We start from the raw sequence: 115,343 nt of genomic DNA on the forward strand, positions 1-115,343 counted from the left end.
TATACAAGATGACGCTTTCTTCAACAGAAGTCTCTTCTCCCTTAACATTTTCTGTTGAGGCTTCAGCTAAGAAAGAAGCTGGAAACAGGGTTGTAAACAACATAAATATAATAACAATGGTTGAAATTTTTTTCATTTTTTCCTCCTTATCTTATAAATAACTAATCGAATGAAAAAAAGAATTGGTATAGAAGAGTTTTATTTAAACTTTTTTTCGTTACACAATCTTGATTAAAATTTAACAGGCATTCATTTGTTTTTTCTAGATTTATTTAAGCGCATAACCTCCTATTAAAATAATATTTACCTTTTTCTTATTTTTATTTTCATTACGAATTTGTGTAGATATAAGATTTGTTTATGAAACTAAACACTTTTCTTTTTCAGGGTAATTATAACTAGGTTCAAAAGACTACAAAAATATCATAAGGAAATTACATTCTCTTATAAATGTAATTAATACAGCCTATGCACGTAATCTTTTTGTAATTCGAAGTTCATTTCGTAATGAAAAATTATTACTATTTTAATATACCATTTCTTTACAGAAAAATAAATTGACCATTTCAGTGAAAAATAACTCACTTATTCTGTTTTTCTAGTGACTAGCTTGTAACTTATTACCATTGCAAAATCTTTACATTTCTCATAAACTACTTGTATTAATACAACTTTGACTCTATCATAGTAAGATATGATAAAATAAATATAAAATTTATGTAAAATTCTTTGGAGGTTCTATAAATGAAGAAAGTAATTACGTATGGAACATTTGATTTACTTCATACGGGGCATATAAATATTTTACGTCGTGCTAAGCAGTTAGGGGATTACCTTGTTGTTGCTATTTCATCTGATGAATTTAATGCAGAAAAAGGTAAAAAAGCTTATTATTCCTTTGAACAGCGCAAAGCTATCTTAGAAGCAATTCGTTATGTAGATGAAGTGATTCCTGAACATAATTGGGAACAAAAAATAAAAGATGTAAAAGATCATGATATTGATGTTTTTGTTATGGGAGATGACTGGAAAGGCGAATTTGACTTTTTAAATGACCTTTGTGAAGTAGTTTATTTACCCCGTACCGTTGGGATTTCAACAACACAGATCAAAAAGGATCTAAATAATGCGAACAATCTTTAGAGAAATAGCTATCACTCTCTACTTAACTTTATTTAAAACATTTTTTTCAATCTGCCAACTATTCCCCCAAAAGAACAAGACAGTTTTTGTCTCCTCTTTTGGGGATAATATTTTCTATGTATTAGAAGAAGTTAAAAAAACAGATTCAGAGATTATACTTCTATCCACCAATTCTAGTAAAAACATTATAAATCATACCGATTATCCTGTATTGAATTTCAATGAAAAGCATGTACTAGACTGGATAAAATCTATTTACCATCTTGCTACTGCGAATGTTATTTTTATTGATAATTATTATGGTTTTCTAGCAGCAACAAATTTCAAAAAAAATGTTATATGTGTTCAACTATGGCATGCAGCTGGAGCGATTAAACAATTTGCTTTAAAGGATCCTTCAAACAGTCAAAGGTCACATCGAGCAAACGCTCGTTTCCGAAAAGTTTATAATCGTTTTGATAAAATTGTAGTTGGATCAGAAAAAATGGCAAATATTATGAAAAGTAGCTTTGGAGCTAATGATGACAAAATTCTTCGCACTGGAATCCCTCGCACTGATTTTTTTTATGATATAGAAAAAGTTGCTAAAGCAAAACAAAAATTATACGATTCTATACCTGCTGCAAAACAGAAAAAAGTAATTTTATATGCACCAACTTTTCGAGAAAATCAATCTCAGCTTACAAAATTTCATTTAGATTTAAATAGAATGTTTGAGGAATTAAAGGATGATTATATTTTGCTAGTTCGTGCTCATCCGTCTATCAAAGCAAGTTTTATAGATTCTTTTCCAGGCTTTCTTTATGATGTTTCTCAAGTTAGACATGTAAACGAAATTTTAACAATTACAGATATCCTTATCACAGACTATTCTTCTATTCCATTTGAATTTTCCTTGTTGAAAAAGCCTATGTACTTCTTTCCTTATGATTTATTTGAATATATGGAGGAAAGAGGTTTTTATGAGCCATATGAATCACTAGTACCTGGCCCAATTGCCTTTGAAACAAAAGAGTTGATTCAAATGATTAAAGAGAATGCTTATTCTCCTGAGAGATTGGAGCGATTCCAGCACCAATGGAATACTTATTCAACAGGTGATGCAAGCCTTCAACTAATTCAGGCCATTTATCCAGAAGAAACGAAAGAGCAGGATGTAGCTATACTAAAAGAATAAAGTACAGCCTGACGACCTTTTAACATTTTGCAACAAAATTGTAAAGTTTTTATCTCAATGAAAACTATGTTTTAAAAGTATTTTCGTGTAGAATATAAAATAATGTGCAATATTTGTTGAATTGGTAATTTATAAAAGTGATTATTGGATATCATGTTAATTTGGAAAGGGTATTATTATGACAAATACAAGAATTGTTAGAAGGCGAGTTCAACAAAACCAACCACCGCCTCCTAAGAAAAAAAGAAAAGTTTTAAAACGTATATTTCTTGTTCTACTCCTTGCCTTTTTAAGTGTCCTTGGATACGGAACATATTTATACGTCAAAGCTGGCAATACATTGTCTGATTCTTATGTGAATGATGGCAGGGAAAAATCAGAGTTACGGGATGAATTTGTTGATCCTACTAAGGATAATATTTCCATGTTAATTATGGGAGTAGATACGAGTGAAAAACGTGAAGGTGCTGGAACTCCTAGGACAGATGCACTAATGGTAGCAACATTCAATAAAAATGATAAAAGTGTAAATTTACTCAGTATTCCTAGAGACTCTTATGTGTATATCCCAGAGGTAGATCGTGAAACTAAGATCAACCACGCACATGCATATGGAGGCCCGAATGCGACAATTGATACTGTAGAAAATTTATTAGATATTCCAATTGATTATTGGATAACATTAAATTTTGAAGCATTTATCGATGTAGTAGATGCTATCGGCGGAATTACAGTTGATGTTCCATATGACTTTGAAGAGCAAGATTCCAAAGATAGAGCAGGAGCTATTTCCTTGAAAGAAGGAATTCAAGATTTAGATGGTGAAGAAGCACTTGCACTTGCAAGAACACGTAAAAAAGATTCTGATGTAATGCGTGGGCAAAGACAACAAGATATTATTAAGGCCATTGCCAAAAAGAGTGTATCTTTAGGGTCTGTCTTCAAATATGATGATATTATTGATGCTGTTGGAAAGAACATGTCTACCAATATGAAATTTGCAGAAATGAGAGCATTGGTTCATTATGCGACAACCAACCTTGATATTGAAACATTCACTTTAGAAGGTGAAGATTACTGGCCACCAGGTAGTGCTTATTACTGGATGATTGATGAAGAAGCACTAGGAGAAACAAAAGCTATGTTACAAAAACATTTAGATATAACTAGACCTACTGTGGTACAATAAATTGTTCTAAAATTAGTTAAAGATACTAACCAAATAAAAACTGATGACTGTCCTCTTGATTGTTGATTCTAACAATGAGGGGGCAGTTTTCTTATGACATAATTATTCATTTAAATATAATTTGCCACTTGTAATAAAATGTTCAATTTATTAATTCAATTGAAATGTTATTATTAGGAGCATAGAAATGTTATAGTATATTTAAGTTATTTCATGCGAACATTTATGTATTATTCCTTTTATACACAACATAGTGAAAGAAAATGATTACAAATTGGAATTTGTAATCATTTTCTCATACCAAAACATAGTCCTTTTGGTTTGGGCATAAAGATTTATTTATTTCCAACTCAAAAACCCTGTTAATTTCCCCTTAAAATCTACCAAATTTTCAAAATAAACATCTTTGACAGAAATTTAAAATTTCGATATGATGTAACCTAGATGTTTTTAATTAAGAAGAGGAATTGTAAGCGCTATCTAAAATTAATCAATCATATTTAAGGGGGATTTTTCTATGTATTTAAGTAAAACTCGCATCCTATTAGCATTCGGATTACTGCTTGCTGTATTAATTGGGTGCTCCTCTAACTCTGACGGGGGCTCAGACACAGATAATGAGCAACAAGAGGGAGAAGAACAGACACAAGAAGGCGGTACCTTAAACTTCGCTTTTCATTTACAACCACCATCCTTAGATCCACATACGAATACAGATATTGGAACTCGTGATATTTCCCAGCATATTTTCGAAGCTTTGGTAACAATGAATTCTAGTTTAGAGGTTGAACCAATGCTAGCAGAGGATTTTGAAATTAGCGATGATGGGAAAGAAGTAACCTTCAATTTAAGAGAAGGTATACTATTCCACAATGGTGAGGAAATGACTGCTGAAGATGTTATCGCATCATTAGAGAGATGGCAATCGCTTTCTTCTCAAGCACAGACATATCATGGTGAAACAACATTTGAAGCGGCTGATGAGTACACTGTCATTGCACATATTCCAAATCCAAGTACAATGGACATGTATATTTTCGCTGACATGACACAATTTGCTGCAATTATGCCAAAAGAAATAGTAGAAGAAGCAGGAGCCGAAATTGTTAGTGACTATATTGGTACAGGTCCATATCAATTCTCTGAATTTCGTCAAGACCAATATGTACATTTAGTTCGCAATGAAAACTATCAATCTCGTACTGAAGCATCAGATGCTTTAGCAGGCGAAAAGAAAGCTATTTTAGACGAAATCTATTTCCACTTTGTAACAGATGCTTCTACTCGTGTTGCAGGCTTACAATCTGGAGAATATGATATTGCAAATGCCATTCCACAGGATTCTGCAATGCAGTTAGAGTCAAGTGAAGATATCCAGCTTAATATTGCTGCTAACTCTTTTCCGACATTGATTTTTAATAAGAGCAATGGAGTATTTTCTGATTTAGAATTCAGAAAAATTGCTAATACAGCCATCAACGTGGAAGATATGCTGATTGCAGCATATGGTAATGAAAACTACTATGTAAAAGATCACGCACTTGTACAAGAAGAACAAGCAGGCTGGTATTCTGAAGCAGGAAAGGATATATTCGAAACCTATGATCCTGAACTTGCAAAAGAAATGCTAGAAGAGTCTGATTATGACGGAGAAGAAATTGTTATCTTAACTTCCCGTGAAAATCCCGATGAGTACAATATGTCTGTAGTAGCAGAAGAGTCTTTAAAAAGTATTGGTATGAATGTTACACTTGCTGAAAGTGACTGGGGCACTGTTTTAGAAAAACGCGAGGATGAGGAAGCATGGGATATATTCTTTACTTCCTTCGCGATGCGTCCTATGCCTACACAGTATTTATTTTTAAACCAAGGATGGTTTGGCTGGACAGATAGTGAAGAGCTTCGAAGCTTGGGTGAGCAAATCGTAAATGCTGGTTCAATTGAAGAAGCCCAACAGTTCAAAGATGATTATCATCAAGCATTTTGGGAGTATCTACCAGTAATTAAACCTGGTAATAAAACAGGTATCACAGCTCTTCGCAGTAATGTAGAAGGCTTTGATTATTTAACAGGTCCAATTGTATGGAATGTAACAATAGATAAGTGATATCAATAAGAGGACATGACAGCAAAAGCTTGTCATGTCCTCTTTATAATTAATTTCTATTTTAAATCTTCTAATGTCTGTAATGCCGCTCCACCTAATGTCTTCGCTGCAATAGCGAGTGCACGCTCATCAAAATTAAATTTTGGATGATGATGTGGATAAACAGCTTCTCCATCTGAAATTTGTGCTCCAGTGAAGAAGAATGTACCAGGTACATGTTCTAAATAATAAGACATATCTTCCCCACCCATACGGGGTGCTGCTTCGATAACATCTGTAACTCCTGGTACAGATTCAGCAAACGCTGATAAAAATTCTGTTTCCTTCTTATGATTTACTAGTGGCGGATATCCACGATGGAATTCGAATTTATAATCTACATCTGCAGACAAGCATGTACCTTTAACAATTCTCTCCATTTCTTTTTCTACTAAAGAGCGAATATCTTCTTTAAATGTACGTACTGTTCCAGCTAAAACTGTTTTATCAGCAATTACATTAAATGCATTGCTTGCTACAAAATTACCTACAGAAACAACGGCTGATTCAATTGGATCTACACGGCGACTAACAAGCTGCTGTAAATTTGTTACTAATTGGGAAGCAACAACAATAGAATCCTTAGTTAGATGCGGTTGCGCCCCATGTCCACCTCTACCTTGAATTTCAATATGAAATCGATCTGCTGCTGCCATTGTTGGACCAGTTCGATATTGGATATTTCCTACTGGCATTAAGGATTGTAAATGCGTTCCATAAATTACGTCTACACCTTCTAGACAACCATCTTTAATCATTGCAATTGCACCACCTGGCGCCATTTCTTCGGCATGTTGATGGATAAATACAATGGTACCAGCAATCTCATCCTTTATTTTACATAAAGCTTTTGCCAGACCTAATAAAGTCGCTGTATGTCCATCATGCCCACACGCATGCATTACACCATCATTTTTGGATTTGTATTCTACACCTGTTTCTTCATGAATAGGCAAAGCATCAAAATCAGCACGCAATGCCACTGTCTTCCCTGGCTTACCTCCACGTAAAGTAGCTACTACACCTCGCTCACCAACACCTTCACGAACTTCTAGTCCTAACTCACGGTGATATGCTGCAATATATTTTGGTGTTTCCACTTCATGAAATGAAAGCTCTGGATTTTGATGTAAATGACGACGGATTTGTACGATTTCGTCATAGTTTTCATCAATTAATTGATATAATTTTTCTAACATCTTATTTCCCTCCAAAATAACTTATACTAGATTAATTTCTATACCATTCTTTTATATTTTAACATTTATTATGTAGCTAAACATCATAATATTAAGAATTTTAACTTTCGTTTGTTCATTCGAATCTCCTAAGTCGTAATTTCCTTGAAATTACATTGACAATAAGCTTTTTCTTTAGTAACTTATTAACAATGTACAGAATCTGCTTTGTTTTTTATAAAGATTAAAGGAAGAAAAAACAATGAATTATAGAAAAATATTTTTGTATATCATTTATATTATCTTGTCCCTTACAGTCATCTACATCAATGCATACTTCGTAGTAGAATGGCTAAACCGTAGTCTTTTCACAGATTTCACCATAAACATCGATCGAATTGGAGAATCATTTTCAAATGGGATGTCCATCATCATTGTATTATCCCTACTCATTTTTTCATTAGTCGGCTCTGTTATTACAAGTGTGCTCATCGTAAATGTTATTTCTGCACTTCTCGTTGTAGCTAATCATTTAAAAGTACAGGAAAGAAATGATCTATTAACATTTTCTGAACTGAAAACTATCAGTTCCCCAAAAGATGTTATCGCCTTAGTAGAAGTTTCAATGGGAATCGTTTTAACCGCTTTCATTATACTTACAGTAGTACTCATTCTTTTACATATCATAATCAGTAAATTAGGAAAAAGATTAGGTGTACGTTTTAATTATAAATTCCGTCTAGTTATTTTAGTGTGTTCCTCTGCCTTCTTAATGGGTGTATATACTTTTCCAAATGAGTTTAATGAACGGGTTATGCTTTACCCTAAATCAGAAAGTCATAATTTTAACCCACTCAAAAGAGCACAAGAAGACGGATTTATACCGACCCTATTGAGTACAATTAAACCAGATTATATGGAAAAGCCAACAAAATATGAGAAGAAAAAAGTTGTAGAAATTAAAAGTAAATATGAAGAAAAGGCAGAAATGATCAATGAAAACCGCTTACAATATTTTAATGATGCTGTAACCATCTTATATTTAAGTGAATCTCTTATAAATCCAGATAAGTGGCCGTTATTTCTAGACAATGAGGAAACATTACCTTACATTAATTCCCTACTTGATCAACAATATAGTGGAACAATGTATAGTCAATTTGTAGGTGGTGGGACGGCTAATATTGAATGGTCAGTTTTAACATCTTTTAGTTTAGAAGCTTTTTATTCACCGATTTCTACTACTCCTTACTCAGACTTTTATGTTGATTCACCTAGTCATAGTACTATATTACAAAGTACTGATAAGGAAGCTATTGCTATACATCCATATACAGCGCACCTTTATAAGAGAAGAGCTATATATTCAAAAATTGGCATAGATGAATTTAAATTTCTTGATAATGGAATTAAATACACGGAGAAAATCGGAAATCACCATCGCGTTTCCGACGCATCATTAAATAAAGAAATTTTCGACGAACTCGAAAAAGATACAACTGGGATTATGCATGTGCTTTCTATGCAAAACCACTCACCCTATGATCGAGATATTCCAGATTCCGACTTCCATCCTAACATTGATAAAGAATTTTTCTCTGAAGGGAAGGAAACCGAATTAATTAATTATTTACAAGGCTTGAGAGAAACAGACAATGTAATGGTAGAGTTAATTGATTATATAAATAATAGTGATAAAGATATCAATCTATTATTTTATGGGGATCATTTCCCTAACGTTTTTAATGGTATCTCAGAAAAATTCGGTGAATTTGGTAGGCATGAAACACCATGGTTTATTTATTTAAATAATGATCGAAATCAAATACAGAAGAAAAAAGAATTATTATCTCCATTATTTTTAACAACTGCCATGTTGGAAGCAGGTAATTATAAGGTTTCTCCTTTTCAAGGCCTACTGACAACTTTATACGAACAACAAGTTAGCCGTATTGGTATGGATTATATTTATAAAAACGAAGAGAAAATAATGGATGAAGATTTACCAAAAGAAACGCTGGAGCTTATACAAGACTATCGTATCATCATGTTCGATGCATTATTCGGAAAAAACTATCTTGATGAAGACTTTTATACGATGCCTAAAAGTAACCAATAAAAGTTAGCGATTCAAAAATGTCCTTTCTACTAATGATAGAATATTAGTAGAAAGGACATTTTATTAACTAATACTTTACATCTTCATCAATTGGAAAAATAGGTCGAGGTATATGCTTATAATCATAATAAGCTGGATTACTCGTACTAATTCCTGGTGAATCTGCTGTAACAATTTTCTTCGCATATGGCTCAAATCCAGCACGGAAATGCTGACATGATTTTAATGCCACAATCTTATAATCCATAATATTAATTCCATGTAATGTGAATACTTCTTTATCTAATGTTTGAGATTTTCCAGAGCAGACAATTACATCAACATTGCCAATTTGTAGGCGTGTTGATTTACCATAATCTATTTGTGCCCCCTGTGACATTGGTGAGGACTGAATAAATCTTCCATCTGTAATGCTTTTCACATATGCAGTTACTGCTATAGGCTCACCATGGCGATCATCTGTTTTCCCGCCGAGCTTCACTTCGATCGTTGCTCCTACTCCTGCTTCATGAGCAATTTCTGCTACTTCTGGGTCACGAATAAAGCCAAATGCGGTCTCACTTTCATTTTTTTCAAGCAGAGCTTTTAGTAAGTTGGTTCCATCACCAGGGGCTCCACTTCCAGGGTTATCAGATGTTTCATTAATTACAATCGGCTTTCCTTCTGTAGCAAGCGCTTCTTCAATAGCTCCTGCTGGATCAGGATATTTATTAATAAATCCATCTCGAAGTTCCCAGACTTTACGCGCTACTTCTTTACTTAATTTATCTGCTTTTTCTTTATCATCATCCGTGATAACGATAGCACATGCTCCTGTGTTTTCTGTATCTGCACGAGCAAATCCGTGGAAGAATGTACAATCCACTACTCCCTCTTCTTCCTCTTTTGCAAAGCAAAATTCCTTCATATCTTTAGCAGGTGATTGAAAGGTTGTATTGGGAAACATCAATAATGGAATATGCTCAATTGCCATTACTGGATTGATTTCTCCTTTTACAATACGTACAGCAACATCCATTGCTTTAGCTCCCGCTTCATAAGAATCAATATGCGGGTATTCCTTTACTCCAATCAATGCATTCGCTTCATTTACCATAAGATCTGTTAAATTTCCATGTAAATCTAATGATACAACAATAGGAATCTCATACCCTACTTCTGCACGAACTGCTTTCAGTACCTCTCCCTCTAAATCTGTGTATTTCTCTGCTACACCTGCTCCGTGCAATGCTAAGCAAATTGCATCGAGTTCTCCTGCTGCTTTGATTCGTTTAATTAATTCATCAACTAATGTTTCAAATGTTTCCTTCGATACTAAACCTGATGGGTTACAATTAGCAGAGAATGTCGGTACTAATTCTACATCAAGCTCTGTTCCTTTTGTAATCATCCCACCTAGATAATTGCGTACCTGTTGATGTTTTTCAATTAATTGTTGATCATAGGTCCACTCCGCTTTCTGAAATGTCTCCACTACTGTTGGTACTAAAGAAAACGTGCTTGTCTCATGAGCTATTTGACCAATTGCTATTCTCACTTGAATCACTCCTGGTATTTTTTTGATTACATATTCCATCATATCATTTTTCAAACATTCTTACTTAATTGAATTTCTTAATGAATAAGATTGATGTAAAATTCAATTTTTATATGTTCTAAGATTACTAAGGTTTTTCAAAAAACAAAACCACGCGATGAACATTTTTTAGATGCATCGCGTGGTTAATCTTAATCTAATTTCACAATTGCACGACCATCTTCATCAATGACTAAATCTGTGCCGAATTCTTTGGAAAGGTCGTCTAACTTCTTCATAATTTCTCTTCCTTGCTCACCTGTTGCTAAGTATGGACGTCCACGATGATGCGGAGTATCCCCTCTAGTTAAACCAACTGGTAAAATTTCAATTTCGTTTAATTTTCCATCTTTAAAATGGCAGACTGGCATAAATGATTGCCAATATAATGCACTTCCTGGGAATCCTTTCTTCCCTCCATCACTACGTTTATGGAAAATTTCACTAGGTGTCATTGAAGCATCTACTTTAAAGCGATTATATGAATCTTGAGGTAGCTTATACACTAGCTCATTATGACCAATAAAGTTAGCTAAACTATAGAAAATTGGCTTACCTTTATACATTTCCATTCCACGAATAAGATGTGGTCCGTGCATAGCAACAACATCGGCTCCCTCGTCAATAATACGATGGGCGAATTCACGAATAAATTCTGCTGGATGCTCTCGAGTAATAGATTGTTCATGGGCATGTAAACTCATAATCACTACATCTGCACGTGATTTTGCTTCTCTTACCCATTTAATAATATCATTTAAATCTTTCTCATTTGGACGAGAAATAACCTTCGGCTCGTCTCCTACTCGGAAGCTTGCTGCTAATGTTCCTGCAACTCGGAAATTAGAATCTTCAAATTGATAAATATCTGGATCTGCTGGAGGAGCTCCAAACCCTAAACGAATAAACTCACGACGATGCTCGCCAAATCCAAGCTGCTCATCTACTTCTTTAATAACCTTCATTTGCTCTTCTGTTACTTGATATTCTACGTCAAATTTTAGTGGATTTGAGCCAGGACGTCCTTGTACTTCAGAACGAGCTTCTCCTGCTTGATCCTCGATGAAAAATGTAGATGTTGCTGAAAGCATTGCTACAGTTCCACCTGGTACATCATGATACACTGGCATTCTTGCTTCAGTTAAATTTTTTCCAACACCTGCATAAGAGAAACCACGTTTTTCAATTTCTTCAATTGTTGTTAATAATCCATCTACACCATAGTCTAAACAATGATTGTTCGCACAAGAAAGTAAGTTAAATCCTAATTCTTTCAAATCATCTAGTACATAAGAATGAGCAGCAAAGTGCGCTCCATCACTTCTTGCGGCAGGATGACCTTTGAAATCATTTGGTAGTACTTCTAAGTTAGTAAATCGAACATCTGCTTCACGTAATTTTTCATAAAGTGCTGTTGTTGGTTCATCATTATGTACGGATATGCGACGGGCAATAATACTATCTCCTGTTAATGCAATACGAATGTTTGGCTGTTCTTTCATTGATAATCCTCCTCAGAATTTCAAAATAAAGAGGGAGTGCTAGAAAACTCACGCCCCAACATCCCTCTTTCTTTATCATTTATTCGTTAATGCTTACATTCCAAAGTACTGGTCCTAATAAAGTTTCAAATCCTTCTATAGAAGCACGATGTCCCATTACATCTGCTTTATTACCAGGTTTTAAGATTGGTAGATAGTTCCAGAATTCTGTTTGTAGTTCTTCTACTAAAGCTTTCTGCTCATTTTCGTCTGTAGTTGCTTGGATGTCTTCAATTAAAGCATCAATTTCTGGGCTATCTGTCCAGCCAGGCCATTCTGCACCAGAATCTAAGAATGGATATTGAACTGGTGTCGGACGTACTCCCCAACCACTGATGAAAATATCATAAGCTGAAGGATCTTCACGTTTTTCTAATACAGTTGACCAGTCAACTACATCAAGAACGATATTCATTCCAGCTTCTTTTAATTGTTCTTGTACTACTACAGAGAATGTATAATAATCTTCATATTCACGTGAAGTTAGAATACGAACTTCTTCACCGTTATATCCTGCTTCATCAAGTAATTGTTTCGCCTTCTCAATATCACGCTGATCGTAATTCTCACTACCTGCATCTGTATACCATGCATGACCTTCTAACATTAAAGATGGATCTAGCTCATAAAATTCAGCATCTCCATATGCCGCATGCATTACTTCTTCTAAATTAACACCTGCTGCAAATGCTTGACGCATTTTGATATCAGTAAAAATACCTTCTTTTTTGTTAAATACGAAACCAGGAATAGAGTTGATCTCTGGTAAAGTTACAACATTATCATCTGCTTGTAATTGCGGCACACTATCTGGTGATAGGAAGTTCGCAAAATGATATTCTCCAGATTGTAAACCAGCGACACGAGTAGATGCATCTGTTACAATATGGAATACAATCTCATCTGCATATGCTTCTTTTTTACCAGCCAAACCATTTGCTGGTTCTTCCGATGCTACATAGTCTTCAAATTTCAATAATTTAATATATTGATCTTGTTTCCACTCTTCAAACTTATAAGGACCTGTACCAATATATTCAGTTAATGGCTCGTCCCCTGCCGCTTCCGCAACTTCTTTTGGCATAATTGCTGCAATTTGTGTTAAGTCAGCGAAAATAAACATATCAATACCGCCAATTTTATCCAATTGAGCAATTACTGTGTAATCGCCATCCGCTTTAAAAGTTACACCACTTAAAAATGAGATAGCTTGTGCAGACTGTGCTGCCCATCTTTCCATAGATGCAACAACATCTTCTGCTGTCATTTCTTCACCATTATGGAATTTTACACCTTGTCTTAATTCAAAAGTGACTGTTGCATCCTCTTCATTAACTTCGAATGATTCTGCTAACATTGGAACAACATTCATTTCACTATCGAAAGTTACTAATTGTTCGTATATATTACGTACCATATCACGTGTTGCTGTTGCTGTTGTTCCTGTTGGATCAAGCATTGGAGGCTGCGCATTAAATGCGAAATTAAGTGTTCCTCCTGCTGTTGCTTCTGTATCTGTGTCATTATTTTCTTCCGAGTTATCCTTATCATTATTGTTCTCGCTCTCATCTTTATCTCCTGAGCAAGCACCTAGCACTAAAACAGCTGCTACTAGAAACATAACAAGCATTAACCATTTTTTGTTTTGTTTCACAACAAAACCTCCCTTATTTATGTTTAATCTGTGTATAAGCCCCCTGTGTTATCGCTTTCATCAATAACACCTTTATAAAGGTACTACATTTCGTCATAAAAATCTATATCTTTTAAATAATTTTTAATTCCCGTTTAATAAGGAATACTATGAATGGAATCTTTCCGAACATTGTTATACCAACGATTTTTGTGTTTTTTCTCCAATGCAAACGCTTAAAGTCTTTTTAATCGGAAGTATTTTTATTTTCGAAATAAACCTATTTTTGCATATATTTCATAACCTCTTTACCAACCTCACCAATAAACCGTTGCGCTTCAGTCGCATGCTCCCAGCCTGTTGTTAGTACCACAACTTTCACTTGTACTTCTTCCTTTTGCATCACTCCTATATCATGTTCAATGCCATCGAGTTCTCCAGTTTTATGTGCTATAAAAATATCTGCACCTGCAGTAGATGCATAACGTGCTAGCTTATGTTGAAATTGTTGATGGCTTAGAATCTGCTGTAGTTGATGACGACTTTGTGCAGATAACCAACTATTCTCTTCTGTAAGTATAGCTAGACAAGTCATCATATCTTGGGCTGTTGTCATATTTTCTAAACCGTCCTTTAATGCTTCGAAATCCATGAAATAACGCTTAAGCACTGTATTCTTCATACCAATACTATCCATAAACAAATTGACTTGTTCTATCCCTGCTGCATCAATAAGAATATTAGAAGCAGTATTATCCGAAACAATCATCGCAAGTTCAATATAATTTATTAAGGTTAAACTTGGATTCCCTGATAAATAATTCAACACTCCAGAACCTGCTACTTTATTCTCTACTTGGATAGGCTGATTTAATACAAGTTTTTTCTGTTCTGCTTGATATAGACATGCAAGTGCTAAAGGTACTTTAATAATGCTAGCAGAGCGCATTTTCATATCCGCATTAATAGAGATTGTCCCCTCTTCTGTTTGAATACATATAGCTACCTTTTCCTTGTGTATACGAGCTAATTGTTCTATCGATTGTTTTAATTCATAGAAAATCATCTGTCTCCTCCCTTTCGTAGAAAAGTCGCACATAGATTTGTATGCGCGACATCCTGATTAGAGTTATTCACTTATGCTAATGTTCCACAAAATTGGTCCTACAGTTGTATCGTATCCAGATACTTCTGTACGTACAGCTGCAATGTCCATTTTATTACCAACTTTGATTATTGGTAAATAGTTCCAAAATTCTTCTTGTAGATCAATCATAATTGCTTTCGCTTCTTCTTGATTCTCGCTTGCTTGAATTGCATCAATATAGCCATCGATTTCCGCACTATTTGACCAACCTGCCCACTCTGCACGTGAATCTAAGAATGGATACTGAATTGGAGTTGGACGAATTCCCCAACCAGTAATTGTCATATCGTATGCTGATGGGTCACTTTGTTTATCAATAACTGTAGCCCATTCGTAAACTTCTAATTCTAAGTTTACTCCAATTTGTTTAAGCTGTTCTTGCATAACTATTGCAAACATATAATAGTCTTCATATTCACGGGAAGTCATCAAGCGAATCGTTTCCCCATTATACCCCGCTTCTTCTAGTAGTTTTTTTGCTTTTTCTAAATCCTTTTGATTATATTGATCTTTCCCCGCATCTGTATACCATGCTGTTTGTTCTTCTAGCATTAATTCATGATTCATCGTGAAAAACTCTTCACTCCCATAAGCGGCTAACATTATTTCTTCCAAGTCTAAAGCTGCTGCAATCGCTTGGCGCATCTTTTGATCTTGAAATACTCCAACTTTCTTATTAAAAATAATTCCTGGAATGGAGTTAATATCTGCTTTATTCTCCACGTTCGGATCAGCATCTAATTGGGCTGCACTATCTTGTGGAATAAAATTAGCCATATGATATTCTCCAGACTGTACTCCTGCAACACGTGTGGATGCATCTGTCACAATATGGAAGTAAATATCGTCTACATATGCTTCTTTTTTACCTGATAGACCATCTGCCGGCTTATCTACTGCTTGGTAGTCAGCAAATTTTGTTAAATGAATATACTGATCTTGCTTCCATTCCTCTAGCTTATATGGTCCTGTTCCAATATATTCTGTTACTCCGCCTTCTTCAGCCGCTTCGACAATTTCCTTAGGCATAATTGCTGCAATTTGTGTTAAGTCTGCAAATACAAACATATCAATTAAACCTGTTTTATCTAAGTGAGCAACAACTGTGTAATCATCCTCCGCTTGAAAAGTAACACCACTTAAGAAAGATTTTGCTTGTGCAGATTCATTCGCCCATTTTTCCATAGAAGCAACAACATCTTCTGCCTTCATTTCATCTCCATTATGGAATTTTACACCTTGTCTTAATTTAAAAGTAACTGTTTTTTCCTCTTGGTTTGCTTCAAAAGACTCCGCTAGCATTGGTTGTACTTGAAATTCACTATCAAATGTAACAAGCTGTTCATATATATTTCGCGCTATATCACGCGTCGCCGTCGCCGTTGTTACAACTGGATCAAGTCCTGGTGGTTGTGCATTGAATGCAAAATTTAAAGTTCCACCTGTTTGCGGTTCTTGTTCTGCTTCTTCTGTTTTCTCTTCCTTTTCATTATCTTTTTCAACTTCTTGCTTTTCTTTTGGCTCTTCTTTTTTGTCTTCTGAACACGCTGCAAGTACTAGTAAAGCGCTTGCAAAAATGAGCAAAAGAAATAATAATTTTTTCTTCACAAAATTCCCCCTCTTTCATTTTTTATAGTATCTAAGATTTTTTTTAAAGTCAATTTAATTTTAATATAATTAATTCTCTTTCTTTCCAATATACACACATCTTTTCTAGTGTTTATAAAATAGCCGTGCTAGAATAACGATATATACCATTAGATTAGCATTTAGGAGGATTTTCAATGAAAATTACTGAGATTGAAGTTTTTGCCATTCGCTTACCACTAATCGATCCATTTATCATTAGTTATGGCTCCTATGACGATATGCCATCCGTCATTGTAAAGATCACTACAGACAATGGATATGTCGGCTATGGAGAAGGTGTTGCTGATGAACATGTAACTGCCGAGAGCTGGGAAAGTGTATTTCAAGTAATCAAAAACACACTTGCTCCAAAACTAATCGGAGAAAATCCAATGAATATGGAGCGTATTCATGATGTAATGAACAAGCAGATTTTCATGGCACCGACAGCGAAAGCAGCAATTGATATTGCATGCTTTGATGTTGTTGGAAAAGCATTAGGAGTTCCAGCTTATGTCTTATTAGGTGGTCGTTATCATGAGAAATTTCCAATTACACATGTGCTAAGCATTGGGGATCCTGAGAAAATGGCTAACGAAGCAGAAGAACGTGTCAAACAAGGCTATAAATCTTTTAAAATGAAGGTTGGTACAAACGTATTTGAAGATGTAGCAAGAATTAAAGCAGTTAAAGAACGTGTTGGTGAAGATATCGCTATTCGTATTGATGTTAACCAGGGCTGGCAAAATAGCGCAAATACTCTACTAGCGCTCGAGCAATTATCTGGTCTCGCAATTGATTGGTTAGAACAGCCTGTTGTAGCAACAGATATTGATGCAATGGTAGAAATTAAATCAAAATCATCCATCCCTGTAATGATTGACGAAGGATTACGTGGATTCCCAGAAATGCGTGAAATTATTGCAAAACATGCTGCTCATAAAGTAAATATTAAATTAATGAAATGTGGCGGTATGTATCCAGCAGCAAAACTAGCTAATATGGCAGAAATGGCTGGCATCGACTGTCAGGTTGGTTCCATGGTTGAATCCTCTGTCGGTTCCGCAGCAGGCTTCCATGTCGCATTCTCGAAAAAATTTATTACTAGCGTAGAGCTAACAGGACCACTAAAATTCTCGAAGGATATTGGTGATCTAAAATACGAAATTCCATTTATCAAATTAAATGAAAAACCAGGCCTTGGGGTAGACGTTGATGAAGATGTTTTACAAGAACTAACCGTATACTCTGAAGTAGTTAAATAAAAATAACATCTTTAAGTGAACCCAGCCGTACTAAATTCAGTATGGTTGGATTCACTATCTTTTTGAGATTTGTTATGCTTTCTCAGCGCTATAATTAAATTTTACCTATTTGCGACTTTTGAATGAACATGCTATTTTTTGTACAGTCATCAAATATAAAAAGAAAGGACTTGATTGATTGCAAATACACAATCCACATGATAAATTCTTCAAAGCTACCTTTTCTAACGTAGAAGTAGTCAAAGATTTTATTACACACTTCCTTCCCTCTTCTATTCGCAATCTCATTGATTTGAACTACCTTCAGCCTCAAAAAGACAGCTTTATTCGCCCTGACCTCCAAGAATATTTTTCCGACTTCTTATATCAAACCCAAGTCCAGAATAAACCCATCTATATTTATCTTCTCTTTGAGCATAAAAGCTATGCGGATCATCATATTTCACTCCAATTATTACAATATATGTTAGAAATTTGGAGAAGCAAATGGAAAAAAGACCGTCTGTTACCATTTATTATGCCAATTGTCCTCTACCATGGCTCCAATCCATGGACAACTACCTCTTTCATCGATTTACTAGACGGATATAAAGATTTCCCATCAGAAATGCATAAATATATTCCTGATTATGAATACTTTCTATATGATGTTACCTACTTTCAAGATGAAGAAGTACAACTTAATGTATTCTTGCGGATTATGTTATTAATGTTTCGAGATATTCGTAAAAAAGATATACAAATTGTTTTAGAGACTATTTATAAATCTTTAGATTATCTACAACAATTAAACGATCAGCAAACAGCTACGCAATATTTAGAAATCTTGTTTCGCTATATCTTTCACGCCAATCAGGATCTAACGAAAGAGAATTATTATGATATAATTGAACATGTAAGTAGTACTTATCAAGAAGGAGGCGATCGAGCGATGAGTTTAGCAGAAATTTTTCGTAATGAAGGGAAACTCGAAGGTAGATTGGAAGGAATTGCTGAAGGGGAAACAAAGGCATTAGCTAACACAGCCATTCGATTAATTACCAAATTCGTAGCTCCACTTTCTGAAGAAATGAAACATAAGATGCATCAACAGGAAATTAGCACTTTAGAAGAAATTATTGATCATATAGATGAATTTCAATCCATTGAGGAAGTAAAACAACATTTAAAGTAGAAAAATTCAAACCAGCAAACAGATGCTTTAACACACCTGTTTGCTGGTTTCCTTTATTCTTCAATTCCAACATTCCAAAGCAGTGGCCCTATAAAATTACGAAAGCCTGTCACGTTTTCTTTCATTCCTGCTACATTGTGGAATAATCCTACGTTAATAATTGGCAGGTAATCCCAAAACTCCTCTTGTAGGTCTGAAGCAAGCGCGCTTGCTTCTTCCATTGTAGGAGCCTTGCTAATATCATCTAGGTACTGATCGATTTTCTCACTATTTGTCCAACCAGCCCATCCTGCTTTCGAATCTAGGAAGCTATATCCTTGGGGAATAAACTGTGTATTCCAACCCGTAAAGAAAATATCCCATAATTCTGGATCATCACGACGATCTAACATTGTTGCTAAATCGTAAAGTTCTAATGATACATTCAAACCGAGATTTTCCAACTGTTCAAGGGTTGCAACAGCTGCACTGTAAAAGTGTGGGTACTCACGAGTTGCTAAAATCACAATTTCTTCTCCATCATAGCCTGACTCTTCTATTAATTGTTGTGCTAAATCTTCATTTTGCATATTATATTTATCTTTAGCTGCATCTGTATACCATGCCTTAATTTCTGGCGTAAATACCCCATGCTCTAATTCAAAAAATTGCTCATCTCCAAAAGACGCATAAAGTATTGATTCTACATCAAGCGCTGCATTTATTGCTTGGCGCATCTTTTGATCTGCAAAAGTTCCTTCTTGTTTATTAAATACAAGCATTTCCATTCCATATGGCCATATTTCTGTTTTTAACCCGTCTGTATCTTGAATTTGCCCTACATTATCATAAGGTAATCCAAGAATAATATCATATTCTCCACTGATCAAACCACTTACTCGAGTTGATTCATCTGGGACGAAATGCCAGTATATTTCATCAGCTAACGCTTCTTTTCTACCACCTAAACCTGTTGGTTCTTCTGATCTTGGTTGATAGTCTTTGAACTTCACAAATTTAATATATTGATCCGTTCTCCATTCATCTAATTTAAGAGGCCCTGTCCCTATGTAATCTTCTATTGCTCCTGCTCCAGCTTCTTCTGCAATTTCTTTCGGAACAATAATAGGCAATTGATTTTGCTCAGCTATTGTATATAAGGAAATAGCTGATGGTGCCTGTAAATGTACTGCTACTGTATCTTCATCAACCTTTTCCCACTCTGCTCCAGGAATATCGGATTGTGCTTGTGCTGAAATACTCATCCATCTTTCCATTGAAGCGATAACATCATCTGCTGTCATCTCTTCTCCATTATGGAATTTAATTGCTTTACGAAGCGGAAAGGTAATCGTCTTTCCATCTTCACTCATTTCAAATGACTCTGCCAGCATTGGAATCACTTCATAATTATCATCCAAAGTAACCAATGTTTCATACATCGCTCGCGCTACATCATGTGTTGCTGTTGCTGTTGTAAGCGCCGGATCAAGTATACCAGGCTGCTGACCAACTGAAATATTTAAAACTTCTCCCCATTCTTGTCCCTGTGTACTATCATTTTCTGTACCACCAGCTTCATTACTACAACCGATTAATGTAATCGTTATCATTATAAATAATGATAGTAATAAAGCTTTTGTTTTATCTCTCACAAATTATCCTCCTATTTTCTCTTTTTCTATTGTCGTTCCCTATCCCCCTTCTATGTACTCATATTCCAATTAACGTATATTCCCTATTTACGAAACTTCCAAACCTTTTTTTGAGAAAAATAAATACAGCAGCTAGAAATAGCCTAGCCGCTGTATTTGCTTAGTTTATTCTTCTACGGATACATTCCATAATACTGGACCAATAAAGTTTTGGAATCCTTGTACTTTTTCTGAATATCCATCTGTATTTTTAAATAGACCTAAGATAATCAGTGGTAAATAATCCCAAAATTCTTCTTGCAGTTGCTCTGCAATTGCTGTTGCTTCTTCTTGGGAAGTCGCATTACTAATATCTTCTAAATACTGATCTAATTCAGGGCTATTTGTCCATCCTGGATATTCTGCTTTAGAATCAAGGAAGTTATAACCATGTGGAATCACTTGTGTATCCCAACCTGTGAAGAAAATATCCCATAGCTCAGGATCAGAGCGTCGATCAAGTAAGGTTGCCCAGTCAAAAACATCAAGTTTTGCATTTACTCCTACTTTTTCCAGTTGCTGTTGAACAGCAACCGCCGCATTATAGTAATGTGGATATTCACGAGAAGTTAGTATGACAATTTCTTCTCCATCATAACCAGCTTCTTCTAAAAGGCTTTGTGTGAGCTCTGGATCTTGTTGATTATACATTTCTTTCCCAGCATCTGAATACCAATTCACTATCTCTGGCGTAAATAATCCATGTTCTAATTCATAAAATTGCTCATCTCCAAAGGAAGCTCTTAATACCCCTTCAAAGTCAAGCGCTGCGTTAACGGCTTGACGCATATTCTTATCTGCAAATACACCTTGTTGCTTATTGAAAATAAGGAGCTCCTTACCATATGTCCAAATTTCTGGCTGAATTCCTTCGTTTTCTTCAATTTGTTTTACATTATCATGTGCTACACCAATGGAAATATCGTATTCTCCACTAATTAATCCACTGATACGTGTAGACTCATCTGGAACGAAATTCCAATAAATCTCATCTACTAATGCTTTCTTCTCACCTGCTAGACCACTTGCAGGTTCTGTTCTTGATTGATAATCATCAAATTTCTTATAGTGAATATATTGATCTGTTTTCCATTCTACAAATTCAAATGGACCTGTTCCAATATACTCTTCCGCTCCTGCTTCCGTAGCAGATTCAGCAATTTCCTTTGGCATTATAGCAGCTACTTGGTTTTGCTCAGCAACTGTATATAATGCGATAGAAGAAGGTTTCTCTAACTGTAACTCTACAGTTTCTTCATCAATTTTCTCCCATTTTGCACCAGGAATACTTGCACTTGCCTGCTGTGACATTTCTAACCAACGATTCATTGATGCGAGAACATCATCTGCTGTCATTTCATTTCCATTATGGAATTTCACACCTTTTCTTAGCTTAAAAATAATGCTTTTCCCATCTTCGCTTTCCTCAAAAGATTCTGCTAACATTGGCACCACTTCATAGTTTTCATTTACGGTTACCAATGTCTCAAAAATTGGTTTTGCTGCATATGCCGTTGCTGTTGCGGTTGTTACTAATGGGTCAATTGTATTTGGCTGTTGCCCAATCGATAAATTTAATGTTCCTCCACTTGTCTCCGCTTCAGTTTCTTCACCAGTTGACCCGTCATCCTGCTTTTCATTGCCATTCTCTGAGTCACTATCATTACTGCAACCAATCAAGCCTATTGTCACAATAAACAGTAACAGCAACAGTGAATACGCTTTCATTTTCATTCTCATACACCCCTTTTTTAAAATCAGCACAAATAGAGTCTACCATACCCTATCTCCTTATTCTATTTGAAATTGACTCAAGATTCAATGTATATTAATAATATTAATATTTTGACACCTTATATTTGGTTGTTTAGTGACATAGATAGCGCAAAAACAAAGACTACCGACAGTATTTGTCGATAGTCTTTGTAACTTTTTATCGTTGTATAAAGCTTAACTTTATTCTTCCACGCTTACATTCCAAATGGTAGGGCCAATAAAGTTTTCAAAGCCTGACACTTTATCTGAATACCCATCTGTATTTTTAAATAATCCTAAGTTAACTACTGGTAGATATTCCCAAAATTCCTCTTGTAATTTCCCTACAGCTACTTTTGCTTCTTCTTGTGTAGCTGCATCACCAATTTCTTCTAACAACTCGTCCATTTCTAGGCTATTTGTCCAGCCTGCCCACTCCGTTTTAGAATCGATAAATGCATAACCATGTGGAATCACTTGTGTATCCCAGCCTGTAAAGAAAATATCCCATAGTTCTGGATCAGAACGACGATCAAGTAATGTTGCCCAATCATAGATATCAAGCTTAACATTCAAACCTACTTGCTCTAATTGCTGCTGTACTGCAACGGCTGCATTATAGTAATGCGGATATTCACGGCTTGTTAAAATTGTAATTTCTTCTCCATCATACCCAGCTTCTTCTAGTAATTGTTGCGCTTGTTCTACATCTTTTTGATTATATTTATCTTTTCCAGTATCTACATACCAATCTTCCATATGCGGTTGGAAAATCCCGTGTTCTAACTCAAAGAAATGATCTGCTCCAAAAGAAGCTAATAAAACTGCTTCAAAATCAAGTGCTGCATTAATTGCTTGACGCATCTTTTGCTCTGTAAATACGCCCTCTTTCTTGTTGAAAACAAGTAATTCCATTCCATATGTCCAAATTTCTGGTTCAATACCATCTGTTGCTTCAATTTGTTGTACATTATCAGGAGATACTCCAATAGAAACATCGTATTCTCCACTGATTAATCCACTAATTCGCGTAGATTCATCTGGGACGAAATTCCAATATACATCGTCTACTAATGCTATTTTCTCACCTGCTAAACCACTTGCTGGCTCTGTTCTTGGTTGGTAATCTTCAAATTTTGTATAATGTATATATTGATCTGTTTTCCATTCCACAAACTGGAAAGGACCAGTTCCAATATACTCATCTACTCCATTTTCTCCAGCTGCTTCAACAATTTCTTTTGGCATTACTGCTGCTTGTTGATTTTGCTCTGCTACAGTAAACAATGCAATTAAAGAAGGCTCCTCTAATTGTAATTCAATTGTTTCTTCATCTACTTTCTCCCATTTTGCATCTGCTAAACTTGCTTTTGCCTGTGACGACATTTCCATCCAACGGTTCATAGAGGCTAATACATCGTCAGCTGTCATTTCTTCTCCATTATGGAATTTAATTCCACTTCTTAATTTGAATGTAATTGTTTTTCCATCTTCACTTACTTCATATGTTTCAGCTAACATTGGTGCTATTTCAAAGTTTTCATTTAATGTTAATAATGATTCAAATATTGGTTTTGCTGCATATGCAGTTGCTGTTGCTGTTGTTACTAATGGATCAATTGTATTCGGTTGCTGACCTAATGCCATTTGAAGTGTACTTTTCGCTTCTGTTTCTTCACCTTTTGTAGCTCCATCATTATTTTTAGATTCTCCACTATTGCCACAAGCTACTAAAGCCACTGCTAGAATTAATAATAGCAGTAAGGAATATATTTTCCCTTTCATTTCTGTTTCCCCCTAAGATGTTTTTATTTATCATTTAACGATTTATAAATATACATTTATTTTCATAATTATTTATATTACATGCATTTTTTACAAAGTCAATAGGATATATTTTAAAAAGAATACTCAGAAAAATAGAACTTGTACGAAAAGCTGTTTTTCCCCTTAAAACATCTAAGGAAAGACATAATGTAACTTCTTGATTTAATTCTGGACAAGAATTATAGTTGAGTTAATCTTAGAAATGAATAGGATGTGAAACAATGCTGTACCATACACGTTATTTAACCTTAACAGATATAGATATTATCTTAGAATTGCAATCTAAAGTGGTTCAAGCACTAGATTCAACGGCTACATTACAACCTTTATCCGCGGAAGAATTTACTACTATCCTCTCTGAAGATAAATTGATGATTGGAATGTTTGATGAAGAACGTCTTATCTCTTTTCGTGCATTGCTTATTCCTAAACTGGATGATCCATACGGTCATTTAGGATTAGATGTTGGCATTCCAGAAAATGAGTTATCCAAAGTGATTTACTCTGAAGTATCTGTAGTTGATCCTGATTACCGTGGCAAGCGATTACAAACGCAAATGGGATTATATTTATTTGAAAGAATAGATACAGAAAAGTTCTATCATGTTTGTGCAACCGTAGCACCACATAACATCCCTAGCTTACTAGATAAATTAATGTTAGGAATGGAAATTAGAGCCTTGAAGGAAAAATATAGTGGAAAATTACGTTATATTTTATACAAGGATTTACGTAAGAAAGATGAATCTATTTCAACTGAGGATGTTACCTTAGTAGATTTAGAGGATATTGATGCTCAGCAAAAGATGTTAAATGAAGGATTTGCTGGAGCTTTATTCATTAAAGACGCGGGTAAATTATCTATCGGATATCGAAAACTTTAATATACAGAAAGTTAGGTAATAAAGGAAAGAACTTAGGTATAAACTAATTTCTTTCCTTTTATTTAATATTTTCCTAACTCAACATCATAATCCCTTTGTTCCAAGAAAGCTTCAATATATGGGAAGACTTCAAAATATGCATGTTTTTTCGCATGACGGACATAATGCTTCAATACATTTTCTTCATATTCATATTGGTCCATTAAATACCCTTCATCATTTGGTTCCAATAAAGTCACAAGCAGCTTACTGATTTCTTCGAATTGTTCCTTTGATATTTCCCTCTCATACAAAATGACATCCATTTCACTTTTTTCAGCACATGCAATGGCAACAGCTTGACGTTTTATTTTTTCATTCCAGGACTGCTTCAAAAACCAGGATTTTCTTTCTTCTGTTAAAGGAATTAATTCATGCATTAGGGTTACTTTTCCCCAGCCTTTTAGTTTCTCTGCCAATTCCCATAATAACTCTTGTCTATGATACAATGGGAATATTGCATAACGAGTAAATTCCTCGTGTAAAGCGATTTTCTTTAAAAATTGTTCATCTTCTGTTTTATTGGTAGTGCCGATAAGTAATAATGCAAATTTTACTACCTCACGATGTGCTGCATGATTTAAGAACCAGTTTGCTTCCTCGTGTAAGGCATTCATATCTATTTCCGATTCCTTTAACTGATTAACAAGCTCTCCCCCAAACTCCATTACATGTTCATCTAGTACTTTTTCATAAGTAGATTTACGAGTTTCGTTCGTTGGATTTTCAACTTGTTTTTGAAGAAGTTTAACTAAATTACCGACATACATTGGAGTATGTGCTTCATAACCTAATAAATCACGATACCCTGGCTCTACATCTTCCACATCTTCTAATAGAAGATATTCTTTATCTGGTAGGTTTTCATCTACTATTCGTCCATGTTCTTCCACTTGGTGGATAATCCAAGGAACAATTGCTGTTTTTTGTTCCCATGGTGCAATGATTTCGATCTTCATTTTCTCTTTTAAAACAACTTCTCTTCCTACCTTAATTTGAATATGTAGCTGAGTTAATCCGCTAAATTTCACTTCTACTTTCTTTGTCTCCCCAGTTTGTAGTGTTAACATTGCTGTTAATTTACTCACTGGAATAATATGTGACCAAAGAGACTTTCTTGTATTTTTAGCAACTTCTACTTCATCAATAAATAGACTCTCTTCTTTAAGTGTATTTTTCACCTGAATCAGATGTCCCTGATAGCTAACTTCCCATGTTTTAGTAACACTTAGATCGATATCCTTTGTTGCATTTTCCATCTCTTTTTTAAATGTTTCTTTGAAACCCATCTCTTTCTCCCTCTGTTTCATTTTTACTGTGAAACGATTAATAAAGTAAGAGTTCAAAAAGGTCAGTAAAAAGGACCGTCATCGGTTAAGTTCGCAACGTCACGCGAGCAACATCTGCCCTACTACATCCTGTACGTCTTAGCTCGTCGTGTGCGTCGAAAGTTCAAGGCAACGTAGCTTAGAGTAGCAGACTTGTGCGTGTTGTGATGACTTCGACGTTCGACACAGGACACGAGCGGAACTTAGTCGAAGTTCCTCCTTTTCGATGTGTCATTTTTTTGGCCTTTTTGAACATCCTCTAGAAGAAAAGCGGACAAAATCATCACTCGATGACTTTGCCCACTATTATTCTACAAATTTAACGTCTGTGACCATTTCCCATTCATGGAGCGTATAATTTCTTGCTCCTAATGCAATGTAAGGATCTTCTTGCACCCATCCCTCTACTTGCTCTAAACTATCACCCACATAAATAATAAGACCACCGGCACCATCGAGAAAACGTCCATTCATTAATACTTTCTTTTGCTTTCGCATTTCTTCTAAAAACTCCAAATGTGCTGGGCGATGAATTTTATTTTTCTCTTCATCCTTCATTGTAAGAAAAGCCGCAAAATACTTCATCTCTTTTCCTCCTTGTAATAAAGTGATTGGATAGGCTGTTTGCTTCTTTTGGTTGAGCTCTACTAACATAAAACAGCCTATTACGCATAATAAATTATTTAATTAAATCATATCATGGAGAAATGATCTATCCTATTCCTTTTATACAAATAGGGAAATAAATTCTTGTTTATTTACATCTACTAATCCAAGGTCACTTACTCGCACTTCTGGGATAACTGTTAAGCTAATGGATGAGAAAGCCATTACAGGTGAACGTCGTCCCACTTTGACACCCATTTCTAGCGCTTTTTGAGCAAAGTTTTCTACCTTAGGTGCTAATTCTTCAATTGGTTCTGGAGCCATTAAACCTGCAAGTGGTAATTCTACTGTTGCTACGGTGTTACCATCTTTTACAAGGCATAATCCTCCACCACTTGCTTTTATTTGTTCAGCCGCAGCTAGCATATCACTAGGATTTTTTCCTGCTACTACTAGATTATGACTATCATGTGCCATTGTTGTTGCATATGCGCCTTCACGTAAACCTGCATTTTTCATCACTGCTACAAATGGTTTACGATTTTGACCATGTCTACCAGTCACAGAAATAAAAATACAATCTTCTGGTAGCTTAGAAACTTTCCCATCTACTACGTCTACTTCCACTGTATCTAGTGTTGTAATTCCAATTTTAGTTACTTCCACTGTATGAATAGTTGCCTTTCCGTTTTCTATTGGAGCCTTAATCATAAAGTCTTCTTCTACTAATTCTGGAATTCTAACGGTATTAGGTAGTTGTAGAGGAGTAGGGCTCACAATTTCTTTCGTTACTTGTCCATCAGCAACTACTTGTTCTCCTTTTACATATACATCTGTGACTTCCATTGTTTCTAAGGAATCAACAAGCACTAAATCTGCTAGATATCCTGCAGCAATAGCTCCTACATCACGTAAGCCAAAGCGCATCGCCCCATTTAACGTTGCGTAACGAATAGCAAGAGCTGCCGGAATTCCTTCCTCAATACATCTGCGAATTACACGATTCATCTGACCATTTTTAATGATGTCATGTGGCGCGATGTCATCTGTACACATTTGAACATTCGATGCATGTGGTAGTTGTTGTAGAGCCTGTGCAGCAATGTCAGCAAATTTACTTACACTAGACTCACGAATATAAATATTCATGCCTGCTCGTAGTTTTTCAACAATCTCAGCTGTTCCACGACTTTCATGCTCTGAATGCACACCAGCCGCTAGATACGCATGTAAATCACGTCCAGTCACACGCGGGGCATGTCCTTCATTAAGAACTTGATGCTCAAGACCTGTGTGGACGATATCTGCCATGCGTTGATCTTGTTTAATTACTCCCGTATAATCCATTAATTCCGCAATTCCAACTACATCAGGCAAATCAAGGAGCTCTGCAATATCATCAGCTAAAAACTCCGCTCCAGCTGTCTCTATTCCTTGTACAGCTGGCACACAGGAAGGAATAGTTGTTAATACACGCACAGGTAGATTTTGACTTGCCTTAACGATTTGTTTAACACCTTCTGCTCCCATTACATTCGCAATTTCATGTGGATCAATCACAGCAACAGTTGTTCCATGGCGGAGAACCGCACGAGCAAACATATCTGGAGCCATCATTGTACTTTCAATATGTACATGCGCATCAATAAATCCAGGCATTGCATAAGATCCTTTTGCCGAAACTGCTCGCTCTCCTTCTATGTAAAATTGTGGTTTCCCATCTTCATAACGTGCAATCGCTGCAAAACGATCTTCTTTTATCCCAATATCTGCAACATAAATTTCTGCTGTAAATACATTCACTAAATTGACTTCTCGGATTACTAAATCCATTGGAACATCGCCTCTAGCTGCTGCAACAATCTGTGTACGATCGATGTTTTTATTCATGGTCCTTTTCCTCCTTTTGAAATGAAAAAAGTTTATGATTATGTTTAATTAGCTTTACTTTTAATCCTAACACAAATTCGCTCTTAGCTGTATGCTAAGAGCGAATAGTAAAGCATCCATTTATTTGTTAACTTTTGTATTCCAGAAAATTGCTCCAGAGAATGTTGTAAATCCTTCTACTTTTGCAGAAGCCGCATGGAACATACTATATCCACCTAAAATAGATACTGGAACATGCTCTTCCCATGCATATTGTTGTATATCATCCCAGATTTGTTTTGCTTCTTCCTGACTTTCTGAAGTTTCTATTGCACTTAATTGTTCTAAAATCTTATCATCATTTACGCCACCACCCCAAGTAGGGCTTAATGCTAATAATTGTGGCGGTGTACTAACTACAGATGAACCAGTAATAAACATATTCCACGTGCTTAAATCCTCACGCATTTTAAACATTGTTGGCATATCATACACTTCTAATTCTACCTCAATACCAATTTCTTTTAGCTGCTGTTGAATAACAACAGATGAATTATAAATTACGTCATCATCACGTGTTGAAATAATTGTAAGTGTTTCTCCATTATATCCAGCTTCGTCTAATAACTGTTTAGCTTTATCAGGATCTGCTTGGTTGTAATACTCTATACCCGCTTCACTATTCCAAGCCTCAATATCTTTATGCATGTAGCCTGGGCTTAACCAATATAAATCCTCTGTTACTACTGCACCTAACATAATTTCATCCATGTCTAATGCTGCATTGATCGCTTGACGCATTTTTGGATCGGTTACTAGACCTTCTCCTTTATTATACACAAGCATCAGCTCACCATGTGTTGCTGGATAAGGCTCTACATTCTCATCATTTGCTATTTGCTCATAATCATCGTTTGGAATTTGGTACGCGATATCATATTCACCTGTTTTTAAACCTGCTAATCGAGTGGAAGCATCTGTAACAATATGTACATAAATATCTTGTACTAATGCTTCACGTTTACCTGCTAAACCATCTGGCTCATCTTCTAGCGCGCTATATTCATCATACTTTTCGAAATGAATATATTGATCTTGCTTCCATTCTACAAATTTAAATGGTCCTGTTCCAATGTATTCTTCAACACCTTCTGCTGGGGCAGCTTCAACAATTTCCTTAGGCATAATCGCCGCTGCTTGTTTAGAAGATGCTAATGTATCTAATGTTAAAGAGGAAGGCTTCGCTAATTGTAGTACTACTGTATATTCATCTTCTTCCGTCCATACTGCATCATTAAAAATATTTCCTGTTATTGTAGATTTTTCCATCCAACGGTCCATAGAAGCAACAACATCTTCTGCTTTCATTTCTTTACCATTATGGAATTCTACACCTTGTCTTAATTTAAATGTATAGGATAATCCATCTTCACTAACATCAATAGAATCTGCTAACATAGGTACAGGCTTATATGCCGAATCATTTGTTACTAAAGTTTCAAACATTAACCTACCAATATCACGTGACTGGATTCCTGTATCCATCGGTTGATCAAGTGTTGCAGGTGCTGAATAAAGCGCAACATGAAGTTCATCTTCTGTAGCATCAGCTGAATTTTCCGTACCTTCTTCATCTGCGCCTTTATCATCTGACGAACAGCCAATTAATGCAACGGTAAAAATAAAGACCACTAAAACTTGAAATAATCTGCGAAACAACATTTCACTTCCTCCTAATATAATTGGTTTTAAAGTTGTTTATAAACCATTCATTTTCATATAAAACGACTCCAATATAATACCATATTACAAGAAAATGTCGAACTATTTCTAAAGAAATCGAAAAATCTTTAGGCTAAATGTCATTACTATGGAAATATTTGTAATTGCAGTAGATTACTTTTTTTCTTTCCATAATCTTATCATTTCTACTTACATACCCGAACCTTAACATTACTACTAAATCAAAACTTCTACTTACAAAGATTTACTTATGAACCTATTTGCACTAAAATTAGAAATAGATTTAAAATTAAAATGATTTGGAGGTATTTCTAATGGAATACAGTTACATATCTCATCTCTATTGTCCAAAATGTCATGAAACATATGACCATCAAGCGATTAATAACCTTTGTAAATGTGGAGCGCCTTTACTTGTCCAATATGACTTAGAGGCATTAAAAAAAGACGGATACCGTCCAGAGCAGCTAAAAGGACGTGAACCATCTCTTTGGCGTTATCATGAATTACTTCCTGTTACAGATCCAGCAAATGTTGTTACCGTTGGTGAAGGAATGACTCCTTTAATCCCAATGCCAACTTTAGGAAAACAAATGGGTATTGATAATTTATATATGAAGGATGAAGGAATCATCCCTACAGGTTCATTTAAAGCACGTGGCGCAGCTGTAGGCGTTTCTAAAGCAAAAGAAGTAGGTGTCGAGGAGCTCGCTATGCCAACAAATGGTAATGCAGGAGCTGCTTGGGCATTATATGCAGCACGTGCTGGCATGAAGACTAGTATTATCATTCCAAAAGATGCACCAACCATCCAACGTAATGAGATGGCAGCAGCTGGTTCCAATCTATTTTTGGTTAAAGGACTTATTAGTGATGCAGGAAAAATTGTTGGAAAAGCTATTCAGGAAAAAGGGCTTTTTGATGCTTCTACATTAAAAGAACCTTATCGTATTGAAGGTAAGAAAACGATGGGACTTGAAATAGCAGAACAATTCAATTGGAAAATGCCTGATGTCATTTTATATCCTACAGGTGGCGGAGTCGGTGTCATTGGTATTTATAAAGCATTGAATGAATTAAAAGAGCTTGGTTGGGTTGAAGGTGATCTACCACGTTTAGTGGCCGTACAAGCAGAAAATTGTGCACCAATCGTAAAAGCTTGGGAAAAGAAAAAGGACGAGTCTGAATTCTGGGAGAACTCAGATACGATCGCTTTTGGAATTAATGTACCGAAAGCACTTGGAGACTTCCTTGTACTTGATGCTATCTATAAAACAAATGGTTGTGCAATTGCTATTGAAGATGAAGCTACATTAGAAGAAGGATTAAGTATTGCCGCTACAGAAGGAAGCTTTATCTGTCCTGAAGGTGCTGCTGCATTTGTTGCAGCAAGACGTTTACGTGAAAGCGGATGGATTAAAGAAGATGAAACAGTCGTTGTCCTTAATACAGGAGCAGGCATTAAATATCCTGATACTGTTCAAGTTGATGTTCCAGTGCTTGAAAAAGATGGAAGTATTTAACGAAAAGCGCAGAGCGCCCGTTTAAAAACGTAGAGATTGGAGTGTCACAACCGAGATAAAGGAAACACGGTGAGGTCACGAACCGATGTTGACTTATTGTAGGATGTGACGCGAAATCTCTTAGTTTTTGGCGCTCGGAGCTAGACATGGCTACCTCTGAATAAGAATAAATTTGCGCAAAACTCTTATACTTTCATATCTCATAAGAAAAACGGTATCCTCATTAACTAGTGAGAATACCGTTTCTTTCATTCTATTTTATTATTGATTAAGGCTTGTGTTCCAGAATACTGGTCCATCTAAGTATAAGAAGCCTTCAATGTTTTTGTTAACTCCCATAACTGTAGTATAGTCAGAGATTTTTAGAATCGGAAGAATCTCCCAAGAATGACCTTGTAGCTCATCCCAGAATACTTTAGCTTCTTCAATTGTATCTGCTGTTGCGATATCTTTTAATAATTGTTCTGTTTTCTCATCTTCTGGTCCATCAATCCAAGTATCATTATAGAATAATTGTTCTACTGGTGTCATAGTCATTGGGAAACCTGTAATTAGTAGGTCCCACTTTGATGGATCATCACGTAGGGTTAAAACAGTTGCCCAATCATATACTTCTAAGTCAACTTTAATTCCAACTTGTTCTAGCTGTTCTTTAATAATAACAGCAGAATCATACATATAGGAATATTCACGTGATGTAATGAATGTTAATGGCTCGCCATCATAATTTATTTCATCTAATAATGCTTGTACTTTATCAGGGTCAGGATTATTATATAGCTCTTCCCCTTCAGTTGATGCCCATGCTTCTTGTTCTACTTGCATATAGCTCGAAGACATTCTGTACTTACCACCTAATGCAGCGTTTGCAATATCTTCTAAATTCAGTGCCGCATTAACGGCTTGGCGCATTTTCACTTCTGCAAATTGACCTTCAAACTTATTGAATACAATTCCATATTGCCCAATAATTGGCGCAACTGCTTCTACATCTTCTGCACTTTCTAATTGATCAAACATATCATAGCTCATCCCGTGACCAATATGGTACTGACCTGTAGTAACTCCACCTAATTGTGTATTTGGATCTGGAACAAAGTTAATATATACATTATCAAAATAAGCAATTCTTTCTCCAGCTAGACCATCCGCCGTTTCTTCGCGTGGAGTATAATCTTCAAACTTCTCTAAATGTACATATTGGTCTTGTTTCCATTCGACAAACTTGAATGGCGCTGTTCCAATATGTTCTTCTACTCCTGTTTCTGTTGCTGCTTCAACAATTTCCTTTGGCATAATTCCTGGGAATTGTAATGTTCCTCCTAAGGCTAAAAGAACAAAAATAGATGGTTCCTGTAATTTTAATTCTACTGTGTACTTGTCAACTTCTTCAAATGTACCTTCTCCAATTAAAGATTGTGCAGTTGAAGATCTTTCTAGCCATCTGTTCATGGAAGCTACAACATCGTCTGCTGTCATTTCTTCTCCATTATGGAATTTAATACCTTCACGTAGATTAAATGTATAAGTTAATCCATCCTCACTTATTTCCCAAGACTCTGCTAGCATGGGTTGCGGTTCATAAGCAGAATCAATGGTAACAAGCGTTTCATAAATATGTCTCGAAATATCACGTGTTGCCGTAGCTGTAGACATAATTGGATCGATTGTTGGTGGTTGTGTATTTAAGACAAACTGCAAATCTCCGCCTGCAGTTTGCTCTCCACTGCTTTCATTATTATCGTTGCTGCCTTCTGAGTTATTATCAGAAGAATTATCGTCATTATTACTACATGCAGCTAGTACCAATAGTACCGCTAAGAACATTAGCAATAACGTCTTATTAATTACTTTCATTTAAAATACCCCCAAAAAATAATTTTTTCTTTATTTATGACAACATTTCGTTGCTCTGTCTTTCTGTAATTTTTTAACATCAAAAGTTGACTGTAAACCCCACTTATTTCATCATTATATGTAGATTCTAAGGAGGTTTGTTTGGGATCAACAGCCTATGAAAGCTAGTTGATTCATTTCAAAATCTGCAAATATTTACCAGAGGACCAGTCGTTTGAATATTCGCTTTATTTTCCAAAAATGGCTTCCTTCCAAAACATGAAGCGCTTTCATTTTTCGACAAAAAAAATACAGTGACAATTTACATCATACAATCTATCTAGCAATATTTCAACTATTAACCTAAAAAACAGGGGCTGTCCAAAAAGTCAGTGAAAACTGCTTTTCTATGACGGCCCTTTTTTTCTTTATTCTTCCTAAAAAACATATAAAAAAATCGCCTTTTCTTGTAAAATGGAGTTACCACACAACATTTCAGAAAGGGCGATTTTTTATGAAATCTCATACAAATTGTACCACACAAACGACACTTCCTCTAGAGGTAATCGAGGAAAAAGTTACAGCTTCTAACCCAGCAACTCCCTTATTTAAACCTTACGATAACCGACAAAGCACGGTGATTTTTGATATCCAAGATTATATCCCTACACATCATGTAGCACGAGTGGTAGATGAAATGGTGGAGCGTATCCCAAAGGAACAGCTCTATCGTTATTATAGCGGTGGAGGTAGACCAGCCTTTCATCCCAAAATGATGCTGAAAGTTATTTTATATGCTTACAGCCAAAAAATATATTCCTGTAGAGACATCGAAAAAATGACCAAAGAAAATCTACCAACTATGTGGCTTGCAGGTATGCAAACCCCTGATTTTCGCACCATCAATGCGTTTCGTGGGAAGCGAATGAAAGCCATGATGGATCAGCTATTTGAAACGATGATTCTGCAACTGATAGAAGATCAATGGATTACGATGGAAAACTACTTCTTGGATGGCACAAAGATAGAAGCCAATGCCAATAAGTATTCTTTCGTATGGAAAAAATCAACCGTGCGATGGGAGGCGCAGTTAAAGCAACGCATCCAGGAAACGTTGGCACATATCGATACGATTGCCGCACAGGAAGAGCTAGAGATAAGCCATTCTAAAGAAGAAGCGACTGCGGAAGACTTAGAAGCGATTGCCAATCAACTAGCAGAAAAAGTAGATGCCCTTTCTGAAGCTATCGAAAATACGGAAGAAAGTCAGCTTCGAAAACAGCTCCGCTCTCGTCGTAGCACCTTAAAAAAACCAATGAAACAAATACGTGAGAACTTTCTTCCACGTATGGAAAAGTATCAGACCTATCAAACCATCTTAGGAGATCGAAACAGCTTTTCCAAGACAGATCCGGATGCCACGTTTATGCGGATGAAAGAAGATCATATGAGAAATGGACAGTTGAAGCCAGGCTATAATGTACAAATGGCCACAGAAAATCAATTGATTGTCGATTACTCCGTGCATCAACGACCAAATGATACTCGGTGTTTTATTCCACACTTGGAGAAGTTGGCAGCTTCTAACCTTCCGATGCCTCAACGGATCATTGCCGATGCAGGTTATGGAAGTGAAGCAAATTATTTATATGCGATTGGTGAAGAGAAATCCCCTCGTTTTGAATTTTTAATACCCTATGGCACCTATCTCAAAGAACAAAAAAGAGCGTACAAAAAAGACATTAAAAACTTTAAAAATTGGACCTATCGTGCCCATGAGGATGATTATATCTGCCCAAATAACCGAAGAGTCGTGTTCAAAAAATATCTCAATCGGAAGAATAGGTCTGGTTATGTGCAGAGTTATAAAATTTATGAATGTGAAAGTTGTTTGGATTGTCCATTGAAGCCCCAGTGTACGAAGGCAAAGGGGAACAGACAAATTTTTTGGAATACAATCTTTGAAGAAATGAAAGCTAAGGCAAAAGCAGCCCTTGAAAGTGAAGAGGAAGCAGCAATCTACGCCCAACGAAAAGTGGAAGTAGAAAGTGTTTTCGGTCACATCAAGGGCAATCGGTCGTTCCGTAGATTTTCTTTACGGGGTATCGATAAAGTCCACACAGAATTCGGGATCGTGGCAATAGCCCACAATATCCTGAAAATAGCTGAGCTTCGCAGGCTACTTTTCAGGAATTTTTTACAAATGAAAAACAAGAAGAGAAAAATGATTTATTTTTCTTCCTCTTGTTTTATTTTGGGGGCTTATTGGACAGCCCCTGAGAGATTCATTATGTTATTTTATTCCTTAAATCCAATATTCCATAGTATAGGTCCATCTAAGAATTGGAAGCCTTCTACACGTTCACTTACTCCCATAATCATTGTATAATCTGAGATTTTAGTGATTGGAACAATTTCCCAAGAATGACCTTGTAATTCATCCCAGTGCTCTTTTGCTTCTTCAATGGTTTCTGCTACACTAATTTGTTTTAATAACTCCTCTGTTTTTTCATCTTCTGGGCCATCTACCCAAGTACTATTAAAGAATAATTGTTCTACAGGAGTCATAGTCATCGGGAATCCTGTAATAAATATATCCCACTCTTCAGGATTAGCACGCATATTAACAACAGTTGGCCAATCATACACTTCTAAGTCAATATTAACTCCGACCTTTTCTAGTTGCTCTTTAATAATTACGGCAGAATCATACATGTATGAATATTCACGTGTAGTAATGAATCGAATTGGTTCACCATCATAGCCAGCTTCTTCTAATAACTGTTCAGCTTTTTCTAAATCTGGATTATTGTAGAATTCTTCTCCTTCATTAGATGCCCATGCTTCTTGCTCTAGTTGCATATAACTGGAGGCCATACGGTATTTTCCATTTAAAGCAGTAGATGCAATATCTTCTAAGTTCAATGCTGCATTAACTGCTTGACGCATTTTCACATCTGTAAAAATACCTAGGTTCTTATTATAAACCATTGCATATTGACCAACAATTGGCGCCATTGCTTCTACGCCTTCTGTATTTTCTAACTGGTCATACATATCATAGCTTAATCCATAACCTACATCATATTGGCCAGTTTGAATTCCACCAAGCTGTGTATTTGGATCGGGAACAAAATTAATATAGATATTATCAAATAAAGCTTCACGTTTACCTGATAAACCATCTGGCTCTTCTTCACGTGGTGTATAATCTGCAAATTTTTCCATGTGAATGTACTGATCCTGTTTCCATTCCACAAATTTAAATGGACCTGTTCCAATATAATCTTCTACCCCAGTTTCTGTTGCTGCTTCAACAACTTCTTTCGGCATAATTCCTGGGAATTGTAATGTTCCACCTAATGCAGAAAGAACGAAAATAGATGGTTCAGTAATCAATAAATTAACTGTATATTCATCAACCTCTTCAAAGCTACCTTCTCCAATTAAAGACTGAGCTGTTGCTGACTTCTCTAGCCATCTGTTCATGGAAGCAACTACATCCTCTGCAGTCATTTCTTCCCCATTATGGAATTTAATTCCTTCACGTAAATTAAATGTATACGTTAACCCATCATCACTTATTTCCCAAGATTCTGCTAGCATTGGTTGAGGCTCATAAGCCGAATCAATAGTCACAAGTGTTTCAAAAACAGGTCTTGCTACGTCACGAGTTGCTGTAGCAGTAGACATTACTGGATCCATTGTTGGTGGTTGTACATTCAATACATATTGTAAATCTCCACCTTGTCCTGTAGAAGTATCCCCATCATCTTCTTGATCATCTGTTTGCTCTTCTGTATCTGTACTCTCATCGTTGGAAGTTGAAGCGCCTTCATCATCTTTACTACATGCCACAAGTGCAAGTAGAAGCGCTAAAAATAAAACAAATAAACTCTTCTTCATAAGGTTCATTCTCATACACCTCCAAAAGTATTTAAAAACTATATCATAGTAACAAATTGTCACTTGATTTTTCTCTCTCTTTATTACAGATAGTTAGCAGCTTGTACAGATGAACTCACGTCTTCTGACTTATTTGCTATATTGCTCAAATGCACTCATGATACTTTGCGCTAATAATTGTGTCCGTGGAATAAAAGAATCCATTTCCATATATTCATTTTCATTATGCCAATATCCACCAACTGGACCCATACCGCAAATTGTTGGAACCCCTAATGAAGCTGGGAACCCTGCATCTGCTGCACCTCGAGCATAATGCTCTGTAATCGCAATATTTAATTCATCTGCATGACGCTTCACAATGTTATACATCTGCTTGACACCTTCACTCTTTACCATCGGCAAGAAGCTCACATGTCCCCTTAGTTCTCCTGAGGTACCTTCCACCTTACTATTTGCAAAAATAGTCTTTGCTTTTTCCATCACTTCTTCAAACTGTTCAATGGTCTGAAAACCGATATGTACCCGACCAGAGGCTCCTGGTGCAACGACATTTGTGTTTTCTCCACCTTGAACCATCCCAACGTTAACCGTTACCCCTTGTTCAATATTTGTTAATTGTTGAAGTGCAATAATCTTATGGCCTAATTCCTCAATGGCGCTTATTCCTTTTTCAATTTCTGTACCAGAATGTGCAGCTACTCCTGAAATTTCAAACTCTAGGTGTGCTGATCCTCTTCGTGTTGTAACTATAGATCCATCAGGACGACCTGGTTCCAAATTAAATACGGCAACTGCTTCCTTTGCATGAGCTTCGATAACCTTTCGCGACGATGGAGAACCTATTTCTTCATCTGGTGTAATCAATATTTCAATTTCACCTTGATTTATTTCAAGTTTCTTTAATGCAATAGCAGCTAAAATACTTGTTACTATTCCTGGTTTCATATCTGATACTCCAGGCCCATAAGCTCGATCACCTTTAATGGTAAAGGGGTTCTTAGCAACAGTACCTACAGGATAAACAGTATCTCGATGTCCTAAAAGTAGGATTTTATCTTTTTTCACACCTGGAATTGTGGCAATGATAAAGTCACCTAAATTAGGATCCTCATTCTTTTGAATTCGATAAGTAATTTGATGCTTTTTGAAGAATTTACAAATAACGTCTCCTGCTCTATTCACTTCCTCTCTATCTCTTGATGGGCTATCTGTATTTACTAAATCCTCTAGAAACTGTAATCCTTCCTCTTTCATTTTTTCAATTACTACATTTAATTTTTCTCTACTCATTGTTACTTACTGTCCCCTCCCACTCCGATGTAAAAACTAATTGATGTCATTTTAGACAATCCACTTAAGATTTGCTAACAAAGTAAAGAAAACGCTTACATTTATTAACAAATAAAAATTTCTAATAATTATGATTATTCTACATGAACATGGAGCAAATATCAAATGATTTATGAAAGGTATTTTGAATACGTTTTTTCTCGTTCATTATTTTATCCAGCTTTTTATTCACGGATGATAAAAGAAGTTAAAACCTAATTTATCCACACTAAGTACTAGGTCTTATGGTATAATTTCTGAAGATATGTAAAAGGAGGAAAATATGCTAACGACACTTATCATTCTAATTATTGCAACAGCTCTTTTTATTCACGGACGAATTAAATCTGACCTCGTTGCTGTAGGTTCATTAATCGCACTTATTCTTACAGGCATTATTACTCCTTCAGAAGCCTGGGAAGGTTTTTCTAATTCTGTTGTCGTGATGATTGCTGGTTTATTTATTGTAGGAGCAGGAATTTTTAATTCTGGTCTAGCGAATATTCTAAGCAATCGTATTTTAAAGTTTGGAAAAAACAGCGAAACAAAAATGCTAATCATTATTATGCTTACTGTTGGTATAATTAGCGCTTTCATGAGCAACACAGGTACTGTTGCTATTATGCTTCCTGTTATTGTTAGCATTGCTCTAGGTATGAAATCTAGTCCAGCAAAATTTTTAATGCCTCTTGCTTTTGCTAGTAGTTTAGGTGGAATCATCACTTTAATTGGAACACCACCTAATTTAGTTGCAAGTAATGCATTAGTAGAAGCAGGGTTTAAAGGGTTTAGCTTCTTTGAATTTGCTCCTATTGGTATCATTGTCCTTATTACTGGAACACTATTTATGGCTACTATAGGAAAAAAATTATTGCCTAATCGATTTCCTGAAGTAGCTATAGCAGGATCAACCTCTTCAGCAAAGAAGTTAGCTGGTGTATATAAAATTTATCCTGCCTTGCATTTTCTTAGCATTCCAAATACTTCTAATCTAGTTGGAGAGAAACTGGAAAACATTCAGCTTCCAACGAAGTATGGTATGACAATTATAGCAATAAAGCGGAGCAGTAATGGTATCCTTCCCTTAGGACAACAATATAATCAAATCATTCCTAAATCACATACTATATTAGAAGCTGGTGATACTTTATTAGTCATGTGTCCACAGGAAAATATTGAAAGATGTAAACAAGATTACGACATAGAACAATTAGCAAACCATTCAGAAGCAGAAGCACGAAATAGTTTCTTAAACCAAAAGTTTGGGATAGCAGAAATTATTATTACTCCCCAATCCTTATATCGTAATAAATCCATTCGCGACCTTCATTTTCGTAAAAAACTTGGCTTAACAGCACTAGCTATTAACCGTAATGGAAAATTAATTTACCTTGATGTTGCTAAAGAGAAATTACGTACAGGAGATGCTATTTTAATCCATGGGGAATGGTCAAAAATTGAATTGCTGAATGAGGATTCACATGATGTCGTTGTTGTAGGGAATATTAAAGATATTGCTACCTCTTATGCTTCTGCCGGCAAAGCATGGATAGCTGGTATTATTATGCTAGCAATGCTTATTATCATGACCATGGAAGTGATGGATCCTGTTGTTACTGTGTTTATATCCGCAGTTTTAATGCTTATTACTGGCTGTGTACGCTCTACCAAAGATGCCTATCATTCTATTGATTGGGAATCACTAATTTTAATTGCTGCAATGCTGCCTATGGCAACCGCATTAGAAAAAACAGGTGGAGTTCAGTTAATCAGCGATTTTGTGATTGATACGGTAGGAAATTATGGCCCTTTCGCTGTTCTGATAGGATTTTATATTTTAACCACAGCACTTAGCCAATTTATTAGTAATACTGCTGCCGCTGTTATTTTTGCACCAATCGCTCTACATGCAGCCATTCATTTAGATGTTAGCCCATATCCATTTATTATGGCTATTGCTATAGCAGCAAGTATGGCTTTTTCAACCCCTGTCGCATCCCCAACAAATGCACTGGTTATGAATGCAGGTGGTTATAAGTTTAGTGATTTCGTAAAGGTTGGAGTACCTCTTCAAGTAGCGGTTGCTATTGTTGCTCTAATCTTTTTACCATTGTTTTTTCCTTTTTAAAAGATAGGTCTTTCAAAATTAAAAGCAGAGGAATGTGATGATATATCACAACCTCTGCTTAAATATTTGATAGATTCTTTTATTCCTCGATAGATACATTCCAGAAAATTGGGCCTGTAAGTGCATCAATTCCTTCTACTTTCTTATTATAAGCCCAAAAACTATTGTAACCACCAATATTAATGATTGGAAGTAATTCCTCCCAAGCATAAAGCTGTAATTCATCCCAGCGTTGTTGTGCTTCCTCTAATGTCGGTGCAGTTTCAATTTCCTTAATTGCTTCTCCAACAGAGTCGTCATTTACTCCTCCACCAAAAGACGGGCTAAGCGCAATTAATTGCGGAGGCGTACTCACTGTGGATGAGGATGTAATAAACGCATCCCATGCTTCAAAATCATTCCCCATCTTGTCATTCATTGTTGGCCAGTCATAGATTTCTAATGTAGCATTGATCCCTAAGTTCTTTAACTGTTCGTGGATTACTACTCCTACATTATAATGGTGATCATAATCACGAGTCGTCATAATTTTGAATTCCTCTCCATTATAACCGGCTTCTTCTAATAATTCCTTCGCCTTTTCAGGATCATTTTGGTTGTAATACTCACTACCTGCTGTACTTGCCCAGTTCAGAATATTTACGTCCATATATCCAGAATCTAACCAATAGAAATCTTTATTTGGAAATGCAGCCATCATCGTTTCATCATAATTTAATCCTACATTAATTGCTTCACGAATCTTATAATCTGTTGAAATACCTTGTACTTTATTAAATACTAGCATCTCATTTGCATTTGGAGTAAGCATTGTTTCAATATCAGGGTTGCTTTCCATTTGATCATATTGATCGTAAGGAATACTATAAGCAAAATCATACTCCCCTGTTTGTAGGCCAGCAATACGTGTAGAAGTATCAGGTACAAGGTAGAAGTAAATTTCATCTACTAACGCTTCTTTTTTACCTGCTAAACCATCTGGCTCTTCTTCACGAGGTAGATAATCTTCATAGCGCTTATAGTGGAGGTATTGATCTTGTCTCCACTCTACCAATTCAAATGGACCTGTACCAATATATTCTTGGATTCCATCTGCAGACGCACTTTCTATTACTTCTTTTGGCATAATACCTGCCGCTTGCTTAGCCGAAGCCATTGTATCTAAGGTTAATGTAGAAGGCTCTACTAGCTCTAAAATAACCGTATATTCATCCTCTTCTGTCCAAGTCGCATCAACAAATATATTACCTGTAATGGATGACTGTTCTAACCATCTTTCCATAGATGCAATAACATCTTCTGCTTTCATTTCTTTACCATTATGGAATTTAACGCCTTCTCTTAGCTTAATCGTATATGTTTTATTATCCTCTGTATCTATAGATTCCGCTAACATAGGCACTGGTTCAAATTTAGAATTTGTTGTTACTAGACTTTCGAAAATTAATCTTGTTGCATCACGTGCAGCCGTAGCTGTACTTGTCGGCTGATCTAATGTTGGTGGTGCTGCATCAATAGCAATTTTCAATGTACCACCTTTTGTTTGCTCACCATTATCATTTTCTGTTGTATCATCATTTCCAGTTGCATCATCGCTTCCTTCATTATCATTTGAATCATTACTACATCCAATGATTAAAACCATAGAAGCAACAATCATCAGCAATAATACTAAAAACTTGTTCTTTTTCACTTGAGACACTCCCCCATCTAGTTGTTGAATACTATAATGATTTATCTACTTTCTTTTAACACTTTATCTCGCTAAAGTGATAACACATTGTAATATTAATAGATATATATCCTTTTGTCAAACCTTTTTTATCAATTGGCATGCCATCTTTCTATCCTATTATTATATTCTTTTTTGAAAACGTTTTCAAATGGATTTTTGAAAGTTTTATAGTCTATCCCCTTGAAAATCTATGAGATTCATTCTTTACATATTGTTTACCTTCCATTTACATGGAGAAAATATTTGCTCGCTATAATAGCCAGTGAAAGAGATTTCCCAGAAAACTTTAGGAGATTTCTATTATTAAAAGGGGTGTTCATACATACATGACAAGTTACATCTGGTTTGACCTTGGGTACACATTAGTCTACGTAGATAGAGAGGAGAAATACCAGCAGAGATTAAAACAACATGGAATAGACGTATCCATTGAAAAATTAAAATTAGCCTTTCATATGTCAGATAAATATTTTATGAGAGAGTTTCCTGGGTTACTTGGTAAGAAACATCATTTATACGCAGAAGATTATCATCGAATTTTACATCAATATCTAGGATTAAACGAGGGCTTGGATTTCAAAAGATTATCAATGCCTGAAGAAGCGAGCAAACCAAAGGGAAATTGGGTTGCATTCAAAGATACAATTCCTACTTTAAAAAAACTAAAGGAAAAAGGTATCGGTGTAGGTTTAATTTCAAACTGGAATCTGACAGCAAGAGAAGTATTAAAGGAAACTAATATTTATGATTACCTTGATAATATTATTATTTCCTCTGAAGTAAATATCGAAAAACCTAATGAGGAAATATTTAAAATAGCAATGAAAGAGGCAAATGTTTCTGCCGAAGAATGTATATACATTGGCGACAACTATTATGATGACGTAATTGGCAGTAGAAAAGTTGGCATGAGCAGTATTCTAATCAATCCATATGATAGACAAGGTATTGAAGAAATAGAGAATGTACAAATCATAGCTAATATTAAAGATTTGCTTCCTCTGCTTGAACCTATGCCATTATCAAAATAAAAATAACGATATCTAAGGAGAAAATTAAAAATGAAAAAATATAGTGCCCTATTAATTTTAGGAATTCTATTCCTTATCCTAGCAGCTTGCGGAAGCAATGATAACTCAGAATCCTCAGGAGGTTCTGGTGATTCAGCTCCAGCAAGTAATGGTAATGCATCTTCCGAAAAAGAAAATCAAGAAGAACCAGCAATAACTAATGCTATTATTCGTGTTGCAATGAAATCAGAGGTAGATAGCTTAGATCCATACCAAGCTTCTGCAACAGATACTGGCATCATGATGGATAATGTATTTGACGGTTTATTTGATACAGATGAGAATGGAGAGCTTATTCCCAATTTAGCATCTGACTATCAGATTTCAGAGGATAACTTAACTTACACTTTCACATTAATTGAAAATGCTACTTTTCATAATGGAGAAGACTTTACTGCGGAAGATGTTGTCTATTCTTATTCTAGATTAGCAGGATTAGAAACAGGAGAGCCTTTATCTGATAAATGGGCTGTTGTAGAGAATGTAGAAGCAACAGGAGATTATGAAGTAAAAGTTACTTTAAAAAGCGTTGATTCCGGATTTCTAGCTCGTACCATCATTGCTATTTTACCAGAGGGATATGAAGAGCAAGAAACTCATCCAATTGGAGCAGGTCCTTTTAAATTTGTAGATTACAGACCTGGACAATCCTTACTTCTTGAGCGTAACGATGATTATTATATGGAAGATAAAGTTCCACAAGCAGCTGAAATAGAATTTGTATTAATGCCAGATACACAGACAGCAGTACTTGCTTTACAGGCTGGCGATATTGATATTATTCCTGGAGTAAATGCACAACAATTAATGCAGCTTGATGATAGTGTTACAACACTTTCAGGTCCATCCAATATGCCTGTTATCTTTGGATTAAATCATGCAGTTGAACCACTAAATGATATAAACGTTAGAAAAGCAATTAACTTAGCTATTGATAAAGATGAAATTATCAACACAGTAATGCAAGGATCTGCTACAAAAATCGATTCAAACTTTAGCCCAGCAATGGCATTTTTCTATGAAGATAGTGTAGAAGGCTACTATGAAACAGATGTTGAAGCAGCAAAAGAATTACTTGCTGAAGCGGGTTACCCAGATGGATTTGACTTAAAGATGACTGTACCATCCCATGCAACAATGTATACTGATTCAGCACAAATTATCGCGGATCAACTAGGAAAAGCTAATATTAATGTTACACTCGATCCTGTTGAATGGAGCACATGGTTGGAGCAAGTTTATACAGACTTTAATCATGAATCAACGATTATCGGTCTTACTGGAAAAATCGATCCTTATGATGTACTTATCCGCTTTGTAGATGGATATTCTCGTAACTTCATTAATTATAACAATGCAGAATACAATGAAATGATTGAAAAAGCTATTTTAGAAACAGACGATAACGAGCGTGCTACGCATTACAAACGCGCCCAAGAAATATTAGCAGAAGATGCTGCTAGTGTATTCATCATGGACCCAGACTCAAACACAGTAATGAGAGATGGTGTTACAGGATTAAAGCATTACCCAATTGGTAAGTTAAACCTAGAAGATCTATCTATTACGAAATAGAAGGAAGGTATTGTTTTTTATGAAGTTTTTCTTAAAGAAAATAGTATCTTTCATGGCGACAATTTTTATTGTATCACTACTTATTTTCTTTATTTTTAACGTACTTCCTGGTAATCCTGCACAGGCAATTCTCGGAGTTGATGCAGATGACCAGCAAATAAAATTATTAGAAGAAGAGTTGGGGCTAAATCAGCCCCTTCACCTTCGTTATATCGACTGGATTGTCGGTATTTCCAAAGGTGATTTAGGCGATTCCTATAAATATCGTCAGCCTGTTTCAGATATTATTCAAGACAGAATTCCCATTTCCTTCTCTTTAGCTGGTCTTTCTTTGATCCTAACGATTGCGATTGGAATACCGCTAGGAATCTTGATTGCAAGAACAGATGGTAAATGGTCATCTGCCTTATTATCTATTATTACGCAATTAGGGATTTCCACTCCCGCCTTTTGGTTAGGTTTTATTTTAATCCTTCTTTTCGCAGTTAAATTAGGATGGTTTCCAACTTATGGATTCGTACCGTGGTCTGAAGATTTTTGGGGAGCATTTCGTTCTATGTTTCTTCCATCTTTAGCTATTGCAATTGGGAATATTGCGATTGTCATTCGTTATCTAAAAAACTCAATTTTAGACCAATCTAAACAGGATTATGTACGAACAGCTAGAGTAAAAGGCTTAGGATCAAATGAAATTATGTATACCCATGTATTGCGCAATGCACTGCTTCCAGTTCTTACTATTTTAGGATTGATTACAGCAGATACTTTAGGTGGCAGTATTATTATAGAAAATGTATTTGCACTACCTGGATTAGGAAGCCTTCTTGTTACTTCTATTGAAAGTCGTGATTTCCCATTAATCCAATCCCTTATCTTAATTCTTTCTTTAATTATTATTGTTGCTAACTTCATTGTGGATTTACTATATAGAGTCATTGATCCAAGAATTAGAGTATAGGAGTGTCAACAGCGTGCAAAGAAAAAGTATCTCTCTTTATATAGGAGCTTTCTTGGTTAGTATCTTATTTTTAATGATGATTATCAGCATTTTTTGGACGCCATATGATCCAAATGAAATGCAGACAGAAATTGCTTTACAAGGCCCTTCCTGGGCACATCCTTTTGGCACAGATAATTTCGGGAGAGATATTCTTTCCCGTATTTTAGAAGGTTCTAAAACAGCATTCTTCGTTGGAGCTACCTCTATTGTAATTGCTTTGACATTCGGTTTTATCATTGGAGCAGTTGCAGGATACTTTGGAGGAATTATTGATGAGGTACTCATGCGAATTATTGATGCAATTTTAGCTATTCCTGGTATTTTATTTGCCATTATGCTTGTTGCTGTATTTAGTACAGGCATGCAGAACACGATTCTTGCACTCGGAATCATGGGAATCCCTACATTTGCCCGCGTGATTCGAAGTGGCTTTATTCAAGTAAAAGAATTCGATTTTGTGAAATCAAGTAAAGCAAAAGGAGCTGGATCTTTTCGAATTATTTTCAAGCATATTTTGCCAAATATTTTCTCAAGTATCATCGTTGCATCTACCTTATTCTTTTCTGGAGCAATTCTAGCAGAATCTGGATTGAGTTATTTAGGATTAGGTGTTCAGCCACCTGATTCCAGCTGGGGGAGAATGTTAAGCGAAGCACAGGTCTACATGACAAATGCTCCTTGGTATATCGGAATTACAGGAATCTTTATTGTATTATTGGTGCTTGGTTTTAATATGCTCGGTGATGGTTTACGGGACGTAAGCGAAAAGAAAAATTAGGTGGTGAAAGCATTGATTAAGAATAAACCTTTATTAGAAATCGATCAATTAAATGTTTCCATTAAAATCGGCAAAGAAACATATCCTGCATTAGAAGATATTTCATTTCATGTGTATGAAAATCAAGTAATCGGAATCGTCGGTGAATCCGGTAGCGGAAAAAGCTTAACCGCACAATCCATCCTAGGGATTTTACCAACTAATACGGTTGTATCAGGAAGTATTAAATTAGAAGGTGACGAACTGCTTCATAAAGATCAGAAATCCTGGCAAAGGCTTCGTAGTAATGAGATTTCATTGATCTTTCAGGAGCCGATGACAGCTTTGAACCCATTGATGAAGGTTGGTAAACAAATCAGTGAGGTGCTGAAAAAACATACAAAAGGATCTAAAAAAGAATATTACCAAAAAACAATAGCTATTATGAATGAGGTTGGGCTCAAACGCCCCGAACAAGTCTATCATTCCTACCCACATGAATTATCTGGGGGAATGCGTCAGCGTATCGTCATTGCCATTGCACTCGTTAATCAACCAAAAATCATTATTGCTGATGAACCAACAACCGCTTTAGACGTTACGATTCAAGCACAAATTATTAAATTATTAAAGGATATTATGAAAAAGCGGAATGGTGCTATGTTATTTATTTCTCATGACTGGGGTGTTATTTCACAGGTATGTGATTATGTTTTAGTCATGTATGCTGGAAAAATTGTTGAGCAAGGACCTATTGGCGATTTACTAGCTGCTCCTAAACACGCCTACACCAAAGGACTTCTCAAAGCCATTCCAGATTTTAATAAAAGAGGAGAAAAATTATACAGTATCCCTTTACGCGTACCTGCCTTAACAGAAAGACAAAAGGGAAATTGGCCATATGTAAAAGTAACAAAGGAAAATGCGCATGATGCTGCAGCATTTTTTCCAGAAGTTTATAAGGAGCATGCTTAAATGAAGGTCTTCTTTATCGTAGGGATTGACGGGAAATCTTTTAGTTTTTGGTGCTCAGGGCTAGACAATACTAGCTCTTGATAAGCATTAATTTGCGGATCTTTTTATACTTTCTTACTCTATCAAAAAGAATCAAAGGAGCTTATATCATGATAAAGCCGATTATTGAAGTGAAAAATATTAAGAAGTCTTATAAAGTGTCACAAAAGAAATTCAATCAAAAAACTTCTTATATTCATGCTGTAGATGATGTTAGTTTTCATGTTTTACCTGGAGAATCCTTCGGTATTGTAGGAGAAAGCGGCTCTGGAAAATCTACTATTGCCCATTTAATTATGGGCATGAATAAATTAACAGATGGGCAAATTTATTTTAAAGGAAAAGACATTACACAACTTTCTCATGCTGAACAAAAAACACTCTATCGTCATCTACAAATTGTCTTTCAAGACCCGTATAGTTCGTTAAATCCAAGAAAAACAATTGAATGGACCTTAATGGAACCATTGATTATTCACAGTTTAGGTACAAAAGCTTCTAGAAAACAAAAAGTAATTGAGGTTTTAGAAGAAGTTGGCTTAGATGCATCTTATTTGCAAAAAATGCCTCATGAGCTAAGTGGTGGGCAGAGACAAAGAATTGCCATTGCCAGTGCTTTAATCTTAAATCCTGAAGTTATTATTATTGATGAAGGTGTATCCGCATTAGATGTATCTATTCAAGCATCCATTTTAAATTTATTAAATGAGCTAAAAGAAAAGCATAACTTGACCTATCTATTTATCTCCCATGATTTAAACGTCATTCAGTATTTTTGTGATCGAATTGCTGTTGTTTATTTAGGAGAATTAGTCGAACAATTTCGTACCGAAGAATACCATAAAATCGAACATGCAGATTATACACAGAAATTATTTAATGCTATTCCTAGCGTAGCATTCGCCACAGAACAAACTAATTCACTAAGAAAGGAGATGACGATTTAATGAAAATAGGTGTCATTTCCGATTTACATATCGATGCCAATTCGGACGAGCAAATAAGCATTGAAAACTTTGAAGAGATTCTAGCAAATGAGATCAATGAGCAAGAAATCGAGTTATTATTAATAGCTGGCGATGTATCCAATCAAGCTACCCTATCACATCAATTTATCGAAAATATAAAGCAAAAAACGAATAAACCTGTTTTATTTGTTCCAGGTAATCATGACTATTGGAGCAAAGGACAGGAAGAGAAAAATACAAATGAAACATTAGCATACTTTAAAGCACAGGAAGAATCTATTATCGAAAAACCTTTTGTTATTAATGACGAATGGGCTATTGTTGGTCATAGCGCTTGGTATGATTATACTTTTGCTGATAGGCGTTTCAGTGTAGAGGAATTATCTACAGGAAGTTATAATGGACGAGTATGGCAGGATAAGTTAAATACAGACTGGAAAATAGATGATCGTTCCTTATCAAAACAATTTGCTGAAACAGTTCATAAGGATTTAGAGCAAATGAAAGATAAAAATATTATCTTCATGACACATATGGTAACCTATAGAAATTTTGGGGTTAAGCTACCTAATCCTGTATTTGATTTCTTCAATGCTTTTATCGGTACATCTGACTTTAATCAAATGCTACAGACATATAATATCAAATATAATATTATGGGACATGTTCATTATCGAAAACGAGAAGTGGAAAATGGAATTACTCATATTTGTGCTTGCTTGGGTAACCAAAAAGAATGGCATACCCCTGATCTAGCCACAGAAATTAAGCATACACTTCAAATCATTCAAATTAAATAAACAAGCGAGCTCCGCTGCTATTAGGGAGCTCACTTGTCTTATTCAAAGAAATTTATCTATCTATACTAATATTCCATGTGATGAATCCGTCTAGGAATTGGAAGTTTTTCACATTACTTCCTGTTGCCACTAGACGATTATAATCACCTAATTTAATAAATGGAATATTATCAGCATTCCATTGCTGGATTGCTGCATAAGCATCTTTTGTATCTGCTAATGAAGGTTGATGACGGAAATCATCCACTAGCTGATCAAACTCTTCACTATCTAACCAACCTGATTGAGGTCCTTTTGTTAGGAATAAATAAGATGTTGGCTCTGGTTGAGGCCCAAGACCCATGATATTAATGTCATAGTTATTTTCATCTTCTCTTTTCTCAAGAAGTGTTGGCCAATCATATACTTCAAGATTTACTTTAAGTCCAATTTGTTCTAAACGCTCTTGGACTACAACAGAAGCATTGTACTGCTCTTCATAATCACGTGTTGTAATGATTGTGATCTCTTCTCCCTCATACCCAGCATCTGCTAAAATTTGCTTCGCCTTTTCCGGATCATTTAGGTTATAACGATCTTTACGTACATCACTATAGAACAAACCTTCTAAATGCGGCATTACTAAGTTGTGGTTTAGTGTATAATATTCTTCATTTGAAAATCCAGATTGAAGAACTTCTTCCATACTTAATGCTGTTTCTACTGCTTCACGAGCCTTCACATCTGTAAAAAGACCCGCTTTCTTGTTCATTAATAATACTAATGTTCCACCCGGAACAACATGTGTTTCCACATTATCAGCCTGATCTAATTGTGGTGCACTATCATAAGGAACACTATGAATCATGTCATACTCCCCAGACATAATTCCTGCAATACGTGTAGAAGAATCTGATACGAAATGGAAGTATACATCATCTACCAATGCTTCCTTCTTCCCTGCTAATCCATCTGCTTCTTCTGTACGTGATTGATAATCATCAAATTTTGTTAAATGAAGATAAGAATCTGCCTTCCACTCATTAAATTGGAAAGGTCCTGTACCAATATATTCTGTAACACCAGTTTCTGTAGCACTATCGATAACTTCCTTAGGCATAATTGCTGGATAAGAACCTACTGTACCAGTTAATGCACTTAACGTTGTTGATAGTGGTTGTGGTAAAGTGATAATTACTGTATAATCTCCATCTGCTTCAAATACCGCATCTCCAAATTGCTCTATACCACGAGATGATTTTTCTGCCCATCTTTCCATTGAGGCAATAACATCTTCTGCTAACATTTCTTCTCCGTTATGAAATTTAACTCCTTCACGAAGTTTAAATGTAATTACTTTCCCATCATCACTTAGATCATATGAATCCGCTAGCATTGGTTGGAACTCATAGTTGGAATCTACTGCAATAAGCGTCTCATAAACACCTTTCATCATATCCGATGTAGCAACTGCTGTTGTCATATGCGGATCTAATGTTGGTGGTTGAGCAGCATAAGCAATATTCATTTCTCCACCTGCTTGTACTTCCGTTGCTTGGTCATCGTTGGTATTACCATCCTTATCGGAGTTTTTATCACTACATCCTACTAAAACAATTAAAAACATCAATAGTAATAATGCATTTTTTGCCATACGTTTACTCATGTTGAATTCCTCCTGTAAATTGTTTAGTTTAAACTCCTTCTACATGAAATACTTTTCAAAGCAAGTGTGGGCATCACCCCTTAACAAAAATAAGAAGCTTGGATCCATATTGCTAAACAAATTGAACGAAAAGCGCAAAGCGCCCTTACAGGCTAAGAACGCGACGTCCTGTCGCAACGCCTGCACTAGCATATCCTGTGCGTCGTAAAAACGTAGAGATTGAAGTGGCACAACCGAGATAAAGGAAACATGCCCATTTAGGGGTATCCGACGTTAGGCTTTAGCCTGGTTTTAGTCGGGCTTCCTTATAAAACAGAACCGATGTTGACTTATTGTAGGGCGTGACGCGAAATCTCTTAGTTTTTGGCGCTCGGAGCTAGACATGACTAGTTTTGGACAAGAATTAATTTGTGCAACTTTTATATACTTTCTTACTCCCTGAGAAAAGTTTGGGACAAAATATCATATAAATTTGTCCCAGACTCCATTACATATAAGCTTTTAACATTTATTTTGTCGGTAAATAAGCTTGAAGCCAATCAACCATTGCTGATAAACGTGCTAATTTCTTATCTGGTATACCATTCTGTAAGACCACATGACTGCTTTCAGGAATACGAACAAAGCGTGCGTCTTTATTTTGACGTTTAATAAATGAATAGAATTGTTCCCCTTGCTCCATTGGAACTCGTAAATCATCTTCTGAATGAACGATTAAAATAGGTGTATTTACTTTATCTACATATTTCAATGGAGAAGCATCCCATAATTCATCCATGCTTGTCTTACCTGCAAATTCAACTTCAACAAATCCTGGTGCAATATCGCTTGTCCCATTCATCGATACCCAGTTACAAATTCCACCTTCTGAAATAGCTACTTGGAAACGGTCTGTATGAGTAACAATCCAGTTCGTCATATAACCACCATAGCTTAATCCAGTCACCGCTACACGTGTTTCATCTAAGAAATCATACTTCGCTATCGCTGCATCTACTCCATTAATGATATCTTCCATATCTGTTGTTCCATAATTTCCAATAACTGCTTTTGTAAACTCTGCACCATAGCCTGAGCTTCCACGAGGATTCACATAAATTACAGCATATCCAGCCGCACTATATAGCTGCATTTGATGGAAGTAAGTAAAGCCATGTGTAGAATGTGGTCCACCATGAATATCAAGAACTACTGGATATTTCTTACCTTCTTCAAAGTTTGCCGGTTTAATCATAAATCCATGAATCTTCCAGCCTGTTGCAGACTCATACGTATATGTTTCAGGCTCTACTACTTCTATTTCTGACATAAACTCCGCATTACGATCATCAACATATGTTTCTCCTGTTGGGAAGTAATCTAGATTTTCTACTAAATCTTCTGTAAAGGCACGTTGCTTACGTACAATCCCTTGCGCTTTATCAATCTGTACATAGCTAATTCTACCGATTGTGCTTGGTGCAAGATAACTAAATACAATCTTGTCTTTTCCATCATAATCAAAGCTACCAACCACTCGTCCGCCACCAATCACTGTGATTGCTTCCTCTGTTTTATCAACAGTATAACGAACAATTTCATTTGTGCCTTGATGACCAGATAAAACGTAAATATGCTTACTTTCAGCACACCACGCTGGCTTCCATCCTGCTTTATGGTGGCGAGAATCTGTATAAAGCATGTCAGCCAATGTTCCTGGATGTCCATCAGCTAAATTAACTGCTTCCCCACCCTCAGCTGGAATTACGTATAATTCTTGATGTTCTTTTCCTACAATAAAAGCAATTGTTTTTCCATCTGGGGAATAAGATGGGCTAGCTGTTTTCGCTGCATCAAAAATTCTCTCCGCTTTACCACCAGTAGTAGCTACTTTATACAGGCTACCATTAAATAATGGATTATCATCTTCAAAATCAATTGTTGTAAACACAATAGATTTTTCATCAGGTGAAACGGTGTATTCTTCAATATTTACTGAGCCATCTGTTACTACTTTATAATCTGCTGACTCTACGTCAACTGTAATAATTTGCTTTTTCGTACCATTATTAAAACCAACACCATCAAATTTGTAATAAAGCGTATCGTATGTACGATGGCTTGGATTTTTCGTTAATTCGTCTGCAGATGTTGCGTCATTCCATAATCTTACTTCCTCTTGAATCGGTAGTAATGCATATAAAGTTTTTCCACCTGCACCATATGTTAATGAGCTTGGGTTAAAATGAAAATGGGTTAATTGACGGGATGTACCATCTTCACAAGAATATACCCACACTTGAGTACCTTCCTTTTGATTAGATATAAAAGCTATTTCTTTTCCATCAGGAGACCAAACTGGATTTACATTCCATGTGCCTTCAGCTGCAATAACTTGTTTGTTGTCTCCATTAACATCTGCTAACCATAATTCTGCTTTATTATCGTTTTCTTTTTCGCGCGGATAAGTAACTTCATATACTACTTTCTCACCATTCGGGGAAAGCTTCGGATTGTCGGGCCATTGAAAACGAAATAGGTCTTTCTGTGTTACAGTTCTCATTATAAAATCTCCTTTTATTTATATTTATTTTTATAGAAAGGGAATTCTATTTTTTAAAAACCCTTTCTTATTAAACTAGCAAAATGAAAGCGCTAAACTTTTTTGGTAAATCTAAAGAGAAGATTATTAAATGCTTCTCCTTAGATTGATTATAATAATAATTTTTCCTACAAAAAGAAAGGTAAAAATGCCTCACCGATTTACTGCCCATACCAAGCGAATCACGACGAAATTTTTACCTTTCTTGCTTTATTATTGATTATTATTGTTCTTTAGATATGTTCCATGTAATGAAACCATCTAAGAAGTGAACGTTCTTAACTAATTTCTGCGATACATTCACTCGGTTGTAATCGGCTACTTTGATAAATGCAATATCTTCTTCTAGCCATTTCATCATTTCGTCATAGATGTCTTTTGTATCTTCTAATGTTGGTTGATTTCTAAATTCTGCTACTAAGTCATGGAATTCATCGTCATCCATCCAACCAGAATGTGGACCTTTTCCTACAAATAAGTAAGACGTTGGTTCAGGCTGTGGACCGAATCCTACGATATTAATATCGAATCCATTTTCATCCTCTTTTTTCTCTAAGAATGTAGGCCAGTCTACTACGTCTAAACGAACAGATAAGCCAATTTGTTCTAGACGCTCTTGAACTACAATAGAAGCATTGTATACTTCTTCGTAATCACGTGTAGATAAGATAACTACTTCTTCTCCCTCTAGACCTGCTTCTTCAATGATTTGTTTCCCTTTTTCTACATCATTTTGGTTATGTGTTTCTTTACCAAATTCACTATAGAACTGCCCTTCTAAATGCGGCATCACAAGGTTATGATTAATCGTATAATATTTTTCATCTCCAAATGCCGCTTGCATCATTTCATCTAAACTTAGTGCAGCCCGTACAGCTTCTCTTGCTCTAATATCAGAAAAAACGCCTTTTTTCTGATTAAATGTTAATACTTGTGTACTACCTGGAACAATATGAATATCAATATTATCAGCCGCTTCTAGTTGCGGTACGTTATCATAAGCAATGGCATGTGCCATATCGTACTCACCTGAAAGCATCCCTGCTAAACGGGTAGACGCATCTGTGACAAAGTAGAAATATACATCATCAACTAAAGCTTCTTTTTTACCAGCTAGTCCACTTGCCTCTTCATCACGTGCTTGATAATCATCATTTCTTGTTAATTGAATATGTGCATCTTGTCTCCATTCAACAAATTTGAATGGTCCTGTACCAATATGCTCATCTATTCCTGCATCTGGTGCATTTTCAATAATTTCTTTTGGCAAAATTACTGGTGCAGACCCTAAGTAGGAAGTCAATACACTCAATGCAGTGGATAATGGATTTGGTAATACCATTTCAACTGTATATTCATCGACTTCTTCAAATGTTGCTTCTGCAAACTGAGCTCGTCCATTTGTTGACAGCTCTTGCCAACGTTTCATTGATGCAACAACATCTTCTGCCTTCATTTCTTTCCCATTATGGAATGTAACACCTTGTCTTAAATTAAAAGTATATATCAGACCGTCTTCACTAATATCATAAGATTCTGCTAACATAGGCTGAAAATTTTGATCTTCATCAACTGTTACTAATGTTTCATATACACCACGCATAATGTCACTCGTTGCAACTGCTGTAGTCATATGTGGATCAATCGTTGCAGGCTGAGCGGAATATGCAATCTTTAATTCGCCACCTACTTGAACCTCTGAATCTGTATTCGAACCTTCTGCATCATTCTCTGTATCTTCATCTGTATCATTTGAACTACAGCCAACTACTACTATAAGTAATACAAATAATAACAACAGCTTTTTTCCCCACTGCATGTCCTATCCCCCTAAGTTGTTTAAGTTTTCAGATATTGAAACGTTAAATATTTTCCTAAATTATCATAGCAGATTTTCTCTAAAAGTGATAGTAATAATTAAGAATTTATTCATTTATAATATAGTATAAAAAATTGGGAGTTAGGGAAATTTTCAAAAATCTTATGTATAGATTTTCACAATAAAATCAGCGAGTTATGATGACCCGCTGATCGAATTATAATTCTATTTACTTATGTTTTACTTCCTGCGAAATATTTTCCATGCAAGTAATGATGCTGCCGCAGTCCCAATTACAATTGGTGTTTTCTTTACCTTGCCATCTGAATCTAACAAGGCATCTTTCACAATAAAATTTAAATTCTGCGGACGTTCTGCTAGTCTTCTCATGAAATAACCGTACCAATCTTTTCCAAATGGGACATATGTACAGAATTGATAGCCCTCTTTCACCAGCTTTTCTTGCAAATCCGTCCGGAAGCCATATAACATTTGAAATTCAAAACTATCTTTTGAGATATTATGTTCCTCAACAAATTGCTTCACTTCATTAATAATATGATGGTCATGTGTAGCAATTGATGTAAAAGCATCTCCTAATAAGCGTTTCTTAATTAGCTTAATATAATTTTTATCGATTTCTTCCTTCGTTTGAAATGCTACGGAAGGTGCTTCCTTATATGCACCCTTTACTAAGCGAAGCCTTAAATCCTTTAATCTTACTAAATCATCTTCTGTACGGAATAAATAGGCTTGCATAACAGTTCCAATATTACTATATTCTTCATGTAATTTAATTAAAATATCTATTGTTTGGTCATAGTGCGCATAATCTTCCATATCAATATTTACAAAAATATTGTACCCTTTTGCAGTATCCATAATTTCACGCATATTGGATAAGCAAAACTCATCATCCACATCTAAACCTACTTGTGTCAACTTAATGGAAACATGACAATCTAAATTTTCTTCATTAATTTTATGAAGTACATTTATACAGTGGTTCTTTGCCTCTAATGCTTCCTGTCGATCAAAGACAAACTCTCCTAAATGATCAACTGTACAGCTCATTCCCTGTGCATTTAATCTTTTTACACTTTCAGCCATCGTTGGAATATCAATGCCTGCTACCACACGTGCAGCGCCTAATTTCAATCCCCATTTTTTTGCTGCACTATTCATCAGCTTGTTTTTAGATAAATAAATGAAAAAATCCTTTGAAATATTTGCCATGGTGGATACTCCTTCATTATAGTACATGTTCAATAGTCCAATAAAACATTCTCAAAACTGAATTACTTTGTATGAAGCTTCTCGAACATCATCTGGTATAGACTCTATTTTTATTTACTATACCATTATATCTTAGTAAGTGGTAATTTTCAGTCAACTTTATCCGTTAATCACCTGTAAATGTTTCGGGTACTTTGTTAATACCTCTGGACCAGATTTTGTTACAAGAACATCATCTTCAATCCTTACTCCACCAAAGCCTGGTATATAAATCCCTGGTTCAATCGTAAATGTCATACCAGCTTGAGCAAGTTCATTATTTTTGCCATGCATGGATGGATATTCATGCACCTCCAGCCCTAGCCCATGTCCAACTCGATGGATATAGTATTCACCATAACCTTTTCCAGCAATCACATTTCTAGAAGCCTCGTCTATATCCCCTAATCTGGTTCCTACTGTAGTAGCGTTAATTGCCGCTTCATTTGAATCTAATACTGTATGATAGACTTCCTTCTGCTTTTCATCTACTGATCCAAAAACAAATGTGCGTGTAATATCTGAATAATATCCATCCACTTCTACACCTAAATCAAATAAAACAAAATCCCCATCTTTCAGAGATACATCCCCCGCAGATCCATGAGGTAGGCTACTCTTTTCGCCAAATAATACTAGTGGAAAATTAGAAATCCCACGTATTCCCTCTTTACGTAATTGGTATGTAATATGAGCTGCTACTTCGACTTCGGTAACTCCTGCTTTTAATGCCTTTACACCAACCTCTATCGCATAATCTGCTAATCTAGCCGCTTCACGCATTTTTTCAATCTCTGCTTCATCCTTTATCAGACGCATTGCCGATAACCTTTCTCCCATGGATATAACAGGTGCTTCTGGATATAAATTCTTCAATTGATTCACTCTAGCATAAGAAATTTCTTCTTCCTCAACCGCAAATTTCTTTATTGAATCAATTCCTTTCGCAGCAATAGATGCACTAATAAGTTCCCATGGATTCTGGTCATCTGCCACTCCAATTATTTCATGTTCCCAGCCCGTTCTTGTTACTTGCTCTGCTTCTAGTTGCGGACAAACCATGATTGGATCATCATTTGGAAACACAAGTAAGCCCAGTAATCTCTCCATCGGATTACAAGCAAACCCAGATAAATAATACACATTAGGAACAGCATGTACAAAAGCAAAATCAATCTCCTGATCTTTTAACCAATTTGCTAGTTTATTTATTCTATCGCTCATTTTTAATCCTCCTGTTTTTGTAAACTTTATCATCAATCAAGAAAGGAAGAATTGTATCTAATATAATAAATTCAGATACAAAGTCTTCCTCTAATCTTTCATTAAAACGCTATACTAAAGTTCTTGAAAAATAAGTTAATATTATTTACAAATTAAAGATTCTAAATCACGTGGATAATAAGTCAGTAATTCATTTCCCTCTTCAGTAATTAATACGGTATCAGAATGTCGAAATCCTCCAATTCCTTGAACATAAATACCAGGCTCCACAGTAACTACCATTCCTGGTTCCATGATTGTATCATCTCCTAAATCAAAGAATGGTGCTTCATGACCTAATAATCCAATATTATGACCAGTATGATGTAGTGTTAAATCCGTAATTCCTTGTTCTTTAAAATATTGCTGTACTGCTTCTTCTACCGACGAATGTGGAGCACCCGGCTTAATAGCATTAAAAGCTACTTCCTGAGCTTCGTACATATAATTGAAATATTTTTCTTGTTCTTTAGAAACTTCTTCAACAAACATTACTCTTTCTAGCTCACTATGATAACCGAACACATCTGCCCCTGCACCAGTTACAAGTGTATATCCTTTTTGCATAACAATATTTTGGGTTACTGCGTGAGGAAATGCAGATTCTGGACCAACTTGCCCACGAAAGCCAGCACTTGCCGTACGACCATGCGGTTTATAATCTGGTCCAAGTGTCTCAATCATAGCCATTGTTGCTTCCATAGATGCACGACTAGTAATCTCAATTTCACTTAAACCAACTTTAGTATATTTCTGTAATAAGCGATGTGCTAGGTTTCCCCAACGACACGATTCTTTAATTAATTCAATTTCATTGGCTGATTTTATAAATCGCATCTCTTCTATCATCCCGAAAACAGATACAAATTCTTTAGCTTCAATTAACTTGTCTACTGAAGGTCCGCGATATCCCTGTGATGATCCATACCCAATCGAATCATAACCAATTGTTTTTCCTTCCACTCCATACTCTTTTAATAGATCTTTAAAATATTCCATTGGATGCTTGATTCCTGGATATTCTGGATAAGAATGTACATAGTCTATAACACTATACTCTTCCGCATGATCATGTTCTAATGCCGGAACAAAAAGATGGAATTTTTTCTCGGGATCAATAATTACTCCAATTGGTCTCTCTGTTGGGTGAAAATGGAATCCTGTTAAATAGAAAATATCCGTGATTCCAAAAAGTACAGCTGCATCACATTTTTTCTCTTCCAGCTTTTTTAAAAACTTCTGTTGACGTTCCTTCATTTCAGATTTAGGTATTGATAGTAACATTTTCTACTTCCTCCTTATTATTTGTATATAAATGACATTTTGCTGAATGACCGTTTTCAAACTCTATTGTTTGTGGCGCAACTTGCTTGCATATATCCATTGCAAAAGGACATCTTGTATGAAAAGTACAGCCTGATGGTGGATTTGCAGGGCTTGGTACATCTCCAGTCAATATCACCCTTTCTCTTTTTTCTTTAGGATGAGATATTGGGACTGCTGATAAAAGCGCCTGAGTATATGGATGTTTAGGGTTATCAAATAAATCTTCTGTTTCTGCAACTTCTACAATTTTCCCTAAGTACATTACTGCAACTCGATCTGTCATATGTTCAATAACACTTAGATCATGAGATATAAATAAATAAGTTAAACCAAACTCTTTCTGTAGATCGAGCATTAAATTAATTACTTGCGATTGAACAGACACATCCAATGCTGAAACTGGTTCATCAGCCACAATAAAATCTGGTTGTAATATCACTGCTCGTGCAATTCCTATACGTTGTCTCTGTCCACCAGAAAACTCATGAGGATAACGATCTAAATGATCTTTTGATAATCCCACAATTTCCATTATTTTAATCACTTCTGTTAAACGATCTTTTTCTTGAAATCTTTTGTGTACTCGAATAGGCTCCATCAAAATTTGTTTAATCGTTTTTTTAGGATTCAATGATGCATATGGATCCTGGAAAACCATTTGCATACTTTTACGAAGTGAGCGTGTTTCTTTATAGGATAAAGATAAGACGTCTTGTCCTTTAAATATTACTTCTCCTGAAGTTGCATCTGTTAGCCTTAAAATTGTTCTTCCAGTCGTTGATTTCCCACAGCCCGATTCTCCTACTAAAGCAAATGTTTCTCCTCGTTTAATAGAAAAGCTTACATCGTCAACTGCTTTAACAACAATTTTGGGCTTAAACATACCTTGAGATATTTCAAAATACTTTTTGAGATTCCGAACTTCCAATAGTGGTTTCGCTTCCATCTTCTCCCCTCCTATAGTTTTCGTCTTGAAGCCAACATTTACTTAAATGATTATCTTTTTCAAAAACCGGCGGAGTTTCTTCGATACATTTTGAAAACGCAAATGGACAGCGGTTTGCAAAAACACATCCTTTCGGTATTTCATTAGGTCTAGGTACTTGTCCTTTAATAGAATAAAGTCTATCCTTCCTCTGATTTTTAGAAGGTAAAGATCTAATTAAACCTTGTGTATATGGATGCTGTGGATCATCAAATAATTCAACTACATTAGCCATTTCCACTACTTCTCCTGCATACATAACTACTACACGATCACACATTTCTGCAATTACTCCTAAATCATGTGTTATTAACAACAATCCCATATCATTTTCTGTTTTAATCTTTTTCATTAACTCTAAAATTTGTGCTTGAATGGTTACATCCAGTGCAGTTGTAGGCTCGTCCGCAATCATTAACTTAGGTTGGCAAAGTAATGCCATTGAAATCATTACCCTTTGTCTCATTCCTCCTGAAAGCTGATGTGGATATTCATCAATAATTTGCTCTGCTCTTGGGATTCCTACTTGTTTTAAAACATCAATAACGGCTTTTCGCATTTGTTGTTTCGACATTTTTTTATGCTGTAGTAATGGCTCACTTAATTGCTCACCAATTGTAAATACGGGATTTAATGAAGTCATCGGTTCCTGAAAGATCATTGAAATTTCATTTCCACGAATCTTTTGAAACTGTCTATCATTTAATTTTGTTAAATCTTTTCCATCAAACATTATCTTGCCTTCAACAATTTCGCTTGTACCTGAAGGAAGTAATCCCATGATCGATAATGAGGTTACACTTTTCCCACTTCCTGACTCTCCTACAACCCCCAATGTCTCACCTTTTTTTATTTTAAAATTCACACCTCGAATTGGTTGAACAATACTTTTTCCGCTTCTGAATTGTATTTTAAGATTTTCAATTTCTAAAAGAGCTTCCGACAATTCCCTCACCTCCAAGTGTGTTTACTCACCCAATTCTGGATCCAATGAATCTCTTAACCAGTCACCAAATAAATTTACGCCTAAGGCAGCAATTAATATTGCAATTCCTGGAAAAGTAATTAACCACCAAGAACCAAAAATATAATCTTTACCTTCACTTAACATATTTCCCCAAGCAGGTGTCGGAGGCTGTACTCCAAAACCTAAGAAACTAACAGATGCTTCTGCGATAATATAAGTAGCTACTTGTAAAGAAGCTAAAATAATCATCGGTGTAAATAAATTTGGTACGATATGTTTTACTAAAATTTGTAATCTAGATACTCCTGTAGCAATACATGCTGTAATAAATTCCTGCTCACGAAGTGCTAGAACTTCACTTCGGATAACACGTGCAAAAATCACCCAACCTCCAATTGCTAAAGAAATAATAATATTACGTAATCCTGTTCCAATAATCGCATTTACTACTAATACCAATAAGATAAAAGGAAAACTAAGTTGCACATCTACAATTCTCATTAGGATGACATCAATAATTCCTCTAAAGTATCCTGCAATGATCCCAACTATAGTGCCAAATACACCCGCAATTAAAACTGTTGAAAGTCCAATAACTACAGAAATTCTAGCACCTACTATTAATCTAGAAAAAATATCTCTTCCTAAATGATCTGTTCCTAATAAATGTCCATCTGTTAAAGGAGGTAATAGTTTTTTGCTAAACTCTGCATGAAGTGGATCATATGGAGCAAGATATTGTCCAAAAATACTAATGATAAGTAGCAACACAATAATGATAAAACCTAACATGCCTGTCCAGCTGCGAGAAAGATTACTGAAAAATGTAAGAACTCTTGATTTCTTCTCGTCGAATGCAGCTGGTTTAGCCATTGTTTCTTCTGTCTTTGCAGTCATTTTATATTCACCTACTTCACTCTAATTTGTGGATTTACATATGCGTATAACACATCAGCTATAAAGTTAATGAGAGAATAGAATATAGCAATCACAAATACTCCAGCTAAAACAATTGGAAAGTCCCTATTTAGAAGTGACTGCATAAGCAATCTACCAAGACCAGGCCATGCAAAAACCACTTCTGTGATTACTGCCCCACCAAGTAAGGTTCCGAGATCAAGTGCCACTAATGTGATGATGGGAATCAATGAGTTTTTCAGTGCATACCTCATGATTAGTCTTCCTGTTGGAGCTCCTGATGCTTTAGCAGTACGAATATAATCTTTTCTCAATATATCTAGCATTGTTGACCTTGTGAATCTGGTAAACCTTGCCACACTATACGCAGCTAATGTGATAGTAGGTAATATCATATGTATCGGAGTTCCTCCCCCACCTGAAGGAAGAAGTTGTAATTGTGCTGCAAAAAAATAGATTAGCAATAAGCCTAGCCAAAAGCTTGGTACAGCTTGTCCTACTACCGTTAATGCAACTCCAACTCTGTCAAAAAAGGTATTTCTTTTATATGCCGAAAGCACACCTAGAGGAATAGATATTAATAACGAAAGAAATAACGCCGAAAATGCTAATTGGGCAGTTGCTGGAATGCGCTCTAACACTAGTTTTAAAGCGTCTTCATTACTTCGAATAGAGTCTCCAAAGTTACCTTTCACTGCTTTTACCATGTAATCTGCGTACTGAACAAATATTGGTCGATTATAGCCATTTTTTTCTCTATATTCTTCAATCTGCTCTTGTGATGCATCCATAGGTAGAAACAGCGAGACTGGATCCCCTGATAAGCGCATTAAAAAGAAAACCGCTGTCAGAACTAATAAAACAACTAGTATTACTTGTAAAAATCTTTTAATAATGAAATCTAACATAAAGGGATTCTCCTTTTCACCTAAGACATAGATTAGGTAAGCAAGGAGAGAATTACCTCTCCTTACTTGTTTCAGTTGTTATTTCCAAGACATATCAAAAACTTGAAAATACTCATCTACCCGTGGTTCAAAATTTAAATCCGAACGAACAGCGTATAAATCTGCTTGTTGCCATAATGGTACCCATGCCCCTTGCTCAACTAATTTATGTTGTAACTCAGCAAAGGCATCCAATCTTGGCTCTGGATCAAAGATTTGATTAGCTGCCTTAATCTCCTCTTCTATTTGAGGGTCATAAAAGCTACTGTAAGGTGCATCTTTTGTAAATAAATTCTCAATGGTTGATTGTGCTTCATAAGCAGGGCCCCAACCTAAAATAAACATATCTCCCATTTGTCTGTTTTGAATTTTTTCTAAATGAGATCCCCATTCATTTATTTGTACACTTACTTCAATACCAATACGTTGCAATTGTGCTGCTATCCCTTGAGCAATATGTGAGTCCATTGGGTATCGACCGCTTGGTGTATCCAATGTAAGTTCTAATTCTTCTGGGTTATAACCAGCTTCTTCAAGCAGTTCAACCGCTTTGTCTGGGTCATAACCATAATCCTCAGTCTCTGTATAATCTTGGTTAATAATCGATAATGGTCCTGTCATCTTTGTACCATATCCATTTAAGATAGAATTTAATAATTCATCTACATCAACTGCATAATTTATTGCCTGACGTACTTTTTGATCTTGTATTGGGCTATCTTCTGCTAGAGCATTTAATGCTAGGTAGTTAATTCTTGAAGATGCTACCTCACCAATTTCAGAGTTATCAGATTGCTCTAACTCCTGAAGTGCATCTACTGGAATATTCTTAAATAAATCAATTTCTCCACTTAAGAATGCAGACAACCTTGCACTAAATTCTGGTATATAACGGAATTCCAAGTTTTTAATCTCTGGCTCTCCTTGCCAATATTCATCATAAGCTTCTAACTTCAAATAATTATCTCGAGACCATTCAACAAATTTATATGGTCCCGTTCCTACCGGATTCTTCGCTGCTTCATCAAGTCCTACTTCTTCTACATGTTCTGGTTCCATAATCACAAGGTCTCCTGCAACATAATTTAATAATGTTGGAAAAGGAACAGATGTTTTAATTTCAACTTCCGTTGGTGAAATTACAGTAACCTCTTCCACATTCACCCAACGAGAACGGTAAAAAGAACCATTATCTTCATCTAAAATAAAATCAATATTCCACTTCACATCTTCAGCTGTAAAATCCTTACCATTATGGTATTTAACTCCTTCACGTAATTTAATTCTCCATGTTAATTCATCGATATGTTCCCAGCTTTCGGCAAGTGCAGGAATCAATTCACCAGTGGAAGGATCTCTATCAATTACAGAATCAAAGATATTACGAATTTGCGCCTGGTTAATATAATTTACATCCCAGCTACCTAACATCGTTGTTGCATCAGCTTCAAATCCAATCACAATAGAATCTTTTCCACTATCTCCATTTGAATTATCATTATTTGAATCTGATGAGCTATTATCATTTGATCCTCCTTCTCCTCCACTCGTTCCCTCTGTACAAGCAGTAATAAGGACTAGCGATACAATTACAAATAAAAACATTACTAATTTCTTCATCATTCTCCCCCATTTCTAATAATTCGTGTTAATACCTCTTCAATTTTCTCCATTGCCGCTACTACAGACTCAAGTTCTTCCTGTTTAAGCCCATTAATTAAAATTGAAATATTAGAGCTTGATGATTTTGTCAATTTCGCTAATTCTTCCTCTCCTTTCTCTGTTAATTCGATAGACTTTATACGCCGGTCATGCTCAAATGAAACCCGTTTAAGAATATTCTTTCTTTCAAAATTATTGATGACACGGCTAATATAACCTTTATCTAATAGAAAAAAATTAACTAGCTCTGTCGCTGTACATCTAGGTTGATTATGTATTTCAAATAAAATTAATACCTCCGTAACACTGTATGCGCTTTCATTAACATAAAACGAAGTTAACCCCATAACTCTTAAATAAAACCTATTAAATCTTCTTATTTTGCTAATTTCATCTTGTTGTATTTTCAATTCAAAGTATTTTCCTTTCCTTACAACTTTATCAACTATCCTTTTTAAATTTGTTGCTTTTGGCAACTATTGAGCCAGTAGTTTTTTTATTCTGTCTTTTTAGAATAGTGATTAATTTTGTTAAATTAAATATTAGCATTTATTAGTAAATTCGTATAATATATTATTAAGAGGTAATTGATACTTTTTAGATATCAATCTATTCGTAGGAGGACTTTGAAATGGAATTACGACACTTGAGATACTTTATTGCTGTAGCTGAAGAACTGCATTTTGGCAAAGCAGCTGAAAGATTAAACATTTCCCAACCGCCTTTAAGCCAACAAATTAAGCAATTAGAGAAACAAATAAACACAACACTGTTTTATAGAACAAATAGAAATGTTGAATTAACTGAGGCTGGTAAAGCATTTTACAAACACGCTGTCAAAATCCTTAATCAAATTAATATTGCACAAGAGGATGCTCGAAGTGTAGCTGAAGGAGAAAATGGAATTTTGAAAGTAGGTTTTTCTGGGACAATAACATTAAATGTCTTACCTGAAATCATAAAAACAAGTCAAAAATACCATCCTGGAATTGCGCTACAATTGCTTTCATTAACAACGTCTCAACAAATTGCTGCATTAGAACAACGCCAGATTGACATCGGCTTCCTTGTTCCTCCTGTTGAAAGTAGTTTAATCAGCACAAAGAAGCTTCAAGATGAAGAATACATTATTTGCTTACCTGAAAATCATCGATTGGCTAATGAAGATAAAATTAATGTCGCTGATTTAAAAAACGATTCTTTTATTTCTACTTCTCGAGATGCTGGTATTGGCTATTTCGACACAATAGATAATATATTTAAAGATGCTGGTTTTACACCACGCATCTCTCAAATAGCCAATGATCAATTAACGATGGTTTCTTTTGTTGCATCAGGATTAGGTGTTGTAATTATCCCAAAAGCTGCTGAGTCTTTAACAATAGATGGTGTTATCTACAAGGAATTACACAAGCCATACACGAAAGTAAATTCCATTGCTTGGAACAAAGAAAATACGAGGCCTGTAGTTCAAAAATTTCTCAATCTAGTTAGTGATCGGGTAATACCATCACTTTAGTTTTCTATTTTTAAAGTTTTATTCTATAAGCATAATAACATCGAAAATTTAACAACATGGCCCAGTAGCTAATAATAATCGGGTTCTCTTGCTTTTGATAAAGAAAATTAGCATTTTATTAAATCTAATTCTATTTTCTCTTATTTAATGTGTTAAAAAGGTCTCCCTTTTTACATATATTTCACTAATTTTAAGGAGGAAGTTAAATGTCAAATGTTAAACAAGTTCCACACGCCCCTGATCGTAATATTGGAGAAGGTCCTTTCGAAAGGCTGATTATTCGGGGAGTAACGATGATTGATGGGTCGGGTACTCCACCTGATGGTTCTGTCGATATTGTTGTAGAGGGGAATAAAATCAAAGAGATTGTTCAAGCTGGATTGCCTGAGTCAGCATTAGCTAATGCAAAGGTAATTGATGCAGCAGGTATGTATGTGATGCCAGGTTTTGTGGATACACATGCTCATATTGGCGGGGTAAATCAAGGTGTTCCTGCAGAGTATGTTCACAAGCTATGGTTAGCTCATGGAGTGACAACTGTTCGTGATCCTGGCTCCTTTAATGGGGCAGATTGGACAATTCATGAAAAAGAACGCAGTGAAAAAAATGAGATTGTAGCACCACGAATTTATGCATATACATGTCCAAGAAATTGGGATAAGCCTCTAACTCCTGACAATGTTCCAGAATTTGTACAATGGGCCATAGAAAAAGGGTTTGATGGTTTTAAGATTATTAATCGTTGGAATCCTGATACGATAGTTGCTTTACTTGAAGAAGCTAAGAAATACAATCTTGGAACAATGGCACATATCTCTCAAACGACAGCTGCTCGAATGGATGCACTGCAAGCAGCAAGAGCAGGTCTAGGTTCTCTAGAGCATTGGTATGGACTACCTGAGGCTATGTTTGCAGATAGAACTGTTCAGCATTTTCCAGCTCATTATAATTATTCCAATGAGTATCATCGCTTTAGTCAGTCGGGTAGACTCTGGAAGCAAGCTGCTCCCCCACACAGCGATAAATGGAATGCAGTGATGGATGAACTGATTGAACTTGATTTCACGATGAATCCTACTTTTGCAATTTACGAAGCATCTCGTGATGCAGCAAGAGCACAAACTGCTGATTATCATGAAGAATATACCTATCCTTCTTTATGGAATTACTATCAACCTGATCCAACGAAACATGGATCGTTTTTTACTGATTGGACCACACAAGATGAAATCGAATGGAAAGAAAATTATCGACTATGGATGGCATTTATCAATGAATATAAAAATCGTGGTGGACGTATTTGTACTGGTTCTGATTCAGGCTTTATTTATAAAACATATGGTTTTGACTTTATTCGTGAATTCGAGCTATTACAAGAAGCAGGTTTTCATCCATTGGAAGTAATCCGTGCAGCAACGTTAAAAGGAGCAGAACTTTTATCAAAAGAAAATAATGTGCCAATGGAATTTGGTGTCATTCAACCTGGTTATTTAGCAGACCTTGTACTAGTAAAAGAGAATCCATTGCATAATTTTAAAACATTATATGGAAATGGCGCTTTAAGATTAAATAGAGATACAGGTGTAACAGAACGAGTTGGTGGTGTATCTTTCACTATTAAAGATGGTATTATTTACGATGCCAAAGCATTATTAGAGGATGTAAAAGAAATGGTACATCACGCAAAATAACCAGACGAAAGCACACGGTTCAATTTGTGAGACCGTGTGCTTCTCTTTTTTAGCTTAACTGTATTTAACTGGGTTCTGTAGACCCCCGCTGCATTTGATACATTTGATAATAGACACCTTGTTCATCAATTAATTCTTGGTGATTTCCTGATTCCAAAATCTGGCCTTTTTCTAATACAAAAATTTTGTCTGCATTTTGAATGGTTGATAAACGATGTGCAATAACTAATGTTGTTCTTCCCCGCTTAAGCACTTCTAATGCACGCTGGATCAGATACTCTGTTTCTGTATCAATATTCGCAGTTGCTTCATCTAAAATTAAGATAGCTGGGTTAAAGGCGAGTGCTCGTGCAAAGGAAATTAATTGCCTTTCTCCTAAGGAGAGTGTGCTACCTCCTTCTGTTACAGGCTCATCATAGCCCTTTGGTAATTTATGAATAAATCGATCTGCACCAACAGCCTTTAATGCTTCTATTGCCGCTTCTTTAGAAATATTAGGATCATTCATGGTCACATTGGATAGGATAGTTCCGGAGAACATAAATGGATCCTGAAGCACAATTCCCATATGGCTACGGACTTGTTGTCTTGACCATTTGTCCGTATCATTGCCATCAATGTAAATTTTACCTTTTTGTGGATCATAAAAACGGAAGAGAACATTCATGATTGAGCTTTTCCCAGATCCTGTATGCCCTACAAAAGCAGCTGTTTCCCCAGCTTTCACATGAAAAGATAGATCATTAAGCACATACTCATTTTCAAGATATGCGAAGCCTACCTTTTCAAATTTCACATCTCCGTTATATCTTGGGATTTTCTCATCTTTCAAATCTTCTCCAGGGTGATCCATTAACGCAAACATACGACTTCCAGATGCACGTGCCTGTTCAATCAATGGAAACTGATTCACTAGCATCGTAATTGGTTCAAAGAGACGTGTTAAATAATCGACCAATGCATAAAGCATCCCAATGGAAATAATACTTGTTGGTTCAAGTGATAGATTCCCGAAATACCATATAAAGGTAACAAAGGCGATATTCCTTAGCGCATGTACAAGATTAAATGAAGTTAGCGCATTTAAATGAATTAGCTTCTTATGATTTGCATAAATCTCTGTATTTAACTGCTCAAAATCTCCTTTGGTTTTCTCTTCTACTTGGAAGGCTTGAATAATCGGCATTCCGTGAATAACCTCACTAATATTTCCATTGATTTCACTATTTGCGGTACGAATATTTAAATTATACCTAGAAGCAAATTTCTTATATAATTTTGCCCAAATTACAATAAGTGGAATAAGGAATAAACAAATAAATGCTAGCTTTGGATGTAAGAGATAAATCGCAATTAAAATACCTACCATATAAATAATACGAGTAATCACAATAGATAAGACACGCTCATACAACTCTCGTATTGCCTCTGTATCATTCGTTATTCGCGCTACAATTTTTCCAGCTGGCTGGTCAACAAAATAAGCCATTGGGATTTTCTGTGTATGCTGGAAGATATCATTACGCATCTTTCTAATAATCCGATTAGAAGCTTGTTGTAATAAGAAACGTTGAAAATATTTAAAGACTGCTGCAATCAATAATAAGCCCATGTATAAAGCTAGCAATAAAAGAACTGGATTTTGCTCTGGTTTAAAGAAAGCAAACATCTCTGCATCACTTATTTTCTCTGCCGATGCTTGAATCGTTTCTTCTGCTGTAATCGTAACTATCCCTTCAGAAAATTCCCTTCTTCCTTCCAAAGGCACGCGTTCGTTTACAAAATAATAATCCTTTTCAATCGCAATGATGGTCATCACTTTGGTTTGTTGTTCTGGATTGGGTAATCGATCTGCTCGAACATAATTTTCTGAGCGGAAGCTTACCGCTTGATCAGCATCATCTATTGTTGCCCAAACACCTTCTATTCCCAGCACATGATCATCGATAATTTTCTTAGCAATAAAAGGACCTGCAAGCTCTAATGTAGTCGCAATCATTAAACAAATAATCCCTAAAATAATTCCTTTTTTAAATCGGTAAGCGTAAGCTAATAAACGACGTTCTGTTCCATTTTTCATGAGCGCTCACCTTCTTCCTGCATAAGCTGTTGCTGCTCATATTGCTCCTTATACCAACCGCCTGCTTGGATGAGCTCATGATGTGTACCAGATTCGCTAATTCTTCCATCTTCAAGGACGATAATCAAATCTGCATGCACAACAGCAGATAAGCGATGTGCTGCGATCAATGTTGTTTTTCCTTGTCGTGTTTCTCTTAAATGCTTAATAATATTTGCTTCTGTTTTACCGTCTACAGCAGACAAGGAATCATCTAGAATAAGAATTTCTGGTTCTTTAATAAATGCTCTAGCTAAAGCAATTCGCTGCTTTTGACCTCCTGATAAGGAAACACCACTTTCTCCAACTTGTGTGTCTAACCCTTGTGGTAGCTGCTTCATATCCTCTAGAAAATGGGCAAGCTCCATCACATGATAAATCTCTTCATCCGTAGCATCTTCCTTACCAAATTGAATATTTTCACGAATGGTTTTAGAAAATAACACTTGATCTTGCGGGACATATCCAATCCAATGTCTAATCTGTTGTAAATCTAGTTGTTCAATTCTCGTTCCTGCGAAGGAGATTTCTCCTCTCATATTCGGATATTCACGTAATAATAATTTAAATAATGTCGTTTTACCTGAACCAGTTTTCCCAACAATACCAATGGTTTGACCCTGCTTGATACTTAATTCACGAATATCTAATTGATCCATTGCTGTTTCTGGATATGAAAATTTCACATTTCGAAAGTGAATATAATCAAGCTTCTTCACGTGTATCGTGGTATCAGGATTACTAATATCAGGCTTATAATCCAAGATCCCATTTACCCGATCCAAGGACGCATTTCCCCGTTGCATCACATTAATTAATTCCCCGACAGCGAACATCGGCCAAATCATCATCCCTAAATACACATTAAATGTGACTAAATCACCTAAGGTTATTGCATTTTGAAAAACCAGAAAAGCTCCATAACCAAGGCCAATCGTATAAGATATACCAACTAAGATATTAATCGTTGGTTCAAATAATGCATCAATACGAGCAACAGCCATATTTTTCTCATATACATTATCAGTCATAGATGAAAAACGCTTTGCATCTTGCTTTTCCTGAACAAAGGCGCGAAGTACACGAACACCACGAATAGATTCTAACACTTCGTTGTTCATATCCCCAAAAGCATTTTGCGCTTTCGTAAATCGACGATGGATTGCTGCTCCATATTTATTAATAATAAATCCCATAATCGGTAAAGGTATTAATGCGGCGAGGGTCAACTTCCAACTAATTGTAAATCCCATCATGGCAATAATCATGAACATAAAGGTCGTTGCATCAACTAGGGTTAATATTCCAAATCCTGCAGTCATGGAGAGTGCCTTTAAATCATTTGTACTTCGCGCCATCAAATCGCCTGTTCGAAACTTCCCAAAGAATTTCGGCGACATTTTCAAATAATGACCCATCAAGCGACTTCGCATACCCTTTTCTAAAATAATACTTCCACCAAATAAAGCATAGCTCCAGACATAAGAAATAACATAATCAATGATAATAATGGATAGATAGATGAGGAGAACAGTCACTAAAATCTTCATCGTTAAGGAGTTAAAACGAATATGATCAATGACGAAGCCTAATAATTTAGGTGGAAGCAATCCAAGTGCGCTTGCAGAAATCAGAGCTATTATAGCAATGGTATACCTTTTCCAATGCGCTTTAAAAAACCAACTTAATTTTCCAAGAACTGAAAACATGGCATCTTCCCCCTTCATGTGCCCATGCTTTTGTCAGTAAACATTAGAGGTGCATTTCACTTGTAAAAAGTTAGGGCAGAATACATCCACCCTAACCTTCTATTATTTTCTCTACAAAATGTAGAATTAATTACCAAATTCCATTCCAGGCCAAATGAGCGTATCCTGAATTGGGTGTTTTTTGAAGTTTTCAAGCCCTCGACTAGCTGTCACACTTTCTCTTACAAATAATGGAACCCATGGCGATTCCTCTACTAAAAATCCCTGTGCTTCTTCATAGAGTGCTAAGCGTTTGTCAATATCCACTTCTGCTCTTGCTTCTAATAATAAATCATTTAATTCTGCTGGCTCATAATGCATACGTGTAGACATTCCTTCTCCAAATAGCGAATATAAAATGTCCGCATCTGGCCAACCATATCTCCATAAAATCATTTCATGCGCCCCTTCAGGAGTTTGCGCACGAATAGCCGCATCTTCTTGCACGACAAGCTTTATATCAATACCAATTTCCTTTAATTGATTCTGAATAATTTGCCCAATACGTTGCATAACTGGCTCATCCGTCATCCAAAGCTCAATCGTAAAGGCTTGCCCATCTTTCATCACAATACCATCTGAATTTATTTCATCCCAACCAGCCTCTGCTAGTAATTGCTTCGCTCCCTCTACATCACGAGCATATTTCTCTGCTGCCATATCCTCTACTGCTTGACTATAACCAAACACTGTTTTAGGTAAGGCACTATACGCTGGTTGTGCCATTCCATCTAATGCATGATCAATAATTGGATCACGATCAATTCCTTTAGCAATAGCCTGGCGGACTCTCTTATCTTCAAAAATCGGACGCTTCATATTAAATCCTAAATAAGTGTTACCATTCTCCAAAACCTTTTCTAAAGTAACTTCTGAATCTTCTTCCAGTTCCTTCAAATATTGTGGAGGTACATTAGCTAAAATATGTACTGTTCCATTTTTAAATTCCAATAATCTTGTATCATCATCCGAAATAAAACGGAAAGTTACTTTATCAAAATCCGGTGCACCTTCTGCACCCCAATTATAGTCCTCGAAAGGTTCATATGTGATGGATTCTCCACGCTTTGTTTCCACATGCTTTAATGGACCAGAGGCTACAGGATTTTTCTCAAATCCCTCTCCGGCATCATCTAATACTGATGTATCAATTACCCCCATATATGCAGTGGTAGCTCCTGGAAAGAATGGAGCATATGGCTCTGTCCAGGTAATTTGCACGGTATGCTCATCCACAGCTGTCATATCCTCAACTGGGCCTAAAATATCAAACACTGGTGATATTTCTAAAAATCTCTCCAAAGATTGAATTGTAGCCTCAGCTGTAACGGGTTCACCAGAATGAAATTTTGCATCTTCCTTTAAATGAAATGTTCCAACCTTAGAGTCCTCAGATATTTCATACTCCTCTACTAATCCTGGAATTAGATTGCCTTCAAAATCAAAGTTAAATAATTTATCAAATAGATGACCGTTTGTATCATCTACCCATGTTGTACTTTGAACATCTAACGTATCTGGCTCTCTAACGGATGCGATAATTAATTCCTTTTCTCCGTCTTGATTGGTACGCTTACTGTTTGTGCCACTCTCTTGATTACCACAACCAACAAGTACCAACACTAATATTGCTGCTATCCCGAGTAGTATTTTTTTCATAAGATGTAATTCCCCCATTTTTGATTTAAAATCCTTGTTGTTTTCGCAATAAATCTATCATAAGCTAAAAAAATTTTTATAACAATATTTTAGTTCCAACTATTTTAAATTGTAAAATAACTCATTTATAAAAGAGTTGAAGTTTGTTATAGTGAATTTAGGAAAAGGACAGATGATAGGAGGAATTACTTTGAAGCAAAAAATTGTTGTTTATAATCGTTTAGAAGCACCTGTCTTACATAAATTACAAGAAAAATATGAAGTTCACTTTTTTAAAGATATTAATACGAAAACAGATCCTGATTTTATAGCTCATTTAGCGGGTGCAGATGCATTAATTGGTCTAGAACTTCCCGTTGACCGAGAATTATTAGATCATGCTCCAAATGTAAAAATCGTAAGTAATGTCTCGGTTGGATATAACAATCTAGATATAGATGAGCTAACAAAACGAGGTATTATGGCAACAAACACACCAGGAATTTTAACAGATACCGTTGCAGACACGATGATGACCATTTTATTATCAACCGCACGTAGAGTTCCTGAGCTTGATCATTGGGTGAAGCAAGGAGATTGGGAGAAAATGATTGAAGTGGAGCATTACGGAATAGATGTTCACCATAAAACACTTGGAATTATTGGGATGGGAAGAATAGGTGAAGCAATAGCTCAGCGAGCACACTTTGGATTTGATATGGATATTTTATATCATAATCGTTCCAGAAAACCAGAAGTGGAAGAGAAGTTCAATGCAACTTACTGCGATTTAGATGATTTATTAATGCAAGCTGATTTTATTTGTTTAATGACACCCTTAACCCCAGAAACAACGGGCTTATTAGGAGAAAGAGAATTTAAACTTATGAAGCAATCGGCTATCTTTATTAATGGTTCTCGTGGGAAAACGATTGTAGAGGCTGATTTAATTGAAGCTTTACAGAACGGAGAAATCGCTGCAGCTGGGCTCGATGTGTTTGAAGAAGAGCCAGTTCATCCAGATAATCCTTTATTAAAAATGAAAAATGTCATCACTGTCCCACATATTGGATCATCCACTTGGGAAACAGAATTAAAAATGTCCGAGCTAGCCGCTCATAACTTAGAGCTTGGCTTAGAAGGGAAATGCCCACCAAATTTGATTAATAAGCGTGTTTGGGAAATGCAGAAGTAAAAAGATAGGAATGTTGTTATTTTAAAACATCCACAAAATAATCTAGAGGGAATAGTTAAAATTTCTTAGGAAATACTAGGTGGAATAAAAGAGTCGCTAATATCTGATGACAAAGAGAAGTGACTCTTTTTCCATATAAAGAAGACCGCCATTAGGCGGTCCTTTTAGTTTGTAAATATATTTTCATATCGATGAAAGCATTTTTAAGGGGTAATTATGCTTTATACTCAATTGCATTAAAATTCATATAAAACCTCAATATCTTCTACTTTCTGAATCTGCGCAGGATCTGATTCTAAAATGAGTGATTTCACAATAAAAGTAATATAATCACCATTATTTAAATCTACTCCTCCTCTTGGAAAAGAATATAATTCTAAACCACCTATCGATTCAAAATATGCCAGATAATCTTCTGTTTCCTCATCGTTATTGCCTTTTGATACAAGTCTTCCTGGTCCTAGATAATCCTTAAAATAACGATTCATATAATAAAAATACTCTCTATCAAACTCTATATCGCCTTTTTCTCTCCGATCAAGGTAGCCATGGTAGTAATAGCCAGAAAAGCGGGTTCCTTCTATTTCCTCCACGTCCTCTATATCCTCTGCCGCTTTCGGCTCTACTTCTCTTTTTTCAGATATACTTTGCTCATGGAAAAATAACGTGATGACAAATACTACTCCTAACAAAGACCAGAAAATCATCTTTTTCATCTCAATGAAACACCTTCCTTGTGAGAGCCGAGACCTTTCAGCCTTTCATTTTATTCCCTTGGCGCCATTCACGTGGTGTCATATTGGTTGTTTCTTTAAAAACTCTACTAAAATAATTTGCTTGTTTAAAACCAACTTCCTCTGCCACTTGCTGGATTGGATAATCTGTCGTATTTAGAATTTCTTTTGCTTTATCCATACGGATTTGGAGCAATAGCTGCCTAAATGATTGTTGTAGGCGCTTTGAAAGTAAATGGCTAAAATAAGATGGACTTCTACCTACATATTCTGCTACTTCAATTAAGGAAAGCTCAGGTTCTGCGTAATTTTCCTCCATATATCGAATCGCTGTTTCAATCACATCAAATTTCACTGTATTCTTTTCAATCACTTGAAATAAATCATTGATAAATAGAATAAAGTCTTGAACAATTCGATAAAGTACTGGCTCATATAAAACACGATGAAATATGCTCTGGTAAGCGTCCTCACATTGGGTAATTCCTTTTTGTTTCATAAATCTGCGAACCTGTGCAAGAATACTTGTTAATCGAGTACGTAGCAAGCCTGGCTCTGGGTAGGGCATAGTAATCGTAAAGAAATCCTGATACATCCATGTTTTAATTCCTTCACGATCTGCAGCCTCTAACATATGGATCCAATTACGTTGTTCTTCCATCGTTAAAAATGGGTCCATATCCACCCAATTTCTCATAGTATTTGTTGATAAGACTTGTCTATATCCTCGAAAAAAGGTTAGCTCCATTGTTTGAAGTGCCTGCAAATAAATTTGGTGTAAGGACTTATCATTACTTGCTTCATGTACCACAATAGATAGAGGCTTCCCATTCGTTTGTTCCCATTCACTTAATAGCCGCTGCGCTTGTTCATAGGCTTTTGGAAAATCTTTTCTAAAGACCAGCACTATCCCATCGCTACGGGAAAATAGGAGTGGTTGATCATAAAAATCAAACTGTTCAATAAAGACTTGAAGCAGATCCAAATCTGCTTTATATTCTGGTTTTAATAAATATACCGGATACAAGAAAGAGGTGTAATCATCTCGAAATAAGGAATGATAATTAATTTCCTGTATGTTTTTTTCAAAAGGTTCGTTGCGATTAATTTCTCCTAGTTGATGAATTGCTTGCTGCAGTCCTTGTTTAATGCGGGTCGGAGAAATTGGTTTTACCCATAAGTCAATAGCCTTCATGGACATCGCTTGTGTAGCACGCTCAAATGTAGCTTCTGCTGTCATTGCAATAACTTTCCCTCGATAAACACTAAGATAAGTATAGATTAACTCCCACTTATCTTCAGGTATCATGTCTAATTCCAAACAAAGGATATGTGGTGCATTATTTTCTAGTATCTCTAGAACAGCCGCTAATTGCGTATCTGTTTGAATTTCCGAGATAGGAAAAGCATATTTTGAAATCAACCATTTAATCCCAAGCATTTCCTGTTGATCACGATCAAATATGGATAAAACATACATTATACTCATCCCTTTAGTTTAGAGAATTTCCCATAATAAAAAACCTTCTAAGATTATTGTACCATTAGTCGAAATCGGTACGTTACTTAGAAGGTTTTGCTTAGCTATTATTATTCTATATTCGGAACTGGTAACTGTGTGAAAAGTGCATGCGGTTTGTTAAAATAAGCTGCCCATTCACGGTCACCATATGAGAAATGCCACCATTCACTATCCAATGGAGCAAACCCAACTTTCAGCATGCAAGCACGTAATAATTGGCGATTATGCCAAGCTTCCTTACTGATAAAAGGAGATAATGTATACGTGTCTTTGGCATAAGAATGAATAGGCGTACCAAAATCAATAGGACCTTCAGGAGTTACAATCTGCACATCAACTGCTCCACCTGTTGGATGTCCAGCCACATCTGGTGCTGCAGAGAAACGATGAGCTCTCTCTTTCAGCTTGTCCCCTTCTAATGTTGGATCCGCTTCAAGCTCGAGCTTTGTAATACGCTCGAAATTACTTTTCTGAATATCTAATGAACGATAGCCACAGTAAATTTCCAAATCATAATCTGGATGAATCGCCTTTACTTCCGCTTGAGCTTTTACTAGCATTGGAATAAGAGCTTCACGTACAAATACATGGTCTCCAGTATACAAGCGATAATCTTCTAAAATATGAATTTTCCCTGTGAATTCCTCACCAATTGGAACAAGCTTACTTCCATCATCTTTTACTGGTCTCCCTGACATATCTTTGTAAGTAATAAATTTATCCGCTAACGCTTCATATACTTCATTTAATTCAACCTTTGACATTCTATTTCACTCCTTCTTCGAAAAAACGATTTTGATTTTATAGTGCGTGTTCAAAAAGGCCAGTAAAAAGGACCGTCATCGGTTAAGTTCGCAACGTCACGCGAGCAACACCGATACTAGCACGTCGTGTGCGTCGAAAGTTCAAGGCATCGCAGCTTAGAGTAGCGGACTTCTACAGGATGTAGTGACTTCTGTGTTGTCCACAGGACGTGGATGGTTTTAATAGAAGTTCCGCTATGGCTTTAATACATGAGCAACGGAAAAGCAAGCTAACGCAGAAATTCGATGTGTCATTTTTGTTGGACTTTTTTGAACATCCTCTTATACAGCAAAAAGGGCAGGTTCATGGAAAGTCCTGCCCCTCATTCTAATTATTTTACTTTAATCTATTAGCATTAGCTACTGCAGCAACAAAGACTTTTGCTCCTACTAGAAGTGCATCTTCTTTAATATCAAAACGTGGATGGTGATGTGGGAATACTTTGCTATCATCATCTAGTCTTGCTCCAACATTGAAGAAAGTTCCAGGTACTTTCTGAACATAATATGTGAAGTCTTCTGCACCCATTCCAGGTTTCTTCTCACTTACATTCTCTTCTCCTAATGTTTCGATAGCTACATCACGTAAATACTGTGTTTCTTTAGGATGATTCCATAACGCATCATAACCACGAGAATATTTAATTTCACAACTTGCACCTGTTAATGCACATGTTGCTTCTGTAATTTCTTTCATACGATTTTCTAGTAAATCACGAATATCCGGATCATAAGAACGAATCGTACCGTTGAGTGTCACACTGTCTGGAATTACATTTCCAGCATTACCAGTATGAATAGATCCGATAGATAATACAGCTGACTCAATTGGATCTACATTTCTACTAACAATTTGCTGTAAGTTTACTACAAGATGACCTACTGTTAAAACAGGGTCAACCGTTGTATGTGGATGTGCTCCATGACCGCCTTTTCCGTTAATTGTAATTTCAAATGCATCTGCTGCAGCTGAAGTATAGCCTTCACAGTAATTGATTGTACCGCATGGTGTTGTACTAGATAAATGCGCTCCAAATACATAATCTACACCATCTAAACAACCATCTTCTACCATTGGTTTAGCTCCACCTGGCGCAATCTCTTCTGCATGTTGATGAAGGAAAACAACTGTTCCTTCTAACTCTTCACGATGTTTAGCTAATACCGTTGCAACCCCTAATAAAGTTGCCGTATGTCCATCATGACCACAAGCATGCATCTTATTAGGTACTTTTGATTTATACTCAACATCTTTTTCATCCTGAATTGGAAGTGCATCAAAATCAGCACGTAGGGCAATTGTTTTTCCAGGCTTACCACCTTTTAATGTACCAACTACTCCTCTTCCTCCAACCTCTGTACGTACGTCAATATCAAGGCTTCTTAAATAATCTGCAATAACTTGAGGTGTTCTGACTTCTTCAAATCCTAACTCTGGGTTCTCATGTAAATCACGACGAATTTCAACCATCTTTGGAAAAATCTCTTCTAATTCTTTATGTAGTGCCTGAATATCCATTATACCTCTCCTTGCTATTATTTAATAAATCGCTTACAAAATCTATTATAAGCGAATTGTGAATTATTTACCAATACGAAATAATTATTTTCATAGTTATTTCTATGAAAATAAGAGTCTATTCTCTGTAGGTATGCCTTAAGAATAGACTCTTAAAATTTTTGTTTATTGATGAGGATTTGATGCAATTTCCTCTTGTTTATCATCTTTCACCAAATGAATTAATGGATGATGACAAGCTACATAATGATTAGGTAGTAATTCTCTATATTCTGGTTTCTCTTGCTTACAAACTTCATCAGCAAATGGACATCTTGGGTGAAAGTGGCATCCTGATGGCGGATTACTAGGATTTGGTATTTCACCCTTAATCAATTGCTTTTCTTTACGAAATTTCGGATCTGGAATAGGAACAGATTCTAACAGTGCTTGTGTATAAGGATGAAGAGGTCTCTCGAAGATTTCATCCCTTTCTGCAAGCTCGACCAGCCTACCAAGATACATAACTCCGATACGATTACTGATATGACGAACAACAGGTAGTCCATGGGCGATAAATATATATGTCAAATCCAGTTCTCTCTGTAGTTTCTTTAATAAGTTTAATATTTGTGCCTGTATAGAAACATCTAATGCCGAAACCGCTTCATCACATATAATCACTTTTGGTTTTAAAGCGAGAGCTCTAGCAATTCCAATCCGCTGACGTTGACCTCCACTAAATTCATGAGGATATCTTTTCAATTGATGCTCCTGAAGCCCTACTAAACTCATTAATTCTAAAACTTGCTTTCTTAACTCTTTTCCAGACGCTAGTTTATGTACAACTAAGGGCTCTCCGATAATCTGCTCCACAGTCATACGAGGATTAAGTGAAGAATAGGGATCTTGAAATATCACCTGCAAATCTCTTCTTGCTTTTCGTAATTCTTCTTGGCTTAATCCAGCAAGATCCTTATCATCAAAATAAATATGCCCTTCTGTCGCATCTAGCAACCCCAAAATAAGCTGGCCTGTTGTTGATTTACCACACCCTGATTCACCAACAATACCTAAAGTTTCTCCTTCAAACACATCAAAATTAATTCCATCAACCGCTCTTATTTTAGATACTTCTTTCTTAATCAACCCTTTTGATAATTCAAAGTGTTTTTTTAAGTCTCTTACTTTTATGAGTAATTCTCTCTCTGACTCCTTTTTATCACTTGTCCTTACCATGTATTCCCCTCCTATACCTTGATACAACGTTTCGCATGAGTTTCACTTACATATTCTAATTCTGGATGAACTAATGTACATTCCTTATCCGCTAAAGGGCATCGTGGATGAAATTTACAGCCAGTCGGCATTTCAGAAGGATTCGGAACCGTTCCTTCAATAGAATATAAATCATCAACAACATCGTGAACTTTTGGTATAGAATCCATTAGTCCTTTTGTATAAGGATGTATCGGATTTTCAAACAATTCATACACGGGCGCTTCTTCAACTACTTCACCAGCATACATAACGACCACACGATCAGCAGTTTCAGCAACTACCCCCAAGTCATGGGTTATCATTAGAATTCCTGTATTAGCTTCTTCTTTTAAATTACGCATCAGTGCTAAAATTTGCGCCTGAATCGTTACATCTAAAGCTGTTGTCGGTTCGTCCGCAATTAACAAGCTTGGATTACACGATAAAGCCATTGCAATCATAACCCTTTGACGCATACCACCTGATAGTTGATGAGGAAAACGTCTCATCGCTTTTTCAGCATCCGGGATGCCAACCAACTCTAACATTTCAATCCCTTTTTGATCAGCCTTTTCTTTTGATAAATTAAAATGGAGCATTAATGATTCCCTGATTTGAAATCCATTTGTAAAAACTGGATTCAAAGCTGTCATTGGCTCTTGAAAAATCATAGAAATTTCTTTCCCTCTTAATCCCCTATACTCTTTTTTACTAATCTTACGTAAATCTCTTCCTTTAAAAAAAATCTCACCATCATAAACCTCACCATTCGGTGGAAGTATCCCCATTAAAGCAAGGGATGTAACACTTTTCCCGCTTCCAGATTCTCCTACGATGGCTAAGGTTTCTCCTTCTTCCATACTGAATGTAACGCCATTAACAGTGGATACATAACCGTCATCTGTTTTGAAACGGACTTTTAAATTTTTAATATCTAAAAGTTTATTACTCAAGTCTTCACCTCATCCCTAACTTTTTATTCTAGGATCAAGTACATCCCTCAACCAATCACCGAGGAAAATTACTCCTAAGACGGTAATAGTAATTGCTAAACCAGGGAATGTTGCGACCCACCAACTAGTTGCAAGATATTCTCTACCATCACTTAACATAAGTCCCCAAGAAACTTCAGGAGATTGGATACCAAGACCAAGGAAACTTAGACTTGCTTCTGCGATAATAGTTGAAGCTACATTTAATGTAGCAATAACAATAAATGATGAAAGAACATTAGGTAAAATATATTTTGTAATAATCCGAAAATTCTTGGATCCAATCGCTCGAGCAGAGCTAACATAATCTCTTTCTTTTACACTTAATGTTTCACTCCGAACCATTCGAGCGTATACCACCCATGATGTTCCTCCTAATACGAGGATAAGAGTTGTCAAGCTCGGTCCGACTATAGCTAAAATAATTAACATAAATAAAATATTAGGAATAGCTAGAAAGGAATCCACTGTTCTCATAATAATGAAATCCCATATTTTCCCATAAAACCCTGCTAATAATCCTAAAAACATTCCAATAATACCGGCTAATATTACAGCACTTATTCCAACTAACAGCGATACCCTAGATCCATAAATAATTCTACTTAATATGTCCCGTCCTAAATTATCTGTCCCGAGAAGAAAATTAGTGTTTCCTCCCTCTAACCAAAATGGAGGAACTAATCTATTAGATACATCAGTTGCTGCAGGATCATACATGGCAAGAGCAGGTGCAAATATTGCCACTAATGTAACGAACAATACGATAACCAAACCAACCATACCTGTTTTACTTTTTAATAATCTGCTTGCCAATTTTTTCACACGACTCATCGCTTTACGATTAGGATTAGCCTGCATTTCTTCAGATACATTTTCCATATAAAAGTCCCTCCTTAATCGTATTTAATCCTTGGATCAAGTAATCGATAAACTAAATCTGCTAGGAGATTACTTACAATAACGAATACTGCAATTAAAAATGTCGCAGCTTGAACAACAGCCATATCGCGTAAATTAACTGCTTGAATAAGTAATTGTCCCATTCCTGGCCATGCAAAAACAGTTTCTGTAATGAGCGTTCCACCTATTAATGTAGATGTTTGAAGAGCCATAATCGTAACTACAGGGATTAGCGCATTTCGAAATGCATGTGTATTGATTACGATTGCCTCTTTTAAACCTTTGCTTCGAGCTGTACGAACAAAATCTTGTCCTAAAATTTCAAGCATGCTAGAACGAATCAGCCTAGTCATTTCAGCAGCAATTCCAGTTCCTAATGCGATAGCTGGTAAAACGAGATGCAGCAATCCACCTCTACCAGAGACCGGGAATATCCCCATTTGCACAGAAAAAAATAAAATCAGCATAATACCTAGCCAAAAGTTCGGCATGGCTTTTCCTAAAACAGATCCTCCAGTAATGAATAAATCTATAAAACTATTCCTTCTAATCGCCGACCATATTCCTAGTGGTACGGATATTAAAATAGCTATTACCATTGAAGCTATAGCCAATTCTATTGTTGCTGGCAACCGTTCAAGAACTAAGCTGAAGGCGTCCGTATTGTACCTTAGTGATTCACCGAAATTCCCCTGAACCAAGTCTCCCAAGTATGTAAAATATTGCTTATAAAGGGGTTCATTGAATCCTAATGCTTCTCTTAAAGATTCTTTTTCTTCAAAAGTTGCATTTTCAGGTAACATTAGTGAAACAGGATCACCAGTAACCCGAACCAACAGGAAAACGATTAGTGTAACAAGGAATAATACGGGGATTGTTTTCAATAAATTTGTCAGCAAATATTTCACGTATTTACCTCCTTCTATAAAGTAAAACTTCATCCAGAGGGCAATGTGATGTACTAGTACGACTAGCACGCCCTGCTGAATGTTAATTAAACCGATCGGGTATACTAGAAAAATAAAAGGGGGAAATTCCCCCTGGAAAATTTAGTATTTTAATTTAATGTAATATCATCTACATAGAACATTTCATCTAAACGAGGTTCAAAGTTCAGACGTTCATTCACACCATAAATTCCTTCTACTTGGTATAAATAAATATGTGGACGATCTTCAGCTATCAATTCTTGCGCTTCTTGGAATTGTTTTGTTCTTTCTTCAAGATCCATATTTTGTATAGCATCTGTTATAAGCTTATCTGTTTGTGGGTTATCATAATCTGTCTCCCCAACAGATTCTTCTTTTGTCAATGATATTAATGCATTTGATGCATCAAACATGGAGTTACCGAATGCGATAAAGTGAACATCATCAAAGGATTTATCAGATCTCTTAGTAGAGAAAGCACTCCACTCTAGGAATTCTAATTCAGCAGTTATTCCAACTTCCGCTAGCATTGTAGCTATCAATTCAACTGTCTCTTTATCTTTTATATAACGACCATTTGGAGCACTAATTTTTATCGTGACACCATCTTCATATCCCGCCTCTGCTAATAACTCTTTTGCTCTTTCAGGATCATAGAGTGTTTGGCCATATAGATCTTCATTTGCCCCACCATTCCCTGGAGTTACACGAGTTCGTGTTACCGTAGCAGTTCCTTCAAGTAATGAGTCAACAATTGCTTGTTTATCGATTGCAAGATCAATTGCTTCACGAACTAATGGATCAGCTGTAGCGTAATCCCCTTGTGTACGAAGGATTAGTAACATAACTCGCTGACTATCAGATGTCTCAATCGAAACATCATCTGTTGATTCAATCCGCTCAAAATCGGTTGGTGGAATATTTACCGCAATATCGACACCACCAGTTAATAATTCTGATACACGTGTTGAGTCCTCAGGTATACTTCTAAACACAACTTCCTCCCATTTCGCAGCATCACCAAAATAGTCTTCAAAAGGCTCTAACACCAAACGATCATCTTTTTTCCATTCTTTTAATTTATATGGACCTGTTCCCACTGGATTATCTAGAAATACATCCCAACCTTCTGCCTCTATGTAATCCTTCGGCAAGATTCCAGATCCTATTCGAGATAATCGATTTAACAAAATTGGTTCAGGATTTTCCGTGATAATGTCAAACTCATAATCACTTTTCACTTGAACTTCTTCTATCTGTTTGTAATTTCCATACTCACGTAGCGTATCATCATTAGCTACACGCTCTAACGTAAATTTAACGTCTTCAGCAGTTAATTCATCACCATTATGGAATTTAACGCCTTCTTTTAATTTAAATGACCAGGTAGTATCATCTATGTTTTCCCAGCTTTCTGCTAGATCAGAAGTGAAGCCACCTTCTCCATCATTCTTAACAAGATAGTTAAACATGTTTACATGAACAGCTTCCGTACTCGTATTATTGTGATCATGTATATCAAATGAAATGATATCCTGACCATTGGCAATAATCAGCTCCTTTGAATCACCGCTCTCTACAGAGCCTCCAGTTTCTTCCGTATCATCCCCACTAGAGCAACCAGCAATAGCTAATACTAATGCAAGAAATAAAAATAAATAGATTTTCCTCATGAAATCTCCTCCGTATTTCTATAAAGTCTGTTATAACAAATGATTGTTCGATTTATTCATCCTTTGTAGACTTCCAAATTTCAAATGAATCTTTTACACTTTGTAGAGCGTCTGGATTAACACATAAATCATAAGCAGTCATCGCCATTGCTTTTGTTGCCTGATTTTGACCAATCATTCCACTTTCAGATTTGGAATCTTTTTCAAATTCAGGTGTATGACCACCGCCATCACCAATCCTAATATAAGGATGAATAGTTGGTATAACTTGCCCAACATTTCCAATATCTGAAGACCCTAAACCACCATCTTTAGGAGGGGCTAATACCTCTACTCCAATGGATTCTAAATTGGCTTTATATAAATGTGCTAAAGGTACATTATTATTTCTTTCAGCAAATGTAACACCTTCAATAATTTCACATGTTGCCCCTACAGCTGCAGTAGAATGGCGGACAGCATTGTAAACTCTTTCTTTAATACCTTCTAATTTTTTTCTAGTTTTTGCACGGACTACAAAGCTTGCCTCACAGTATCCAGGTACAATATTTGCTGCATCTCCACCATGAGTAACAATTCCATGAACGCGAACATCATCAGGAAAGTGTTCACGCAGACTATTAATAGCTGCGAAACTATTCATTAATGCATCCAACGCATTAATTCCTAATTCAGGCGATCCCGCAGCATGAGCTTCTTTCCCATAAAATTTAAATGTAGCTCCTACACAAGCAATTCCGCCTCGTAATACCATTGTCTTATTTCCCGGATGGGTCATCATTGCTGCGTCAAGATCATCAAAAACTCCTTCCTCTGTCATAATGACTTTACCTCCACCGCCTTCTTCAGCAGGAGTTCCTATTACCTTGATTTTCCCTGGTAGATCTGGAAAAGCATCTTTTAGTGCAATACCAGCTCCCACAGCAGAAGTACCAATGATATTATGTCCACATGCATGCCCTAGACCACGTAATGCATCATATTCAGCCAATATTCCAATTGTCGGACCTTCAGAGGAACCTTCCCAAGTAGCAATAAAAGCTGTCTCTAGACCAGCAACACCTCGTTCAACTGTAAACCCTTCTTGCTCTAAATAATCCGCAAGCCATTTCGACGCTTTATACTCTTCAAACCCAAGCTCTGGATGTGCATGAATCTTCAAGGAAATTTCGCGGAATTCGCTATCACGCTTATCAACCGCATCTACTATTTTTTGTTTCTCAGCTAAGACATCCGTTCTATTCATTAAAAAACCATCCCCCATTTTTTTTTAAGCACTTTTTAATAACTGCATTAGTAAACTATTTCTATTAAGAAGCAGTAATAAATATGACTATAATTCCTATAAAAATTGATATGTATTATTCCAAATAAATGGAATAAACAGTTAATTTTACTTAAAATTTTTCCATGAAATTGTAGTAATCTAACAGATTTATAGCTACTTATCCCTTTTTACACGTTTCAATAAATGAAGGTCTCTCAACTAATTAAAAATCAATGTTTCTTACAAAATGTCTTATTTTTCTTGATAACGTTTTCATTTTTAAAAATATGATGCTACATTTTGAGTTTTATTACTAAAATAATACCTTTAAAAGTTATTATGGCCCATAAAAGTAGGATCATCATACTCACCGTCATCTACAATAGGCACTCTTATAGCATTTTCAGGGAGTCCATATACTCTAGCGATCGTTTTAAAAACATGTCTAGGTATTGCCTCAATCCCAAGTTCATAATTACGCAACGCCTTTACCGAAATACCGATTTTATTTGCCGCCTCTTCTTGCTTCAGTTCGGCATTAACTCTTGCTGCAACTAGAGAAATTTGGATCTTTCCTCCCATTTTATCCCCTCCCTCCATCAGCATTTCTAACTATTATAATACCTTTAAAAAGTATCGTCAATTGAAAACAGAATATTTATACAAATAATCATTCTTTTCATTTTTTATAGTACAATAGTAGTATAATAGTGAATAATGTAAACTATTTAGCAAAATCCAATACTATTAACATCCCTTGACACTTGATGTATATAAATAAATAAGTTATAAATTGAAGTAACCACCATACCTAAGAAAACTTGATTATATACATTTTTATAAATAATCAAGTTATGCTTTTTTGTAGACAAACGTTGATAATGTATGAGGATGGGAGGAGGAAACGTAAGATGGTAAATAAAAGCAAAGCAGATATACTTAAACAAATAATGGCAACTAATCTAAAACATTATATTGATAGAAGCGGAAAAAATCAAACAGATATTGCTAGAGAGTTAGATATTCCAGAAATGACCATGTCGAACTGGGTAAAAGCCAAAACATACCCTAGAATGGATAAAATTCAGCTTTTAGCGGATTATTTTCATATTAGAAGATCAGATCTAACAGAAGAAAAATCCCCTAATCTATTTAAAGCACCGTCACAAACGATACAAATACCAATATTAGATTCCATTTCTTGTACCGATCCAATATATATTGAGGAAAATTTTAATGGTTATAAATATGAATCACCTGAAGATCTTCCTAGCGGAAACTTATTATACTTACAAAATAATAACGATTCTATGGAACCAACTATTCCAAATGGTAGTCTTGTCCTTATACGTCAACAATCAGAAGTAGAGTATGGTCAAATTGCGGCAGTTCTATTAACAGATAGTAATGAAACTACTTTAAGAAGAGTTCGAAAGCAAGGTAATACATTACTACTTATGCCTGACAATCCAAAGCACGAACCAATAATCATTGCTAAAGAAAGTCGAGCTCGCATTATTGGATTAGCAATTAGATATACCAAAGACTTGATAACTGATAATCGAAAAGGTTAATAATAAACAGCTATTATTTGAAGGAAAGTAAAAGCCTGATAATCACTTTATAACAAAGGATTATCAGGCTTCTTTATTCTATTTATCTGTATTTTATTTTTACTCTGTGATACTTACATTCCAGAAAATTGGACCTGTCGTTGCTGTGAGCCCTTCTACTTTATTGCTATGACCATATAAAGCATTAAATCCACCTATGTTAACAATAGGAAGTAGCTCCTCCCATACGTAAAGTTGCAAATCATCCCATAGTTTCTGTGCTTCTTCAAGACTTGGTGCATTTTCGATCTCTTTCATATCCTCAGCAACTTTTGAATCATTAACTCCCCCACCAAAAGAAGGACTTAAAGCAATCAACTGTGGAGGTGTACTTACCGTTGAGGAAGATGTAATGAAAGCATCCCAGTCTTCAAAGTCACTACCCATTTTCTCATTAAGAGTTGGCCAATCATAAATATCTAATGTTACATTCATACCAATTTCCCTTAATTGTTCAGTAATAACTACCGCACTATTATAATGATGATCATAATCACGTGTTGCCATAATTCTGAATTCCTCTCCATTATATCCCATATCTTCTAGCATTTGCTTAGCCTTCTCAGGATCATTTTGGTTATAGTATTCTTCCCCAGCTTTACTAGCCCAATTCACTATATTGACATCCATATAACCTGAGTCCAACCAATAAAAGTCTGTATTTGGAAAAGCTGCCAACATAATCTCATCATCATCTAATGCCGTATTAATCGCTTCTCGTAATTTAAAATCAGTAGATTTTCCTTCGACTTTATTAAATACTAATATATGATTTGATGACGGAGTAAGAATCGTTTCTAAATTAGGATCATCTTCTAACTGATCGTAATTATCGTAAGGCACACCATAAGCAAAATCATACTCTCCTGTTTGTAGCCCAGCTAGACGTGTGGAGGTATCTGGAACGATATAAAAATAAATTTCATCGACAAGCGCTTCTTTTCTACCGATTAGACCATCAGGTTCCATATCCACTGGTTGATAATCTTCATATTTTTTGTAATGAATATATTGATCCTGTCTCCATTCTACAAACTCAAAAGGACCTGTTCCAATATATTCCTGAATTCCATCTGCTGATGCGGATTCAACAACTTCTTTAGGCATAATCCCAGCTGCCTGCTTGGCTGACGCCATTGTATCTAACGTAAGAGGGGATGGTTCAACCAATTCTAATACAACCGTATAATCATCCTCAGCTGTCCAGGTCGCACCATTGAATATATTACCTGTAACACTCGATTTCTCTAACCACCTCTCCATAGATGCAACGACATCCTCAGACGTCATTTCTTTGCCATTGTGAAAATGAACACCTTGTCGCAAATGAAACGTATACTTTTTATTGTCATCCGTTTCGATTGATTCTGCTAACACTGGAACAGGCTGGAAATTAGAATCTGTAGCTACTAGACTTTCATATATAAGTCTCGTTGCATCTCGAGAAGCCGTTGCGGTACTTGTCGGTTGATCTAGTGTTGGAGGCGCTGCATCTAAAGCAATTTTTAATATACCACCAGAAGATTTTGGTTCTTCCTTATCCTCATCTTCGCCCTCATCTTGCTGATTAGTATCTTGATCCGCGTCTTCAGATTCACCTTTTGTTGATGAATCACTACATCCAGTAATAATCATGAGAAGTGAAATGAAGAGTATAACAATGAATAATAAACTTTTTTTCTGGTTCATTTTTTAAATACCTCCCTATTTTTACTTACACATGGAAACACACCTGCCAAAACTATGAACAACCACCACCTTTCAAGAGTTGTTTCCTAATTAGATTATATACATTATAAATGTAATATTTATTATTTTCTAATAATTTTCAAGAATAATTTATCAAACAGTTAGCAGATGTATGGTTTCATACTAAATGTTTGATAAATTAGTTGAGCATTTGAAATTTTATTTGGTAATTTTATTAATTGGATGAAGATGGTTACTCAATGCCTCTGTATCTTTTGAAAACACACGGTCTTTCGTAATGCTTGGAACAATTTTACGTAAAGCTTGCCATTTTTCTTGCAGCTTTGGTGAAGCTTTATCTTGCCCTTTATACTCTATTGCTTGCAATGCACAAATACATTCAATCGATAAAACATTTCGTGTATTTTGGATAATCATATTTGCATGTCTTGCAGCAATAGTTCCCATACTTACATGATCCTCCTGATTCGCAGAAGATGGAATAGAATCCACGCTTGCAGGATGTGCCAAAGTTTTGTTTTCAGAAACAAGTGCTGCTGCAGCGTATTGCATAATCATTGCTCCTGATTGTAATCCTGGCTCTGGGCTTAAAAATGGTGGTAGATCATTTAATTGTGGATTTACTAAACGCTCCACTCTTCGTTCTGAAATGTTCGCAAGCTCTGCTACTGCAATCTTTAAAAAGTCCATTGCAAGTGCGATCGGTTGCCCGTGGAAATTTCCACCTGAAACAACGATATCCCCACCTTCAAAGATTAATGGATTGTCTGTTGCTGCATTTGCTTCAATTTCTAACTTCTCTTTTACATAATCTAATGCTTGCCATGTCGCTCCATGTACTTGAGGAATACAACGAATCGAATATGCATCTTGAACACGCTTTTCCCCTTGGCGTGTAATTAACGAACTTCCTTCTAACCATTCTGTCATTCGTTTAGCTACTGCTACTTGTTGCGGGTAACCTCTAGCTTCGTGAATAGCTGGATGAAATGCATCAATGATTCCTTCTAAGCCTTCCATTGTCATCGCAGAGATCCATTCACTATCATAAGCAAGTTTCTCTGCTTCAATATAATTAATAACCCCTACTGCAACCATTGCCTGTGTTCCATTAATTAATGCAAGACCTTCTTTTGCTTGTAAGGTAATCGCTTCAATATCCTTTTCCTTTAAAACAGGAGCAGCTGGCAATATTTCTCCATTTGTTCCATGTACTTCTCCTTCACCGATTAAAACAAGTGCTAAATGTGATAATGGAGCAAGATCACCAGATGCGCCAAGTGAACCTTGCTCAGGAATCACTGGATGTACTTTTTTATTTAAAAGCTCTGCTAAAAGCTCTACTACTACTGGTCGCACTCCAGAAAAACCTTTTAATAATGCATTTAGACGAAGTGCAATTATTGCTCTAGAAACAACTTCGGGAAAGGCTTTTCCTACTCCACATGCATGAGAACGAATTAAATTTAATTGTAAGCTTTCCACATTATTTTCATTAATAATGACATCACTAAACTTCCCAAATCCTGTATTAATACCGTAAACTGTCTTTTGACTTTTTACAATATGTTCTACTGCTGCTCTACTTTCGTTTACAGCCTGCATGCTTTCTGAAGAAATCTTTACTTCCTCCATATCCATGCAAATACGCTTCAATTGTTCAATAGTTAAAGTATGTCCTGTTAATTCAATCATAGTTGTCCTTCCTTTCCATTAAAAAAGGAGATAATAATGGCATCACAAAAGCCATCATCACCTCCTAATCACTTATCACTATAGGTCACGATTATTTTCAGCCAGCTTTACTTATAATCAAGAAATTTCGCTGGTTAAATTTTAAATATGGTTAATCCCTAGACCAACCGCTTCATGCTCTAATCCTCTAACAGGTGCACCAATGGTTCCATAAAAAGCAACGGCTAACCATTCACCTTCTTTTTTGTCCGTATATGCTACCCCACGAACTACTGCAAACCTCAACCCCACTGTGCGCATCATCTCACCAATTGCTAATTGCCCTCGTGTTACACCTTCTAAGGCTTCTAATATTGCATGATATAATGCATGGGTTTCTCGATAAACATCTTCTCTAATGAGCCCACTTCTCTTTACCGCAGTTTCAACAGCTGAAATCACCTTCTGCATGTTCATCGAACCTACTTTACCTTCACAAACCTGCAAATCTTTCTCTGCAATTTGTAAAGCATCACGTTCTTCATCATCATACATTGCCAGTGTAATTGCTATTTTACCAATTCGATGTTTAAGTCCCATAAATTAACCTCTATTAGCGTGTGTTCAAAAAGTGCGATAAAAAGGACCATCATCGGTTAAATTCGCAACGTCCTGTTGCAACACCGATACTAGCACATCCTGTGCGTCGAAAGTTCAAGGCGACATCATTTTTACGAACGGAGCGTATGCTTTTAAATACGTGAGTATCGGAAAAATGATGTCAACGCAGAAATTCGCAGTGTCATTTTTGTTGGACTTTTTGAACATCCTCAATTATTCTAATGACTATTAACTATATAAAGTATATTCCTTTGCTCCATACAAGTCAATGAAGCTTCATTGACTTCCCATCAAAATGTAATCCTTCGAATACTTCACAAGCTGATTTCTCTAATTATTTTACTTCTCGAAATAAAGAAATCAATTTTTCCAAGTCTTTAACTGAATTCATTTCCTCAACTAAGTTAGGAATATTTTTCAATTTTTCATTACCACTGATTACACTATTAAATTTCCCTTTAATATCTCGCGTACCTTTCGGATAAAATCCTTTTTCTGCAAAGGTTGTTTGGTTGTTTAGTATAATTTCAACATGTGTGAATCTTGCATCTTTATTTATTGATACTGATTCAGCGTTTTCATCATATAAACGCTCTACTTTATTCATTAATGCTTTTATATCTTCACGAATTTCTTGTTCTTTAAAAAATTCTACTCCTAAGTTTCCTTCTATAATGGCGACTGCTGCTACATACTCCATACTAAACCTGCCATCGTATCCATTCTTAGGATTTCTAACAATCAATGCAGCATCTCCATCAGGTGGAAATGTGATATTTATCTTTGAAATGTCTTTATTAGAAAATAAATTTTGCTTCTTCCATTTTAATATAATATCAGCTGCTACATGGGTTGCAAAACAACAAGGATACGGCTTGTATTGTAATCCTGGTTCTAGAATTTGCCATGGCTCTCCCCAATTCTGTACTGCTGTTTCAGGTATTGAATCTCCTGAGCCATAAGCGGCAAAGAAACTTATAGGGCCATCAAAAACTTCCTCTGATCCTTTTAATCCTTTTTCAGCTAATAATACAGCCATCAGTCCAGCCTGAGCAGCTAATCCAGCATGAAGTGGTTTAGTTGGCGAGCCAAAATGAATTTTTAAACCACTCGCTTGGGTTGCAGCTAAACCTATAGCATTCGTAATTTCTTCTATATTTAAATTTAATAAATATGCCCCCGCTGCCGCTGCACCAATCCCACCTATTACTGAAGTACTATGAAAGCCTTTATGTTCATATATGTTTCCTAAGGCCTTCCCTACTTTGCCAGCTACTTCTATTCCGACAATATATGCTTTCAACAAATCCCTAGCACTACACTTTCGGACTTCAGCTAATGAGAATAACACAGGTAAAATTACTGTACTTGGATGTCCGCCCATTCCACTATGAACATCATCGAAATCTAAGGCATGTCCAGCATAGCCATTATAGAGTACAGCATTTAATTGTCCCACCTTCTGTTTTTTTCCATAAACTGTTGTTTGTTCCACAGCATCGCTGTTCACAATAGTATCCCATATTATGTTAAGGTTAGGATCTGTAGTTCCTGGAAAGGCAGATGCTAAAAAATCAAGGATTCCCAGTCGTGCTTCTTCCATGGCTTTATCGCTCTGCGAAGGATCAGACATATAAATTAATTCAGCTAATTTTTTTGTCAACGTCACATTATCCATACTAAAATCTACACCCTTTTATCTATTCATAGATTTTTTTAATCTTCTATAGATGTATTCCAAAAAATAGGGACATTCATGAACATCTCATAGCCCTCTACTTTATTAGATAAAGCATCAAGCTGACTATAATGTCCAACTACAATAACGGGTTTCTCTTTCCAAAAAGTTGTTTGTAATTTCTCATATTCTTCTTTAGCACTCTCTTGCGTTTGTGAAGCTCTAATATTCTTTAAATGTTCATCTATCTCTGCACTATTTGTCCAACCAGGATAATCAGCTTTAGAATCTAGAAATAAATATTGTAATGGTGTTGGTTGCGGGGACCAACTATGAATGACCAATTCCCATTTATCAGGATCTTTTCTATTATCAAGCCATGTTGGATAATCCATAATATCTAATTTCACATTCATACCAATATTTTGTAATTGTTCTTGAAGAGGGATTGCTCCTTGATATTGGAACATAGATTCCTTCGTTACAATAATCCTTATCTCTTCTCCATCATATCCAACCTCTTCTAAAAGCTTTTTAGCTTCATCAGGATCATATTTTTCGTATTCATCCATACCTGCATCTGAATACCATGTTGTGTTGACTTTTGTAACCAAGCTCGGATCCAATTCGAAGTAATCGGAATTTGTTAAAATAGATGTCATGATAGCTTCTTTATCAATAGCTAAATTAACAGCGTCTCTCGCTCTGACATCTGTGAACAATCCTTTCTGCTTATTGAAATTAATCGTTTCAATTCCAATTGTCGCATGCATTAAATTTACTTCATTGCTGCTCTCTAATTGTGGTACAGCATCTAACTCTACTTCTGGTATTACATCATATTCACCACTAATTAATCCGCTTACTCTTGTAGCAGTGTCTGGAACATGATAGAAATATAATTCATCGACTAGGGCCTCTTTTTTCCCTGCTAATCCTCCAGAAGTATTAGATAGTGGAGTATAGTTATCAAATTTCACTAATTTAATATATTGATCTTGTTTTAATTCTTCAAATTTAAAAGGACCTGTACCAACATATTCTTTAACCCCAGTTTCGTCTGCTGCTTCAATTATTTCTTTAGGCATTATAGCTGGAAACTGTGTTAAAACTGCTAATGACTCTACTAAAACATAAGATGGATTTTCAACATTTAAGATAACTGTATATTCATCTGCTGCTTCCCACGTAGATTCTCCTAATTCAGATTTAGCTGCTGAAGAAAATTCTTGCCATCTTTGCATTGATGCTACGACATCTTCTGCTTTCATTTCTTCTCCATTATGAAATTGAACACCCTCCCTTAGCAGAAAAGTGATAATCTTACCGTCATCACTTATTTCATATGATTCTGCTAACATAGGCTCTATCTCATTATTCGCATTTACAGTTACTAGTGTTTCAAAAATATTAGGGCCTATATTTCTCGGACCTGAATCTGTAGTAATGTGAGGGTCTAGCGCTGAAGGCAAGGAATTCCATCCTATTTTTAAAACACCTCCAGCATCATTTTCATCTTCAGATTCATCGTCTTCATTTTGGACTCCATCATTTGTTTCTTTTTGATCATTATTATTTTCTGATGTCGTTTCAGCATTACATCCAACAATTAACGAAATGATAAATAGTAATATTAAAATGAGCAGACTCTTTTTCATAGGTTTCTCCCCTTTGATTAATTTCTTTTAAAAATTAATTCATTACAGATAGTTTTCAAACTCCGTTCTCAGTTTATGCTCTGCTTCTTTTAATTTACTGCGTTTATTTTCTAGCCAACCTAAATCAGTCAGTATTTTCTCTTCCTCAATTCCAAGCATTCTTTCAACTTCAGATGGTTGCGGTCCACCTAATACCGCAGCATTTCTTACCATGGTTTCTGGTTTTAAAATACTGTAGAAATCCTGTTCTGATAATGGAAGATCTTCTATTTGAAATTTAAAGGTTTTAGCCGTATCACTATATAATTTTTGTGCAATAGAATAAGGTATTTCTAATGGGACAAGTTGATGTTCTTTGCCATAGGTTACAATTTCAGACGCGAAATGGTGACTTATTCTAAATGGGACATCATATTCCTTTTGTAACTCCACAGCCAATTCTGTAATCATTGTATAATCACTCGTCACTTCTTTTAACGCTCTTTCTTCATCAAAGACAAAAATCCCGATAGCTTTTTTGAGTAGTTCAAGCATTTCTGTAGACAATTTAACGGCATTTAAAGGCATATAAGGATACGAATCAATTATTTCAAGTTTATAATCAACTAAGCCATGGATAATATTATGAGATTGCATTAAAAAAGTTACTGAAGATCCCTTTACAGTACTTGCAAGCATTCTAACTCTTGTTAAAGCTTTAGGGTTTCTTTTTTGAGGCATCATGCTACTAGTACCGGTTAACTCCCCTTCTTTCAGTACAGAATCTGCTCCTTGCTTATATACTCCTTCATCCATGATTATCCATGGTTTTGAATATGTATATTGAAGTAATATGTCTGTCATAAACATACTGACAGTCGAAGCTACTGTACTAACAACATTACTAACCTCTATACCTATATCTAAAGGTGCTGCATGTGCTGCATCAAATGAATTACAAATCACTCCATCAAACCCTAGTAGTTCACTAAGCCTCTCTCTATCTAAATGAAAGCTCGAAGTTCCACCCGCAGCCACTCCAAAAGGTGATTTATTTAACCTCTCCCAAAGTTCTAAATATCTATCAGCAATTCTACTGAATGCTTCTAAATAACCTCCTAAGTAGTGACCTAAGGTAGTTGGTTGTGCAGGTACTCCCTGAGTATAAAAAGGAACAATCGCATTTGGATTTGATTTAACAAATTCTAGTAACGCTTTTCTCATTAATATAAATTGTTCAAAGCTATCTAGAATAGCATCTCGTTGCTCTAATCTCGGTATTGTTACATCAACCATATCTACTCTGGATCTACCAACATGTACTTTGGTAATTTCTGGACCACCATAAGCGATTAATTCTTGCTCTAACTCAAAATAATCAAATGTGCGTTTTGCACCTGGCTTTTCTCCATCAATAATTACTTGTTCTACAGCTTTCGCAATTTCCGCGCATAATTCCTCTGAAATAATATCTTGCTCTCTTAGCATTACTGTAGAAGCTTTATTTATTTCTCCAAACCAGAAAAATCTGTCCCTCGGGTAAATACTTATTTCTTCACCTTTTGAACCATTATTTTTGGTATCCATCAAATCTCTCCTCCTGAATAAATTTATCTTTATACTTAACAACTTATTAACAAGACAAATAATACATAGGCTTTGACATCGCTTTCATTTCTAAAAATAGGGATGATAGTGAATTTTCCCTCAGGAATATTTATTCTGAAAATTTAAGGCGCATTTTTCTAATAATAAAGCTCCTTACCTTAATAATAACAATTTGAATACATCCCTCCCTTCTCTTTTTAAATTTTCCCCTACCTCTGACAAACACCCACCAAAAACGATAGCATCGTATGTACTGCATTTTTTACCGTAATTTGCCCTATATCCTTACGTGGATCCAGACAGACGATATCCATTGCTTTTACTTTTGGGTGTGTTCCTGCGATTTGAACTGCTTCAAATAACTCTTCTGAATACATTCCACCTGGTGCAGCTGCAGGGGTAGCTGGTCCATGAATAATATCTAATACATCCATATCTACCGTTAAGTAGATAGTGTCTACCTGTGCTTCTAATTTATTTAAAGCATCATGAATAACATTGGTGATTCCTTTTTTCCGTGCTTGTTTCATCGTCATATAATTCACTTTTTCTTGATCTGCATATACTTTTAAAGCTTTTGCATTGAAGAAACCGTGAAGTCCAATATTATGAACATGCTCACCCTTGACTATTCCTGCTTCAATTAATTGGCGTATTGGCGTGCCGTTTGCAGGGCCCATTTCACTTGTATCACGTAAATCAAAGTGTGAATCAAGCTGTAATATTCCTATTGTCTCTTCCGAATGTACTTCCTTCCAGCCTTTTACAAGCATTGCTGTAATGGAATGATCTCCACCTAAAACAAGTGGAATCGAATGGGAATGTGTTTTTCGCATTGCAATCATTGCTTGTTTAATATTTTCATGTGTTTCTAAAATATTTGTGATATGCTGTCTCACATTTCCAACATCAATTACTTTCAATTGTGTTAAATCCAAATCCTCATCTAAATTATAAGTTCCAAAATATTTCCAAGCTTGACGCATCATTTCGGGATTTTCGCTTGCTGTGGATGCGCTAATCGACGATTTAGATAAAGGAATTCCTAAAATGGTAACATCATATACTGACCAATCCGGCTCTTCTTCTCCAACCGTGTCAATCCAGTCACTTACTTTAATATCCTCTGTTTGATTTGTTTTCTTCGACCAAATCATATCTGCTCGCTCAAGTAATGGGTAGGGGTAGTTACTCATTGTAATACTCCCCCTACAATAATTTTCCTACCTGCTTTTACAACTGTATCTACATGGTTCATTCCATATTGATAAGAAAGTGTTAAGTAATTTGGTACATTCCAAATCGTAACATCAGCTTTTTTACCAGCTTCTAAGCTACCAATTTCTTTTGCTTTTCCAATCGCATGCGCTGCATTAATTGTTGTTGCAGTAATAACTTCTTCTGGTGTCATTCCCATGTTTAGACAACCTAAGTTCATAATAAATGGTGATGAAATAGTAGGTGATGAACCTGGGTTTGCATCTGTTGACAAAGCAACAGCCACTCCTGCGTCAATCATTTTTCGTGCACGTGCATATTCGGCCATTAAGAAAAATGCTGTACCAGGAAGTAGAACTCCAATGACTCCTGCCTCTGCCATTTTCTCGATCCCTTTGTCTGATGCTTTTAGTAAATGATCTGCTGAAATTGCCCCAACCTCTGCAGCTAGCTCTGCACCTTCATAAGGCTCAATTTCATCTGCATGGATCTTTGGAATTAACCCATATTTCTTACCAGCCTCTAGAATTTTTCGAGATTGTTCCGGGGTAAATACTCCTCTTTCACAGAAAACATCATTAAAGATAGCTAGTTTTCTTTCCGCAACAACTGGTAACATTTCATTAATCACTCGATCAACAAATTGATCTGGATCTTCCTTCAAATCAAGCGGAACTGCATGTGCCCCCATAAAAGTAGAAACGATATCAAGCACATGATCCTCGTCCAGTTTTTTTGCAACCTCTAATTGCTTTATTTCATCCTCTAGTGTTAACCCATAACCGCTTTTTGCTTCCACTGTTGTTACACCATGACGAGCAAATTGATCAAGTCGTTTTTTCGCTTGTTCATACAGTTCTTCATGTGTTGCTGCTTGTGTCGCACGTGTTGTTGCGTGGATACCTCCACCAGCATTCATAATTTCCATATATGTTTTTCCTTGGAGTCTCATTGCATATTCATTTTCTCTTGTTCCTGCATGAACTAGATGTGTATGTGGATCAACTAATCCTGGAGTTACGATTTTCCCAGTTGCATCAATAATCTCAGCCTCTGCTAATTTATCATGAAATTGCTTACGAATCTCCTCATCTTTGCCAACCGCAATGATTTTTCCGTCTTCTAGCCAAGCACTTCCATTTTTTATGACACCAATTTCTGACATTTTCTCTTGCTTTGCAGGAACATCACTATGTCCTGCCATCGTAATGAGCTCGTTTGCGTTTGAAATTAACATGTATGAAGCCATTGCTCTATCTCCTTTATGAAACTAATTTGCGGTAAAGATAGAAAAGTAAGTTCCCCTACCTTTCTATCTTTACTATATATCAATTATTCATCTAACATTGGAATTTTAACGCCTTTTTCACGTGCTGTTTCTTTTGCTTTCTCATATCCAGCATCTACATGACGGACAATACCCATTCCTGGATCTGTTGTTAATACACGCTCAAGCCTTGCTTCCGCATCCTTCGTACCATCTGCAACAATTACCATTCCTGCATGAATAGAATAACCCATACCTACACCGCCACCATGGTGTACACTGACCCAGCTTGCTCCACCAACACTATTAATTAGCGCATTTAAAATTGGCCAATCTGCTACCGCATCACTACCATCTTTCATTGCTTCTGTTTCACGGTTTGGTGATGCTACAGAACCAGAATCTAAATGGTCACGGCCAATTACGATTGGTGCAGATATTTCACCACTAGCTACCATATCATTAATGATTTTTCCAAAGCGTGCTCTCTCTCCATAACCAAACCAACAAATTCTTGATGGTAAGCCTTGGAATTCAATTTTTTCTTTTGCCATACGAATCCAATTACATAAATGCTTGTTATAACTAAATTCTTTTAAAATCACTTCATCTAATTTATAAATATCTTCTGGATCGCCAGATAGAGCCACCCATCTGAATGGTCCTTTTCCTTCACAAAATTGTGGACGAATATAAGCTGGAACAAATCCCGGAAAATCAAACGCATTTTCTACGCCTTCATCTTTTGCTACTTGGCGAATGTTATTTCCATAGTCGAAGGTTACTGCACCAAGTTTTTGTAATTCAAGCATTGCACGAACATGCTGTGCCATCGATGCTTTTGAAAGCTTGACATAGGCTTCTGGGTCATTTTCGCGCAATGCTGCTGCTTCTTCTAATGACATTTTTGAAGGTATGTATCCATTTAATGGATCATGTGCTGAAGTTTGGTCTGTTAGTACTTCAGGAATAAAACCAATCGAAATCATCTCTGGTAAAATATCTGCAGCATTTCCTAATAAACCAATGGAAAGTGCTTTTCCTTCCTTCTTCGCTTCTTCTGCTATACGAATTGCTTCCTCTAATGAATCTGTTTTCACATCACAATAACGTGTTTCAATACGGCGATCAATACGCTTTTCATCTACTTCAATCGCAATACATACTCCACCAGCCATGGTAACTGCAAGTGGTTGTGCTCCACCCATACCGCCTAGGCCTGCTGTAACTGTAATTGTTCCTTGCAATGATCCATTATAGTGCTGGTTAGCTAATTCAGCGAAGCTTTCGTATGTTCCTTGTACAATTCCTTGTGAGCCAATGTAAATCCAGCTTCCTGCGGTCATTTGCCCATACATCATTAAGCCTTTTTTATCTAGCTCATGGAAATGATCCCAATTTGCCCAGCTTGGTACAAGGTTTGAATTTGCAATCAATACTTTTGGTGCATCTTTATGCGAACGGAAAATAGCAACAGGCTTACCTGATTGCACGAGTAATGTTTCATCATCTTCTAATTCTTTTAATGATTTTACAATCGTATCATAGCATTCCCAGTTTCTTGCCGCTTTACCAATACCACCATATACTACTAGTTCATCTGGATTCTCTGCTACATCTGGATGTAAATTATTATTTAACATGCGAAGTGCCGCTTCCTGAATCCACCCTTTTGTGTTTAGTTTGGAACCACGGTATTGTTCCACTTTATTTGATTGAGACATATCTTCCACTCCTCCTAAATAATCTAACTATTCTAATTATAAAACTGATTTTTCTAATAAAATAGATGTTAAACTTTCGATTTTAGGCAAAAATATTCTATTCATTTCTTTTCTTTCGAGTTTATCTTTATTAAATTATAAAAATATTCGTTTATGTTAAAAATATACTTTTAATTCATAAAAAAACGCTGCTCTATAACAAAGAGCAGCGATTATGTTTATTTAGTTTAATTTTTCAACATCTGTAACGGTGAACTTATTTTCTTCAAGATCAGCAATAATTTTATCTTTTGTTTTTTCATCCACGCCTTCAGGTAAAACAATACAGATTCTTCTAACAAATTGTGTATCATTATTCAATGTAATAACACTTTGAACACTACAATATTCATTAATAATTTGTAGCATATGTTGTAAGACACCTTGATATTCTACTGTACCTACCGTTAATGAATAGCTACCATTATGAACACCCCAAGCATTTTCTAATACTTGAATTACATTTCCATTTGTTAGAATTCCTTGAAAATGCCCTTTATCATCTACTACTGCGAGATAAGGTAGTTGGCGTATTGTAGAAAACACTTTGAAAAACGGGTCATCTTCCTTTACGGCGTTATCAATTTCTCGGTCAGAAATAAGTACTTTATTTAGAGGTGCATCTAATGAATTATCGCTTTCATATCTTAGTAAATTAACTTTGTATAGGTTACCGATATATTTTTCCCCTGCTTCATCTAAAACAGGTATACAACGATACCCTGAAACTGAAAATGTTTTCTTCACATCCTGTAAATTATCATTTTCTTTTACATAAACAACCTTGCTTTTACTTACATAATCATTTTTTACGAGCATCTCAGCCACCTCCATAATATATTCGTACATTTCATCTTTTTATCTAACTATTATTCTCCTATACTTCTACCTTAAATTCAATCAAACATTTAGCTTTCACAGGAATCAAATGAATATGTTTTGATTTTGCCATAATGTCTACAAAGTTTAGTCACACTTATCCTTATTCATCGCTTCCACGATAACGTTTATATGGCAATGTATTCCACACACGATATTTCAAATCATCTGAGCGTAATGGAGACGGAATGTCCTCTAAAATACGTTTCGCAACTTCAAGCTCGCGTTCAGACTCTTCTTTATCTTGATACATAAATTCATCAGAAGCAGATTCAGGAGCTTGACTAACCTTCTCTTCAAGATCTGAAATAACCATTTCTTGTTGCTTACGAATTAATTCGCGCGCTTCCGCTTTCCATTCAGGCTGAATATCACGGTTGATATCTGTTACATTGCTGAATTCTTCATAAACCTCACGATATATGCGATCAGCATTTTCACGTGCGTCAAGCACAGCGCGATGTAAATCCTGAATAGTCAATTCTTCGTGTTTTAATGCTTCTGTACGCTTTGCTCCACCAAGTCTTGTTGCTGACAGATAATAAGGGAAAATACTCTTAATTGTTTTTCCAACTGGTGAAATCGCTTCATTATCTACATCAACACCCTTAGGTTGAACTCCTTGCATCGCAATTCTTGCAGATTCTGGACGAACGATTTCTTTTGGTGGTAGAATTCCGTGACGTAATAGCTCACGAATACCAGTTCCAGATATATTAATACGATAACGTTCATCATGTGGGCAAGTTTGCTCTGTAGCAAGACTATTACATCTTGTACAATAGAACACTTCATGGAATAGACGAATCTCTATTCCTAGCTCCTCTGCAGAGTATTCATCAAAAATAGAATGACTTGCATATTTATCATAATAATCACCAATACCTGCATGGTCTCGTCCAATTAATGCATGTGTACAACCATAGTTTTTCATGATTAAAGCATGCAATACTGCTTCACGTGGACCAGCAAAAATATAGGTTACTCGTAGTGGCGAAAGAATCGCTCTTTCTTTCGGATAATATGTATCTAGTACACTACGATAAGAAAGCATACGGAATTCATGTCTTGTATATTCTCTTTTTGCCATTTCTACTAATGGTTGAATAAGAAGACCATCTAATTCCTCAAGCGCATTACGATGGATATATTCATGTCCACGATGAAGTGGATTTGCTCCTGTAATAAAACCACCAACAGATTTAAATTTCTTCTCTTCATAAAACTGATTCCACGTATCCTTTGGCTCTAAACGTAATTTTTCAAATGGTCCCCAGTCTGCGCGGTTTAACAGCTTTAATGGGCCTGCGATAGCAACATCACCCATTCGACGGAAAATCGAATCTACACCTGGGTGATTTCGATCTGTTGTACCAAATAAATGTTCTGCACGAAACTCTTTATCATATTCAAACTTATCACTGATTTCTAAAATTGCGATAGGTTCTTTCTTCTCATTTGCTAAAACAACCTCATCTCCAACGGAAATAGAGGCAATTACATCTTTATTACGCTCTCCAATTGGTGCGAAGCTTAGCGGAACTGGCCACACTACACCATTTTTCAAACGACCTTTTGTAAGTACTGATTTATAATCTTCTTCATCCATAAATCCTTCATTTGGAGATAGAACTCCTGTTGTAATCATTTCAATAGTAATAACTGCTTCGAGGTCAATCATGATCATCGGCAAGTCTTTTGCCTTTTCAAGAGCCGCTTCTCTCTCTGCTCCTGTTAATACACCATTCACCAACTTACCACCGTGAGGTCGTTGCGGATACTTTTCAAAAGTTTGTGGTTCAATTGTCTGACTCATACCTTCTCTTTCCTCCTAAATGGTTAACATATTTCTCGGAATAACCGTTTTTGATTCGACTGTAATCGGTTTCATAAATTTAATTGTTTTTATTAAGTGTACATGAAACTGTTAACTTATAGTATTATTTGAATTTCCAAAAGCATTGCTTTAATTCTGAAATTATATAATTATCACTCTTAAAAGTCAAGGTAGCCTTAGTTTTTCTAAGCTTTCAGCGCTTCTAACTTACATCATTTTAAAATCACCCTTTACAAAGATTTTACAATTGAAATATATTTCTGCATCTAACATATTTTATTTGCTGAATTAAAATCAAAAAAAATATTTTCCTTATCACATCAACATTTACCCATCATAACCCTTGATATAAAGCGCTTCCAATTACGAACGAAATGTGACTTTTTTGTGAACATCTTCTATAATATAAATTATAAACATTTCGTTCGGTGAAATATTTTACACGGATAAAACAAAATATTCCGATTTTTATTGTGAAGGAGTTGTTTTGAGGACTGTTCGATTTAAATAAAGTCTATGAAACATGTTTTCTGTAAAATGAGTTTCCTATTAATCTACACACAAAATATGCATATTGTACGACTTTTATATTTAAAGTAAGTTACTTCTACATCTAAAAATGCTTGTTCAAAAAGATCGACAAAAAAGGACCATCATCGGTTAAGTTCGCAAACGTCACGAGTGCAACACTAGGGGAATACGGATTAAGTACGCCACATCACGCGAGCAACATCCACACTAGTACATCGTGTGCGTCGAAATTTCAAGATGACATCATTTTTACGAACGGACTTCCTCAGATGTCCTTCTATACTCCTAAATACGTTAGTATCGGAAAATGACGTCAACGACTTGTGCGTGTTGTGATGACTTCAACTTGTCATTTTTGTTCGACTTTTTGAACATTCTCTAAAAACAAAAAGAGAATCGAGGTTGTTCATCGTGCGATTGCCAGAGCTTACGTATAAAAAACTTAGTGCTTTTTTTATTCCGCTGGGGGTTTCAGCTAGTTTAACATCTATTACTCACGTGATTATTAATGGAACATTGAGTCGTGGGGAGAATGCGGCCTTTATTATTGCATGTTATGCCGTAGCAATGGGTGTCTTTGGGATTGTTGAACGTCCCATGCTTGTATTCAGACAGGTTACATCTGCTTTAGTAAAAAACCATAGAGACTTTAAATTAGTCAGCATCTTCTTTATTTATGTGATAGTCGTTGCATTGGCCGGTTGTACCATATTAGGATACACCCCTGTTGGATCATGGATTTACATTAATATATTTAATGCAACACCTGATATGGTTAATGAAATCAATATCGCCTTTCGTGTCATTACTTGGGTCGTATTTTTCTCTGGATTACGTGGTATTTATCAAGGTATTCTTATTAATCAACTAGCTACAAATTGGGTATCCTACGGGGTAATTGCTCGACTTATAGGGATGTTTTTAGCTGCGTATATTTTTGTTCAAATAGGCTGGATTACAGGCGCTACAGGCTCACTTATTTTCCTAATTGGAATGTTCATTGAAGCAGTATTTAGTGTATACAAAGCAGAAGCTATCCTACGAAAAAAACTCGCCGTGCCAAATCCAGAGGACCGTCCTCTACAAAAGGCGGAGATATCACGTTTTTATTTCCCATTATTATCTTATTTCGTAATGCAGTCATTACTGGTTCCATTAATTTATGTGTTTCTGGCAAAATCAGAACATATTGAGATGAGCATTGCTTCATTTGCCCTTGCATTTAGTATTGTTAACTTAATTTTGAGCTTCTTTATGTATACACATCAGCTTGTACTACAGTTTTATAATGATCATAGAAGAAAAATAATTATTTTCGTTATTTTTATTAGTATTATTCCAACATTATTATTAGTTATTTTATGCTATACGCCTGTTGGAATGGGATTTATGACCAATGTCATGGGTGCTGACGAGGTGTTATCGCGCGAAACATTATTGGTATTGCAATTTTTCATTATTAAGACATTAGTATTTCCTTGGGTAGACTTTTTAAATGGTTTTCTAATGCTGAAACGTCAAACAGGCAAGATGCTGTTTGCTCAAATTGGTAATCTAATTGTCGTGATGATCTGCTTATTCATCTTTATCCGTCTCTTCCCACAATGGAATGGGGTAAATGGCGCAATTTCCGCATCTATTGGAGAAATGGCTGGATTTATAATCGTAAGTTATATCATCTACCGCATGACAGATCGTTATTTTGAACGTAAACGCCAAAGATTAAATGCAAAAGCGAAAAGACGATAAAAGTGAAAATTCAATCTGCGTGAGAATGATAATTATAATGAATTATTTTACTTCTCCTTCTCACGCAGATTTTATTTGATGTTACCAAATAGGAACCGTAAACACTTTTGTCTTCCTTCTTTTGCTAAGCACCTAATTACAGAAACAACTCAATTTTCAACCAGTCATTTCTATTTTTCTCATTAAATTATATGAGTCAACAGATTGATTTCGAGACTGGTTTGCATATGATACAATACAATCATGATTTGGAAGAAGGAATGAGCTGTGCTAAATCAACTGAACCGAAAACTACAAATGCTTATGCCTATTTTAACTCCTCTTAGCCTTGTTATTGGGGTGTTATTACAAGATATAGGCAATCAACTTTTGTTTCTAATTCCATGGATTTTTGCATTCATGACCTTTTCTAGTAGCTTAGGTATGAGTGCTAAAGATGCAAAAAGCTTTTCAACGTATCCGAAAACAATCTTATTTTTCATTGCATTTTTACATATTTTGATGCCATTATGGGCTTATTTTTTAGCAAGTAATATCTTTAATGACCATTTATTAACAATTGGCTTCATTATTTCTGTAGCGATACCTACTGGAATTACAAGTGTTATTTGGGTGAGTATTTGTCGAGGTAATCTACCCCTATGTTTGTCCATCGTATTAATTGATACTTTAATTGCACCTTTTATTTTACCTGTACTGTTAAAGGTCGCTGCTGGTACAAATATTGCGTTAGATACAACCTCCCTTTTCTTAAACCTATTATGGATGATTGTACTTCCCTCCATTTTAGGGGTACTTTTAAATGAATATTCAAAAGGAAAAATCCAAGCAACACTTGCCCCAAAGCTAGCTCCTTTCTCAAAGCTTGGTATTTTTGCTGTCGTGATGATCAATAGTAGCGCTGTTGCACCATACATAGAAAAAATCACTTGGGAACTAGTAGGAGTAATCGCTTTAGTATTATTTATCTCCATCTCAGGTTATTTTATTGCATTACTACTTGGACATCTTTTATGGCGTGACCCAACAATCGTTATAACCTTTGTTTTTGTTGGTGGAATGCGAAATATTGCAGTGGGAGTTGTTATTGCTACTTCCTTTTTCCCACCTAAAGTTGCAATGCCTGTTGTGTTCGGCATGCTCTTCCAGCAAGTATTAGCTTCGATATTATCCCGCGTCGTGGATAAATATCAACGAAGAGTTAACCTTAGATTAAAAGCAACATCCATTTAACTCTGATTTCATGTAAATAGAAAGAAGGCAATTTATGAAACAAGTAAGTTTTTATGATTATTTTCCTAAACAAAATGATCCGCTTTACATTGCTCTAAGTAAAGTTACAGAAGAAAAACCGATTCAATTAGGAAACTTTACAATTACCTTAAATACTTTTGGCATCTACGAAATTCTCTCTGATGACATTCACGAAGCAAAGGATTCGTTAGATGCTTGTTATCATTATTTAAATGACCTTGGAAAATTTGCTGATTTTCAAGATTAATATAGTCTAATTGAGCTGAATATCCCGTAAAAAATAAAATATATGTCGCTTCCTTAATATTTTCTTTATAAACAGTAGAAAACTGGTACAATAAATGAAAGCAGTAGCATCAATTGATAATGGAGGAATGAACGATGAAGTTTACACATGTAATTGTAAAAAAACCGAGTAAAAGCTATGTGGAAGGACTAACAACCTCTGATCTAGGAAAGCCAGATTATGAACAAGCACTAGTCCAACACGACCATTACATAAAAGCATTGGAAAAATGCGGTGTTGATGTGACAATCTTACCTGCTGATGAAGCATTTCCCGATTCTACTTTTGTAGAAGACACTGCTGTTATTAGTGAAAAATGTGCAGTAATTACAAACCCTGGCGCAGCAAGCAGAAGAGATGAAATCATCGCTATGGAAAAAGAATTAAGCAAACGCTTTGATACATTAGAACATATTCATTCACCAGGCACATTAGAAGGTGGAGACGTATTACAGATTAACGACCATTTTTATATTGGAATTTCCGATCGTACAAATGAAGAAGGCGCAAAACAGCTAAAGGAAATTTTAGAAAAGCATGATTATGTTGCTACTATTGTATCTTTGGAGGAATTTTTCCATCTTAAAACAGGTCTTTCTTATTTAAATAACGGCGATCTCGTTGTTGCTGGCGAATTTATTGATCATGAAGTATTTAAGGATTTTAATAAAATCGTTGTAGAAGATGATGAAATGTATGCAGCTAACTGCATCCACGTTAATGATTATGTCATTATCCCTAAAGGTTTTGACAACACGAAGAAGAAAATTACTGAAGCTGGTTATCAAGTAATCGAATTAGAAATGAGTGAATTTCAAAAACAAGATGGTGGCTTAAGCTGTCTGTCATTGAGATTTAAGCAATAAGGAACGATAAAGTAAGGCTATCCATGTTGTCGATTTATTTCACAACAATAAGGATAGCCTTTTCAAATCAAAATCCTTTCGCTTACCTTGAACAACTTTTTATAGGAAGGAGAGGTGATCATGAGTGAAAAAGACTGGCAAATCCTAATTACATTGCATGAAGAAGGAACCATCACTAAAGCGGCACGGAAAATGTATATGTCTCAGCCAGCATTAACCTATCGAATTCAACAACTAGAAGAGCGATTTAACTGCAAAATCATTCTCCGCAGTAATAAAGGAACCTTATTTACAACTAGTGGTGAATATTTGGTTCAGTATGCAAAGAAAATGCAAAAAGAGCTTATCAAAGTACAAAATACACTCGAAAATTTAAATAATAATATTCAGGGAATCTTACAAATTGGTGTTTCTGATATTTTTGCTTTGTATAAACTCCCATCATTACTAGAGGGTTTTGTCGCAAAATACCCTAATGTAAGTATAAAATTAACAACAGCTTGGAGCACCGAAATATTAAGATTGATACAGAATGAAGATATCCATATTGCCATTTCTAGAGGGGAACATCAATGGCAAGGTGATAAAATTTTATTGGATCAAGAAACCATCTGCATTGCATCACGACACCCTATTCAGCTAGATGAATTGCCAAATATGAATTTAATAACCTATAAAACAGATAGTCAAATTCTTACGATGTTTAACGACTGGTGGAAGGATAATTATTCAATGCCTCCACATAGCTTTATGCAAGTAGATGGAATGATGACATGTAAGGGTCTTGTGAAGAAGGGATTAGGTTATGGTTTCTTTCCTAAAATTTGCATCGAAGAATCCGATCAATTATATACTACTGATCTAACCAAAAATGGAATTCCTCTAATTCGTGATACGTGGCTTCTTTATCGTAAAGAATTGAAGGAATTGAATGTTTTTCATGCCTTTATTGAATATGTTAAAGACTACTATAAGCAGTAGTAGATGTAGAGGTGATATATTATGAAACGTCAAGTTAGCAGTATAGAATGGATGGGAATTATTGGATTGATATTCTGGGGTGTTGTTCTATATGTAAGAAAAGCAGATACATTTGATACTTCATCATTGAGTCCGACTTCCCTCATCATATGGACTGCACCAAATTTTTGTGGAGCATGGCTTGCTATTGCATGCTTCAAGCAATTTTTTGCACCTATCTTTAGTAAAAAATCCATTATCAAATTCCCCTTTACTAAAAAAGTTTACACCGGTATTTGTGTTCTAGTTCTTTCAATTGGATTTATGCTTGAAATTTTAAACCCTTATCTACTTGGAGGAACTACTGAGTTTGATATTTATGATATGGTAGCTACTACTATTGCAGTGCTGTTAGTCTGGATAATCCCTATCTTGTTTCATGCAAATATATTTGAAAGCAAACAATAATTTAAAGCATAAAATCTATATTTATTATGTGATTTTTTTGTTATGATTAGGCATAACTTTTTTAAAGGTGAGGGAATCAACGATACCGCAATAAAAAAAGATTATTACGAATAATAGAAAACATCTATTTTTCTTATTTTGCTTCTAATCTTATAATGAAATTACAGAAAATTAGTAATTAGCAAAAGAAATGAATTACATTAGGAGGGCAACAGATGACAACATCTATAGAAAAGTCGACAGATTCTTTCCCGTTTTATCGTTTTAGTGGTACACATAAAGAAATTGGGCAGCAATATGGGAAAGCATGTAAAGCCTTAATTGATCGACACTTGGAATTAGTACTCAATCGATTAAAAAAGAACTTCGACACTTCTATCGAAGACATTGCTACACTAGCTTTAACGTATAAACCGTATATTGAAAAATACGCTCCTTTTCTAGCCGAGGAAATTGAAGGAATGGCTGAAGGAGCTGATATTTCTATTGGGGAAGCTTATTTATTACAAGTACGCGCTGAATTAAACACACACTTCGCAAATCTTAATGAATGTACTACATTCGCAGTAGATTCAAAAGGAACATTAGATGGCTCACCAATCATTGGACAAAATGCAGATTTACCTGCTTTTTATAAGGAAATTGGAGTAGTTATCGAATTTGTACCAGATGAAGGACCTGCCCATCTTATGCTTACACCAGCTGGGCAAATCTCCTATATTGGTATTAATGATAGAGGGATGGGAGTTTTTGCTAACTACATCACCTGTGATGACTGGCGTGAAGGCTTTCCACGTTATATGTTCTCTCGTACTGTGCTCAATGCTGAATCTGTAAAGGAAGCGGAAGCTATTATTTCTAATACCTATCGTGGCTCCTCACGAAATTTAATTTTAGCAGATAAAGAGGATAACCTGATTGATTTAGAAGTTACACCAAATAAAATTGGACGCGTTGAACCACAGCATGGTATTTTAGCCCACTCCAATCACTTTATTAGTGAGGCATTATTAGGGGATGAACGTTCTAAGGGAGCAAGCTTAAAGAACTCTCATTTACGTCTACAACGGATGACTTCTCTTTTAGAAGAAAACTATGGGAAGCTAAGCAGCGAAAAAATGCAAGAAATCTTGCGAGATCGTGAGAATTATCCGAATTGTATTTGTCAGATCCCTGGTGATGAACTACATCAGGCACCTGGAGAAAAAATCAGTGACGTAATCACTTTTGCCTCCGTAATTGCAGAACCAGCAAAAGGAAAGCTATGGATTGCGATTGGACCACCAAATGAATATGAATATAAGCTTTACACATTTTCTAAATAAAAAAATACATGTACTGTAAAAGTAGGAGGAAAGAGAATGAATTTAAAAAAGCTTTTACCATTATTCATCGTATTGATGACAACTCTATTCATTATAGCTGCTTGTAGTAATAGTGATGATTCAGCAGACTCCAATGATAACGAAAATGAGAATACTTCCAATGATAATCAAGCAGAACAAGAAAGCACATCTGGTGAAGGAGAACTTAAAATTACATATGGTGCACAACCACCAACATTGGATACATATATCACTACTTCACGTGCATCCAATGATGTAGCTCGTCAAATGTTCGAAACGCTTGTAACTACAGACTCAGAATACCAAGTACAACCAATGCTAGCAGATTCTTGGGAGCAAAGTGATGATGGTTTAACATATACCTTTCATCTAAGAGAAGGTGTATTATTCCATAATGGAGAAGAAATGGTGGCTGAAGATGTTGTAGCCTCTATGAATGCTTGGATAGAGAAATCTGGCCCTGGAAAAAACAGTTTTACAAATGCAGAATTTAAGGAAATAGATGAATATACAGTTGTCATGGAATTAGAGAAACCTTTATCCATTGCCCTACCATTACTAGCTTATGGTGGTGGAAGTATTCCTGGTATTATGCCGAAAGAAATAGTTGAAGCAGCTGATGAGGAAGGCATTAAAGAACATATTGGTACAGGTCCATTTAAGTTTGTTGAATGGAAACAAGATCAACATATTTTATTAGAACGCTATGAAGAATATAGTCCGCGTGAAGAGGAGCCAGATGGTCTTGCGGGGAGACGTGAGGCTTTAGTAGAAAAACTATATTTTGTATTTGTTGCTGACCCAATGACATCTATTGCCGGGCTTGAAACTGGTGAATATGATATTGTTCAAGGAGCTTCTCGTGATAGTATTGCTCAATTAGAAGCAAATGAAGATATCAATGTTCTATTACATTCTAGTGGTCCATTAGCAATTTACTTTAACAAGAAAAATGGACTATTTACAGATGAAAAAGCTCGTCAAGCAGTTCTCTATGGTGTAGATATGGAAGCTATCGCGCAAGCAGCTTATACTTCCGATCATTTTTATGAGCTAAATCATAACATTCTTTCCTATTATCAGCTAGGATTATGGGGAACAGACGTTGGAAAGGATAAATATAATCAGAAAGACACTGAGGCAGCTAAACAGCTTTTAGAGGAATCCGGATATAACGGAGAAACTATTCGCATCATTACAACTCGTGATTATTCTGATATGTATAATGGTTCTGTTACTCTGCAACAACAATTAATAGATCTTGGTATGGAAGTTGAACTAGAAATATATGATTGGCCAACTTTAGTAGATCGTCGAGAAGATGAAACTGCATTCGAAATTCTATTTTTATCTAATACAGACAAGCCAGATCCTACCTCTCCGGTGTATATGACAAAGAGCTTTGCTGGTTGGACTGATAGCCCTGAACTTGATAACATTTTAGAAAAATTCTGGGGTGCACCTTCTGTTGATGATGCAAAAGAATTCAATGATGAATTACATGCTTGGTTCTACGATTACGTTCCAGTTGCAAAAGTTGCAGATGGAAAAGGCTTATTACCAAGCCGTACAACAGTTAAAAACTTACAAGATTTAGATGGTCCTGTTTTATGGAATGTAAGTAATGAAAAATAAAGCGAACTGGGTTCAGATGAGATTCTATCTGAGCCCTATTTGCACTTATTTTTGTAAAAATTTTTTCAAGGAGGAATCAACTAATGAACGAGCAATTAATCAATAAATTAGATGAAGCACTTGCCTCAAAATGCAAACAGAAAGATGTCCCTGGTATGGCCATCATGGTCGCAAAAGATGGTGTGCCAATTTATAAAAATAATTATGGCTTTCGTGATGTAGATAAACAATTACCTGTCACAGAAGATACGATATTCCCAGCAGCATCTGTGACAAAGTCTTTTTCCACTTTATCAATTATGATTCTAGCTGATCAAAGAAAACTTTCACCAGAGGATTTAGTGATTGATTGGCTTCCGGAATTGAAATTACCTGGTGGGAAATATGAAAATGAATTAAAAATTCGTCACCTTTTATCTAATAGTGGAGGTTTTCCAGGATTAGGTGCAGTTAATCGTGCAAGAGCTGAAAGCATTCAAAATGATCCAGATGGAGAACATATGGCTAATCGCCTTTCCTATGATATCCATGGTGCACCTATTCAGACCGTTGAAGAATTAATGGAAATTATGTCTGTTGAATTTAATTATCGTTTACTTGGGAAACCAGGAACCACATATAATTATTCCAATGAAGGTTTTGCATTATTGCAGGAAATTATCGAACGGGCAAGTAAGCAAAGCTTTCCAGAATTTGTTCAAAAACATATTTTTGATCCATTAAAAATGACACACTCTACATTTCTAGTACAAGACTTAAATAATTACGAACGAATTACAGAAATTTATGGATATAAAGAAGGTTTTAAATCCTTCCATTCACCGGTTTGGTGGAATGTCGGTAAGATTTATACAAATGGTTCCTTAAAAACTACGGTTATTGATCTTATTAAATACTTAGAGTTATATCGACAAAACGGAACTGTAAATGGTGAAAAAATTATTTCAGCTGATGTGCTCAAACAAATGATCACTCCACAAATAGATGTACCTACAGGTGAAAAATACGGCTATGGCTTAAAACTGAGTACATATAAAGGGATTTCATTAGTTGGTCATCCAGGTGTCATCAAAGGAGGATCAGCTTATGTGATGGTTGCAGAAGAATTAGGCTTGACCTTTGCTGTATTAACGAATATTGGAGAGTTCTCTGCAGAAGGCTTAGCCCTTACTGCACTGAATGTAATTGCTGAATTGCCGGATGCACCAACAAAAAAGGAAATCGATCCTTTAAGTAGAACAGAACTAGAAACATATACTGGCCAGTATTTATCTGCTGAAGGCAGAAATATTGAAGTTACCTTACAAGGAGAACAACTTCAGTTAACAGCTCGTAATAGTCAAGCTTTTATTGAGCCTGTTGCAGAAGATACCTTCGTTACTACAGATGGGGCAAAATTCAAATTCCTCCGCTTCGAAAATGGAGAAATTGCAGGTGTATTTACTGGATTTCGTTTTGTTCCTAAAGCAAATTCCCGCTCTGAGGCAGTGCATGTAGTGTTGCTCTGAGCGTATAGTCCATCATTCATAATAGTTTAAAGATTGGGATTCATAAATAGGCTTTATGTATCCCAATCTTT

86 protein-coding genes (1 of these 86 running past the window's edge) are annotated in these 115,343 nt (G+C 35.8%); 31 read left to right on the top strand and 55 right to left on the bottom strand.

Annotated features, from left to right (window positions below):
* On the bottom strand, window positions 1–136 hold the 5' portion of the coding sequence (locus tag AB4Y30_RS15955) for a GW dipeptide domain-containing protein (protein WP_368653167.1). Its footprint begins 3,077 nt before the window's first position; only the first 136 of its 3,213 coding nucleotides appear in the window; the start codon lies at window positions 134–136; its stop codon lies beyond the left edge, outside the window.
* Between the two features lie 608 nt (window positions 137–744).
* Between AB4Y30_RS15955 and tagD the strand changes: the two genes are divergently transcribed.
* The 4 genes from tagD to AB4Y30_RS15975 all read left to right on the top strand — a co-directional run bounded on the left by tagD (window position 745) and on the right by AB4Y30_RS15975 (window position 5,616).
* Window positions 745–1,143: a glycerol-3-phosphate cytidylyltransferase gene (gene tagD / locus AB4Y30_RS15960; RefSeq protein ID WP_368653168.1), complete on the top strand. Its 399-nt coding sequence runs from the start codon at window positions 745–747 to the stop codon at window positions 1,141–1,143.
* A complete protein-coding gene (locus tag AB4Y30_RS15965; RefSeq protein ID WP_368653169.1) occupies window positions 1,127–2,320 on the top strand; it encodes a CDP-glycerol glycerophosphotransferase family protein in 1,194 nt (397 codons plus the stop codon). The genes tagD and AB4Y30_RS15965 overlap by 17 nt, the downstream gene beginning before the upstream one ends.
* Window positions 2,321–2,498: 178 nt before the next feature.
* The gene (locus tag AB4Y30_RS15970; protein ID WP_368653170.1) at window positions 2,499–3,509 is read left to right on the top strand and encodes an LCP family protein; all 1,011 of its coding nucleotides are present in this window, start codon (window positions 2,499–2,501) and stop codon (window positions 3,507–3,509) included.
* 517 nt (window positions 3,510–4,026) lie between these two features.
* Window positions 4,027–5,616, top strand: a complete 1,590-nt coding sequence (locus AB4Y30_RS15975; protein WP_368653171.1) for an ABC transporter substrate-binding protein — start codon at window positions 4,027–4,029, stop codon at window positions 5,614–5,616.
* 56 nt (window positions 5,617–5,672) lie between these two features.
* Here AB4Y30_RS15975 and AB4Y30_RS15980 read toward each other — a convergent pair whose 3' ends face one another.
* Window positions 5,673–6,854: a M20 family metallopeptidase gene (locus tag AB4Y30_RS15980; RefSeq protein WP_368653172.1), complete on the bottom strand. Its 1,182-nt coding sequence runs from the start codon at window positions 6,852–6,854 to the stop codon at window positions 5,673–5,675.
* Window positions 6,855–7,095: 241 nt separating this feature from the next.
* On the opposite strand from AB4Y30_RS15980, the gene AB4Y30_RS15985 reads away from it, so the two are divergent.
* Window positions 7,096–8,952 carry an LTA synthase family protein gene (locus AB4Y30_RS15985; RefSeq protein WP_368653173.1) on the top strand — a complete coding sequence of 619 codons (1,857 nt, stop codon included), beginning with the start codon at window positions 7,096–7,098 and terminating at the stop codon, window positions 8,950–8,952.
* A gap of 67 nt (window positions 8,953–9,019) precedes the next feature.
* Here AB4Y30_RS15985 and AB4Y30_RS15990 read toward each other — a convergent pair whose 3' ends face one another.
* The 5 genes from AB4Y30_RS15990 to AB4Y30_RS16010 all read right to left on the bottom strand — a co-directional run bounded on the left by AB4Y30_RS15990 (window position 9,020) and on the right by AB4Y30_RS16010 (window position 16,457).
* On the bottom strand, window positions 9,020–10,489 hold the full coding sequence (locus AB4Y30_RS15990; protein ID WP_368653174.1) for a M81 family metallopeptidase: 1,470 nt from the start codon (window positions 10,487–10,489) through the stop codon (window positions 9,020–9,022).
* 191 nt (window positions 10,490–10,680) lie between these two features.
* A complete protein-coding gene (locus tag AB4Y30_RS15995; protein ID WP_368653175.1) occupies window positions 10,681–12,030 on the bottom strand; it encodes a CapA family protein in 1,350 nt (449 codons plus the stop codon).
* A 79-nt stretch (window positions 12,031–12,109) separates the two neighbouring features.
* A complete protein-coding gene (locus AB4Y30_RS16000; protein WP_368653176.1) occupies window positions 12,110–13,723 on the bottom strand; it encodes an ABC transporter substrate-binding protein in 1,614 nt (537 codons plus the stop codon).
* Between the two features lie 259 nt (window positions 13,724–13,982).
* Window positions 13,983–14,768, bottom strand: coding sequence for a serine hydrolase (locus tag AB4Y30_RS16005; protein ID WP_368653177.1), 786 nt, complete (start codon window positions 14,766–14,768; stop codon window positions 13,983–13,985).
* Between the two features lie 63 nt (window positions 14,769–14,831).
* On the bottom strand, window positions 14,832–16,457 hold the full coding sequence (locus AB4Y30_RS16010; protein WP_368653178.1) for an ABC transporter substrate-binding protein: 1,626 nt from the start codon (window positions 16,455–16,457) through the stop codon (window positions 14,832–14,834).
* A 176-nt stretch (window positions 16,458–16,633) separates the two neighbouring features.
* Here AB4Y30_RS16010 and AB4Y30_RS16015 point away from each other — a divergent pair, with 176 nt between their 5' ends.
* Together AB4Y30_RS16015 and AB4Y30_RS16020 are read left to right on the top strand one after the other, a co-directional pair.
* The gene (locus AB4Y30_RS16015; RefSeq protein WP_368653179.1) at window positions 16,634–17,743 is read left to right on the top strand and encodes a mandelate racemase/muconate lactonizing enzyme family protein; all 1,110 of its coding nucleotides are present in this window, start codon (window positions 16,634–16,636) and stop codon (window positions 17,741–17,743) included.
* A 178-nt stretch (window positions 17,744–17,921) separates the two neighbouring features.
* On the top strand, window positions 17,922–18,917 hold the full coding sequence (locus AB4Y30_RS16020) for an Rpn family recombination-promoting nuclease/putative transposase (RefSeq protein WP_368653180.1): 996 nt from the start codon (window positions 17,922–17,924) through the stop codon (window positions 18,915–18,917).
* Window positions 18,918–18,970: 53 nt separating this feature from the next.
* On the opposite strand, the gene AB4Y30_RS16025 is transcribed toward AB4Y30_RS16020, so the two are convergent.
* The 3 genes from AB4Y30_RS16025 to AB4Y30_RS16035 all read right to left on the bottom strand — a co-directional run bounded on the left by AB4Y30_RS16025 (window position 18,971) and on the right by AB4Y30_RS16035 (window position 24,130).
* A complete protein-coding gene (locus AB4Y30_RS16025; RefSeq protein WP_368653181.1) occupies window positions 18,971–20,551 on the bottom strand; it encodes an ABC transporter substrate-binding protein in 1,581 nt (526 codons plus the stop codon).
* Between the two features lie 165 nt (window positions 20,552–20,716).
* On the bottom strand, window positions 20,717–22,324 hold the full coding sequence (locus tag AB4Y30_RS16030) for an ABC transporter substrate-binding protein (RefSeq protein WP_368653182.1): 1,608 nt from the start codon (window positions 22,322–22,324) through the stop codon (window positions 20,717–20,719).
* A 222-nt stretch (window positions 22,325–22,546) separates the two neighbouring features.
* Complete coding sequence (locus AB4Y30_RS16035) at window positions 22,547–24,130, bottom strand: ABC transporter substrate-binding protein (RefSeq protein WP_368653183.1); 1,584 nt, start codon at window positions 24,128–24,130, stop codon at window positions 22,547–22,549.
* Between the two features lie 263 nt (window positions 24,131–24,393).
* Between AB4Y30_RS16035 and AB4Y30_RS16040 the strand changes: the two genes are divergently transcribed.
* Window positions 24,394–25,056, top strand: coding sequence for a hypothetical protein (locus AB4Y30_RS16040; protein WP_368653184.1), 663 nt, complete (start codon window positions 24,394–24,396; stop codon window positions 25,054–25,056).
* A gap of 62 nt (window positions 25,057–25,118) precedes the next feature.
* Here the strand turns inward: AB4Y30_RS16040 and AB4Y30_RS16045 are convergent, their stop codons facing one another.
* The 4 genes from AB4Y30_RS16045 to AB4Y30_RS16060 form a co-directional block, all read right to left on the bottom strand.
* Window positions 25,119–26,384: a hypothetical protein gene (locus AB4Y30_RS16045; protein ID WP_368653185.1), complete on the bottom strand. Its 1,266-nt coding sequence runs from the start codon at window positions 26,382–26,384 to the stop codon at window positions 25,119–25,121.
* 345 nt (window positions 26,385–26,729) lie between these two features.
* Window positions 26,730–27,008 carry a YciI family protein gene (locus tag AB4Y30_RS16050; RefSeq protein ID WP_368653186.1) on the bottom strand — a complete coding sequence of 93 codons (279 nt, stop codon included), beginning with the start codon at window positions 27,006–27,008 and terminating at the stop codon, window positions 26,730–26,732.
* Window positions 27,009–27,149: 141 nt separating this feature from the next.
* A complete protein-coding gene (gene ade / locus AB4Y30_RS16055) occupies window positions 27,150–28,919 on the bottom strand; it encodes an adenine deaminase (RefSeq protein WP_368653187.1) in 1,770 nt (589 codons plus the stop codon).
* Window positions 28,920–29,039: 120 nt separating this feature from the next.
* A complete protein-coding gene (locus AB4Y30_RS16060; RefSeq protein WP_368653188.1) occupies window positions 29,040–30,620 on the bottom strand; it encodes an ABC transporter substrate-binding protein in 1,581 nt (526 codons plus the stop codon).
* A gap of 335 nt (window positions 30,621–30,955) precedes the next feature.
* On the opposite strand from AB4Y30_RS16060, the gene AB4Y30_RS16065 reads away from it, so the two are divergent.
* The gene (locus AB4Y30_RS16065; RefSeq protein WP_368653189.1) at window positions 30,956–32,164 is read left to right on the top strand and encodes a threonine synthase; all 1,209 of its coding nucleotides are present in this window, start codon (window positions 30,956–30,958) and stop codon (window positions 32,162–32,164) included.
* A gap of 261 nt (window positions 32,165–32,425) precedes the next feature.
* Here the strand turns inward: AB4Y30_RS16065 and AB4Y30_RS16070 are convergent, their stop codons facing one another.
* Window positions 32,426–34,021, bottom strand: coding sequence for an ABC transporter substrate-binding protein (locus tag AB4Y30_RS16070; protein WP_368653190.1), 1,596 nt, complete (start codon window positions 34,019–34,021; stop codon window positions 32,426–32,428).
* A 493-nt stretch (window positions 34,022–34,514) separates the two neighbouring features.
* Here AB4Y30_RS16070 and AB4Y30_RS16075 point away from each other — a divergent pair, with 493 nt between their 5' ends.
* Window positions 34,515–36,389: an IS1182 family transposase gene (locus tag AB4Y30_RS16075; protein WP_368653191.1), complete on the top strand. Its 1,875-nt coding sequence runs from the start codon at window positions 34,515–34,517 to the stop codon at window positions 36,387–36,389.
* Here AB4Y30_RS16075 and AB4Y30_RS16080 read toward each other — a convergent pair.
* Together AB4Y30_RS16080 and AB4Y30_RS16085 are read right to left on the bottom strand one after the other, a co-directional pair.
* The gene (locus AB4Y30_RS16080) at window positions 36,299–37,915 is read right to left on the bottom strand and encodes an ABC transporter substrate-binding protein (RefSeq protein ID WP_368653192.1); all 1,617 of its coding nucleotides are present in this window, start codon (window positions 37,913–37,915) and stop codon (window positions 36,299–36,301) included. The two genes, AB4Y30_RS16075 and AB4Y30_RS16080, sit on opposite strands and share 91 nt — an antisense overlap.
* Window positions 37,916–38,035: 120 nt before the next feature.
* Window positions 38,036–39,199: a M20 family metallopeptidase gene (locus AB4Y30_RS16085; RefSeq protein ID WP_368653193.1), complete on the bottom strand. Its 1,164-nt coding sequence runs from the start codon at window positions 39,197–39,199 to the stop codon at window positions 38,036–38,038.
* 322 nt (window positions 39,200–39,521) lie between these two features.
* Between AB4Y30_RS16085 and AB4Y30_RS16090 the strand changes: the two genes are divergently transcribed.
* The gene (locus AB4Y30_RS16090) at window positions 39,522–41,366 is read left to right on the top strand and encodes an SLC13 family permease (protein WP_368653194.1); all 1,845 of its coding nucleotides are present in this window, start codon (window positions 39,522–39,524) and stop codon (window positions 41,364–41,366) included.
* Window positions 41,367–41,445: 79 nt separating this feature from the next.
* Here AB4Y30_RS16090 and AB4Y30_RS16095 read toward each other — a convergent pair whose 3' ends face one another.
* On the bottom strand, window positions 41,446–43,059 hold the full coding sequence (locus AB4Y30_RS16095; protein ID WP_368653195.1) for an ABC transporter substrate-binding protein: 1,614 nt from the start codon (window positions 43,057–43,059) through the stop codon (window positions 41,446–41,448).
* 368 nt (window positions 43,060–43,427) lie between these two features.
* Here AB4Y30_RS16095 and AB4Y30_RS16100 point away from each other — a divergent pair, with 368 nt between their 5' ends.
* The 7 genes from AB4Y30_RS16100 (at window position 43,428) to AB4Y30_RS16130 (ending at window position 50,285) form a co-directional block, all read left to right on the top strand.
* Window positions 43,428–44,132, top strand: a complete 705-nt coding sequence (locus AB4Y30_RS16100) for an HAD family hydrolase (protein ID WP_368653196.1) — start codon at window positions 43,428–43,430, stop codon at window positions 44,130–44,132.
* A 30-nt stretch (window positions 44,133–44,162) separates the two neighbouring features.
* Window positions 44,163–45,746 carry an ABC transporter substrate-binding protein gene (locus tag AB4Y30_RS16105; RefSeq protein WP_368653197.1) on the top strand — a complete coding sequence of 528 codons (1,584 nt, stop codon included), beginning with the start codon at window positions 44,163–44,165 and terminating at the stop codon, window positions 45,744–45,746.
* A gap of 19 nt (window positions 45,747–45,765) precedes the next feature.
* Complete coding sequence (locus AB4Y30_RS16110) at window positions 45,766–46,704, top strand: ABC transporter permease (RefSeq protein WP_368653198.1); 939 nt, start codon at window positions 45,766–45,768, stop codon at window positions 46,702–46,704.
* 73 nt (window positions 46,705–46,777) lie between these two features.
* Complete coding sequence (locus AB4Y30_RS16115; RefSeq protein ID WP_368655244.1) at window positions 46,778–47,524, top strand: ABC transporter permease; 747 nt, start codon at window positions 46,778–46,780, stop codon at window positions 47,522–47,524.
* A 12-nt stretch (window positions 47,525–47,536) separates the two neighbouring features.
* On the top strand, window positions 47,537–48,478 hold the full coding sequence (locus AB4Y30_RS16120) for an ABC transporter ATP-binding protein (protein WP_368653199.1): 942 nt from the start codon (window positions 47,537–47,539) through the stop codon (window positions 48,476–48,478).
* A 149-nt stretch (window positions 48,479–48,627) separates the two neighbouring features.
* Entirely contained in the window at window positions 48,628–49,464 is an 837-nt protein-coding gene (locus tag AB4Y30_RS16125; RefSeq protein WP_368653200.1) for an ATP-binding cassette domain-containing protein, read from the top strand.
* Window positions 49,464–50,285: a metallophosphoesterase gene (locus tag AB4Y30_RS16130; RefSeq protein ID WP_368653201.1), complete on the top strand. Its 822-nt coding sequence runs from the start codon at window positions 49,464–49,466 to the stop codon at window positions 50,283–50,285. The genes AB4Y30_RS16125 and AB4Y30_RS16130 overlap by 1 nt, the downstream gene beginning before the upstream one ends.
* Window positions 50,286–50,337: 52 nt before the next feature.
* Here AB4Y30_RS16130 and AB4Y30_RS16135 read toward each other — a convergent pair whose 3' ends face one another.
* The 12 genes from AB4Y30_RS16135 to AB4Y30_RS16190 all read right to left on the bottom strand — a co-directional run bounded on the left by AB4Y30_RS16135 (window position 50,338) and on the right by AB4Y30_RS16190 (window position 66,149).
* On the bottom strand, window positions 50,338–51,930 hold the full coding sequence (locus tag AB4Y30_RS16135; protein ID WP_368653202.1) for an ABC transporter substrate-binding protein: 1,593 nt from the start codon (window positions 51,928–51,930) through the stop codon (window positions 50,338–50,340).
* 508 nt (window positions 51,931–52,438) lie between these two features.
* Window positions 52,439–54,472 (bottom strand): prolyl oligopeptidase family serine peptidase, encoded by a 2,034-nt coding sequence (locus tag AB4Y30_RS16140; protein WP_368653203.1) that lies wholly within the window; start codon window positions 54,470–54,472, stop codon window positions 52,439–52,441.
* 262 nt (window positions 54,473–54,734) lie between these two features.
* Window positions 54,735–56,330: an ABC transporter substrate-binding protein gene (locus tag AB4Y30_RS16145; RefSeq protein WP_368653204.1), complete on the bottom strand. Its 1,596-nt coding sequence runs from the start codon at window positions 56,328–56,330 to the stop codon at window positions 54,735–54,737.
* A gap of 240 nt (window positions 56,331–56,570) precedes the next feature.
* Entirely contained in the window at window positions 56,571–57,566 is a 996-nt protein-coding gene (locus tag AB4Y30_RS16150) for a proline dehydrogenase family protein (protein ID WP_368653205.1), read from the bottom strand.
* Between the two features lie 159 nt (window positions 57,567–57,725).
* On the bottom strand, window positions 57,726–58,829 hold the full coding sequence (locus AB4Y30_RS16155; RefSeq protein WP_368653206.1) for a M24 family metallopeptidase: 1,104 nt from the start codon (window positions 58,827–58,829) through the stop codon (window positions 57,726–57,728).
* A gap of 141 nt (window positions 58,830–58,970) precedes the next feature.
* The gene (locus tag AB4Y30_RS16160; RefSeq protein ID WP_368653207.1) at window positions 58,971–60,152 is read right to left on the bottom strand and encodes a M24 family metallopeptidase; all 1,182 of its coding nucleotides are present in this window, start codon (window positions 60,150–60,152) and stop codon (window positions 58,971–58,973) included.
* The gene (locus AB4Y30_RS16165; RefSeq protein ID WP_368653208.1) at window positions 60,133–61,140 is read right to left on the bottom strand and encodes an ABC transporter ATP-binding protein; all 1,008 of its coding nucleotides are present in this window, start codon (window positions 61,138–61,140) and stop codon (window positions 60,133–60,135) included. The genes AB4Y30_RS16160 and AB4Y30_RS16165 overlap by 20 nt, the downstream gene beginning before the upstream one ends.
* Window positions 61,091–62,125 carry an ABC transporter ATP-binding protein gene (locus AB4Y30_RS16170; protein ID WP_368653209.1) on the bottom strand — a complete coding sequence of 345 codons (1,035 nt, stop codon included), beginning with the start codon at window positions 62,123–62,125 and terminating at the stop codon, window positions 61,091–61,093. The genes AB4Y30_RS16165 and AB4Y30_RS16170 overlap by 50 nt, the downstream gene beginning before the upstream one ends.
* A 21-nt stretch (window positions 62,126–62,146) precedes the next feature.
* The gene (locus tag AB4Y30_RS16175) at window positions 62,147–63,043 is read right to left on the bottom strand and encodes an ABC transporter permease (protein ID WP_368653210.1); all 897 of its coding nucleotides are present in this window, start codon (window positions 63,041–63,043) and stop codon (window positions 62,147–62,149) included.
* 11 nt (window positions 63,044–63,054) lie between these two features.
* The gene (locus AB4Y30_RS16180) at window positions 63,055–63,972 is read right to left on the bottom strand and encodes an ABC transporter permease (RefSeq protein WP_368653211.1); all 918 of its coding nucleotides are present in this window, start codon (window positions 63,970–63,972) and stop codon (window positions 63,055–63,057) included.
* Window positions 63,973–64,050: 78 nt separating this feature from the next.
* Window positions 64,051–65,631 carry an ABC transporter substrate-binding protein gene (locus AB4Y30_RS16185; protein WP_368653212.1) on the bottom strand — a complete coding sequence of 527 codons (1,581 nt, stop codon included), beginning with the start codon at window positions 65,629–65,631 and terminating at the stop codon, window positions 64,051–64,053.
* Window positions 65,631–66,149, bottom strand: coding sequence for a MarR family winged helix-turn-helix transcriptional regulator (locus AB4Y30_RS16190; RefSeq protein ID WP_368653213.1), 519 nt, complete (start codon window positions 66,147–66,149; stop codon window positions 65,631–65,633). The genes AB4Y30_RS16185 and AB4Y30_RS16190 overlap by 1 nt, the downstream gene beginning before the upstream one ends.
* A 155-nt stretch (window positions 66,150–66,304) precedes the next feature.
* Between AB4Y30_RS16190 and AB4Y30_RS16195 the strand changes: the two genes are divergently transcribed.
* Together AB4Y30_RS16195 and AB4Y30_RS16200 are read left to right on the top strand one after the other, a co-directional pair.
* On the top strand, window positions 66,305–67,192 hold the full coding sequence (locus AB4Y30_RS16195; RefSeq protein ID WP_368653214.1) for a LysR substrate-binding domain-containing protein: 888 nt from the start codon (window positions 66,305–66,307) through the stop codon (window positions 67,190–67,192).
* 206 nt (window positions 67,193–67,398) lie between these two features.
* Window positions 67,399–68,883: an amidohydrolase family protein gene (locus tag AB4Y30_RS16200; protein WP_368653215.1), complete on the top strand. Its 1,485-nt coding sequence runs from the start codon at window positions 67,399–67,401 to the stop codon at window positions 68,881–68,883.
* Between the two features lie 64 nt (window positions 68,884–68,947).
* On the opposite strand, the gene AB4Y30_RS16205 is transcribed toward AB4Y30_RS16200, so the two are convergent.
* The 3 genes from AB4Y30_RS16205 to AB4Y30_RS16215 all read right to left on the bottom strand — a co-directional run bounded on the left by AB4Y30_RS16205 (window position 68,948) and on the right by AB4Y30_RS16215 (window position 74,409).
* Window positions 68,948–70,963 (bottom strand): ABC transporter ATP-binding protein, encoded by a 2,016-nt coding sequence (locus AB4Y30_RS16205; protein WP_368653216.1) that lies wholly within the window; start codon window positions 70,961–70,963, stop codon window positions 68,948–68,950.
* A complete protein-coding gene (locus tag AB4Y30_RS16210; RefSeq protein WP_368653217.1) occupies window positions 70,960–72,711 on the bottom strand; it encodes an ABC transporter ATP-binding protein in 1,752 nt (583 codons plus the stop codon). The genes AB4Y30_RS16205 and AB4Y30_RS16210 overlap by 4 nt, the downstream gene beginning before the upstream one ends.
* Before the next feature lie 126 nt (window positions 72,712–72,837).
* Window positions 72,838–74,409 (bottom strand): ABC transporter substrate-binding protein, encoded by a 1,572-nt coding sequence (locus AB4Y30_RS16215; RefSeq protein ID WP_368653218.1) that lies wholly within the window; start codon window positions 74,407–74,409, stop codon window positions 72,838–72,840.
* A 190-nt stretch (window positions 74,410–74,599) separates the two neighbouring features.
* Here AB4Y30_RS16215 and AB4Y30_RS16220 point away from each other — a divergent pair, with 190 nt between their 5' ends.
* On the top strand, window positions 74,600–75,583 hold the full coding sequence (locus AB4Y30_RS16220) for a 2-hydroxyacid dehydrogenase (RefSeq protein ID WP_368653219.1): 984 nt from the start codon (window positions 74,600–74,602) through the stop codon (window positions 75,581–75,583).
* 236 nt (window positions 75,584–75,819) lie between these two features.
* Here AB4Y30_RS16220 and AB4Y30_RS16225 read toward each other — a convergent pair whose 3' ends face one another.
* The 11 genes from AB4Y30_RS16225 to AB4Y30_RS16275 form a co-directional block, all read right to left on the bottom strand.
* Window positions 75,820–76,299 (bottom strand): hypothetical protein, encoded by a 480-nt coding sequence (locus AB4Y30_RS16225; RefSeq protein WP_368653220.1) that lies wholly within the window; start codon window positions 76,297–76,299, stop codon window positions 75,820–75,822.
* A gap of 37 nt (window positions 76,300–76,336) precedes the next feature.
* Complete coding sequence (locus AB4Y30_RS16230; RefSeq protein WP_368653221.1) at window positions 76,337–77,797, bottom strand: helix-turn-helix domain-containing protein; 1,461 nt, start codon at window positions 77,795–77,797, stop codon at window positions 76,337–76,339.
* A 110-nt stretch (window positions 77,798–77,907) separates the two neighbouring features.
* Complete coding sequence (locus AB4Y30_RS16235; RefSeq protein ID WP_368653222.1) at window positions 77,908–78,603, bottom strand: M15 family metallopeptidase; 696 nt, start codon at window positions 78,601–78,603, stop codon at window positions 77,908–77,910.
* A 376-nt stretch (window positions 78,604–78,979) separates the two neighbouring features.
* Window positions 78,980–80,161: a M20 family metallopeptidase gene (locus AB4Y30_RS16240; RefSeq protein WP_368653223.1), complete on the bottom strand. Its 1,182-nt coding sequence runs from the start codon at window positions 80,159–80,161 to the stop codon at window positions 78,980–78,982.
* 165 nt (window positions 80,162–80,326) lie between these two features.
* Window positions 80,327–81,379 (bottom strand): ABC transporter ATP-binding protein, encoded by a 1,053-nt coding sequence (locus tag AB4Y30_RS16245; protein WP_368653224.1) that lies wholly within the window; start codon window positions 81,377–81,379, stop codon window positions 80,327–80,329.
* An 11-nt stretch (window positions 81,380–81,390) separates the two neighbouring features.
* Window positions 81,391–82,353, bottom strand: a complete 963-nt coding sequence (locus AB4Y30_RS16250) for an ABC transporter ATP-binding protein (RefSeq protein WP_368653225.1) — start codon at window positions 82,351–82,353, stop codon at window positions 81,391–81,393.
* Between the two features lie 15 nt (window positions 82,354–82,368).
* Window positions 82,369–83,226, bottom strand: a complete 858-nt coding sequence (locus AB4Y30_RS16255; RefSeq protein WP_368655245.1) for an ABC transporter permease — start codon at window positions 83,224–83,226, stop codon at window positions 82,369–82,371.
* Window positions 83,227–83,288: 62 nt separating this feature from the next.
* Window positions 83,289–84,203 carry an ABC transporter permease gene (locus AB4Y30_RS16260; RefSeq protein WP_368653226.1) on the bottom strand — a complete coding sequence of 305 codons (915 nt, stop codon included), beginning with the start codon at window positions 84,201–84,203 and terminating at the stop codon, window positions 83,289–83,291.
* Window positions 84,204–84,352: 149 nt separating this feature from the next.
* Window positions 84,353–85,897: an ABC transporter substrate-binding protein gene (locus AB4Y30_RS16265; RefSeq protein ID WP_368653227.1), complete on the bottom strand. Its 1,545-nt coding sequence runs from the start codon at window positions 85,895–85,897 to the stop codon at window positions 84,353–84,355.
* Between the two features lie 52 nt (window positions 85,898–85,949).
* Window positions 85,950–87,143, bottom strand: coding sequence for a M20 family metallopeptidase (locus tag AB4Y30_RS16270; protein ID WP_368653228.1), 1,194 nt, complete (start codon window positions 87,141–87,143; stop codon window positions 85,950–85,952).
* 348 nt (window positions 87,144–87,491) lie between these two features.
* Window positions 87,492–87,746: a helix-turn-helix domain-containing protein gene (locus tag AB4Y30_RS16275; protein WP_368653229.1), complete on the bottom strand. Its 255-nt coding sequence runs from the start codon at window positions 87,744–87,746 to the stop codon at window positions 87,492–87,494.
* A gap of 329 nt (window positions 87,747–88,075) precedes the next feature.
* Between AB4Y30_RS16275 and AB4Y30_RS16280 the strand changes: the two genes are divergently transcribed.
* Window positions 88,076–88,738: a LexA family protein gene (locus AB4Y30_RS16280; RefSeq protein ID WP_368653230.1), complete on the top strand. Its 663-nt coding sequence runs from the start codon at window positions 88,076–88,078 to the stop codon at window positions 88,736–88,738.
* Between the two features lie 99 nt (window positions 88,739–88,837).
* On the opposite strand, the gene AB4Y30_RS16285 is transcribed toward AB4Y30_RS16280, so the two are convergent.
* The 11 genes from AB4Y30_RS16285 to AB4Y30_RS16335 form a co-directional block, all read right to left on the bottom strand.
* Entirely contained in the window at window positions 88,838–90,466 is a 1,629-nt protein-coding gene (locus tag AB4Y30_RS16285) for an ABC transporter substrate-binding protein (protein ID WP_368653231.1), read from the bottom strand.
* 219 nt (window positions 90,467–90,685) lie between these two features.
* A complete protein-coding gene (gene hutH / locus AB4Y30_RS16290; protein ID WP_368653232.1) occupies window positions 90,686–92,182 on the bottom strand; it encodes a histidine ammonia-lyase in 1,497 nt (498 codons plus the stop codon).
* Between the two features lie 141 nt (window positions 92,183–92,323).
* Complete coding sequence (hutP, locus tag AB4Y30_RS16295) at window positions 92,324–92,761, bottom strand: hut operon transcriptional regulator HutP (protein ID WP_368653233.1); 438 nt, start codon at window positions 92,759–92,761, stop codon at window positions 92,324–92,326.
* 355 nt (window positions 92,762–93,116) lie between these two features.
* Entirely contained in the window at window positions 93,117–94,445 is a 1,329-nt protein-coding gene (locus AB4Y30_RS16300) for an MmgE/PrpD family protein (protein WP_368653234.1), read from the bottom strand.
* A gap of 53 nt (window positions 94,446–94,498) precedes the next feature.
* A complete protein-coding gene (locus AB4Y30_RS16305; RefSeq protein WP_368653235.1) occupies window positions 94,499–96,118 on the bottom strand; it encodes an ABC transporter substrate-binding protein in 1,620 nt (539 codons plus the stop codon).
* 42 nt (window positions 96,119–96,160) lie between these two features.
* Window positions 96,161–97,684: a lyase family protein gene (locus AB4Y30_RS16310; RefSeq protein ID WP_368653236.1), complete on the bottom strand. Its 1,524-nt coding sequence runs from the start codon at window positions 97,682–97,684 to the stop codon at window positions 96,161–96,163.
* Window positions 97,685–97,914: 230 nt separating this feature from the next.
* Complete coding sequence (locus tag AB4Y30_RS16315) at window positions 97,915–98,901, bottom strand: agmatinase family protein (protein ID WP_368653237.1); 987 nt, start codon at window positions 98,899–98,901, stop codon at window positions 97,915–97,917.
* On the bottom strand, window positions 98,898–100,172 hold the full coding sequence (gene hutI, locus AB4Y30_RS16320; RefSeq protein WP_368653238.1) for an imidazolonepropionase: 1,275 nt from the start codon (window positions 100,170–100,172) through the stop codon (window positions 98,898–98,900). The genes AB4Y30_RS16315 and hutI overlap by 4 nt, the downstream gene beginning before the upstream one ends.
* An 83-nt stretch (window positions 100,173–100,255) precedes the next feature.
* Entirely contained in the window at window positions 100,256–101,914 is a 1,659-nt protein-coding gene (gene hutU, locus AB4Y30_RS16325) for a urocanate hydratase (protein WP_368653239.1), read from the bottom strand.
* Between the two features lie 222 nt (window positions 101,915–102,136).
* Window positions 102,137–102,772 (bottom strand): cyclic di-AMP binding protein CbpA, encoded by a 636-nt coding sequence (cbpA, locus tag AB4Y30_RS16330; protein ID WP_368653240.1) that lies wholly within the window; start codon window positions 102,770–102,772, stop codon window positions 102,137–102,139.
* 163 nt (window positions 102,773–102,935) lie between these two features.
* Complete coding sequence (locus tag AB4Y30_RS16335) at window positions 102,936–104,648, bottom strand: sulfate adenylyltransferase (RefSeq protein WP_368653241.1); 1,713 nt, start codon at window positions 104,646–104,648, stop codon at window positions 102,936–102,938.
* 954 nt (window positions 104,649–105,602) lie between these two features.
* On the opposite strand from AB4Y30_RS16335, the gene AB4Y30_RS16340 reads away from it, so the two are divergent.
* The 9 genes from AB4Y30_RS16340 (at window position 105,603) to AB4Y30_RS16380 (ending at window position 115,272) form a co-directional block, all read left to right on the top strand.
* Complete coding sequence (locus AB4Y30_RS16340) at window positions 105,603–106,949, top strand: multi antimicrobial extrusion protein MatE (protein WP_368653242.1); 1,347 nt, start codon at window positions 105,603–105,605, stop codon at window positions 106,947–106,949.
* 267 nt (window positions 106,950–107,216) lie between these two features.
* The gene (locus AB4Y30_RS16345) at window positions 107,217–108,182 is read left to right on the top strand and encodes a bile acid:sodium symporter family protein (RefSeq protein ID WP_368653243.1); all 966 of its coding nucleotides are present in this window, start codon (window positions 107,217–107,219) and stop codon (window positions 108,180–108,182) included.
* Between the two features lie 34 nt (window positions 108,183–108,216).
* A complete protein-coding gene (locus tag AB4Y30_RS16350; RefSeq protein ID WP_368653244.1) occupies window positions 108,217–108,450 on the top strand; it encodes a hypothetical protein in 234 nt (77 codons plus the stop codon).
* Window positions 108,451–108,584: 134 nt separating this feature from the next.
* Window positions 108,585–109,355, top strand: a complete 771-nt coding sequence (locus AB4Y30_RS16355; RefSeq protein ID WP_368653245.1) for a dimethylarginine dimethylaminohydrolase family protein — start codon at window positions 108,585–108,587, stop codon at window positions 109,353–109,355.
* Window positions 109,356–109,475: 120 nt separating this feature from the next.
* The gene (locus tag AB4Y30_RS16360) at window positions 109,476–110,336 is read left to right on the top strand and encodes a LysR family transcriptional regulator (RefSeq protein ID WP_368653246.1); all 861 of its coding nucleotides are present in this window, start codon (window positions 109,476–109,478) and stop codon (window positions 110,334–110,336) included.
* A gap of 21 nt (window positions 110,337–110,357) precedes the next feature.
* Complete coding sequence (locus tag AB4Y30_RS16365; RefSeq protein ID WP_368653247.1) at window positions 110,358–110,783, top strand: hypothetical protein; 426 nt, start codon at window positions 110,358–110,360, stop codon at window positions 110,781–110,783.
* A gap of 215 nt (window positions 110,784–110,998) precedes the next feature.
* Entirely contained in the window at window positions 110,999–112,108 is a 1,110-nt protein-coding gene (locus AB4Y30_RS16370; RefSeq protein ID WP_368653248.1) for a C45 family autoproteolytic acyltransferase/hydolase, read from the top strand.
* A gap of 36 nt (window positions 112,109–112,144) precedes the next feature.
* Window positions 112,145–113,764: an ABC transporter substrate-binding protein gene (locus AB4Y30_RS16375; protein WP_368653249.1), complete on the top strand. Its 1,620-nt coding sequence runs from the start codon at window positions 112,145–112,147 to the stop codon at window positions 113,762–113,764.
* 83 nt (window positions 113,765–113,847) lie between these two features.
* Window positions 113,848–115,272 (top strand): serine hydrolase, encoded by a 1,425-nt coding sequence (locus AB4Y30_RS16380; protein WP_368653250.1) that lies wholly within the window; start codon window positions 113,848–113,850, stop codon window positions 115,270–115,272.
* The last annotated feature ends 71 nt before the right edge of the window (window positions 115,273–115,343 follow it).

The organism is Ornithinibacillus sp. 4-3, assembly GCF_040958695.1.
Classification (GTDB): Bacteria; Bacillota; Bacilli; order Bacillales; family Amphibacillaceae; genus CALAMD01.

Excerpts from the sequence above, each read along its gene's own strand:
- AB4Y30_RS16125 (WP_368653200.1), top strand. The coding sequence starts at position 48,628 with ATGATAAAGCCGATTATTGAAGTGAAAAATATTAAGAAGTCTTATAAA.
- AB4Y30_RS16175 (WP_368653210.1), bottom strand. The coding sequence starts at position 63,043 with ATGACTGCAAAGACAGAAGAAACAATGGCTAAACCAGCTGCATTCGAC.
- tagD (WP_368653168.1), top strand. The coding sequence starts at position 745 with ATGAAGAAAGTAATTACGTATGGAACATTTGATTTACTTCATACGGGG.
- AB4Y30_RS16065 (WP_368653189.1), top strand. The coding sequence starts at position 30,956 with ATGGAATACAGTTACATATCTCATCTCTATTGTCCAAAATGTCATGAA.
- AB4Y30_RS16225 (WP_368653220.1), bottom strand. The coding sequence starts at position 76,299 with ATGAAAAAGATGATTTTCTGGTCTTTGTTAGGAGTAGTATTTGTCATC.
- hutU (WP_368653239.1), bottom strand. The coding sequence starts at position 101,914 with ATGTCTCAATCAAATAAAGTGGAACAATACCGTGGTTCCAAACTAAAC.
- AB4Y30_RS16370 (WP_368653248.1), top strand. The coding sequence starts at position 110,999 with ATGACAACATCTATAGAAAAGTCGACAGATTCTTTCCCGTTTTATCGT.
- AB4Y30_RS16130 (WP_368653201.1), top strand. The coding sequence starts at position 49,464 with ATGAAAATAGGTGTCATTTCCGATTTACATATCGATGCCAATTCGGAC.
- AB4Y30_RS16275 (WP_368653229.1), bottom strand. The coding sequence starts at position 87,746 with ATGGGAGGAAAGATCCAAATTTCTCTAGTTGCAGCAAGAGTTAATGCC.
- AB4Y30_RS15965 (WP_368653169.1), top strand. The coding sequence starts at position 1,127 with ATGCGAACAATCTTTAGAGAAATAGCTATCACTCTCTACTTAACTTTA.
- hutH (WP_368653232.1), bottom strand. The coding sequence starts at position 92,182 with ATGATTGAATTAACAGGACATACTTTAACTATTGAACAATTGAAGCGT.
- AB4Y30_RS16060 (WP_368653188.1), bottom strand. The coding sequence starts at position 30,620 with ATGTTGTTTCGCAGATTATTTCAAGTTTTAGTGGTCTTTATTTTTACC.
- AB4Y30_RS16180 (WP_368653211.1), bottom strand. The coding sequence starts at position 63,972 with ATGTTAGATTTCATTATTAAAAGATTTTTACAAGTAATACTAGTTGTT.
- AB4Y30_RS16160 (WP_368653207.1), bottom strand. The coding sequence starts at position 60,152 with ATGTTACTATCAATACCTAAATCTGAAATGAAGGAACGTCAACAGAAG.
- AB4Y30_RS16310 (WP_368653236.1), bottom strand. The coding sequence starts at position 97,684 with ATGGATACCAAAAATAATGGTTCAAAAGGTGAAGAAATAAGTATTTAC.
- hutI (WP_368653238.1), bottom strand. The coding sequence starts at position 100,172 with ATGGCTTCATACATGTTAATTTCAAACGCAAACGAGCTCATTACGATG.
- AB4Y30_RS15975 (WP_368653171.1), top strand. The coding sequence starts at position 4,027 with ATGTATTTAAGTAAAACTCGCATCCTATTAGCATTCGGATTACTGCTT.
- AB4Y30_RS16285 (WP_368653231.1), bottom strand. The coding sequence starts at position 90,466 with ATGAACCAGAAAAAAAGTTTATTATTCATTGTTATACTCTTCATTTCA.
- AB4Y30_RS16200 (WP_368653215.1), top strand. The coding sequence starts at position 67,399 with ATGTCAAATGTTAAACAAGTTCCACACGCCCCTGATCGTAATATTGGA.
- AB4Y30_RS16240 (WP_368653223.1), bottom strand. The coding sequence starts at position 80,161 with ATGGATATTCAGGCACTACATAAAGAATTAGAAGAGATTTTTCCAAAG.
- AB4Y30_RS16135 (WP_368653202.1), bottom strand. The coding sequence starts at position 51,930 with ATGAGTAAACGTATGGCAAAAAATGCATTATTACTATTGATGTTTTTA.
- cbpA (WP_368653240.1), bottom strand. The coding sequence starts at position 102,772 with ATGCTCGTAAAAAATGATTATGTAAGTAAAAGCAAGGTTGTTTATGTA.
- AB4Y30_RS16335 (WP_368653241.1), bottom strand. The coding sequence starts at position 104,648 with ATGAGTCAGACAATTGAACCACAAACTTTTGAAAAGTATCCGCAACGA.
- AB4Y30_RS16185 (WP_368653212.1), bottom strand. The coding sequence starts at position 65,631 with ATGAAGAAATTAGTAATGTTTTTATTTGTAATTGTATCGCTAGTCCTT.
- AB4Y30_RS16100 (WP_368653196.1), top strand. The coding sequence starts at position 43,428 with ATGACAAGTTACATCTGGTTTGACCTTGGGTACACATTAGTCTACGTA.
- AB4Y30_RS16015 (WP_368653179.1), top strand. The coding sequence starts at position 16,634 with ATGAAAATTACTGAGATTGAAGTTTTTGCCATTCGCTTACCACTAATC.
- AB4Y30_RS16145 (WP_368653204.1), bottom strand. The coding sequence starts at position 56,330 with ATGCAGTGGGGAAAAAAGCTGTTGTTATTATTTGTATTACTTATAGTA.
- AB4Y30_RS16245 (WP_368653224.1), bottom strand. The coding sequence starts at position 81,379 with ATGGTAAGGACAAGTGATAAAAAGGAGTCAGAGAGAGAATTACTCATA.
- AB4Y30_RS16005 (WP_368653177.1), bottom strand. The coding sequence starts at position 14,768 with ATGATTTTCTATGAATTAAAACAATCGATAGAACAATTAGCTCGTATA.
- AB4Y30_RS16380 (WP_368653250.1), top strand. The coding sequence starts at position 113,848 with ATGAACGAGCAATTAATCAATAAATTAGATGAAGCACTTGCCTCAAAA.
- AB4Y30_RS16265 (WP_368653227.1), bottom strand. The coding sequence starts at position 85,897 with ATGAGGAAAATCTATTTATTTTTATTTCTTGCATTAGTATTAGCTATT.
- AB4Y30_RS16235 (WP_368653222.1), bottom strand. The coding sequence starts at position 78,603 with ATGTCAAAGGTTGAATTAAATGAAGTATATGAAGCGTTAGCGGATAAA.
- AB4Y30_RS16105 (WP_368653197.1), top strand. The coding sequence starts at position 44,163 with ATGAAAAAATATAGTGCCCTATTAATTTTAGGAATTCTATTCCTTATC.
- AB4Y30_RS16165 (WP_368653208.1), bottom strand. The coding sequence starts at position 61,140 with ATGGAAGCGAAACCACTATTGGAAGTTCGGAATCTCAAAAAGTATTTT.
- AB4Y30_RS16075 (WP_368653191.1), top strand. The coding sequence starts at position 34,515 with ATGAAATCTCATACAAATTGTACCACACAAACGACACTTCCTCTAGAG.
- AB4Y30_RS16040 (WP_368653184.1), top strand. The coding sequence starts at position 24,394 with ATGCTGTACCATACACGTTATTTAACCTTAACAGATATAGATATTATC.
- AB4Y30_RS16140 (WP_368653203.1), bottom strand. The coding sequence starts at position 54,472 with ATGAGAACTGTAACACAGAAAGACCTATTTCGTTTTCAATGGCCCGAC.
- AB4Y30_RS16115 (WP_368655244.1), top strand. The coding sequence starts at position 46,778 with ATGATGATTATCAGCATTTTTTGGACGCCATATGATCCAAATGAAATG.
- AB4Y30_RS16070 (WP_368653190.1), bottom strand. The coding sequence starts at position 34,021 with ATGAAAGTAATTAATAAGACGTTATTGCTAATGTTCTTAGCGGTACTA.
- AB4Y30_RS16035 (WP_368653183.1), bottom strand. The coding sequence starts at position 24,130 with ATGAAAGGGAAAATATATTCCTTACTGCTATTATTAATTCTAGCAGTG.
- ade (WP_368653187.1), bottom strand. The coding sequence starts at position 28,919 with ATGAATAAAAACATCGATCGTACACAGATTGTTGCAGCAGCTAGAGGC.
- AB4Y30_RS16375 (WP_368653249.1), top strand. The coding sequence starts at position 112,145 with ATGAATTTAAAAAAGCTTTTACCATTATTCATCGTATTGATGACAACT.
- AB4Y30_RS16110 (WP_368653198.1), top strand. The coding sequence starts at position 45,766 with ATGAAGTTTTTCTTAAAGAAAATAGTATCTTTCATGGCGACAATTTTT.
- AB4Y30_RS16090 (WP_368653194.1), top strand. The coding sequence starts at position 39,522 with ATGCTAACGACACTTATCATTCTAATTATTGCAACAGCTCTTTTTATT.
- AB4Y30_RS16215 (WP_368653218.1), bottom strand. The coding sequence starts at position 74,409 with ATGAAAAAAATACTACTCGGGATAGCAGCAATATTAGTGTTGGTACTT.
- AB4Y30_RS16255 (WP_368655245.1), bottom strand. The coding sequence starts at position 83,226 with ATGAGTCGTGTGAAAAAATTGGCAAGCAGATTATTAAAAAGTAAAACA.
- AB4Y30_RS16045 (WP_368653185.1), bottom strand. The coding sequence starts at position 26,384 with ATGGGTTTCAAAGAAACATTTAAAAAAGAGATGGAAAATGCAACAAAG.
- AB4Y30_RS16030 (WP_368653182.1), bottom strand. The coding sequence starts at position 22,324 with ATGAAAATGAAAGCGTATTCACTGTTGCTGTTACTGTTTATTGTGACA.
- AB4Y30_RS16350 (WP_368653244.1), top strand. The coding sequence starts at position 108,217 with ATGAAACAAGTAAGTTTTTATGATTATTTTCCTAAACAAAATGATCCG.
- AB4Y30_RS16280 (WP_368653230.1), top strand. The coding sequence starts at position 88,076 with ATGGTAAATAAAAGCAAAGCAGATATACTTAAACAAATAATGGCAACT.
- AB4Y30_RS16080 (WP_368653192.1), bottom strand. The coding sequence starts at position 37,915 with ATGAACCTTATGAAGAAGAGTTTATTTGTTTTATTTTTAGCGCTTCTA.
- AB4Y30_RS16230 (WP_368653221.1), bottom strand. The coding sequence starts at position 77,797 with ATGTATGTTTTATCCATATTTGATCGTGATCAACAGGAAATGCTTGGG.
- AB4Y30_RS16210 (WP_368653217.1), bottom strand. The coding sequence starts at position 72,711 with ATGTTTTCAGTTCTTGGAAAATTAAGTTGGTTTTTTAAAGCGCATTGG.
- AB4Y30_RS16150 (WP_368653205.1), bottom strand. The coding sequence starts at position 57,566 with ATGGCAAATATTTCAAAGGATTTTTTCATTTATTTATCTAAAAACAAG.
- AB4Y30_RS16195 (WP_368653214.1), top strand. The coding sequence starts at position 66,305 with ATGGAATTACGACACTTGAGATACTTTATTGCTGTAGCTGAAGAACTG.
- AB4Y30_RS16360 (WP_368653246.1), top strand. The coding sequence starts at position 109,476 with ATGAGTGAAAAAGACTGGCAAATCCTAATTACATTGCATGAAGAAGGA.
- AB4Y30_RS15985 (WP_368653173.1), top strand. The coding sequence starts at position 7,096 with ATGAATTATAGAAAAATATTTTTGTATATCATTTATATTATCTTGTCC.
- AB4Y30_RS15995 (WP_368653175.1), bottom strand. The coding sequence starts at position 12,030 with ATGAAAGAACAGCCAAACATTCGTATTGCATTAACAGGAGATAGTATT.
- AB4Y30_RS16155 (WP_368653206.1), bottom strand. The coding sequence starts at position 58,829 with ATGAGCGATAGAATAAATAAACTAGCAAATTGGTTAAAAGATCAGGAG.
- AB4Y30_RS16365 (WP_368653247.1), top strand. The coding sequence starts at position 110,358 with ATGAAACGTCAAGTTAGCAGTATAGAATGGATGGGAATTATTGGATTG.
- AB4Y30_RS16355 (WP_368653245.1), top strand. The coding sequence starts at position 108,585 with ATGAAGTTTACACATGTAATTGTAAAAAAACCGAGTAAAAGCTATGTG.
- AB4Y30_RS16315 (WP_368653237.1), bottom strand. The coding sequence starts at position 98,901 with ATGAGTAACTACCCCTACCCATTACTTGAGCGAGCAGATATGATTTGG.
- AB4Y30_RS15980 (WP_368653172.1), bottom strand. The coding sequence starts at position 6,854 with ATGTTAGAAAAATTATATCAATTAATTGATGAAAACTATGACGAAATC.
- AB4Y30_RS16050 (WP_368653186.1), bottom strand. The coding sequence starts at position 27,008 with ATGAAGTATTTTGCGGCTTTTCTTACAATGAAGGATGAAGAGAAAAAT.
- AB4Y30_RS16205 (WP_368653216.1), bottom strand. The coding sequence starts at position 70,963 with ATGAAAAATGGAACAGAACGTCGTTTATTAGCTTACGCTTACCGATTT.
- AB4Y30_RS16270 (WP_368653228.1), bottom strand. The coding sequence starts at position 87,143 with ATGAATAGAACGGATGTCTTAGCTGAGAAACAAAAAATAGTAGATGCG.
- AB4Y30_RS16305 (WP_368653235.1), bottom strand. The coding sequence starts at position 96,118 with ATGAAAAAGAGTCTGCTCATTTTAATATTACTATTTATCATTTCGTTA.
- AB4Y30_RS16085 (WP_368653193.1), bottom strand. The coding sequence starts at position 39,199 with ATGAGTAGAGAAAAATTAAATGTAGTAATTGAAAAAATGAAAGAGGAA.
- hutP (WP_368653233.1), bottom strand. The coding sequence starts at position 92,761 with ATGGGACTTAAACATCGAATTGGTAAAATAGCAATTACACTGGCAATG.
- AB4Y30_RS15970 (WP_368653170.1), top strand. The coding sequence starts at position 2,499 with ATGACAAATACAAGAATTGTTAGAAGGCGAGTTCAACAAAACCAACCA.